This window comes from Paenarthrobacter sp. 2TAF44, from assembly GCF_052114885.1.
Taxonomy (GTDB): domain Bacteria; phylum Actinomycetota; class Actinomycetes; order Actinomycetales; family Micrococcaceae; genus Arthrobacter.
This window is the reverse complement of the sequence record NZ_JBFRFP010000014.1, coordinates 1-115,343: the sequence shown is the minus strand read 5'-3', so window position 1 is coordinate 115,343 and position 115,343 is coordinate 1. Positions and strand designations below refer to the sequence as shown.

The following is a 115,343-nucleotide window of genomic DNA, read 5'->3' as shown; positions in this document are numbered from 1 at the left end:
TGTCATATTCCTAACGCCTAAAGGTATTAGGTGTGAACCACAAGCCTAATGCGCACACCCCATGGGCCTCAGTCCACGTCCACCCCCTGGTCCCCAAATCTCAGGGACTTTTCTCCGTTCTAAGACGCAGCACCCCACCCCATAGGAGTCATCGTGACCCAAGCTCCATCAACCGCGGCCAGGCCACCAGTTACTGCAGGCTCCATCCCGCGGCGGCAGCTCGCCGCCGCCGCCGTTGGAAACCTCATCGAGTTCTTCGACTGGAACGCGTACGTCTTTCTGGCGGTCTACTTTGCAAAGCAATTTTTCCCAGCGGATACGGATCCGATGGCTGCCTTGATTGCCACTTTCGGAATCATGGCCATAGGCTTCCTTGTGCGTCCGATTTCGGGTCTGGTCATCGGAAAGATCGCGGACCGCCTCGGACGCAGATTTGCCCTCATGCTGACCGTTTACGGCATGGGCGGCGCAGCCCTCGTGATCGGGCTGACCCCGACGTACGCCCAGATCGGCATAATGGCGCCCATCATCCTGATTCTTGCCCGAGTGGTCCAAGGGATCTGCATCGGTGGAGAGTTCGGCGCGGTGACTGCTTTCTCCATGGAAGTCGCTCCCGAAGGACGCCGCGGATTCATTTCGGGCGTGATCTACGCCGTCGCGTGCGCCGGTCAAATTCTGGTCACGCTTCTTGTCGCCCTCGCGACATGGACGCTCTCACCGGCAGACATGACCAGCTGGGGATGGCGTGCCATCTTCATCTTCGGCGCAATGCTGTCCTTTGCCGGTATCTGGATTCGGCGCGGAATGGCAGAGACAATCGACACCGAGCCTGCCAAGCACGAGCCGCTGGGGATCTTCGACGCCATCCGCCAGCATCCGAAAGCGACCCTGAAGGTCGTTGGCCTGACAATCGGCTACACGGCGATGACCTACGCATGGGGAAACTACATGCCGACTTACGCGGCGACCTATAAGGGCCTGGACCCCAAGTACGGGCTCGTTTCATTGGCAATAGCAGTGTCCATAGTCGGCGTCGCTTCCATCGGGATCGGCCGACTGACCGACCGCTTCGGCCGTAAGCCCATTCTGCTGACAGCAGGTGTCCTACTAACCGCTGGCACCGTACCCGCACTGGCGCTGCTCAACGACCAGCTCATTACCCTGGTTATCCTCCAGACGATCGCCATGAGTACCCTTGCTCTGATCGCCGTAACGGCGGCACCGACGTTCGCTGAAATGTTCCCGAAGAAGTTTCGCGCCGCAGGACTGGGCTTCCCATACGCCGCCACTGTGGGCCTCGTGGGCGGCACCACTCCACTGGTCGGCACTCAGTTTGTCGCTTGGGGAGCGCCCCTTGCATTCCCGTGGTACCTCACCGGTTTGATGGTCATCTCAGTCATCTTTTACGCAACCATGAAGGAAACTGCGTTCAAACCAATTCCCAGCTAGTAGCTGAACCTCTTCATCATGATCCGGTTTGGCCACGAGAGCAGGTGGTTTGATGCCGTTGGTGGCATCAAACCACCTGTTCTGGCGCATCCCTGATGGGCCCTGGCCAGAAACTGTCAGAGCCTTGATCGCCCCATCAGACCTGCCCTGGATGAACGCCGGCGGAGCTTTGGGCCCGAAAATCCCGTCAACTACACATCACAGTCAGGTTCGAGACACGCTCGCCGGAGACATGGCAGCCGCCTTGACATGTGCTCTGGTTGAGGATCATCCTTTTAAGGTATGCGGTGTAGACCTCATACCCTAAAAAATAAAAAAACTGCAGCCAATTCACTGCTCGCTAAACCCCTGAGGAGAACACCTTGACCATGACAGAACCAACTCGCCCGAGAATCGGCATTACAGCCCGGCTCTCCCGGTTGGGTTGTGGATCGAGTGACCCGGCCATGCAAGAGGCAGAAAAGGCTTTTGATTCGGTAGTCGCCCTGATTCTCGAATCCGGCGCCGAACCTGTCATCATCGGCCCTGGAACCGACGAGGAACTCATGGAGAGGTTCGCCCGCTGCCACGGATTCGTGCTCCCTGGCGGCGGAGATGTCAACCCTGTTCTATTCGGCGGCCCGGACGATGATCCGACCCTGTTCGGGGTCGACCCGGAACAAGACCGCATTGACATGGCTGCCATCCGATTCGGCCTCGACAACGGCCTGCCTGTGTTGGGCATCTGCCGCGGGATGCAGTTATTGAACGTTGCCCGTGGCGGTTCCCTGCACACCGACCTGCGTCCCAGCAGCGTCTCCCACTACGAATTGCGCCATAACAACACCATGGATTTTGCGGTTCACGAAGCTGAGCTGGAGGCCGAAAGCCGGGTTTCAGCCGTCTTTGTAGGCGCAGCCCGGATTAAGGTCGCGTCATTCCACCATCAAGCCATCAATATCCTCGGTGACGGCCTGCGCGTCACAGCCCACGCCGACGACGGTCTCGCCGAAGCCATCGAACTCACCGGAGAAAACTGGGTGCTTGGTATCCAGTGGCACCCGGAGGCAAACCTGCCTGAGGCCGAACTGGGGCAACCGCTCTTCACCGCACTGAAAAAGGAGGCGGAGCTAACGCTCCTTCGCCTGACGACTCCCAACTTCGAATGCCAGGAGGCCTAACATCATGAGCAAGATTGTGGACTTCATCCGCCCCGCAGAGCGACTGGACAGCGTCCGGCCCTCGACCATTCGCGGCCGTCTTCAATCGTTCCGTGCAGATTGAGAGCCCGGCAACTACTACCCGGCCACCGTCCTGACCGATATCCCCGCCAATGCGGATGTCCGCACCGAAAAAATCTTTGGCCCCGTCGCAGGGATTTACACCTTCGAGATGGGTGGCAGACGCTCTCGACGCCGACATGACCGCACCACCGCCGGCCCGCAGCCGGCCCCTCCCCCTCGGTGGAACAAACCAATCCGGACTCCACGGGCACGCGGGCACCGAAGGCCTCGAGGCCTGCCAGGAAACGAAATACACCGGAATCCTGCTCTAAGAACCAGCCCACCCCATACTCCCCGAACTGGAGCCGCTTTGTACACCGTACCTGCTTATTCCGCCGCCGGCCCCGGCGAACCGCTCATTCTCACCACTGTGGAACGACGGGAGCCTGGGCCTAGCGACGTCCTGATCGAAATCAAGTACGCCGGCATTTGCCATTCGGATATTCACACGGTTCGGGGCGACTGGGGAGCCCAGAAGTATCCACTCTGCCCCGGCCACGAGATAGCCGGCATCGTTGCGGGCAAGGGCTCCGACGTGACCCGGTACGCCGTCGGCGACAGAGTGGGCGTCGGATGCTTGGTCGATTCCTGCCGCGAATGTGCGCACTGTCTCGCGGGTCAGGAGCAGTACTGCCTGAACGGTGGCGTCGGCACGTATGGTTACATTGACCGCGACGGGAGTATCACACAGGGCGGTTACTCCACTCACGTTGTAGTGACAGAGGCATTCGTACTTCGAATCCCGGACGCGCTAGCCCTTGACGTGGCTGCGCCACTGCTCTGTGCGGGCATCACCACATACTCGCCGTTGCGCCACTGGGGAGCGGGCGCTGGGCGGAAAGTGGCCATTGTTGGCATGGGCGGCCTGGGGCACGTGGCCATCAAGATTGCGGCCGCCCTAGGTGCCGAAGTCACAGTCCTGTCCCAGTCACTCGCCAAGCAAGAGGATGGGCATCGTTTTGGAGCAACCACTTACAAGGCAACCAGCGACCCGGAGACCTTCAAAGAGCTAAGCGGAGTCTTCGACCTTATCCTCAACACCGTCAGCGCACCGATCGACATTGACGCGTACCTCGGGATGCTGGCGTTCAAGGGAACTTTGGTAAACGTAGGAGCCCCAGCTCAGCCCTTGCCCGTCAACGTCTTTTCGTTGCTCCGCAACCGGCGCTCGTTTGCCGGCTCGGCCATTGGGGGCATTTCTGAAACCCAGGAAATGCTCGACTTCTGCGCCGAACACGCCATCGGCGCGGAGGTGGAGGTTATCTCAGCCCGGGACGTCAACGACGCTTACCGACGAGTCATCGATTCTGATGTCAGATACCGTTTCGTCATCGACGCCACCACTATCGCCGGAAGCAGTGAGTAGGGTCACAACTGGCATTTTCCATGACCCTCTGGGAGAGGATGGCATCCCCAAGACCGAGGTGACCACTGCTGCAATCCATGGTCCGAGGTCCTTCCGGAAGGACGATGGGCCGACGCCGGACCGCCGCCGGCAATCCGTGGAGGAGGTGCTCGGCGATCTCAAGGAGTTGCAGGCAAACAAAAAATTTGCTGAAGTCTGGGCTACCTCCAGCAAAAGGACACCCTTTGGCCTTAAGCTGGGACCTATGTCCGATCAAGTAACTTCCGTCTCTGTTCCCCAAGGCGTGGCCGAATACGTCAAAGGCTTGATACATCGCGGCGAACTGGGCCCGGGTGACAGGCTCCCTCCGGAGCGGCAGCTCGCAGAATCTCTCGGCGTGGCAAGAGTAAGTTTGCGGGAGGCCTTCAAACAGCTTCAGGAAGAGGGCTACATCGTGGCCCGCCGGGGCAAGAGCGGCGGTAACTTCGTTACGGCCCTAAGCCAACCGCTCGCCGAATGGCGCCGGAACATGCTCGAACGCGAAGATGAGCTGGACGATCTCACAACGATGAGAGTTGCCGTAGAGTGCCACGCGGCTAGCTTGGCAGCATCGCGTCGGACATCAGCCGACTTGGAAGCTATGCTCGCCGCGATTCACCAGCAAGCCGCCGCTACCAACCACACCGAGTTCCGGTTGGCGGATGCTTCCTTCCACGATGCAGTTGCCAAGGCGGCAGGGAGCAAAAGGCTGGAAAACGCGGTCCGGCACGCCCGCAGTGAATTATTCAGCCCCGCGGACATGTTGGACCACCCCGATCCAATGGAAGATGATCAACTGCAACACAAGCTCGTGTTCGAAGCCATACGGGACGGTGATCCCTCACGCGCACATCAAGCGATGCAGGATCACATTGAGCACACACGGCAAGAGATCCGCCGAGTCATCGAAAGCGGACGCAAATAGTTTCCACTTCCGTCCCCTAATCGAGTAGCAGAGCGGGGCAGGGGGAACCGCGCTAAGCCGTCCTGGGCGGTGCCCGCCGCCACCCTGGCAGCGCCATCGCAGTGCCTTACTGTCTAGAATGATTCTGACCAGTCCTCCGCTGCCATCCTTCAATCAAGACAGCATAGGGATTCATCTAGGCATGGATCCATGCAGCTTCGAGACTTCCCGCCTCTACCCCACCGCCTAAATACGATGGCAGTCTCGACCAACAGATTCACTCATGACGAGGCGTAGAATCCGCTGTCGGGCAGTAGATGGCGGTGGCTGGCGGTACGCGAGTGTCCCAACTGAACCTCCTGATTCAGCTGGGACGTGTAACCGGGCAGGCCATGCGCTAGGAGTGCGGGTGGTACTTCGGCGCAACAACCGCATCGTTCCATGACCTTGTGGACGTAAATTCGGGATGATACTCGGCGCCCCTTGTCACGACCCCCATCACGTTTCGAAGAGAGGCAAGGTTCCTGCGGGGTTCACCCATGATGGCAACGAGATCCGCGTCATGGCCCGGGGACAAGGCCCCTGTCACACCCTTCAAACCCAAGGAAGTCGCCGCAGAAGCCGTGGCCGCCAGCAGCACCTCATCATTGGTCATGCCCAGTGCCGCCATGCCCTCCAGGCCAGCCACATATTCAAGATGGCTCGCGTGACCGATACCGGCATCCGTACCGGCAACAATCCGAATGCCTTGGTCCACGAACTTACGCATCATGTCGAACGGCACAAATTCGCTGCCATCCATTACGGTGAACCACGCGATGTTCAGGGTTGAGCAGACGAAAACGCCACGGCTCGCCGCCAGCTGAATAAGTTCGGGACGTTCCTGCCGCGATCCGTCCGCCATCCGGAAGCTGAAATGCTCCAAGCTGTCCACTCCAGCTTCGATGGCGCGACGGATACCTTCTTCGCCGTGGGCATGCGCCGTGACCATAAGGCCATAGCGATGTGCTTCCTCGACGATGGCCCGCAGCTCCTCAAGCGTGAACTGAGGCTGCGAGGGCATCGTTCCGGGAGTCAGGTCTCCACCGGTCGACATGATCTTTATGCAGTCTGCCCCGTCACGCCGGGCGGCTCTGACCTTGCGCCGGACTTCCTCCACACCTTCACACTCACCACCGAAGAACCAGCAATGACCCCCCGTGATGGTCAGAGGCGCCGTGACCGTCAAGAGGCGGGGGCCCCTAGCGTAGCCTGAATCAATTGCCCTCTTCGCTGCCTGGTCCAAGAGATCAGGCGCGCCCAGATCACGCGCCGTCGTCACACCAGCGCTGAGCAACTCCCGGGCGTTTTTCAACATGCATGCGAATTTTTGGCGGTCATCTGAATTGTTAAATGCGGTCAGCGGGTCCGGACTCCCATCCAAGGCCAAGTGAACGTGTGTGTCTATTAGCCCGGGAAGGATCGTGGACCCCGGCCCGAAATCGCGTAAGGAATGGCCTTCGCCGACCAAGTCGCCCAGAGGCGCCAGCGCAATGATCTTGCTGCCGTCCACAAGAATCCCTGAGCCGTGGAAAGACTCAATGGAGACTCCTCCATGGTCAGCCGTGATCAGCGTTTCTGCCGTATAGATCGTGCCCACTGAAGTCCTTTCAACGTGCCTTTGTCGGCACGCGGCGGTTTGTCACAACAGCGGCTCTCCGGGTGGACCTGCAAGACGCCAGCCGGGAGGAGCTACTCCGTGCTCCGGCCGACCGCATTGTTGTGCGCGCTGTTTAGCTAAATTAGACAAGGTATTAGGTGTGTACCATACACCTTATGTTGATGGCAGGCAACGGCGTCTCAATCACATCTTCCGACCTGATGTTCCTACGACTCCTCAAGAGGACGATGCAATAAACGAAACCTTTGATCTTCGAGCATCGCCCGGGCCAAATCTGGACGCGCCGGCGCCGGGGCAACGCGTCACATTCCGGAAACCAAACGGTGAATCGGGGATCAATAAGCGGTCTTGGGACAACGCCAGCACCTCCCCAGTGCCTGGAACTGTCCTGCTGAGGATCCCCGGCCCGACGTCCCGGCAGCCGAAGTATATGGAAAGTCGAAGCATGCGCCGTCGCTCCCGCCGGAATCCGGGAGGTGTGGGCCCTGGCGTGCGGTTAAGATGCCTTCAGCTACTACATTGTCGTCCGGCCAGAGAGACCGGCGGCAACTTTGCCAGCGCAGGAGCCAGCCGCTGCAGAATGGCGCCGCAGCATGCTTTGAAGTGCAGAGCAGCTGGACGACCTTACAACCGTGAGAGTTGCCATAGAGTGCGTGCCGCGACTTTGGCAGCAACGCGGCGAACAGTAACGGTCTTGACGCCATGCTGGCTGCAATCAGCCAGCATGGCCTCTGCATCCAATTCACGAAGATGGCCCGGCCGGCCTCCTCTTGTGAGGAAGCCTGCCGGGCAGCTTTATGTTTCAGTTTTCGAGCCATGGAAAGACTTGGGAACTTGTGGAATGCTCTCCCGCGAGTGCCGGACTAACCATCCGGCCGGTTGAAGCGTGTGTCGTGGGTCGATCCAGGGTTTAGAGGCGCCCGGCCTCCACAATCTGGCGAAGGAATTCGCGCGTCCGTGGCTGCACGGGGTCGCCGAACACCTGTTCGGGAGGGCCTTGTTCCAAGAGGCGTCCTTGTTCCAAAAAGACGACAAGGTCAGAAACTTCGCGCGCGAAGTGCATTTCATGTGTCGCCAGCATCATGGTCATCCCATCTGCCGCGAGCTCACGAACTATGTTGAGAACCTCAGCGACTAGCTCTGGGTCAAGTGCGGAGGTGATTTCGTCCAGAAGCACAGCTTTGGGCTCCATCGCGAGTGTTCGCATAATCGCTACACGCTGCTGCTGGCCCCCGGAAAGTTGTTCGGGGAAATAGCTCGAGCGGTTTCCGAGGTTGACCCGCTCGAGGAGTGCGTAGGCGCGTTCACGCGCTACATCAGGGCGAAGTCCCAGGAGCTTGATCGGACCAAGGGCAACGTTATCCAATACGCTCATGTGCGGGAAGAGGTTGAATGACTGGAATACCATTCCTACCGCCCGGCGCAGACTATTGACGTTCACCCCGGGGCCACTGACCACGTCTCCGTCAATGCGGATCTCGCCTGTATCTATCGGCTCCAGAGCATTAATGCAGCGCAGCAAGGTCGATTTGCCCGATCCGGAGGCACCAATCAAGGTGACGACCTGATGGCGCTCGACCTGGAGGTCGATGCCTTGCAGCACGGTGTGGGCGCCGTAACTTTTATGCAGGCCGGCCAACTCAATGAACGACATTATTTACCTCCCTTTCGTCCGCGGCGGGTAACGCCTCGCGCCAGCATCCAATCAACGAAGCGGGTTTGCGGGATAGTGATCAGAATGAAGAGTACGGCGACAACTGTTACTGACGAGAGGTTGAAGTTCGCCGATGAATAGAATTTGGCCTGGTTGAACGCATCCATGGTGCCAATAATGTTTACCAGCGAAGTGTCCTTCTGAAGAGAAATGAACAAGCTAAGCAGCGGCGGGATCACGCCCCGCACCGCTTGGGGCAAGATAACAAATCGGAGCGTCTTGCCGAACGAGAAGCCGAGCGAACGGGAAGCGGACCACTGGGACGGATGGATTGCTTCTATGCCCGCCCTATAGGTCTCGGCGGTATAGGCGCTGAAAGTCAGAGTCAGCGCGATGATCGCGAACCATTCCGGCGGCAGATCGGACAATACTGGAAGCTGCAGCAGAGGCAAGCCGAAACCTACCAAGTAGATGACGATGATCGCCGGCACTGCGCGCAGGCAATCGATGTAGGCGATGGCAATGGCCCGAACAGGCCGCCAGGCATTTCCGGGGGCAAGGCGAGCTACTGCCAGCAGCAGACCGAAAGTAAGAACGAAGATCTCGGTGATGACCGCAATCCAAATGTTCAGGCCGAAGGCTGCGAAGATGTCACCTACGCTTTCAGCCATGAAGTCCCAGCGCAGGAAGGTCCTCTGGATGATGGCTTCGTTTACGGTGACCAGCACCGCACCTGTGATGACGATGAGGACTGCAATGCCGAGCCCGAAGGTGAAGGTCGCATCATGCAGGGATGCTGCGCCACTCGCCCGGGCGTCGAGAATCCGTCCTTCACGCACTTCCTTGGAAGCACGGAGAGACCGGCGCAAGGACCGCACCGCGATCCACAACACGGCAGCTGCCGACAATACGCCGACAGTACTCAAAAGCCAGCCGACAACATACGTGGTGGTGCCTTCTTCGGAGCCATTCATCGCGGCGGCACCGAGTGCCGCGACTGAAAGTACGAGGAACAGGGCGAAAACTGCAGCCGCCGCCGAAAGAGCGAGACTCCTTGGCGGAGGGCTGAGACGTGGCGCCGCCGCTAGAGGCGAGGCAGCAATCGACGTCACTTGACGACCCAGAACGGGACGGAATTAGGGTCAACTCCGAACGTGGGCTGAAGGTAGTCAGCGGCTAGAGACTTCAGTGTCCCGTCAGAATCCAGGTCGCCGACGGCCTTGTCGACAGCCGCGGTATTCTCCGAGTTGCGCGGAAGCACAACGCCGTAGCCCTGATCGAGAGCTATCTGACCCGTTACGGCGAGAGCACCCCCTGTCTCTTTCACGCTGGTCAGGGCGATTGTTGTGTCGGTAACGACTGCGTCGACCTGTCCGGCACTGAGCGCAGTGAAGATGTCCGCAGCGGATTGGAAGACTGCTGCGGACTTGGTGGGCTTGAGCACTTCTGCCACCCACTGTGCGCCTACGTTGCCCTGGAGGACTGCGATCTTCGAGTCACGGAGGGTGTCGGCCGTGACGTTTGAATCCTTCTTGGTCGCTATGCCAAGGTTTGAGGAAAAATACCTCCGTGAGAAGTCAAAAACTTCCTTGCGCTTATCGGTAATTGTCACTGTTGCCAGTCCAATGTCGTAGCCGGATGCCGTTCCGGAGATGAACTGATCCCATGCAAAGTTTTTCAGTTGAACTGATTTGAGGCCGGCACGGTGGGCGATATCTGCGGCCATGCAGTATTCAAATCCGCTCTTGACCGAATCGGGGTTAGTGCCATTGGACCATCCAGGGTTTGGCAGAACGACGGCGACCGTCAGGACATCGGGCTTTTGAGTTTTGAGCTTGATGCTGTCCGGCTGGCCAGTGACTTTGCAGTCTCCGAAGCCGGAGGCGCTGCTGGACGAGCTCGAGTTTGCGTTGCCACCACATGCGGTCAGGGCGAGAGCCCCGATCGTCACAGCGACGGCGGCAAGGAAGTGCTTCTTCATCTGGATGCTCCCAAGGAGAGTAGTGAGAAAGGACGGCAGCCTAAAGGTGCGACAGAGACCGCAGTGAATAGATAGCCCATCCTTGGCGTAATGGTCCTAGATATGGTCCATTGGCCTCCAAACTATGAAACATGACACAGTTTCAGGTGTCAAGGGCTTCTAAGTGTCGGAGCCGAAGGTCGAGCGCAGCGGCTTGACATCACCTCACAAACCCGCCATTCTTGTAAGGTATTTGGATCACACCTAATACCTAATTCCCTTAAACCGACGCTAACCGGTCGACACCTCGCTCAAGGGCACATTTCGGCCATATCTGCGACGCAGTTCCCGCTGATCGGCATTCCAGTCCGCCTCTCCGGCCTTGGTTGCGGGGTCCCCCGTCCGCACGAGGGTGAGAGTGCTTTTGATCCAGCGGTCGCCCTGATTGGGCTGCGTGGGTCGCGGAGCGGCCCACGTCCGTCTTCGTCAGTTCGGACCAACAGGCAGTGTGCTGCTGTGCGCCCTCCACGAAGCTGGCCTGCGAGTACTGGAAGACCTCGCGGTTTTCGCTTTTGATGGCTCACCCGAATCCGAATACACTTGGCCCCGGCTTAGTACAGTCGCCCGGCCCGTGAAGGACCTCGGACAAACCGCCCTGGAAGCCCTCCTGGCCCCCCGGCTGGAAGCGAAACCCAAACCAAGATCTTCCCCAGCGAACTCGTACTGCGCACATCCTGTGGCTGCCACTGACACCAACAAAGCCTTCCCGACGACTTTCTTAGGCATGGAATGGCCCCCGCCCCTGTTGCGAGCAAAGGGCGGGGGCCAGCGTGAGGGCGACGATCAGCGCTTATCAGCGCGAGGACATCGCGTTTAGACTGCGTACGGGTCGGGGATGGCGATGTACTGCGCAGTGGTGTATTCGGCGAGGCCTTCGGCGCCACCTTCCCGGCCGAGTCCGGACTGCTTGACGCCACCGAACGGAGCCGCAGCGTTGGAGATCATGCCGCTGTTGAATCCGACCATGCCGAACTCGATCTGCTCGGCGACCCGTAGCATTCGGGCGTGGTCGCGGGTGAAGAGATACGACGCCAACCCGTACTCCGATGCATTCGCGAGTCGGATGGCTTCTTCCTCGGTTTGGAAAGTCGCGACCGGAGCAACGGGACCAAAGATCTCGCTGGCCAGGATCGTTGCATCGTGCGGGACGTTGGCCAGAACGGTGGGCGGATAGAAGTAGCCCGCGCCGTCGCGCGGTGCCCCGCCGGTTGCCACAGTGGCGCCCTGCTCTACTGCTTCGGTGACAAGAGCGTGGATGTCCTTGCGGGCGCCGCCGTCGATGATGGGGCCGACGGCGGTGCCCGGGTCAGTGCCTCGGCCCAGCGTCAGTGAACCCATGGCCGCAGCGAACTTCGAGGTGAATTCGCCGGCCACTGTCTCGTGGACGAGGAAACGGTTGGCTGCGGTGCAGGCTTCGCCCATGTTGCGCATCTTCGCTGCCATCGCGCCTTGTACAGCCTTGTCCACGTCGGCGTCCTCGAACACGATGAACGGAGCATTGCCGCCCAACTCCATCGAGGTGCGGAGCACGTTGTGCGACGCGTCCGCAAGTAACCGTCGGCCTACCGGCGTCGAACCCGTGAAGGAGACCTTCCGAAGGCGCGAGTCCTTCATCAGGGGCCCCGAGATCGCTGACGCGGATGATGAAGCGACGACGTTCAGCACGCCGGCAGGCAGGCCTGCTTCCTGCATCACCTGGGCGAACAACAGCGACGTCAGCGGTGTGAACTTGGCTGGCTTGAGGACCATGGTGCAGCCGGCCGCAATGGCCGGAGCAACCTTTCGAGTGGCCATCGCCAGCGGGAAGTTCCACGGTGTAATCAGCAGGCACGGCCCCACGGGCTTGCGCTGGACCAGTATCTTGTTCTTCCCCTCAGGGGACGTGAGGTACCGGCCGTAATCGCGGACGGTCTCCTCTGAGAACCAGCGCAGGAACTCGGCGCCATAGGTCACTTCGCCGCGTGCCTCAGCCAGAGGCTTACCCATCTCCAGGGTCATCAGCAGCGCAAAGTCTTCGGCCCGTTCGGTGACAAGTTCAAAACCGCGACGCAGGATTTCCGCCCGGACGCGAGGCGCCGTCCGTGCCCAGGACGCTTGAACGGCGTCGGCAGCATCCAGTGCTGCCATCGCATCGGCGCTGGTGGCGTCTGCGATCTCCAGAAGCTTCTTTCCGGTTGCGGGGTCTTCGACGACGAACTTACCGCCACCGCTGGCATCGCGCCACTGGCCATTGATCAGCAATCCAGTGGGAACAGTCGAGAGCAGAAGGCGCTCAAGTTCAGGGGTGACAGTGGCCGTTTCAGACATTGTGGATTCCTTCCAAAGCAAGTGGGTCGAGATCACTGACGACGTCTGGGTGGAGCTCATCAAGGATCGGCAGCAGGTGAGTCTTGAACAGCGGGTAGTTCTCGGCCATCGGGAAGTGCCCGATGTCCTTCATCGCGCCACCCTTGGCCCCCGGAATTTCGGCGATGGCATCTGCGGTGTCGGCTGGAGTGCAGGCGTGATCGTATTCGCCCGTGAGAAGGTACACGGGGCAGGCTTCGGTGTCGATCTCGTGGCCCCTTCCCCTCAGGTCCAGATCCTGAGAGTAGAAGTAGGTGTCACCCCGGTAAATCCCCGGGCCACCTTGACTGTAGATCCACCAAACCTCTCGCCGGGAAACCTCAGGGCTTTGCGGCGCCATGAGGCTCGACGTCCAGGTGGGCACAGATTGCTGGGCATTAACATCCGGCCGCAGGGACCAGTCCTGGAAGCGCCCGTTGACCTTGAGCGCTCCTGACAGGCCAATGACTCCGCCGATTTCGTCAGCGTGCCTGCGAGCCAATTCGAGCACGAGGGACCCAGCCATGGAACAACCAATCACTGTCGGTTGATCCAGGTTCAGGGCGGCGGCAAAGTCGCGGACAATAGCGACGTAAGCATCGGCGGTGAGTAGATATTCTTCTTCCCACCACCCTTCGGGTGGGAGTGACCGGCCGTGCCAGGGAAGGTCGAACGCTACCACTCGGAATCGGCTGGTGATCTCCGGATCATTAAGCAGGTGCCGGAACTGTCGGGAATCCGCTCCCGCCGTGTGCAGGCAAAGCAGGACAGGTCCGGTGCCGGCTTCTTCGAAGTAAATGCGCTGCTCCCGGCCCGACGAGCGCAGGTTCACGTAGCGGCCAACGACATCTTCGAATCGGGCTGCTGAAATCTCAGTGCTGGACATGGAGAGCCTTTCCGAGGTCCACGAGGCGTGAGAGGACCCTCAAGTTGCGGACGAGTTCGACGTCGGAACCGCCTAGCGTTACATCCGGGCTGTTCTTTCCGAGCGCAAGTAGGTCATGCAGCAACGGTTTAGGTTGGGGGTCGAAGATCTGTCCCCAGCCAACTGGTGTGGCCGAAATTACAATGTGGTCAAGCGGCAAGTCTTTCCAGGGCGTGGGAATGAGGCTGGAACCGTGGAAGTTCAGGGCAACCCGCCAATGGCCTGGCGAAACGGCGTCAATCCAGAAGTTGCTGTATCTGCCGATGACCTGAAGCTCCCGATCACCGCGCACTGCATTGGCTAGATGGGTGAACCACAATTCCGAAATGGCAGGGGGTGTGCCGGTAGTTGAAGTCATGAAATATCTTTCTGCGTTCGGGGACGGACTCACAGTGCTCGGTTGGGAGGCCCGGACAATAGCCCCGGCCCTGCAACCGCGATAAGACTCAGATGCTTAGTTCGTCCACGCGGACGGCGGAGTTGGCCCTGCTGTCACGAATTGTTTTTGCAGTGACGATGGCGATGAAACCCAGCGCTGCCGAGATGACCATGTACCAAGCGACCGCGTTGCTGGACTGATACTGCTGAATCAGGAGGGTCGCGATGATCGGCACTGGTGCGGAAGTGACGATGCCACCGAGCTGATATGCGAGGGACGTCCCTGTGTAACGCACTTCCGTGGGAAAGAGTTCTGCCGTGAAACCTGAGATCACACCATACGAGACCCCATGAAGGATGGGAAGCGCGATCACGAGGGCCAAAAGGATCCCCCAAAAGGTTCCCGTGCTGAAGAGAGCGAAGACCGGAAAGGCACCCAATCCCACCAGGACGCAGCCGGTCAGCAGGACCTTCTTCTGGCTGTACTTATCCGCGAAGGTGGCGAAGAAGGGCAACGTGAATACCTGAAGTGAGGCGGCGATCATCAGCGCAACGAAGATCGTGCTTGACGGGATGCCGAGCTGTTTGGGGCCATAGCTGACCAGGAACACGGTTGCGATGTAGAACGTAAAGTTCGGAGCGAACCCGCAGAGAATACCGTGCATGAGTGAGCGCTTGTGGTGCTTGAAGACCTCGAACGCCGGTACCTTGGGGACTTCGTTCTTTTCCTGGATTTCCAGGAACTCAGGAGACTCGGTGACTTTGAGCCGGATCCATAGGCCAATGATGACCAGCAAGATGGAGGCAACAAAGGGAATCCGCCAACCCCAGGACAGAAGCTGGTCCTGAGGCATGAGGGCAATAAGAGCAAAGGTGCCGCTGGAGAGAACCGTGCCGGCCGGGACGCCGGCCTGGGGGAAGCTGGCAAAGAATGCACGCTTGTTGGCTGGGGCGTGCTCCAAAGACATCAGTACGGCGCCTCCCCATTCACCGCCGACAGCGAAGCCCTGAAGGAAGCGGCAGACGACGAGCAGGATCGGAGCCCAGATACCGATGGTCGCGTAGTTGGGTAGCAAGCCAACGACCAACGTGCCAAGTCCCATCGCCAGCACCGACCAAACGAGCATCTTCTTCCGGCCGATCTTGTCACCAAAATGTCCAAAGAAGGCGCCACCGAAAGGGCGGGCGATGAAAGCGACCGCAAAGGTGGCAAATGAGGCAAGCGTGCCTGCGAACGGGTCCAAGGTTGGGAAAAACTGGCTGTTCAGCACCAAGACTGTGGCGGCACCAAAGATGTAGTAGTCATACCACTCAATAGTGGTGCCGATGAAGCTGGCCATGGCGACCTTGGCCGGTGAAGGCGGCGACGCCAGTGTCGCGGATGATGCGCGCATTACGCTCAACCTTTCGAAGCAGAGTTGGAGAACCAGCTAGAGCTGGAGGTCATAAGACCGTATTACGGTCTTATGAGCTTAGAGGCCCTGTGTGACCCACGTCAACCGCGACGAAACAAAAAAGGCCCCGCTTCCGCCATAGGACGGAACGGGGCCAGAAAGGTGCCGGAATCAATTCGCCCGAAGTTTACGCATCTCCCCCAAGGCGGCTTCGGCAGCATTGCGAACATGCTCTTCGCACGCCGAACGGGCTTCATCAGGATCGCGATTGACGGCCGCCGCAGCCGTGATCCGGGTTATCTCAGCGATGGTGCGGGCGTCGCGGCCGGGTGACGCCAAGGAAAGCGTTCGGAGCATCTGCGTCCGCGCATTGACGCTTCGCAACATTCGTGCGATCTCAGCATTTCCCGTGCCGTCCAGAAGAACGTCGTAGTAGCGATCCTTCGCGGCTAGACGCTTTTCGGGGTCTCCTGAAGCCACTGCGGCTTTGACTTCGCCCAATCGGGAGACCAGCTCCGCGCACTGCGAATCGCTTGCCCGCTCCGCGAAGAGACTGCCAGCGAGGGATTCGAGGGCGCGGCGGACTTCGTACAGACTTTCCGCGTCATGGATGCTGAGCGTGGCAACTTCGGGACCCCGATTCGGAACCATTGTCACGAGGCCCTCAGACTCGAGCTGCCTTAGAGCTTCGCGTATCACGGTCCGACTCACGGAGTATTTCTCGCACATTACCGTTTCAACGAGTCGGTCGCCCGGAGCAAATTCCTGGGCAACAATGGCGCGGCGTAGCGCGTTAACCACTTCCGTACGGAGCGGCGCTGCTGTCCTGCGGATAGCGTCAATAGTCATGGCATTCCTTCTAAAGGGTTTCATCATCATACGCGATAACGCCGATAGTGGGACTGGACACACTCGCAAGTATTACTGTAATACTGGATTAGCGCGAAGTGCAGCTCATGAGAAATATGCCGCCGGCGACGGCGGGGACTGGAGTAGAACGATGAAGTTCAGAGGAGCGGTTCTGGAAACCATCGGGGCGCCCACGCCCTGGGAGGAAACAACCCCCATCAACGTTGCTGAATTGACCCTTGATGCCCCGGGCCGCGGTGAAGTACTCATTCGAATGGAAGCCGCGGGAGTGTGCCACTCAGACCTCTCGCGCGTCAGTGGTGTACGCGTCTGCGCAGTACCGATGGTCCTGGGTCACGAAGGCTCGGGCATCATAGAAGAGCTTGGGGAAGACTGCGACGATCTGAAGGTCGGGCAGCGGGTCACGATGACTTTCATGCCGCGCTGTGGTGAATGCGCTGCATGCACCTCCAGCGGTTGGGCACTCTGCCTTGAGGGCACCAAGGCCAACGCGGAAGGAACGCTGCTTCATGGCGACCGGCGTCTCCGCATTAACGGCAAGCCCCTTGACCACCACGGCGGGGTATCGGCGTTTGCCGAGTATGCCGTCGTGGACAAGCACTCGGTGGTGCCACTGCCCGAAGGCGTGCCCGCAGACGTTGGTGCCCTACTTGGGTGCGCCGTGCTAACGGGGGGCGGCGCCGTCATCAACGCGGCAAAGGTCCGGCCAGGCGAGACTGTTGCGATCGTCGGCATGGGCGGCGTTGGCCTTGCAGCTGCCCTTGTGGCCATAGCCGCAGGTGCAGCTGAGGTCGTTGCAATCGACATGCTCCCGTCCAAGCTGGAAACTTCGCTGGAAATCGGTGCAACTGCTGCTTACACACCAGCCGACGCAGCGGCCGCCGGCCTAAAGTTCGACGCCGTGATCGAGTGCGTGGGAAACCCCGCTGCGCTGTCCGGAGCCATCGACTTGACCAAGCCAGGTGGCCGAACTGTGACAGTCGGACTTCCACGCCCTGAAGCACGTCTGGAAATCTCGCCGTTGAGCCTGGTGGTTGAAGCCCGGCAGTTGATCGGCTCCTACATGGGCTCCGGTATTCCTTCCGAAGATATTGCCCGCTATGCCCAGATGTACCTGGATGGCGTCCTGCCGGTAGAAAAGCTCATCTCCGGCACGATCGCTCTGGACGACATCAACCATGCCATGGATGAACTCCGCGAAGGCAAAGTCATCCGCCAGATCATTGACCTTAAGGGAAGCGCCTCGTGAATTTCACCGATCAAACTGTCATAGTGACCGGCGCCGGCAGCGGTATCGGCAGGGCAGCTGCCCTCCGATTCGCTGAGCTTGGCGCCAACGTGGTCATTGCCGACAAGAACGAAACGGCTGCCCGGGAAGTTGCCGACGAGGCAGGCGCCAAGGCGCTTGCAGTCACCGTCGACGTCAGCGACTCAGCAAGCGTCCAGTCAATGATCAAAACCGTCGTCGATAACTTTGGGGGCATCGATGTCCTCTGCAACAATGCAGGATTCGGTTTCCCCGGGAACGTGCTGGAAATTGACGAGGACAACTGGGATCGCCTCATGTCCGTTAACCTCAAGGGCGTATACCTCTGCTCAAAGTACGCCATCCCGGAACTCGCGAAAACCGGTGACGGCAGGATCGTTAACACTTCCTCGTACACCGCGAACGTTGGCATCCGCGATCGCGCCGCATATGTGGCCTCGAAGGGTGGCGTATCAGCGCTGACGCGGGCCATGGCGCTTGACCATGTGGATCAAGGTATTCGCGTCAATGCTGTGGCTCCGGGAACAATCAACTCGCCCTACTTCGACAAAATGATCACCGAGTCAGCGAACCCGCAAAAGCTCGTTGACGAGCTCAACGGCCGTTCGCCAATGCATCGTATGGGGCGGCCGGAAGAGGTCGCGGAAGCCATCGTATGGCTTGCCGCCAAGGAGTCCAGTTTCGCTACGGGGTCTGTGCTCACCATTGATGGAGGAACATCCACATGGTAATCGCCGACACTCACGCCTCCTTGTTTGTAGGACTCGGCAACATGGGCCGGCCGATGGCCATCAACTACTCCCCCGGCCGGGAACTGTTCGTCTACGATACGAATCCTGCAGCCGCCGCTGAGGTAGCTGCAGCGACGAACGGCACGGCGCTGCCGGACCTGGAGAACATCCCGTCCCACATAGGTACCGTCATCCTGATGCTTCCCAACAGCAGGATCATTGAGTCCGTCCTACGCACGAGCCCGGGGCTCCTGAAGCATCTGGCAGCTGGAGCTTTGATCATCGATATGAGCTCCTCGGAGCCCGAAAGCACCGCAGCCCTTGCCGCTGAAGCCGCTGCGCTTGGCATCGACTACGTTGATGCACCGGTGTCCGGTGGTGTCGCAAAGGCCCTGAGCGGAAAGCTGGCCATCATGGTTGGAGGGGAAAGCACCGCCGTCGAACGGGCCAAACGACACTTGCGTAACCTGGGCGAGTCCATCACTCACGTCGGGCCTCCAGGAACCGGACACGCGGCAAAAGCACTGAACAACCTGCTGTCGGCCACCAATCTCGCCGCCGCGGCGGAGATCCTCACGGTGGCCGCGACAGCTGGGATTGCCCCGGAAAAGATGCTTGAAGTCATCAATGGTTCCACCGGCCGCAGCCAGGCTTCGGAGTTCAAGTACCCGCGCCATATCCTGACTGGCACCTTCGATTCCGGTTTTGCGATGGACCTGATGCTTAAGGACCTCAGGATTGCCCGGAACCTGATTTCCCAGCAGTCCGCTGAAGCGCCGATCGTGCTCACCGCGCAGGAAACCGCCGAGAAAGCGCGGGAGCTCCTGGACAGTGACCAGCCGGACCACACCGAATTTGCCCGATATTACGAAAAACTCAACGGCACACCGCTGCGCGCCAGCTGATCGCCGCACCATCCGAAAGGACACCAGTATGACCATTGACCTCAACGACCAGACCGCCGAGGCCCAAACCTACATCGATGACATGGCGCGCAAACGTGGGTACGTCCTCGATTACCACAAGGTAATGGCCAAGCACGATTTTCCCGTACTTCAGGCGGCGAACCATGTCGTTTCCGCCGCCTACTTGGATGAGCGCACCCTTGACCGTAAGACAAAGGAACTCATCTTCATTGTGAGCCTCACGGTCATGCGCGCTTCCAAGGGCCACATCCAGTCCCACATCCGCGTAGCGCTCGACCTTGGCCTCACGCCGACCGAAATCCTCGAAGCGATCGAGATTTCGCTCCCCGAAGCCGGCGTCGTAGCATTCCAAGCTGGTTTCGAGGCTTGGCGCGAAGTGGTCGGCGCTGACGGAATCGAACCCTCCGTGGCCGTTCACGAGGGCGGCAATGGCGCCGGCTAAGAACGACGGCGGCTACCGGGTTGTCGCCGTTCGCGTCGGGACCCGGGCCACAGAACGCAGCGACATCTACCTTAACTACCGCTTGTACGGGGAAGACGACGGCCCGACCACGGTGGACTACTACTTCTGGGTCCTTCAAGGGTCGGAAGGAACCGTTGTCGTGGACACCGGCTTTGGCGAAGATGCCGGCCGCCGACGTGGCCGCACTCTGCTGTTGCACCCTGCCGAGGCACTTAACCTGCTGGGCATCGCCCCGGCCGGTGTTGATGACGTCATCGTGACCCACGGTCACTATGACCACATTGGCAACCTGGATCTGTTCCCGAACGCGCGGATACATATGGCGGAAGCAGAATACAAGTTCTGGACGTCCGCCACAGCTGGGCACATCCAGTTCTCCTTCTATTCAGAAGACGTCGAGATTGATCAGCTCCGCCTGGCAGAAGCCCAGGGGCGCCTGAAACTATTCTCGGGCGAAACATCACCGGCGCCGGGACTCAGGCTCGTGGAAGTCGGCGGCCACACGCCGGGGCAGGCAGTTGTCTACGTCCCCACCTCGGAGGGCGAAGTGCTGCTGGCCTCAGATGCTGTCCATTTCTACGAGGAGCTTGAGCGGGACATGCCTTTTACGGCAATCAGTGACCTGCCAGCCATGTACGAGGCCTTTGCCTTCATCCGGGAAGAAGTGCGGCAGCGCGGACTTACCGTCGTCGCGGGCCATGATCCAGACGTGCTCACGCGTTTCCGCGCCTGCCAAGAGCTCCCCGCCGGGGCCGGCGTGGCCATCGGCGCATCCCACCAAGACCAATAGGAGACATCATGACCAGCACTTTCAATGTCGTTGCCAGATACAGAACCAAGCCTGGAACCACGGATGAGGTTCTTGGGCATCTGGGAAGAATGGCAGCCCAAACCCGCGACGAACCCGGCAACATCTCCTACGAATTCTTCCGTGGAGTTGAGGATGACCGGAAGATTGTCATCCTTGAGAGCTATCACACTGCCGAGGACTTCGATCTGCATCGGCAGACGCAACACTTCCTCACCATCGGGGCTGTACATATCATCCCCGAGCTGGAAGCGCGGACCGTTTCCACCTATGTCACTGCCAATAGCCCCGCAGAAGCTCCTTAGGAAGGCACGCGGATGGAAACAGCCTCCACCACCGAAGCCCGGACCAGTCAGAACTGGTCCGGGCTTCGGCCTACCCAGAACGTCCTGGTAAGTGAATCTGTTGGCGAGCCGTATCGGGCAACAGTAGACGCGATCACCGAAGACTGCACTGTCATCTGGGTATTCTCCGACACTACCCACCAGCGCAGGGCTTTCGACTACCGCGAAGGCGTCATCGTCTCCCCGGCCTAGTCATTAACCCGCCGCAGAACGCACCCCCGGAGGACCGTGAAACACTCACCACCCGCCACGTCAACAATGCGTGCACTGGCCGTCAGCCCTGAGGCGCCCGGCCGAATCGCCATCCAGGACGTCCCCATGCCTTCAGTACAGCCTGAAGAAGTCCTGGTTGAGGTTCATGCCATTTCCCTAAACCGAGGCGAGATGCGTGCACTTCGCGCTGCGGCCGCAGGCATCATCCCAGGCTGGGACTTCGCTGGTGTCCTCATGGAGGACGCCAGCGACGAACTGACGGCTGGTTCGAGGGTTCTCGGAATAGTGGAACATGGCGCTTGGGCAGAGATGGTCGCCGTGCAGCGAGACTCGATTGCAGCCATTCCTGATGAGCTGACGTTCGCTCAGGCCGCTGCCCTGCCGACGGCCGCACTCACCGCCTTACGCACATTGCGGCTGGGCGAGACGGGCCTCGGCGATCATGTCCTGATCACCGGCGCCTCCGGCGGTGTTGGCCAGTTCGCTGTTCAACTCGCCGCGCGAGCAGGAGCCATGGTTACGGCTCTGGTCTCGAAGGGCACCGACGCTGAGGCGATCAGGGCCATGGGCGCCAAACAGGTCGTATCCAACATCGAGCAAGTCCACGATCGTTTCGACGTGATCATTGAGTCGGTGGGCGGCCACGTGCTTGGCCGCACACTTTCCATGCTGGATCCACGGGGCCGCCTGGTTGCCTTTGGTAATTCGTCCGACGAGCCAAGTACGTTCAATGTCCGTGATGTTTACAACGGGGCCTTGGTCAGGATCCTGGGTTTCGAACTGTTCTTCGATCCTCTTCCCTTCGGACGGGACCTGGCGAAGCTCCTGGAACTCATGGTGCAAGGTGCACTCGACCCGCACGTTGCCGCAGTCCTGCCATGGGATGAAATGGCCGTCGCGCTGGACCGTTTAGAGAATCGCGCTGTTGGTGGGAAACTGATCCTCACGATGAGAGGCTGACGCGAGCCATCGATGCGTAAGTCCGCCAAACGACTAAGAAAAGTAAGCCGCCCCAGCCCGGGGCGGCTTACTTTTCTTATGCGGGAGTAGGCGTCGATCCTAGGCGTCGTCCGCCGTCGTTGAGAGCACGCGGCCGAGTCCTTCGTATGCCGCAGGGCGCTTGGCCTTCAGCCAGAATGCGATGAGGAGGCTGAAGACAAACCAGCCGATGCAGAACCACGGGATGAGACTGACCCAGATGATATCGCCCCCGAGGGAGCTGAGATTCGACCACAGCAGGTAGAGAGCGCCACCCAAACCGAGTGCTCCGATTCCGGGGGCCAGCATGGTCCGCCACCAGTGCGCGTGCATGCGGTGCGCTGGCAGCCGGTGGTACCGGATGGTCGCAATGGAACACAGAATCTGATTGAGCATGACCCAGAAAGTACATGCAATGGCGAACCAACCAAAGACCTCGGAGTAGGCGGCCGTGTTGAAGTCGTTGCCAGCGAATTCCTGGGCCGAAGGAGCCGCAAAGTAGAAAGCCGTGAAAAGTGCCAGAATGAGTGCCGCTCCAAAGAACGTCGCAACGGCAGCGTGGTGGGGGCTTCCATAGCGCGCGTGTGTGTGGCCCAGCTTGCCCGGGAACAGAACACCCTCACGTGCAATCGCGTAGATATAGCGTGAAACAGTTTGGTGGAATGCCAGCACAGACGCGAAACAACCGGTAATCACAAGCCAGTTGATGCAGTCGGCTGCCCAGGCGCCAACATACGTTTGTGCGAGAGAGATGTAGGACTGGCCCAACAGGCCGGTTGTTTCATCGACTACTTTGCCGGTTCCGAAGCCCGTGATTGTTGCCCAAGCCGTGACGAAGAGAATCAGGCCGATGCCAATGACTGCAAGGTAGGTTGCCAGCGGCACAAGTTTCTTGGGGTTCTTGGATTCTTCAGCGTAGTTGGGTACCACTTCGAATCCGAGCCAGGACCAGAAGGCGAAGAAGATCCCGATGCCTGGGGCGATTCCTCCGAAGGCGTTGATGGGGTTGATCGGTTCAAGGCTTACGCCCTCCGGTCCACCGTTGATGAAGATGGCACCATTGACGATGGCAAGAATGATAATTTCCCCGATGAACAGGACGCCGAGAACCTTAGCTGAGAGTTCGACTCCGAAGTACGATGCCACAGCGGCGAGGACCAGTGCGATACCTGCGATGACAAGCCAAGACACGTCCATCCCGAAGGACTGCTTCAGTGCGGCAGAGCCGAAGTAACCGATCGCCCCCAACACTGCCACCTGGACGCACAGGTACCCCAGCATCAGGGATAGCCCTGATGCCAGCCCGAGCGGTTTACTCAGACCGTTGCTGATAAAGCTGTAAAAGCCGCCGGTCGCACTGAGACGTCGTGTCATTGCTACATAGCCGACGGCGAAGCAAAGGAGTACGCCCATTGCGACGATGAATCCGGCTGGAGCTCCAACCCCGTTGCCGAATGCGACCGCAAGCGGAATGTTGCCCAAGCAGCCCACCAAGGGCGCTGCACTGGAGAAAGCCAGCAGAAGAATGCCTACCAGTCCAAGGGAACCGGACTTGAGGCGATGGACTTCTGTCTGTTCAGATGACGCGGAAAGGGCACTGGAAGTTGCCATGGGGGGTCCTTCTTCAAATTTTGGCGCACTGTTGGGGAGCACGACAAAGAACATTGGGAGGATGCGGAACCGTCGTTGTCATGAGACGGAGTTGGACCGCATCGTTCTGCCACCTCCTGTGGAGGGTTTACCGCACATAGGGGTGGCAGATCAGTCGTAGTCAGGCAGGACATCGCTGCGTCCAGCGAGAGTCCGAAAGAATGAAACACATTCATCTTTCATATTTGAAGTATGAGGCATGGCTCACACTTCATGCAATAGGCAATTTCCGGCAGCGACGCATGATCCGTAATGAACGCCTTAGACTGGGCTGAGGTTAAAGGTGAAACATCTACGTATTTGGGCAGGCCGAAGGGGGCGCCAGATGAGTCAGGCAGCACAGCACGAGGTAGACGGACTTCTGCCAAGCCCTGACGGGGTCGATCCCTTGGCGACGTCGGGACCACCGCACTCCCTGTCCGAGCTGCTGACCGAAGCATCCGCCACGGTCGGCGCTCATAGGACGGCCGTACAGAAGCGGAGCCGGTCGAAGATGGAGACAGTGCTGAATGCCGCAATCGATCTTCTCGTCGAAGGCGGGCCTGAGGCCGTCACTACTACTACCGTAGCGGCGCGGGCAGGTGTATCTGTGGGCTGGCTCTACAACTTCTTCGATGGCCGGGAGGCCTTGCTTGAGGAAATCCTTGTATCTTGCCTGCAGGACCTGGATAACCGTCTGGACAAGGTTGATTTCGACCTGGGCGGACCTGACTGGAAACAGAAGGCCGAAGCCGGCGTAGAGGCCCATATCGAATTCTTCAACGAGACGCCGGCCTTCCGTGCTATCTGGTTCTCCACAGAGTTCACCGGCCGCATGATCCGGGCCAACCGTATGCACGACGACGAATTGGCAGCCTTTTTGGCCCGAACCATTACCAACGTCAAGCCCGAAGCGCCTCAGGTTCCGCTGGGCGTTGTGACCCAGATTTTTGTCGGCATGCTGGACAAGGGATTTGACCTTGCGTACCGAGAGTCGCCTGATCGAGGCAACGAGGCGCTGCTGCAGGAAATGAAACGCTCCAGCATCGAATATCTGTCCACATATCTGCCGTAGGATCCCGCGCCCGCGGCCGGCCGAGACAGCTGTCAACGCGTCGGCCCGGACGCGAACGCCCGGGCCGATCCAGAAAGCCGTATTAATTTCAGTTGGGTCCCGGGGCGCGAAAGCCGCCCCAGGAATTCGTCAGTACTCGAGGAATCCCTACGTGGGACGTGGAGCCGTCAGCTCCCGGTCCCCCAAATGAAAAGGGCGGAGGTGCGACCAGGGCCTGGCGGCTTCGAATGCTGCGGCGGCCCTCAGAACCTTCGCATCCGAGTGAAAACCGCCCGCAATTTGCAGTCCAACGGGCAGCCCTCCCGAGGTAAATCCGGCGGGCACCGTGATGGATGGCGTCGTCATCATGTTGAATGGATACGTGAGCAACCATCCGAGGATCTGCTCCCGGAGCGGCTTACCCTCAAGCCAGCTGGGCGCGAACTGTTCCAGAGGAAAAGCCGCTGAGGTCAGGGTTGGAGAAATCAAGAGGTCGAAACCTGACATGAACTCTCTGAAGGTCTGCCACATCTGACCGCGGTAGAGGTCGGCCCGACCCTTATCTTCTCCATTCAGCGTCTTGCATTGACTCATGATCTCCAGAAGGTTTTCATCCACCTGTCCCGTCATGCTCTGCCAGTCCAGCAGGTCAACCTGGCTGGCAAATCCAGGAAGCCAGACGCCGTTCCACATCGCTTCCTGGGCTCCGCCCCATGACGGAGTGGCCTCTTCGACAACCGCACCAAGTTCCTCGAAAGCGTCCATGGCAGACCTGCAGATCGCCGAGACTTCCGGGTCCACGTAGCCAAGGCCCAGATCTGAGGACCAGGCGATCCGTAGGCCGTCGATCGGCTTCTTGATCTCCTCGGTGAAGTCAATATTCATGTCCGGAAGACTGGTTGGGTCTTCGTCGTCCGGGCCAGCCATGACATTGAGCATGAGCGCAGCGTCAGCCACTGTCCGGGCAATCGGCCCATGATAGATCCAGGTATAAAAGCGACCCCCCAGAATTGTCTGTGGGATGAGCCCATGGGTTGGTTTCATTCCGACAACACCACACATTGAAGCCGGGATCCGAACCGACCCCGCTCCATCGCTCCCCTCTGCAATGGGCGCAAGGCCTGCAGCCACAGCAGCAGCCGATCCCCCGCTGGACCCGCCGGCCGAGTAGCCGCTTTTCCAGGGATTGTGAGTGGGCCCGTACAAATGGTTGTCCGTCCCCCCGTAGTAGCCACCTTCGGGCATATTCGTTTTTCCCAGAAACAACCCCCCAGCCGCTTTGAGACGCTTAACGACGGCAGCATCGTGCTGAGCTACGGTTCCTTTCAGCGGCAAGTAGCCGTACGTTGCCGGCAGTCCACTCATGGCGGTGAGTTCCTTGACTGCGAAAGGGACCCCGTGAAGCGGCCCAAGCTCTGCACCCGAGTCCACCTGTGTCTGCAGGCGTTCGGCGTCCGTGTTGACCTGCTCCTCGTCGAAGGTAACGTACGCGTTCAATTGCGGATTCACAGCCTTGATGCGGTCCGTCATCGATGTGGCGATATCGACAGGGGAAAGTTCCTGGCGGCGTACCTTTTCGCTTATATGTGTCGCGCTCATCCAGGGGATGTCTTCAGTGGTGACGTGGTCCATGATTCTCTCCTTGAGTTTGAGGTTTGTGGTGTAGTCGTGGCTGGTCACTGAGCGCGTCACTTGGACCGCTGCACCCAGAAGCGAATTGCCTCAAGGCCGGCTGCCAGGACCAGAACACTGCCCGTCACGATTCCGGCGATTTCCGGCCCCAAGTTGAGTAGCGTTAGCCCGTTCTTAAGGATGGCGATGAGCCATACTCCAAGAACCACGCGAAGGACGCTGCCACGTCCACCGTTGAACGGCACACCGCCAAGGAGCACGGCGGTCAATACGGTCACTTCGAATCCGACCCCAAGGGTGCCAGAAGGGGCGCTGTCCAGTCTCGCCACCTGCAGGACACCTGCAATACCGGCCGCCAGTCCTACTACAACGTAGAGAAGCACTGACAAGCGTTTGACTGGGATGCCTACAAGGTAGGAAGCCCTTGCATTCACCCCGATTGCGATAATTTTGCGGCCAACAGGGAGACGATTCATGGTGAGCAGGGCTGCGCCGATGACCAACAGGGCTGCGAGGCCCAGATAGGACACACCGAAAATGGAGCCATTGCCCAGGATATTGACATCAGACGGAAAGCCGTAAAGCGAATCGGGGGCGAGATACTGAGCAACACCCCGAGTAGCTGCGAGCATTCCCAGCGTTACTACCAAGGGAGACAGTTCCAGCCATCCAATCAGCAATCCATTGATGGCGCCGATTGCTGTACCTACTGCGATTCCTACTAAGAGCCCGGGGATGAGACCGGAACTCAGGAAAGTGAGCCCGGAGCACACTCCGGCCAAGGCCAACGTCGAACCGACGGACAGATCTACGAATCCGGCCATCAGCAACACTGCAGCCACCACGGCCACTATGAAGGTCGGCCCATTCTGGGTTAGTACCGCAAGGAGGTTGCCGCCGGTAAGGAAAGACTTGGTCGCCAGAGAAAAATACACCATGAGACCGAGGGTGGCGGCCGGCATAAACCAGTTGATGCCCTGAAGAACCAGCTTTTTGCCGGCAAGGACACGCTGTTTGGTCCCTGGGCTGTTGCTTGGGGGACTCATGGTGGTGGACTCCAACGTAGTCACTTTGATGTTCCTTCCGCTTCGCCAGAACTGCCTTGGGCAGCTGACAGTAGGTAATTTTCTGTGATGTCTTCGGGGGCGATTTCCCTGGGCACTCCATCCACCAGAACGAAGACACGGGTGGCAAGCGCAAGGATTTCCTCGGGTTCGCTGCTCGCGAAGATCACGCATCGCTCAGGACCGGAGACAAACTCGCGGAGTAATTCGTAGATCTCGTGTCGGGATCCGATGTCCACCCCTTGAGTTGGTTCATCCAGGAGCAGAACCGATGTGTCGCCAAGCTCACCGGCCCAACGCCCCACAACCAGCTTTTGGGCATTTCCCCCCGAGAACGAATCCGCTGGATTCCCTGGAGACATCGGACTCAGCCGGATCCTCCCCGCGGTCTCAAGAAAGGCCGCCCGTTCGCGGCCACGGCTACGAAATCCTCGTGAGAGCTGGAGGTAGTGCGGAAGAAGTACGTTTTCTTCAGCCGTCATGCTGCCGAAAAGTGACTGTTCTTTTCGATCGGAAGCCACCAGGGAAATGCCTGCCCTCAGTGACTTGGACCGAGTGGAGGCAGGGGACGTCCGCGACAGGCTTACGCCGCCTCCCACGGGCCTCCTTACTCCTGCCAGAGACTCCAGAAGGTTCGTCCGTCCCGAGCCCAACAGCCCGAACAGTCCGACGATTTCATTGGCGTGCACTGTCGTCGTCAAAGGCCCCGTGAAGGAGCACTGTAGTGCCTCCAGCTGCAGCATCGGCGCACCTGGTTCGCAGTCTGATGCCCGGCCGGTCAGTGAGCTGCCTGGGGAGATGCCATCAACCAGGTCCTTCATTTCAAGGTCCAGGCGATCCCGGGTCCAGTGCACCCGGCCGTCGCGGAGGACAGTCACAGCGTCGGCGACCTGCAACACCTCGTTCAGCAGGTGCGTCACGTAGATAACAGTGAGTCCCTGCGTCGTGGCCAGCCGGCGCACGAGCCGGATCAGGGCCGTCACTTCATGAGGGCCGAGGGCTGCCGTTGGTTCATCCAAAATGAGCAGGTCCGGTTTCCGTCGCAACGCCCGGGCGATTTCAACGATCTGCTGCTCCCCCACTGATAGTGAACCGACCAAGGATTTGGGGCTTATGTCCACGTCCAAAGATTCGAGGATGCTTTGTGCTTCACGCTCCTGCCGGCGGGTATCGATGGCCCCGAGGACGCTACGACGCTCTTGGCCGAGAAATATGTTGTCCGCGACGGAGAGCGACGCGATGAGCTGAAAATGCTGGTAAATGATGGCGCATCCAGCTTCAAAAGCTTGTGTCGGCGTGAGCCCACGGTATGGGCGTCCCCCGATGACGATTTCACCATCATCGGGACTGGTAGCTCCGCTGAGGCAGCCCAACAGTGTGGACTTCCCCGCACCATTGGCGCCCAGAAGTGCGTGAACTGTGCCCGCAGGAATATTCATGTCAATGCCCCGCAGCACGTGATTTGCCCCATACGATTTGCGGATACCCGATAGCATCAGGCCGAAAGTCACAGATTTTTCCTGGTCCAGAGCGTCCCGTGGCATCTCATTGGCCCTTACGCTCAAAATTCCCGATGAGATCGGCCACCAGTTGCGGGTTGTCAGCCTTGGCCAGAACCGTTGGCGTGACGAGGTTGGTCTCGCCCTTACCCGTTGCGGCGGCCATGGCAGCGTCAACGATGGACGCTGCAAGGGCATCCATGGGTATCGCGGAGCTTGCCCGGTACATGCCGCCCTCCTTGACCGCGGCCAGACCTTCCGGTGAGCCGTCCTGGCCAGCTATGTAGACGGTATTTGGGTCGATTCCAGCGTTTTTGAAGGCCTTCATTGCGCCTATCGCGGACTCGTCGCTGAGCCCAATGAATATGCGCAAATCGGGGTGCTCGCGAAGGGCGTCTTCGGCAATTTGCAGACCACATGCTTGATCCGTGCAGTTCTGTTCAGAAACGACCTTGAGCCCGGCCGCTTCAATGGCCTTGATGGGAAGTTCGTATCTGGGGCGAGAAGGCGGCAGTGTGGTCAACGTAGTGACCGCGGCTGTTGCCCCGCCGTCGGGGTAGTTCTTCTCGATCCACTCTGTGACATCCGCCGCGATTTGCTCTCCTTGGAGCTTGTTGTCAAATCCCACGCTGCCATCTTGTCCGTCCATGCTGGTCAGATAAGTGAGCCACTTGGTGCCCTGGCTCTGCGCCTGCTTCTGGAGACCGGCGAAAGCCGTCGAGTCGACCGGCCAAAGGACGATGGCGTCTACTTGCTGCGTCACCCAGCTTTCGACCGTGGCGCGCTGGCTTTCCAATTTCATTCCCGTGGTGTTGTCCAGAAGCAGGTCGACGCAACCAACCTTGGTGGAGTACTCCTTCGCCAATGACTTCAAAGCTTTGATCACCTCGGCTTCCCCGATCGGGTGACTGAAGCCGACGGTGTACGTCTTGGAACACTCGCCGTTGGGCGAACTGGATGTTGGTGCGCTGCAGGCCGAAAGCGAGGCCGTAGACGCCAGGGCCAAGGCCGCGACGCCGGCAACGAGGGCTGGTTTGAGATGCATGGTGGTGAGCCTCCTGGGGGATGGATTGTGGGGCCGCAGGGTTGTGATTCCTGGGGAGTAGATCCAGCCTAGGAAGGCCGCGCTCTGGCTACCATCGGTGATTTCACGTATATTTGTGATGCGGATCGCTTTTACAAAGTGCGAGCCCTTCATGCGAACCCCAACAGACTTGCTGTCCGGGTCATTGTCGCCGTTGGTTTTATCTGACAACCAATGTGAGCTTTTCCCTACGAACCATGGAGGCCACATGGACTCCGCTTCCCGGGTTCTCATCTTGCAGGACCTACAAAGCGAAGACATTATTCGCCGGCGCAACGCGTACTTCGACCTCGTTCGCTTCGAAAGCGGTGCAGGGGCGATCCTTCTGACGTATGTGGATCCTCTGGCGCACACTCACATCGCGGTCGGCAGCTCAGGCTACAGGGACAGCGTTGTGGACTACATCACCCGGGATCTGCTTCTCCACGACAAAGCGGCCAGACAAGCACTGCGGGATGAGTCCACCATTTATGACTGGGATAACCTGCCAGGTTACCGGGCCTCAGCGCCCGCGCTTCTGCATTTCGGACCCGAAGGTTTCAACAACGGAGTCACGATGCCGCTGACAGTTAAGGGACAGATCGTGGGGACTTGCAACCTGAGTACGGATCGCGCGGCCTGGCCGGCGCCTACGGCACCCATGTTGACGGCTCTGCGACCGGTTCTAGCGGATATGGTCGAACGCGCCAGGCAAAGCCGGAGCCTGGGGCTTACTCCGCGTGAGTTGGAGATCCTTCGAATGGTAAAATGGGGCCTGACGGACACCCAAATAGCCAGCGAACTCTTTCTCTCACCACGCACGGTTTCTACGCACATGGAGAACGCAAGGGGCAAGCTCTCTTCGACAACCAGAACACGGGCCGTCGTCGTTGCCACGGACCTTGGGCTGATCTAGCAAATGCCACCATCCAGAGCGCAGCCCTGATCGCGGTCCGACCAAGCGGACGGATCGTCATCCGCAGGCGATAGACCTCGGAGCGTCCACTTTTCAGCGTATTCCTCAACCTGGCTGGCAATGGCCCTCGTGGAAGTGTCGAGCCGAAGCTGGTCCGCAGCCAGCGCCATCAATTGCACGGCCCGGGATGCGATTCCCGGATCGTCGAGTCCTATCCGGGCAGCGGCTTCCCAGTCCGGGGAGCCGGCGCAGATGCCTCTGGCTTGGTCTGAGACAGCGGGATTGGAGATGAGCGCGGAAACGACGGCGGCGGGGACAGCCCACCAGCAGCCGGGCTGGGCATCGATGTATCTGATTTCGAAATACCCTTTGGGCCGAACGTGCGGGAAAAGTGTACTCAAGTGCTGCTGCAAATCTTCAAGGTTTGCTGGCGGCCGGTCCGGTACCACCGCTGTCCCTAGACGGAGCCAATCACGGAACGTCAGACCGGCGGGGGCATGCCACTCCCCCGCTACACGTCGAATCATCATCAGGGGGGCGTCCAGGGCCCACCGAGCGTAGGACACCCCGGGATCCTGGGCCGCGCTGAAATGCGGTACGCCAGTCCTGGCCGGGTCCAGAGCGAGCCACGCTGCGAGCCGTGTGCCCTTCCAACCGCTTCGCCGGCCACCGATCCAGCCGGAATTCGCGAACGTCGCTGCCAGCACTGGCCCCATTGAATACAGCAGGTTCCAGCGATGACGGATTTCGACATCGTCCGCGCCCGCTTCGACGTTGACCTGCACTGACGCGGTGGAACACATCATGGTGGTGCCCGCCGGCGCCCACGGTTCAAAATACTGCTCCATGGCAGCGTAGCGGGGGGCTTGAGTGATCCGCCTGGGTTCGAGATGGGGTGATACTCCGGCACCCACCAGGATTGCGTCCAGATCGGCGGCCTGCGCCCGCAACAATTTGAGGCTGCCATGCACTGACAAAATGAGCTCCTGCAAAGAGGCTTCGGGGTGCGAGCTGAGCTCAAGCTGACCACCGGGTTCGAGCGTAAGACTTCCGCGAACGTCCAGATGACGCAGTTCTGAGAACAAACGCCGGTAGTTGTCGTCAGCAAACGGACGCTGCAGGGACGGGTCTCCGATTCGACCCATGAGCAACTCAAGTTCAAGTCCGATGCGCCCGGCAGGACCGGTCGAGAAGCATGTGCGCTGAATCCACTCCTCGGCAGCAGCGACTGTGAGGGGTACTTCCTGCTGATCAGCGATGGTGCTGTCGCCGCGGAGAAACCCGGTGGAAGTCATCATGCTTTGGTCCTTTCGAAAAATAAAGAAAGGGGTCCGGGTGGACCACCTCCAGGAAGCGATCCACCCAACCCCAACTCCGCGCGGCCTCCCGCGCGCAAGCCCAATCAGGCCGGGATGTCGCCGTCGTACCGCTCGGCACCCGGGAGAGCCTCGACCCATGGCTGCGCGGACCGGCACCAGACTTCCACGGTCGGCTTGAGCCATGACGTGTCGTTGAGTGTTCCCGCCTTGACGAAGGCCAATCCAGGCATCGCGTCAATGCGCCCAACAATTGGCGAACCGCATTCCCCGCAGAACGACCGGTTGGTGTTGGTCTCGTGCTCAGAGCCGACGGTAATAAACGTCTTCACCGCGTCGCCTGTGATTTTCAGCTTTTCGTCGTCAACACCGATGACCAGCGAGTACGCGCCACCTGTCTGACGCTGGCAATCGGTGCAATGACACAAGGCCGTGAACTTCGGCTCGCTGTCAATCGTGTAGGTGACTTCACCACAAAGGCACTGTCCGTCGAGTTTCATGTCTGCTCCTTGAGCTTCATTGGTAAGGGACTTCAGGGGAGGTCGCACTGCTATCGTGTCGATCATCACATCCTAAACTGAAACAATATCGTATTTCAGAATTTACCAAAAGGTCTTGCGAGTCCAACCCACTGGCCCTAAACTGAAACATGAATCTGTTTCAGCATTCGATTTGTTCACCGCTCCACGGCAAGCCGCCGCACGACAGGAGAGATCACATGGGAGTTTCCATCACAGAGGGCGCGCGTACCACCACGCCCCCGAACTTCAACGGACCCTACGGACTGCTCATTGATGGCAACATCGTTCAGACTGAGGACCATTTTGACGTCTACAACCCAGCCACAAACTCGGTCCTCGCATCCGCACCTCAGGGCACACGGGAACACATGGAACGCGCCATCGGTGCCGCCAAGCGGGCTTTCCCCGCGTGGGCTGCGCTGACCGCAGACGAGCGCGAAGCGATCATCGTCGAATTCTTCGAGGCCCTCGAGGCCCACAAAGAAGAGTTCATTACCTTGCTCTCACTGGAGCAGGGCAAGCCACGACACAATCAGGCGACGTTCGAAGTTAACCTTGCCAACCCCTGGATCCCCAACACCGCCAAATCGAGGCTGGAGGACAAGGTACTGGTGGAGGACGATGAGAAGCGCGTAGAGCTTCGCCGCTCACCGCTCGGTGTCGTGGGGGCCATCATCCCCTGGAACTATCCCTACCTCCACGTTCTGTGGAAGACCGTCCCCGCGCTGATCACCGGCAACACCGTAGTTCTCAAGCCTTCTCCCTATACCCCGCTCTGCGCATTGCGGATCGGGGAACTGGCAGCCCAGGTCTTCCCTCCCGGCGTCTTCAACATCGTCACAGGCGGCAACGAACTTGGGCAGATCCTCACCGAGAGCCCCGACGTCGGGATGATCACCTTCACGGGATCCACGGAAACCGGGACCAAGATTATGGCTTCAGCCGCCCGCACCATCAAGCGGGTCACTCTCGAACTGGGTGGAAATGATCCTGCGATCCTACTCCCGGACGCGGACTGGCAGGACGCCGTGCCGCAGGTATTCAACGCCGCCTTTGGTAACTCGGGTCAGTGGTGCATCGCGGCCAAGCGCATCTACGTACACCGTTCCTTCCATGAAGACTTCGTCACAGCGCTCGTGGACTATGCCAAAACGCAAAAGGTCGGCGACGGCATGGATCCCACCAGCGATCTTGGCCCCATCAACAACCGCATGCAGTACGACAAGCTTCGTGACCTCTTCGAAGACACTCGCCGCCATGGGTACGACGTCCCAGTCGGAGGCACCATCGACGAGTCCCTGGACGGCAACTTCGTTCCAGTCACCATCGTCAACAACCCTCCCGAAAACAGCCGCATCGTCCAGGAGGAACCTTTTGGACCGATCGTACCCGTACTCGTGTACGACGACGTCGAGGACGTCATCGAGCGCGCCAACGCCACAATCTTCGGCCTTGGTGCCACCATCTGGGGGCGAGACGAAGAGCGGGCACTGGCCGTGGCGGACCGCATCGACTCCGGCAACGTCTGGGTCAATCAAGGCCAGAGCCACCCGGATCATGCGCCGTTCGGCGGCCACAAACAGTCCGGCCTGAGCGTCGAACACGGTGATGAAGGCCTGGCTTCGCATACCAACAACAAAACCGTCGTGATTCGAAAGCGCTAGCGGCTTTTCTTCAGCCAAACCATCCCAGGGTGCCGCAATAGGACCCGCTCATTCACAAGGAGAAACCATGCCCAAGAACCTCAAAGTCGTCCCGACCGACGAATATGACCAGATCGTCACCACCGTTCAGAAGTATGTCGAAGGCCTGCGCGTCGGCAGCCCCGAAGGCGTTGCAGAAGCCTTCCATGAAGACGCCACCATGTACGGCTTTACCAACGGCCAGCTTCTGGGCGGCCCCATCAAGAACTTGTACGACTTCGTCGCCGAGAACGGCACCGCCCCCGACGTCAAGACCCGTGTAGACATCATCGGCATCACCCAGACCACGGCCGTCGTGAAAGTTGACATGGAAAACGACGCCATTGGTGCTGACTACACCGACTTCCACACCCTGCTGAAGCAGGACGGCGATTGGAAGATCATCGCCAAGGTGTACCACCAGTACGAGGCCTAGTCGAACAGAACCGGGGGAGGCTCACTGCCTCCCCCGGTTTTTTCGTTCGTACTGGTATTCAGCACGCGAGGGGCGAGAATGATTTCGGAAACAATCCAGCGAACAGCCGCGCCATTGCGCCAAGAGGTGGTCGCCACCCTTCGCCGGGCGATCGTTACCTCCGAGTACAGTCCTGGAGAGAGGCTGGTCGAGACTGCACTTTGCGATAAGTTCTCCGTCAGCCGAACAGTTGTTCGTGAAGCACTGCGGCAGCTGGAATCCGAGCGGCTGGTAGTGACGGTGCCGAACAAGGGTCCCGAAGTTGCAACCCTCACACCCACCGAAGCCCGAAGTCTCTACGAAGTTCGCGGCGCTTTGGAATCGCTCGCCGGAAGCCTCTTCGCTGAACGAGCCACAGAGGCGCAGCGTGGGCAACTCGTAGCTAGACTCTTTGACATCCGTAGAGCACAGTCAGCTGGCGGGGTGCAGCAGTTGCTGGCCGCAAAAGACAGCTATTACGAAGTACTTCTGGCCGGCGCTGGCAACAAAGAAATCTCTGGCATGCTTCGGCAAATCAATGCCCGCACTCAAGTACTTCGGACCCTCTCTACGAGTTCCCCTGGGCGAAGTCCGCACATGTTGTCCGAGCTGACGGACATCACCACGTCAGCTGCCATCACTAGAGATCCCGAGGCGGCCCGGCGAGCATGTGAAGTACATGCATCCAACGCCGCGGAAGCCGCACTCATTGCCATGGAGTCGACGCCTAGGTCCGGACATCCGTGAAGCCGTGGGGAAGCGCGAGGAGGGGAGGCCCGCGCTTCGCATGCCTCCCCTCCGTTCTTGCAAAAAAGCTCGTCTGCTTGTCAGCCGATCAGCCTGGACACAGCATCTTCCACCGCGGTATCGCCATCGGTTAGCTCGACAATGGTCCGGTTCAACTCCGGGTTATGGAGCGCCGCGTCAATGAACGCCGCGACGTTATCGCGTCGGATGTCTCCGTACTCAATCGCAGGACCGGACGTTACCCGCCCATCCCCGGGGGCGTCGGTCAAAAGCCCCGGGCGAACTATCAGCCAGTCCAGATCAGTGCGCGTGAGGTAGACGTCTGCTGTCTTCTTCGTGCGAATATAGTGCTCAAAACGTTCGTTCACGGACTGCCCCCGCCCTGACTCCGGGAAGGCGGACACCAGGACAAAACGGGACACTCCAGCGAGGGCGGCTGCATCGGCAGCCTTCTCCAACCCCTTGCCGTCGATGAGGGTGGTTTGGTCCATTCCGGTGCCATGGGCGCCCGCAGAGAAGACGACGGCATCGTGTCCTTTGAACTTTCCGGCCAACACCTCAAGGGAGTCCTTAATCAGGTCTCCCTCTACGGGTGTCGCACCACTGGAGGCAACGGTGTCAGCTTGTGCGGGATTCCTGAACATTCCCGTGACGGTATCACCGCGGCCACTCAGCAGTTGAGCCAGACGTCGGCCTACTCCCCCGGCTGCGCCTACTTGGAATACCTTCATGTGCGTCTCCCTTCACTTTAAGTTCGATATTCATCGTAGTACGACAAGTATAGGATTTGTGAATCGCCAGGTCCTCGAACTTCTTGGATAATCGAAGCATGCGAACTCTGGACCACCCTACGCCCGACGGAATTCACATCGATGGCGTGCTGTCGGCGCTGGCCGATCCGATCCGGCGTCGGATAGTAACTCAGCTGGCCGATGGCCATGACGACCAGTCATGCATCGCGTTTGAGCTGCCCGTGAGCAAGTCCACGTCCACCCATCACTTCCGCGTGCTTCGCGAGGCGGGAATCATAGAACAGCACTATCAGGGAACGGCGATTCTCAACACGCTCCGGACCGGCGTTATGGAATCGCTGTTTCCAGGCTTGCTAAGTGTCGTCATTGCGGCTGAACGCAATTCCACACTGAGGCAACGAGCATCCTGACGTATGATCGTCCGCATCTAGGTCTGGGGAACCAGGACGTTGCCAACCTTTGACTCGGCAGGGGCCTTGCGGCCGCTTCGGAGTCGAAGCTCAATGTACGTTGCAAGTCGCGACAGGCCCAGATTGATGACAATCATCACAAGCGCAATCACTACCAGCGCCGGTATGTAATTCGAATAGGCCGAGCCGGCCTGGATTCCTTGCCGCACTGCTTCCACGTAGGTGATTTGGTAACCAAGCGCAGTGTCCTTCAGCGCTACAACCAATTGAGCGACGATTGCCGGGAGCATTGCCGTGATGGCCTGGGGCAGGAGAATCATACGGAGCGTTTGTCCACTGCCCAGGCCAAGAGCCACAGCAGCTTCCCCCTGGCCTCGCGGAATGGCTTTGATTCCTGCGCGCACAATTTCTGCAATCACGGCCCCGTTGCTCAGGGCAAGGCCGGTAACTACTGCCGCAACCGCCAGATCGGTTGACGGGAACAAGTCGTAGTCGGCGAAGAGCTGAAAGCAGAAAATCATCAGAATCAGCAGCGGAATTGCCCGGAAGAACTCCACCACGGCGGCGCACCCGTAGCGCACGAACCGATTGTCGGAGAGACGCCCGACGCCGAGCAGGATACCCAGAATTATGGCGAGGATGATGGCAAACACCGCCGCCTGGAGCGTTCCCACAATCCCGGGCAGAAGGTACGTCTGCCACATTTCCGGCGTGAGAAATGGCTGCCACTTCTCCGGCGCCAGTTGCCCCTTGTCTGCCAGGGCTGACGCCACGAACCATCCGGCCGCTGCGAGCCCAACGACGCACAGAGCGCTGATGACGATGTTCAGAATTTGGCCCTTGGGCCCGGGGACGTCATACAGATTGTTGATGGGCGCTCGAGTGTTGCTCATCGCTTGACCTCAAACTTCCTGCTTAGGTATCCGAAAGCCGCACCGGTTGGAAGAGTCAGGCACATGAAGCCGGCCCCGAAGATCAGCCCAACGACGATGAGGGCGGAGGTGTTCTCGATCATTTCCTTCATCAGAAGAGCGGCTTCAGCCACGCCTATGACGGAGGCAACCGTTGTGTTTTTGGTCAACGCAATGAGGATGCTGCCCAAAGGCGCAATGACCGCCCGGAAGGCCTGCGGCAGGACGATGTGGCCTAATCCCTGCATAAAGTTCAGGCCCAACGACCGGGCTGCTTCCGACTGGCCGGGAGGGACCGTATTAATACCGGCCCTTAGCGCTTCGGATACGAATGTCGAGGTGTACAGGCTGAAGGCCAGGACGGCCAGCCTGAACGAGCTGTCAGTGATGGATGTGGGTGACTTTGGATCTGCCAAGGTAATCCCGAGTTGCTGCGCCAAACCGAAGGATGCGAAAAGCACTACAAGGGTCAGAGGGGTATTCCGGATGATGTTCACGTACCCGGTAGCAAGCGTCCGCATCGCCCAAATTGGTGAAACCCGCATGGCGGTCAGTACAGTGCCCAATACCAACGAGCCCAGTGCAGACAGCGCCGTGAGCTGCAGGGTGATCAGGAAGGCCGCCAGGATCTGATCCCCGTATTCGTTGAGGATGTTCATGTTTAGTATCCAGTCTCTTGTCCGGCTGCTCCGGCTAGTAGCGGTCGACCACTGGCGTGGCGGGCAATGCGTAACCGGACGGTCCAACGTTGCTCTCAAACGCTTTGGCCCACGATCCGTCGTCGATCATTGACTGAATGGCGTCGTTGATCTTGGCCCGGCCCGCGGTGTCATCTTTCTTCAGACCAATGCCGTAGTTTTCCTTGCTGAAGGTGCTGCCAACAAGCTTCAGCTTTCCCTGATTGGCAGCCGCGTAGCCGGCAAGTTGAATGTCATCGGTGGTCATTGCGTCAACGGCGCCGCTCTTCAGTGCTTCAACGCATGCGGAAGGGGTGTCGTACTCCTGCAGCTGCGCGTCCGTGCTGTAGTTCTTCTTGATGTTCTGTGCTGGTGTGGAACCGGTCACCGAGCACAATTTTTTGCCCCCGTTCAGGGACTCCGGGCCCGTGATGTCCGTGGAGTCAGAACGAACCAGGAGTGACTGGCCGGCAAGGAAGTACGGCCCCGCGAAGGCAACCTTCTCCTTTCGGGCGTCGTTGATGCTGTAGGTATTCACCACATAGTCCACCTGCCCGTTCTGGATCAGGCTCTCACGCTGCGCCGGAGTCGCTTCCTTCCATGTGATGGAAGACTCCTCGACGCCAAGCTTCTTGGCGACGTACTTGGCCACGTCAACATCGAAACCCTTGAATGATCCGTCCGGGGTCTTGATTCCAAGGCCTGGGCGATCAAAGGAAATGCCGATGGTGAGGTGGCCCGATTGGGCGCTTGCTTCAACTGTTTTCGCTTTGTCGGATGCACCGGAGCAACCGGCGATCGAGCTGGCAAGGAACAGCGCTGCGGCCGGAATGGCCAGGAACTTGAGCTTCACGATGTGCTGCTTTCTAGATTGGGGTGGCTTGTCAGTGGCTGAGGATCTTGCCGAGGAACTCTTCGGCCCGCTCGGTGGTTGGGTTGTCAAAGAACCGGTCAGGGGTGGTGTCCTCGAGGATCTGGCCATCGGCCATGAACACCACCCGATCGGCCGCGCGTCGAGCGAAGCCCATCTCGTGCGTGACTACGAGCATTGTCATGCCCCCTTGTGCCAGCGAAGTCATGACATCCAGTACTTCGGTCACCATTTCCGGGTCAAGAGCCGAGGTAGGTTCGTCGAAGAGCATCACCTTCGGCTCCATGGCCAATGCCCGGGCAATGGCAACGCGCTGCTGCTGTCCACCCGAAAGCTGGGCGGGGAGCTTGTGTGCCTGGTTTGCTATCCCTACCCGCTCGAGCAGGGCCATTGCCCGCGTTTGAGCCTCAGCCTTTCCGATTCGTCGCACCTTGAGGGGCGCAAGCATGACGTTTTCGAGGATGGTTTTGTGGGCAAAGAGGTTGAATGACTGAAAGACCATTCCGACGTCGGCCCTGTAGCGCGTCAGCGCCTTGCCTTCCTTGGGGAGAGGCTTGCCGTCGACGGCGACTGTGCCGGCCTCGACTGTCTCCAACCTGTTGATAGTTCGGCAGAGGGTCGATTTGCCCGAGCCGGAGGGGCCCAAGACAACCACAACTTGCCCCTGGGCAACCTCAAGATTGACATCACGGAGCACGTGCAGAGGTCCGAAATGCTTGTTGACCCCCCTGATGGAGATCATCGCCTTCTTCTCGTCGCCAGCAGCCTCAGAAGTGCTGTCAACAAACTTTTGCAGTTCCATGTTCGCCATTCGTTCGGGGATATTTCGTCTCGACGGTCGTGGTGGGAGGTGCAGGTTTCCCACTTGGGCTCCCATGTGACCTAAGTTACGAAAGTAAGAATGTTAACATTTGTACGGCAAAGAATAGCAGAGGGCAAGTCGCCGCGGGAGCTCCGGCGCGGACGAGGCCGGCACCGGGCTTCGTCCGCCGGCGAACTTTCAGAAGGACGTGTGACTAGCCCGCCCCTTGGAGGCGTTCCTTGCTGTCGAGGTCGGCCTTGATTCTTTCGAACGCAGTCTCGATATGCTCACGCACCAGCTCTTCAGCCTTCGCACCATCCTTGTCGCGGATCACGCGGAACATTTCCCAATGCTCAGGGCCGATGCGGGTCCTGTAGTCATCATGGCCTTGCTGTCGATTAAGGAGAAGCAGCGCGATTTGCGAACGCAGGCCCAACCAAACCTGCTCCAATCTCTCGTGACCGGCACAGGCGTAGATCGCATCATGAAACGCAATGTCCGATTGGAGCATCTCGCCCCTATCCCCCAGGGCGGCAGCCCGTTCAATGTCCTCGGCACGCACCTGAAGTAGGTCCAAATCCCTCTCGGTGCGGTGTGCAATCAGCCGCTGAACGGCGAGCAACTCTATCGAGTACCGGAGCGAGTAGATCTCTTCGAGGTCTTTGTGCGTAAAGACGGTAACCCGCGATCCCCGGTGCCAGTCGCCTTGAAGTAGGCCCTCCTGCCGCAGCAAAACGATGGCATCCCTCACTGGTCCACGACTAACGGATAAGGACGCAGCCATCTCCACTTCATTGATCCGCTCCCCGGGAGGTATTTCACCGGCCAGAATCGCGTCACGGATCCGGTCCGCGACATCCTGGGCCATACCGCGACGTTTCAGGGGTGCACGAAGGGTTCCGTTCTTGACATTTGCTGTGGTGTCAGATTTCATAATGTTAACATTCTTGCAGTTGGAGGCTTGCTGGTCACGTCTACCACACTATCCCAGCACTCCATTCGGAACCTGTCCGGATCGCGGGATGCTGCATTCAAGAAGACCGCCTGCTTTCGATGCAGGCTCGATTCCACCACCTGTATCCCCTGAAATTGGAGTATCCCTATGAGTACCGCTACCACTACACGGTTTGGACGGTTTGCTGATCGGTTGCGGGATATTGGTCCGTCGCCTATTCGGGCGATCTTTGATAAGGCTGCGGTGTTGGAAGCTGCAGGTGAGAAGGTGTATCACTTCGAGATCGGACGCCCGGATTTTGATACCCCGCAGGTAGCCAAGGACGCAGCGGCTGCATCGTTGGACCGCGGGGAAGTCCACTACGGCCCTAACGCAGGAACGATGGATCTTCGCCAGGCAATCAGCGGGTATCTGCAAGAGCGCCGCGGGACCGGCTATGACCCGGGCACCGAAGTACTCGTCACGATCGGCGCGAACGAAGCGGTGTTCCTTGCATTGATGGCCTTCTGCGGCCCCGGCGATGAAGTGATCTTCCCCGTCCCGGCCTGGGCGCACTACGAGTCCTGCATCCGTCTGGCCGGCGCCACCCCTGTCCCTGTCCGGCTCGACGCGGACAATGATTACCGTCTCGATATCGACGCGATCGCCGCCGCAATCACCCCCGTGACACGCATGGTCATCCTCTGCACCCCGAACAACCCCACCGGCGGTGTCGCAACGGCCGAGGAAATCGAAAGACTCGCCAGCGTCCTGGAACGGACCGACGCGCTGCTGATGTCCGATGAAATCTACGCCGACCTCGTCTACGACGAGATCCGCCACCAGTCCCCGGCCGCCGTAGGGAACCTTCGCGAACGGACCTTGGTCATCGGCGGCTTTGCGAAAGCCTTCGCCATGGACGGCTGGCGCCTCGGCTGGCTCGCCGGCCCCAAAGAACTCATCACACCGGCACTAAGAGTCCGCCAGTACACCACCGTCTGCGCCCCTACCTTCCTCCAACCCGGCGCGGCCGCAGCCCTCCGCCACGCGGGCCCCGAGGCGGAAGCGATGCGCATGCAATTCCAGGAACGACGCAAAGCCGGTCTCAAGATCCTCACCGGCGTTCCCGGCGTCACGGTAAGCCAACCCGACGGCGCCTTCTACTTCTACCTCACCTACACACCGGAGACCGCCGAACCAGCCGAACAACTGGCGCTACGACTCCTCGAGGAACAACGCGTCGCCGTCGTTCCAGGGACCGCGTTCGACCCCGACGGTGGAACCCACTCCATCCGGATCTCTTACGCCTGCCACATCGACGACCTCACTGAAGGCCTGCGACGAATCGTCCAGACCCTGACCACACCACACCCCAAGGGAGCCTGACCACCCATGACTACGACTATTACCCAGGACCGCCACACCGAAGTGGTGGACGCGATCGTGCGCCTGGCCCCCGACGGCGTCGCCTACGTCCCCTCCGCGTCCATCGCCCCGATCATCAACGGCGTCCTGGACGCCCAAACCAACGGGGACCTGCCCCTGGTGTACCCCGTCTCCCGCGAAGAGGAAGCCATCGGCGTCGTCGGCGCCTACCCGTTCGCCGGGAAATTCGGGGTCATCATCATGCAGGACAACGGCTTCGGCAACGCCCTGACCGCATTGACCACCTTCGCCGTGTCCTACCACCTGCCCCTATTGATCGTCGCGAACACCCGCGGCGGGCTCGGCGAGTACAACTCCATGATCCACACCATCTCCGCGCCCGTCCCCGCGTTGCTGGCCTCCACCAACATCCCCGTCTTCCAGATCGACCGCCGCAATTCGGCCCAGGACTGGGGCGCGACCGTCGCCGAAGCCGGCAACCACGCCCGCATGACCTACCGACCCGTCGTGGTCCTCATGGAATTCTTCGACCCCAAAGACGCAAAGGCAAAAGCATGAAACGCATCGAAGCCCTCCGAGCCATTGTTGAGACCACCGCCGAGGTCCCCGTGATCGCGACCTGCGCCGCGACCTCCCGCGAACTGGCCTCCATCGCCGACCGCGACAACCACCTCTACCTCCTGGACGCCATGGGCCTGGCCATCTCCGTCGGCACCGGCATCGCCCAAGCCATCAAAAACACCCCCCTCACCCGCGCCGTCGTCATCGAAGGCGACGGATCCCTCCTGATGAACCCCGGCTCAGCCATCACCGCCGGCTACCTCGCCCCCGAAAACCTCGTCATCATCCTCCTCGACAACGGCGTCTACGCCTCCACCGCCTCCATCCCCACCCAAGCCGTCACCATCGACCTCGGACGCTTCGCCGAATCCGTCGACCTCAAGGTCCTGCGCGCCAACAACACCGAAGAACTCACCCTCGCCCTGAAACAAACCCTCACCCAGGACGGACCCTGGTTCATCCACACCCGCACCGAACCCGGCAACGAACCAGGCACCAAACTCCTCCTCATCGACCCCGTCACCCACGGCAACCGCTTCCAAAACTGGCTCACCCCACAACTCACCGAGTCAAAGTAGCCAACAATCAAACACTCGCCGGGCCCGAGCGGGCCCGGCAGTGCCCATCTGCTGAAAGCACGAGAACTTCAATGGAAATGACCACCACCGCCTCCGCTCCCCCGCTTGGATTTCCGGAGAAGCTTATGCCCATCGGCGGCTCATGGATCTCCTCGAGCAACGCTGCAACTCTCACAGTCGCCAACCCAGCCACTGGAGCACCCATCGCGGAAGTTCCCTCTGCAACCGTTCAGGACGGCATGTCTGCCGTCGATGCCGCGGTCGACGCACAGCCAGCCTGGGCTGCGACCCCTGCCCGGGAACGCGCCGACATCCTCTTCCGCACCTACGAAGGAATCCTGACCCGTCGCGACGAGTTCGCGGCACTGATCACCGCGGAAATGGGTAAGCCCCTCCCGGAAGCCCAGACCGAAGTCGATTACGGTGCCGGGTTCTTCCGCTGGTTCGCCGAATCCGCCGGCAGGATACACACCGAAGGCCAGTTCGGCGTCGAACCCGGAGGCAACTACCAGATCGCCGTCTCCAAACGCCCCGTGGGACCGTCCCTGCTGATCACGCCCTGGAACTTCCCGCTCGCGATGGGTGCACGGAAGATCGCCCCGGCCCTCGCCGCAGGGTGTACAACGATTCTTAAGCCCGCCGAGCTGACCCCCTTGACTTCGCTGTTACTGGCGCGGGTTCTTGAAGAAGCAGGCGCCCCTGCCGGTGTTGTCAACGTCATCACCACCTCCAATTCCCGCGACGTTATCGCCGCAATTATGAAGGACTCACGAGTCCGGAAGATCTCCTTTACCGGATCGACACAGGTTGGGCGAGCGCTCTTGGCCCAAGCAGCCGAGAACGTCATGAACACGTCCATGGAGCTCGGGGGCAACGCTCCACTGATCGTGTTCGATGACGCTGACCTTGAGCAGGCTGTCGAAGGCGCCATGCTCGCCAAACTCCGCAACGGCGGCCAATCCTGCGTCGGCGCCAACCGCATCTATGTGCAAAACGGCATTGCTGTCGAATTCACTGCCCGTTTCACCGAGCGGATGGCTGCTGCTCGTCTCGGCGACGGCGCACACCCCGACACGGATCTGGGTCCGCTTGTGGATGCAAAACAAGTAAAGACGGTGGCTGCATTGGTGGCCGACGCCATCGCCAAGGGCGCCGTTTGCCTGACGGGCGGAACTATTCCCGAGGGCCCTGGTTGTTTCTACCCGGCGACGGTCCTGACTAACATCCCAGCTAACGCAGACATCCGCACCGAGGAAATCTTCGGTCCCGTCGCAGCAATATACGAGTTCGCTACTGAAGCCGAAGCCATCCACGAAGCCAACAACACCCCCTACGGACTGGCCTCCTACGTCTTCACGGAGAACCTCGCCCGTGCGCTGCGTGTCGCAGACGCCATCGATGCCGGTATGACCGGGATCAACCGGGGTCTCGTCTCCAACCCGTCCGCACCCTTCGGAGGGACCAACGCCTCCGGCCTGGGACGCGAGGGCGGAACCGAAGGCCTCGAGGCCTACCAAGAAACCAAATACACCGGAATTCAGCTTTAACCGGATGGAAGTCGCTCAGGTCGACCAGGAATATGGGGCTGATCCATGCAGACGGTGATGATTTTCCTGGGGATAGGTGCGGGTGTTGCTTCGGTGGTCCTGTCCGTTCCGTCTCTCCGTCGTCGTACCAGTGCCGCAGAGTCGCTGTCTGTGGCAGCAACCGGGGCCGTGATATCCGGTTTGCTGGCGTTGGCTTTTAGTGGTGAGGACCTAGCCGGTCCTGTGAGTGCACTCAATCTATTGCCATCGGCGACCGGTGCGGCAGCATTGCTGGGGTTAACGCTCGCCTCAGGGCGGACACGCACACCACCTCACCAGCGATACTGACTGTACCGGGAAGCGACCGGCCCAAGGAACGGTCCTTTCCCGGTCTGATGTCACCAATTCTGGCGGGTTGGGGAGATCACCAAATCGTTGACGGTGGTATTTGCTGGTTGGTTTAGGACATAAACCACGGCGTCGGCCACGGCCTCCGGGGTAATAGCCAGTGCATTGAGCTCCTTGGCCGCTGCTCGTCCCGCAGGGTCGCCCACCTTGTCCGCCCACCCGGTGTCTATGACTCCGGGGCTGATAGTGCTGGCCTGAATACCGTGTTGTACTCCCAGTTCCTTGCGCATGCTTTCGGTGATGGCTCGTACGAAGAACTTGGTTGCGCTGTATACGCCGGCAGATTCACCAATCTGATGACCCGCCACTGACGCCATGTTCAAGATGTAGCCCGATTGACGCTCTAGCATGATTGGCAGGACGGCCTGGATACCGTTGAGATACCCCCGGATGTTCGTATCGATCATCCGGCCCCAGTCGTTCACAGCCAGATCTTTCCAAGCGGAAAATAGCATTAGCCCTGCGTTGTTGACCAAGATGTCTATGCCGCCGAAGGTCTCGACGGCATACAGGGCCAGACCCTCCATATCTGCAGAATCCGTAACGTCGGCGACACGCGCTGCCGCGGTTCCCCCAGAGGCACGAATCTCCTCAACGAGGGCGTCGAGGCGGTTCTGGTCCCGGGCAGCGAGCACCAGTTTCGCGCCATGTGCTGCCAGTGCCTTGGCTGCTGCGGCACCGATGCCCGATGACGCGCCGGTGACAATGATGGTCTTGTTGAGCAAGTGATTCATGGAGAGACCTTCCTACTTCTTACGACGTTGTACGGCGTAGCCATATTGTGCGGGCCACTGGGGTTCGATGCCGAGCTCACTGGCAGCCTGCTGCGGCCAGTACGGGTTGCGGAGCAGCTCGCGGCCCAGGAATACGGCATCTGCCTGTCCAGCCGTCAAAATGTCCTCAGCCTGGTGGGCGTCGGTGATAAGTCCCACAGCACCGGTAGCAATTCCAGCTTGGTCGCGGGCTTGCCCCGCAAAGGGAACCTGATAGTTGGGACCGACCGGAATCTTGGCGTCCCGAACAATGCCTCCGCTGGAAACGTCAAGGAAGTCAACCCCGTGAGCCTGTAGTTCTTTGGCCAGACGGACGGTGTCGTCGGCGGTCCAACCCTCGCGGGGATCATCGTCGTTCTCGCTTAGCCAGTCGGTGGCTGAGGTACGGAAGAAGACGGGGAGGTCCTGAGGCCAGACTGCCCTGACGGCGTCCACTACCTCGAGCGCAAAACGCATCCTGTTTTCGAAGCTTCCACCATAGGCATCCGTGCGTTTGTTGGACGCCGGAGACAAGAAGGAGTGGATCAGGTATCCGTGAGCGCCGTGGACTTCGACAACCTCAAACCCAGCTTTGAGAGCCCGCTTCGCGGATTCGGCGAAATCGGTGACAAGCTGCTTGATTTCGGCGACGGACAGCTCCGTTGGCTGAGACAGTCCTTGGAAGGCTTCCGGGCTGGGGCCGACCGCAGTCCAGCCGCCGTCGCGTTCGCCCAAGTACCCATCAGAAATCCAGGGCTTGTCAACGGACGCCTTTCGCCCCGCATGCGCTAACTGGATAGCGGGCACCGACCCAAAAGAACGGATTGCTGCCGCGATGCGAGCAAAAGACTCTTGCTGTTTGTCATTCCACAGCCCCAGATCCCAGTGGCTGATGCGCCCATCGGGCCTCACACCGGTTGCTTCGACCATGACCAGGCCGGCACCGCCTGCCGCACGACTGGCCAAGTGGGTCAAATGGAAATCCGTGGGGACGCCGGTTTCCGGGCCCTCGGCAGCGGCCGAGTACATGCACATCGGGGACATCCAAACCCGGTTCGGAATTGTTAGATCCCGCAGCTTAAGTGGAGCGAAAAGGCTACTCAAGGAAATCTCCTTCTTGGTTCTGTGTGGAGGACGACGGCCAGCGTTGTGCACAAGCCGACCCAAGTACGATAAGCCTCGTAGTATGTCGGTTGTCAAACTACGATGAGTGTCGTACCTTTGATGTTGAACAACGAAAGGGGCACCATGCGCTCTGCCGCAGCTACATCTGAGGCGCGACTATTGGATCACCCCGAGCCTGAAGAGATTCGACTCGAGGCAGTTCTACACGCACTGTCGGATCCCATTCGCCTGAAAATTGTCGGCGACCTGGCCATGGGGCACGACGACATGGCATGCATCGCATTTGAGCTGCCCGTGAGCAAATCCACGTCGACGCACCACTTCCGCGTGCTTCGGGAGGCTGGCGTCATTCAACAGCATTACCGGGGGACATCCCGGATCAGCAAACTACGCAACGACGACCTTCAGGCGAGATTCCCGGGACTGCTGGATGCCGTACTACTGTCGTCGGCGGACGCGTCAACGACGACGGAACGCACCGGGGATTGACTTTCCGGACGGACATTCGGGTATTGAGGTGAGCGACTGAAAGGCCTACCACTACTCCCCCACTGCAGCGAAGCGGGAAGTGACAGTGCCCAGATCGAACTAATTTGCCCCCACGGCAGTGTGCCCGTGGGGCGCACTTTCGGCATCATTCGTGAAACTGGCAAGCGCAATGTCACCCGCGTTCTTAACGTGGGCACGGCACAGCCTGCTGGCTTCATCCGCATCTCGGCTACGGACCGCCCGAACGATCTCGTCCAACTCAGCCACCGTCTGGTCAAATCGACCCGGAGAGGACAGGGTCATCCTGCGCAGCATGGTTACACGGTTGTTCAACTGCTGGAGCATCTGCGCGAGTACGTGGTTTCCGGACCCAGCCAAGAGAACCTCATAGAAGCCGTTCTTCGCCTGGAGTACGTTTATCTGATTGGACGCAATGTCCGACTCGTGGAGAGTTCGAACAGAGGCGGCGAGCTTGTCGATTTCGGCGTCTGACGCCTTAATCGTGAAGCAATATGCGAGGTGCCCTTCAATGAGCCCCCGGGCCTCATAAATTTCACGGGCATCTTCCTCGGTGATCACCGCAACTGACGGGCCCTTGTGGACCACGTTGGTTATCAGCCCTTCGGCCTCCAATTGCTTCAGCGCTTCCCTCAGGAGAGTACGACTAACACCGAGCCTGTCGCAGAGGTCCCGTTCTATAAGCTTTTGCCCGGGTGTGAAGGCGCCGTACAAGATAGCGTCCCGCAGCGTGTTTTCGGCTAGTTTCCGCAGCGACATGTCGTCGCGCTGCAGCCTCAAACCCAGTGGTGACTCCATGACAACCTCCTCCCCGTCGTGAATATGCCTTGACCTAGGGTACTACGGTCAGGGCCAGACCGGCCATAATGACTGGCGATCCGATTGTCCGACACGCCACCCCCCGAGAAGGCGGACGAAACCGCGCCAAAAGTCTATTGCCCTGACACCCTCCCACTCCTATACTCATCCAAAGGACTGTTTTGTATGACAAAAATGCATTGGGACAATCGTACTCAGCAGTTTTGGTGTGATCTGCACTTCCCGAGGAGGGGATGGAGCAGATACCGACCGTAAGGACAAAGTAATGGTCAATGAAGACCTGAACCTCGATTCGGCCCCGAGAGCAATGGCGGCCGAAAATCACGAGACAGCTGTAGCAATCCAGGACGTGAAGAAGTCCTTCGGGGAGACACAGGCCCTGCGAGGAGCCAGCTTCTCCGCGCGTGCTGGGGAAATCCACGCGATTGTCGGTGAGAACGGCAGCGGGAAGAGCACGCTGGCGAAAATCATGTCCGGCATCGTTCTCCCCGACGAGGGATCCGTGGACATCCATGGTCACCACGTGTCGAGTCCCGCCGAGGCACTCAAGACAGGCGTCGCGACCGTGTTCCAGGAAGTCCTCGTCGCAGAAGGCGCCAGTATTTCGGACAACGTTTTCATCGGATCGCAGGGCGTATGGCGCTCCCGCATGTCCAGGAGCGAGCAGCACCGACGTGCAACCGATGTGCTGGAGCAGCTTATGGGCCATCCCGTCGACGCCTCGGCATTGGTGGAAACCCTGAGTCTGGCAGACCGGCAATGGGTCACCATTGCGCGCGCCCTTGTCCGTTCCCCGAGAGTAGTGATCTTCGATGAGTCCACGGCGGCACTCGACCTATCGGGGGCCGCACGGCTTTACGCCCAAATGGAGAGGCTCCGTTCCGACGGTGTCTGCGTCGTGATTGTTACTCACCGTATCGCTGAGCTCACGACTTTCGCCGACAGTGCAACTGTTCTGCGCGACGGAATCGACGTCGGGATCCTCAGAGGCAGCGAGATCACCGAATCCCGTCTCATTGAACTCATGACCGGCGTCAAGGAGCGGAACGGCCTGGCAACTCAATCGCGCAGGCTCTCCAAGGGCGGAACGGCAGACATCGTCCTTCAAGCCGCCGGTCTCGTGGCAACGCAGGGAGCACGGCCTTCGGACTTTGTGCTGCATAGTGGGGAGATCGTCGGCTTTGCCGGGCTGGATGGTCAAGGTCAGGCTGAGTTCCTCCAAACCCTCACGGGCGTTCGACAGGCGATCAACGGCGAAGTTACCGCCGTTGCCAGGACCGGCGCGCAGCACCCAATCAGCAACCTGGCAGGGGCTATAGCAGCGAACGTCTCCTATATTTCAGGCGATCGACGCAAGGAGGGGATTTTCCCAAACCTCAGCATTTTCGAGAATTTCGGAATGCCGTTGTACCGTCATCACCGCCGTGCCGGCGTCATCGACAGGACGGCCATCTCCGCGCGCTTTGATGACATGTCCAAAACCCTGAAGCTACGGGCAGGCGCATCGTCGAATCCCATCACCTCCCTCAGCGGCGGTAATCAACAAAAGGTCCTCATCGGTCGGGAACTGGCTCAAGATCCGCAGGTTGTTGCCCTCAACGATCCCGCACGGGGAGTCGACATCAGCACAAAGCGTGAACTGTATGCCCAGTTGGAACATCTCGCCTTGGAAGGAGCCGGAATCATTTATCTCTCTACTGAGATCGATGAACTCATCGGGCTCTGCGACCGTGTGGCTGTTTTCCGCGACGGCGCACTCCTTGGTTGGGTGACCGGCGACAACATCACCTCCGACCGCGTTCTTGCTGGAATGTTCGGTCACCTTGAAGCAGATTTCGACGTCGAGAAAGCACTGGTGGAGCAGCAATGAAACAACAAAGCCGATTCGGCAGATTCACCAGCAAATCTGCCTACGCATTCGCCGCGTGGGGTTTGCTTGCCGTCCTTCTCATCGTGTGCGCAGTACGCGCGCCTTACCTCTTCACCGCCAGCGGAATCGGAGGGCTGCTGGTCTCGGCCGTACCTCTGGTCCTTGTGGTGATGGGAATTACCGTCACGGCCCTGGTGGGCAGCGGTGTCGATCTGTCCGCTGGTCCGCTGATGATCTTCGTCAATGTCACCCTCGTCAAAGTCCTCTTCGACCAACAGATAGGGTCACCCGTTGCTGTCATCGCGTGGGCACTTAGCATTGGAGTCTTGATACAAATCATCCAGGCCGTCGTCATTACGGTCGCCCGCATCGAACCTGTGATCGTGACTCTGAGTGCATTCCTGGCATTGTCCGGGATCAACCTGGTTATTCTGGCACAGCCTGGCGGACAAGCTCCGAGGTGGCTCGCTGAATGGGGGTCCGGCAGGTCGATACTCGCCCCAATGACGATCGTTCTGATCACGGCAATATTGGGTTGGTGGGCATTCACCAGGACCCAACTGTTCACGAATCTAAGGCTCGTCGGGTCGAACCAGCGCACCGCGTTTGTCAGCGGAGTACCCGTAACAATGATCCGCGTCGTCGCTCACGGTATTTCCGGGTTGCTGATTGGTGCGGGTGGCCTGGCCTACACCGGTCAGATAGCGTCGGGAAACCCCACCCAAGGAGGCACCTACACACTCGCAGCGATCACGGCCCTGGTGCTTGGAGGTATCAGCCTTGCGGGTGGCCGCGGCGGCGTATTGGGCTCCATTCCCGGGGCCATCGCCGTCACGCTTATCTCATTCACGCTGACCACGTTCTCACTGGGGTCATTGGCTTCATTCGTTGTGCAGCTCTCGTACGGCCTCATCCTGGTTGCAGCACTCCTGATCAGCGTGATAATTCCATCACTGTGGCGCAAGCGCCAGGAGGTAAAAGCATCATGACCACCGTCAAAGCGCAACAACGCACCAGCCGGGTACCGCTGCTGTCCAAGGCCTCAGGGCAAAAGAACGTCATCCTCGGGCTCATCATGCTGGCGGCTTTACTTGCCGTCGGCGCCGCCACAGTACAAGGTTTCCTCTCCGGCTCGAATGTTCGCTCCATGCTGCTACTCGGCGCATTCCTTGGCCTGGCATCGGTTGGGCAGACTCTCTGCGCGTTGCTCGGCGGGCTTGACCTCTCCATTCCCTACTTGATTGGTTCGGCCAACATCGGGACCCTCTACATGATCAGCTCTGGCGTACCGGCCGGCATGGCGATCGCGATAACTCTTGTTCTCGGCATCGTTATCGGAACGATAAACGGCCTCATAAGTCTCCATCTCCAGAATCAAGCTCTCATCGTGACGCTGGGTGTTGGATTCGCCACGGTAGGGGCAACACAGGTTCTCACCAGCGCCGGCGCATCGAATGCCGGGGGCACGAGCGGAGTGGTACCTGATTGGCTCGCCAACATTTCCTCACTGAGCGGAGAAACGTTGGGTCTCCCTGTACCTCCAGTCATCCTCATCTGGCTTGTTCTCGCCGCTGCCCTGATCTTCATCATGCGTTCAACATGGTTTGGTCGGAGCACATACGCCTTGGGTGGAAACCGCTCAGCCGCACGGCTCATGCTCATCTCCGAACCGCGCCGGTGGGTCACTGTCTACGCGCTCAGCGGCCTCTTCTCAGGAGCCACAGGAATACTCCTGCTCGGCTTCACTGGTGGAGCATTCGTGCGTGTGGGCGATCCCTACCTGTTCCTCACCGTGGCCGCAGTTGCCGTGGGCGGAACCTCCTTGCTTGGCGGCAGGGGAGGATATGGCAGCACTCTGGTCGGCGTGCTCGTCCTTATCGCCCTGACCTCGCTCTTGGTGGGCTACGGGTTGAACAACAACGCACAACAATTTGTACTCGGCCTCCTGATCGTGCCCCTCGTCGGCTTCTACGCGCGCAATCCCCACATCAGACAGCAAATCTAATCCCGAGACATCCCCATCAACTGTCCGCCCAAGGGAAACTCCGGCAGTGGCGCCGCAACCCGGGATCGAGTGAATACATGAAGGACCGAAATGACTAACCAGTATGAAGCAGACGAACACAGCGAACTATGGAATGCCGGAATCAAGGTACGCCGGGAGGTTCTCGGGGATTCATACGTCGCTGGTTCCCTCGAGCGCACAGCCGGAACCGAAAGTGAAGCCCTGCAGACCCACATCACCGAAACAGTGTGGGGTGCCGTGTGGACGCGGCCCGGCCTGGACCGTCGAAGTCGTAGCCTCCTCAATATCGGCATGCTGGTCGCGCTCAACCAGCACCACGAACTTTCTGTACATGTCCGGGGCGGCCTAAGGAACGGTTTAAAACCAAGCGAGATCGTGGAGTCAATCGTGCAGGCCACCGCCTATTGCGGCGCACCTGCGGGGCTCGCAGCGATGCGTGTCGTCCAGGAAACGCTCAATGAAGTTGCCCGCTCCGCCGGCGCCGACGAAGTCACTGGCGCCGAGGCTGACGCCGACGAGATCAAGGCAATCTAGGCCCCCACAATGACATGATCGCCGGCGTTCGAAAGTGCGCTCAAGCCCGGCTGGGAACCCCCGCCGGGCTTTTGCGTGCCCCTTTGCGCGATTCACGCTGAGTCCTCAAGTCGCTTGGGCACTGAGGCGGGTTGCGCCAAAGCAGCGGCTATGCAACGGACAGTTTTGGCCGTATTTCGGCTTATGCAACCCACCCTGTCGACGTTAAAGAGGTCGGTCGCCGCGACCCCAATTATTTGGGTGTCGCGACGATCGACAGGAACCGCTGATTGCGAGCTTGGGCATCTGCTGCGCTGCACGAATGAGAACCACGTGTTCTCAGCTTTATATGCCGCTCGCTAATAGGCCTTCTGTAAGAGCTCCCTTACATCATCGGCTGATACCGGCCGCGGTGCTTGACGAATGACGGCTTCCGCCTCGCCCATCGTCGCGCGAACAACGTTCTCCAACGCCTCCGGGCTCAGACCAAATTCACGGATTTGCCGCGGTACTCCCAGCTTGTCGAAGAGTAGCTCCAGCTCCTCAGGAGCCGGCATCGCGTTCGTTGCTCCTCTTGCCGCCGCCATGGCGGTGGCCATAATGGCCTGTTGGCTTGCGGTCGCTTCAGCGTAGAACCGCATAACGTGCGGCAGCGTGATGCAGGACGTTACGCCGTGAGGAACGCCGGCCGCACCCAACTGGTGGCCTATAGCATGGGATAACCCCACTGGTACGTTGTGAACTCCGACCAGTGACATCCAGGCCGCCTGCTGGCAGCGCAGAGCCGCTTCGTAGTCATGAGGGTCAGACGCCGTCAGAGGAAGATCCTCGGCCAGGGTGCGGAGGGCCGCAGTGCACAGCGCGGTGGTGAACGGATGTGCATTCGTGGCATAAGCAATTTCGACCGCATGATCGATGGCCCTGACACCGGTTGTGATCCACAATTTCCTGGGAGTTAAGGCACACAGCTCCGGATCCAGCACAACAATCCTGGGTGTAAGGGCGAGGTATCTGGTCAGTTCCTTGGTGTTGGTCGTGTCGTCGACAAAGGCGGCAACGCCATTCCACTCTGCCGCCGATAACGTTGTCGGCACGGCGATGACAGGAAGCGGGATACCTTGCAGCTCCGGCAGCCCGTGGGAAATGCTGTAGCGCAGGAAGTCCTGCTCCGAATGAATACCCTCCCCCACTCCCAAGGCGGTGAGCTTTGCCGCGTCAACAGCGGACCCTCCGCCGACGCCTATCACGACGTCGGCATTTGCGTTCTGAGCAATCTCCACAAGCTCAGCTAGTCGCTTGACTGGGTTATGGGCCTCGACCCTGCCATAAACCGCGACGGCTCTGGCTCCCAGCTCACTGACGAGATCATCGAATTGTTGGGTGGCGCTGATTGACTTGCCTGCTACGAGAAGAGCACGTTTAAGTCCTCGCCGCTCCAGTTCAGCGGGAATTTGTTGGATAGCACCACCGCCCTCGATGACTCGTTCGATACGCGGCATGTCGAAGACACGTGGTTGACTCATTCTTTCCTCCAATAGGGAATGGCACGCCCCATTCCCGGGGCGTGCCAACTCCTGTTATCTAGTTTTGACCCCGCATGGGGACTTGGCGAGGTAGCCCCGCGGCAGGCCTCTCACCTGCATCAGCTACCGTCTGCTTCCGGCTGCCTCAGCAGCCTTCGATGCAGCTTCGGACTCCGGCACTGCGGGGATGGCCGAGCCTTGGCTGTCTGCCGCCTCAGCAGCACGGCTGGCAGGTGGAGTCGCCGGTCCCGAAACGGAAGCGTCGCTTGATTCCAGCTCGTTCAGGTAGCTCACAGCGTTTGCCCCTGCGACTCGACCAAAGGTCATGGAGCGAATTGACGACGTCGCCGGCGGGTACTCGTGGTAGAACAACCCCGTGATTTCGCCCGCTGCGTAGAGGCCTGGGATCGGCACTCCCCCGCCGGAGATGACCCTCGCCTCGGTGTCTGTCTTGAGCCCACCAAAGGTGAACGTGATCCTCGCCTCAAGCGGATATCCGTAGTATGGCCCGGATTCGATCCGATTCGCCCAGTTGGACTTTGGCGGGACGAGACCTTGGGTGCTCAACCCGTCAAGGATTTCTGGTTGGAATGGTCCGCCGGCGGTGGCGGCGTTGAATTCCTGAACGGTGGCTTCGAGTGCTTCCGGGCTGAGACCCAGCTTGCCCGCCAGTTCAGCCAGCGTCGCGCCCTCCTCAGGCTCCATATCGGTGGTCTCGTAGACCCAGCCTGGACGCATGCGTTCCATGACTGGCTTATCAGTGATGAAGTAGGCCTTCTGGTTCTGGTTTTTCCAGACTTCGTATGCCAGCAGTTCGAAGTGGGCAAACAAGTAGTCTTCGCCCTCATCGAAGAAGCGCTTGCCCTGTTGGTTGACACAGATGCCGTAGTTGTGGCCCCAAATTACAGAGTCAGGGCGGCTGGTCCGGGAGTCGACTACCTCCGAGTGGAACATGTCGAACTGTCCGGCGGTGTCGGCCCCGATGTCCATGGCCATGCGGATCCCGGCGCCCTTGTTGCGGTGCAGCCCCGGAACGATTGGCTTAATGTCGACGGCGTTGTTGCCAAGGTACTGCGTCAACATTTCGGGGTTGCCTTCAAACCCGCCCGATGCAATGACGACGGCCTTTGAGCTGAGCGTTCGAAGAAGCCCGTCCTTACCGCGGACCACTACGCCGTTGACACGCCCTTCATCCGAGATGCTGAGCTTCACTGCCTCGGTTTCGTAGAGGATTTCGGAATTATCGAACTTCTTGAAATGCGCGAGGAGGTTATTGACGATTTGAAGGCCGCCTCCGACCGGCCATTTGATGCTCTTGTCCGTTTCGTATTCAAGAGCGACGTCGTTTTCCCAATGCTGGTACAGCTCAACCCCGTGGGCTTCCAGGTACTTGATGGTTCCGGGGACTTCGCGCTCGAGTGCAAGGCAGTATTCCAGGTCAGCCAGCCCCTTGGAAGTTTCCTGCACTCGGTCCTTCCAGGATTCGTCGAGCCTGCCGTCTTCGTAGACGCGAAGCCAAGCCATGGTCCAGCGGGACCCTCCAGACCGTTCGTCTTCTGCTCCAACTTCGACCAGCGCTACCCGGCCTGACCGTCCTTCGTCGGCTGCTTTTTCGCAGTAGCTCAGAGCCGCGGAGGCCCCGGCAAAACCGCTACCAATTACGACCAGATCATACTCAGACATTTCTCGTATTCTCCATCCATCATCTTTGATGTCTGTCAGCGCATCTGACAGCTTCTTGGGTTTGTTTTTTGTTGACTACCGCTTCCGGTGATCGGCTACCTCAGGAGCGGCGAATGCCTGACTTCTACGGCTTCTTCCAAGCAAAAGGATCACTTGGCTTCTCGAAGAAAGAGTCAAGCTTGGTTCCTGTAAGCCAGCCGCCCCTGGGTTCCAGCCAGCCGTCGGCGTTGGGGTCACAGTTCGACCCAAGCGCCTCCTTGGCTTCGTCGTAACTTATGGGAGACACGCTGAGAACGATGGACTGAATTTTCGGCCCCTGCTGCTGAAGGATCCGGACTGCGGTCTCGATGCCAAGTTCCATCTCACCCTTGGGCGGCCAAATGTTGTAGCCAGTGTCAGCGAATTCCGGATGGTTCACCCAATAGCACGCAGCTCCTGTTTCGCCACCGATGTTAATCGGAACCACGGGACGGCCAGACTGCTGCAGTGCCTGCAAGGCGCCGGTAGCGGAGGCAGGCTGAGCGACGATGCCGTCGAGCTGGCCCGGGTGGGTCGCTAGAAACTTCTGCACCTCGGTCTTTGTCACCGGCGCTGACCACATCCCGTTTACAGAGCCTACAAGCTTAACCTCGGGGTATTCCTTCAGCGCATCTTGAACCCCGGCTTCGAAATCGATGGCATTTGTGGCTCCCGGTACACCCTGAACATCCAGGACGTTGCCCTTGCCACCGATCTTGTCGAAGACTGACTTCGCAAAGACGCTTCCGGCCTGACGGTAGTTGGTCACGGCGCTGACGGCATAAGGTGAATCCACATGCCCACTCCATGCAACGAAAGGTACACCCTTTTCATGAGCGTACTCAATGGACTGGTTCAGGGCGGTTTTTGCTGAGCAGCAAGCGATCAGGATGTCGGCACCTTGGTCTACGAGTTGCCGGATCTGCTGGTTTTGCACCGTGTCGTCGCCCCCCGATTGGGCGACGATCACCTCTTTGATGAGGCCAGCCTTCTGGTACCGCGGAACTATATCCTTCATCAGGTGGTCCATGGCCGTTGTCTGCCAGGAATTGCCCGCATAGGGACTTGTATAGCCAATGGTCCATGGTGCAGGCCCCTTGGGCTGCCATGATTCACCGTACGGCGTTTTTCCGGTCAACGCGTCAGCATTCTGGTAAGCGGTCTGTGCATCAGGCGGAAGGGATGACAATGCTGACTCGAAAGACGTTGAAGTCCCAGAACCACCCGCCGGACCAAAGTCATTACCGCCGCCGCCACAGGCAGTGAGCGCCAAGACCGATGCCACGGCAAATGCCCACCCCGCACGCCTGGCCAGTTTCTTCCCGCTGCCGGGAGAAGAAACGCAATCGTGGTCTTCTTTGACCATTCTGAACTCCTTATAGGTTGGCTGACAGCCACTTCAACGTCAGCCGGCGACGGATACGCACCAACTCGTTTGTATGAAGAACGAATGTATGACAATCATAACGAGCTGTTCCATGAGTATAGGTATGACGCAGGTCACGCGCAATAGCTTTTGCGTGCAAGTGCCAGTCTTGATGATCGGCCGATCGTCTGACAGTATGGCGATCTACTGCTGTGACCTTGATGTTAGGGAATGGAGTGCGATGACGATAGATCAGTTGAAGGTCCGTGTTCTGGAGACCGGGGTAATGGAAGCCGACATGGCGTGGCTCCTGTTGAAGCCAGGAAGGATCATCGCGGACCGCAACAATAAGGAACGTCAGCGTGAGTGGGGCGAAATCCCAACGCATGCAGTCCTGATTGAACACCCCGAAGGACGCATTCTCTGGGACACCGGCGTCCCCCGTGATTGGAGTTCGCGCTGGCAAGAGAGCGGCATGGACAACTTCTTTCCGGTCAAGACTGATGCATCCAGCGCATCCGGTTTCCTGGACTCTTCGCTCGCACAAGTCGGCCTTGAGCCCTCGGACATAGATTTACTCATCCTTTCCCACCTGCATCTTGATCACGCAGGTAACGCGCGGCTCTTTGACAACGGCAAGACCAAGATCGTCGCGAACCGTAAGGAACTGGAGGGAGTCAAGGAAATAATGGGCCCGCACCTCGGAGGACACCTAAAAGCGGACTTCGAAGGTCTTAACATCGATGCCATCGAGGGCGATACCGAAATTGTCCCTGGGGTTTCCGTCATAGACACCCCTGGCCACACTTGGGGAACAATGTCACTTCAGGTCGACCTGCCGGAGGACGGGACCAAGATCTTTACCTCGGACGCAGTCTACTTGCGGGACTCCTTCGGCCCACCAGCCGTTGGCGCCGCAGTCGTCTGGAATAACCTCCTCTGGCTTGAGTCAGTAGAAAAACTTCGGCGAATCCAAGAGCGGACGAATGCCGAAATGATTTTCGGGCACGAGTCCGAGCAGACCAGCCAGATCCGGTGGGCACAGCAAGGGCACTACCAGTGATTCTCTACGACTTCCGTTGCGTCGAGGGACACGATTTCGAAGCAGGCCTCACTTCGATGTTTGCCGACGATCCGGCTTGCCCCTTCTGTTCTTCTGCAGCGAAGAGGAAACCTCCGCGCATAGGCCTGAGTGGCCGAGTCGATCCCGGGCCATCAAAAGAGGACCGTCCCCGCAGCTGGCAACAGGTTAACGGTGGAGACCCGGAGACTGTCCGCGCATGGCAACGAAGCATTGAGAAAAGGGAAAAACTCGAAGAACAGTACACCGAACTTGCTGGAGACAATCGGCCGGTGCTGGCGCACGAGGGGATCTTCGCTCGCCAACCCCTCAGAGCTGGAGACGACATCAGCGTGACAATGGCACAGACTGCAAAGTCGGCGGAACCATAAGCAGGGATAATCCCCCGCGCTCCTTCACCCCGAGGTGCCTCACAGCGCTCTGTACTTTCCAGCGGCGGCGCAGTTGGCGACAGCATTCTCTCCTGCATCCACGTCTGCGCCTTTCCCGGCCAGGTGGCGAGCCAGCGTGAGGCCCCTTTTTTCTCACAAGTGCTGTGGCCCAAGCCGTCACCGTCCCCAGCGCCCAATCAAAAAAACTTGGTGAGCACCGAATCGGATATCTGCAGCGCGATTCGAGGGCTCACGGAGGGCGCCCCATCGTCGACCTCCTAAGCCATTGGCGATGCGGGCAGTCGAACAATTCAGGTGTGTACAGCATCCACAGGACCTCCGATCGCACAAGCGGTCGGACACGAGGGCCTAATGTCCTGATAGACACGAGCCTTCAGCGACTTCCGACGAAGATTCCCCTACATCATGTTGTGTTTCGCGGGCCTACCCATGAAGAGGTGTAGGCCAACCACGACCTACCGGACGCACCAAAGAGAGGATCGCATAAACCCAGCTCACAGCATGCGGAGGGCCCATCAGCCAAGACCCTGAACCCGCTCCCCCACAACTTCACAGGCGACCCGCGGCGCCAGGCACACCCCGCGGCCAGTGTCAGAGGGACCTGACCACCCAGAATGTCCACACGTTAAAGCAAAAACCCCCTCTGACGAGGGGGTATGCCGTGCCCGAGGTGGGACTCGAACGGGATTTCCGGGCCTTGCAAACACTGGGAAGTGGCGGGAACATGCGAAAACCGGGCCAGTCCGGCGGCTGTACGAGGCAGTCCGAATCGAAAAGTGTGGACAGTGTCCACACTTCTTTTTTGCTCGGTCGGGCACCGAAAGAGAAGATCCAGCTCATCCCTGCAGTCGTATCCAGCACCTGAAAATCGGAGCCGACTGTTCTGCAGATTGCCTGCTCCTTGGCACCCTTTCCGACCCTGTCGAACAACCCAAAACCGACTGCACTCCGCCCCCCGGAACAAAGAAATATCCAACTCAATGGCTGCACCTCCTTCATTAAGAGCATGGCGGAAACTATATCGAGCATCATGACAAGACGTTTGGGCCGGTCCGACGGCAGATGTCCATTATCGGCAGTCGGCTACGTACCTGACAAAAGTGCTGCCTTCGGAAATCCGCGCTTCAGAGTGCGCGGATCCAAATGAGATCGTAGACCAGGGCGGAGCTCGGCGCAGGCCCACGTTGACATCGGGCCGTCCAAGCGGCACTGGCGCCCCTTAACGAGCAAGAGTAGCGTCCATAGCAGAAATGGCGCCTCTGAAGCTGCTCACTTCCCGGGCGCCCGTGCTCACCAGAGTCAGTCTCATAAAGGGGACGGGATGGCTGGATGGAATGCTGACACGGCTGCTGGTCCCCTTGGGGCCGGAACGGTCACTTTGGTGGAAGGATCCTCCTTCTGCATTTCTGACCCGAACGGGGATATCCGCCCCGAACATCCGCACGGCGTCTTTTTCAGGACACTCGCATCCTCTCCCACTGGATGACGACCATCGATGGCCAGCCCATTGAACCACTGGCCGCGGAGACGAAGGAACCGTATCGGGCGCTGTTTGCCGGCCGGGTGCCTCGTTTGGACGGCCACACGGACAGTCCGCTGATCGTCGAGCGCCTGCGCGAAGTGGGCGCAGGCATTCAAGAGCAGGTCACTCTTCGCAATTTCTCGAACGAGCCTGCCGAATGTGTGGTCTCCCTGAAAGTCGAAGCCGACTTCGCCGACCTTTTCGAAGTCAAGGACGCCCGAATTCAGCGGCGTTGGGACCAAACGTGCCACGTAAACGGCGACACCCTGACAATCAGGGCTGCCTGGCAGGACGTTCGGAAGGGCATCCTCATCCAGGCACCAGGAGCCGACATCACGCCGGAGGGCCTAGGCTATCGAGTCACGGTTGCCCCGCATAGCCAGTGGAGTTCCGTCATCACTGCGGTGCCGAGCAGTGAGGCGACAAGTCCGCCGCGCCGCCGTCGTTCATTCATCTTGATGCAGAAGGCATGTCCGCAAGTGACCGCCGCCGACAGGGATGGGTGGCGAAAATTCCCGTGGTCCGCGTGGGAAACCGCTCGATTGAACGGACGCTGCGACGGAGCTATGACGACCTCGGTGCCCTTCGCATCGAAGATCCAAACCATCCGGACCGTGTAGTGGTGGCGGCAGGGGCGCCCTGGTTCATGACCCTGTTCGGCGGGGACTCCCTGCTGGCCTCGCACATGGCCGCGCCGTGGATCCCTCCCTGGCATTGGGTACACTTCAGACGCTGGCCGACCGCCAAGGTACGGTAGTGGACGCGGTGAGCGAGGAGGAACCGGGCAAGATCCTGCATGAAGTAAGGCTCGATGTCTCCAGTGGGCTTTCCCTGGGCGGCAAGTCCGTCTACTACGGGAGCGTCGACGCCACCCCCCTTTTCGTTTGCGTCTTGGGCACAGTCAGCCGGTGGGGTTTCGCCAAGGAGACCATCGCCGCCCTGCTACCGCACGCGGACCGGGCAATGAACTGGATCCGCGACTACGGAGACAAAAGACGGCGACGGGTTCGTCGAGTACAACCGCCTCAACCCCGAGGGCTCATCAATCAGGGCTGGAAAGACTCCTGGGACGGCATCAACTTCGCCGGCGGCATACTGACCGAGCCGCCAATCGCGCTCTGCGAAGTACAGGCCTACGTCTACCAGGCACATATGTCCCGGGCATGGATGGCGTACGACGACGGCGATATGGCCTTGGGAGACGAACTCGCCGACCGCGGGGCAAAGTTCAAGAAACAGTTCAACGAGCAGTTCTGGATGCCTGACCGCGGATACTACGCCATCGCCCTGGATGGGAAGAAGCGGCAGGTCGACGCCTGCGCCTCCAACATGGGCCACTGCCTATGGGTCGGTCTCGTGGATGAGGACAAGGCACCCCTGGTGGCCGAACGGCTGATGTCCCCCGAAATGTTCAGCGGCTGGGGTGTGCGCACCCTCGCCACCAACATGGGCGCCTATAACCCGGCCAGCTATCACAACGGCTCGGTCTGGCCCCACGACAACGCAATCATCGCCCAAGGACTCATGCGCTACGGCTTTGTGACCGAGGCGCAACGAATCTCCACCGCGCTGCTGGAGGCAGCGGAATTCTCCGATGGCCGATTGCCGGAATTGTTCTGTGGTTCAGGCGGTGAGCGATTCAAGGCACCGGTCCCCTACCTAAAGGCATGCTCACCGCAAGCCTGGGCGGCCACAGCGCCGATCCTGGTCGTAACGAGCCTGATGCAGTATGACGCTCACGTTTCCCTTGGCGGCGTCTGGATAGATCCCGCGCTGCCCAAGTCCTACGGGGACCTGCACATCCTCAATGCACCCATGGCAGGCGGCCGAATCTCCATAGACGTGACCAAAAACAAACCGTCAATCCGAGGACTGCCCAAAGGAATAGTCTTTCACCGCGGGCACCGGCCCTCAATGACGGAGCTCGTGGAACAAGTGGGCCCCATTGCTATGGCTTAGTTCGCAGCCACGTCGGTCCGAACCGTGTCGGCAGCCCAGCCCAAATGGCCGTTGAGGAACTGACTTTCAGGCGTCTTGATCTTTCCCGCTCAGGCCCCCTACTTGTATCCGGCCACCTCGCGTCGACCTGACACGATGCACAACCCAGCCATCGCCAAACCCTAAATTTCACGCACGGTGACCGGCTGCGTTCGCCCCTGTTGCCTGTTGGAAAGCGGGTTACTAGTGTGGCGGGCAACCCAGGCCCCCAGCTGTTTCATTACGTGCCTGCCGTGGCAGACCCAGTTCCACAAGGAGTTGTTCAATGAAGATCATCGTTCTGATTAAGCAGGTGCCAGATACGTCCGAGGACAGGCGCCTTGATTCTGCAACCGGCCTTCTTGACAGAAGCTCAACCGAAGGCGTGATCGACGAAGTCAACGAGCGCGGCCTGGAAGTGGCTCTCCAGTACAAGGATTCCCACAAAGGAACTGAAGTCGTGGCCTTGTCCATGGGGCCACAGGGCGTCAGTCAAGCTCTTCGAAAGGCCTTGTCCATGGGAGCTGACTCAGCCATTCATGTGCTGGACGATGACCTTTCAGGCGCGGACGCTGTTTGGACATCGAAGGCGCTTTCGGCCGCTCTGAAAACAACTGCCTTTGACCTCGTCGTGGCCGGAAACGAGTCGACCGATGGGCGCTCTGGATCCGTTCCGGCCATGGTGGCTGAACGCCTTGCACTTCCCCTTCTCGGTTCGATCAGGGCAGTGGACATTCACGGCACCTCGGTCACGGGCCAGCGTGAAGTTGAATCAGGCACGCTCAGCGTCCGCGCTTCCTTGCCGGCAGTTATCACGGTTACTGAGCGTTCAGCAGAGGCGCGCTTTCCCAACTTCAAAGGCATATTGACGGCGAAGCGAAAACCCGTGAAGACCTTGTCCCTGGCGGACCTGAATCTGGATCCCTCCGAATGTTCAGCCGCAGCACGCTCAGTGGTCGTTTCCGTTGCAGCACGCCCGGCCCGTCAATCAGGCAAGAAGATCATCGACAGTGGTACCGCCGGTGTTGAGCTTGCGGAATACCTTGGCGCCCGCCAGCTGCTCTAAAGGAGGACAAAAATGTCAAACGTACTAGTGCTCGTTGAACTTTCCACCGAAGGGAAGATCTCCCAAAGTGCCGGCGAATTGCTCGGCCTGGCTTCAACACTGGGCACCCCTGTCGCCGTTCTGGCCACACCCCGTGTGGCAGCTAAGATAGTGGCGGAGCTGGGCTCCCTCGGAGCCCAGCACATTTTCCTTGGCCAAACCGAACCGGAACCGACGCTGCTCCTGACACCCCAGGTTGAAGCTCTCTGGCATGCTGTTCAACAGTTCGAGCCCTCCGCTGTGCTGGCCTCAAGCTCAATTGACGGTCGTGAAGCAGCCGCTCGACTGGCCGCACGCACGAATGGAGCCCTGCTTACCAACGCTGTCGCGGTTCGACTCGAAGGTGAACGCATTCTGGCCACTCATTCAGTCTTCGGCGGCTCATATTTTGTGGAATCCGCTGCCGAAGACGGGTTGCCCATCATCACAGTCCACCGCGGCGCCCTGGAAGGCAGGGCACCTGAAGCGGTCCCTGGAGTCACCATCCATCACTTGACCCTCAGCGTGGAGGCATCCGGGGTCATCGAAGGAACCACACCCGTCCTCGCCTCGTCCCGTCCCGATCTGCGCACGGCTGAGAAGGTTGTGTCCGGCGGTCGGGGCATGGGTTCCAAGGAAAACTTCGCCTTGGTTGAAGAACTCGCCGACGTGCTCGACGCGGCGGTGGGCGCCTCTCGTGCCGCCGTAGACGCCGGCTACGTTGCTCAAAGCTCCCAAGTCGGGCAGACCGGAGTCACTGTAACGCCGCAACTTTACGTCGCCCTCGGAATTTCTGGAGCTATTCAGCACAGGGCGGGGATGCAGGGGGCAAAAACAATCGTGGCCATCAACTCCGACAAGGACGCACCAATTTTCGATGTGGCTGACTTTGGAATCGTTGGGGACGTTTTCAACGTAGTACCGCAGCTGATGGACGCCATCCGGTCACGGTCACAGGGGCGCAGCTAGGCCATGGCAACCTCAGTGAAAAGTCGGCAAACGACGAAGACAAAATGGACACGACTGGTCGTGACGGCGGCATCGGCTCTGCTGCTGCTCGTTGCGGCCGTCCTGGCAGCGAAATGGTTCACGGCCCTTGACAGTACAGCTTCGTTCCTCCAAGAATTCCCCGGGCACATGCAGCCTCCGGAAGGATCGCAGACCGGCTTTCCCGCCTGGCTCGGTTGGCAGCATTTTCTCAATATGTTTTTTCTAGTGCTGATCATCAGGAGCGGCTGGCAAATTCGGACTGACACCCGCCCAAAGGGGAATTGGACTCGGAACAACAGAGGCTTTATCCGAACCAAAAGGGCACCAACCAAAATCAGTCTCAACTTGTGGCTTCACATGAGCCTGGATGTATTTTGGATTCTGAACGGGATCATCTTCATCGTCCTGTTGTTCTCGACAGGGCGTTGGCAGCGAATCGTTCCCACAAGTTGGGATATTGTTCCCAACGCACTGTCAGCGGGGCTGCAGTACCTTGCCCTGGATTGGCCGACGGAGGACGGCTGGGTCAGCTACAACGCGCTGCAGTTACTCGCCTATTTCGTCACCGTCTTCATCGCGGCCCCGCTGGCTTTTCTCACCGGACTGCGGATGTCCCCGCTGTGGCCAAAACAACTTGGCAACCTCAACCGGATATACCCCATGGAAGTCGCCCGGGCTCTCCACTTTCCGGTGATGATCTACTTCGTCGGGTTCGTCGTCGTTCATGTGGCCCTGGTGCTCGCCACAGGCGCCTTGCGCAACCTTAATCACATGTACGCATCAAGCAACGAGGACAACTGGACCGGATTCTGGATCTTCGGCGCTTCGCTGATCGTTATGGTCGCCGCTTGGTTCCTGACCAAGCCCCTATTCCTGCGTCCCGTGGCCGCACTGACAGGCTCAGTCACCCGCTAAGAACATCCATTGACAACCCCCGACGGCGACAGAGCCGTCGGGGGTTGTCTTCTCCAGCGCAACAATGCGGGCTCCCCGCTTCCGGTTAACTGGAGAAGCGAAGGGCCCCCGTAACTCGACGAGGGCCCTGCCTACTTCATGAGATTTGCCCTGATGAGGGTTGCATGGGCGTGCTTAAGGATCGGCCCGTCAACCATCTTTCCGTTGAAGCTGAAGACGCCGTTGCCTGCCTTCGCTGCTGCCCCAAGGAGCTTGGATGCGGCTAAGACTTCATCAGGAGTGGGTGCGTAGGCGCCACGTACGATACTTACCTGGTTTGGGTGGATACATGCCTTCGATCCGAACCCGGAGGCGACAGCGTCGGCGGCCTCTAAGGCCAAACCACGAAGGTCCGCGATGTCAACAAAGACGGAATCAATGACTTCTTTGCCGGCCGCACCAGCGGCAAGAAGCACCGCTGACCGTGCGTGCATTGCGACAGCACGATATCGGCCCCGACCAGTCCTGCTTGACTTTCCGCCCAGCGATGCAACCAGATCTTCGGCGCCCCACATCAGGGCAACGACGTTGGGCTCAGCTGCAATCTGGGATGCATTGACGATGCCGGCAGCTGTCTCGCAAAGGGCGATGACGGCGTAGCCATGCAGACTTCGGCACTGGGAAGCCTGTTCAGCCTTAGCCAGCATGATGGTGCGGTACGGCGTCTGAGCCAGACACTCGAGGTCCTTGGTGAGTTCTTCCGTTCCGGCTGGATTTATCCGGACAATCGTACGGCGTGGGTCGAGCGCGGAGCCGGGTGCCTGCCTCAGGATAGCCAGGCGGGCGAGTTCTTTATCTCCCGGCGCCACGGCGTCCTCCAAATCCAGGATCACGGCGTCTGCCCGTTCGGCTGCCTTCTGGTAGCGTTCGGGCCTGTCAGCTGGGCAAAACAATAAAGCCGGACCCGGTACGAGATTCGTCGTCATGTTACTCCCCCTGCTGCAAAATGTGCGCTCTTCTGGTCCACATCAGGCTGCTCCTCGTCGCGACGGCAACCACCTTCCCGTCCTGGTTGCGGCCCACGTGTTTCATCGTCACGATTCCCTGTCCGGGTCGGGACGCAGAGAGGCGCTTTTCACTGATAACCGTCTCCGTGTAGAGCGTGTCACCGTGGTGGAGCGGATGAGGGAAAGCGATGTCCGTCAGTCCGAGTTGGGCGATGATGGTGCCTTGCGTCAGCTGGGGCACGGACTGACCGACGACCACAGCCAGGGTAAACATAGAATTCATCAGTCGCTGACCAAACGGCTGCCCAGCGCTCCATGCCGCATCCAGATGAAGGGCCTGGGTGTTCATGGTCATGGTCGTGAACAGTACGTTATCCGTTTCCGTTACTGTCCTGCCGGGCCGGTGCGCGTAGACGACGCCTTCTTCGAGTTCATCGAAATACAGCCCCCGCTGTTCAATGATGCGCTTGCTGGGGCAAGGGGCAGTGGCGGGGTTTTTGATCTTTTCATCCATGAGTGTGGCTACTCTCAGCTACAAGCCGAGTTCGCGGGCGATCAGCATCAGCTGGACTTCCGTGGTGCCCTCCCCCACTTCAAGGATCTTGGAGTCGCGGTAGTGGCGTGCCACGGTGAATTCGTTGATGAAGCCATAGCCGCCGAATACCTGGGTGGCATCCCGCGCGTTGTCCATGGCTGCCTCGCCTGCGACCATCTTGGCGATGGCCGCCTCCGTCTTGAACGGCTTACCGGCCAGCATCCTGGCGGCCGCGTCGTAGTACGCCAGCCGGGCGGTGTGGGCCCTGGCCTGCATCCGGGCGATCTTGAAAGAGATGGCCTGGTACTTGCCGATATGGTGCCCAAAGGCGCTGCGTTCCTTGGCATATTTGACCGACAGGTCAACGCAGCCCTGCGCCGCCCCCGTGGCCAGCGCAGCGATCGCGATTCGGCCCTCGTCCAGGATGGATAGGAAGTTCGCGTAGCCGCGGCCCTCCTCACCGAGGAGGTTCTCCTCCGGGACGCGGACATCCTTCAGGGTCAGCGGGTGGGTGTCCGAGGCGTTCCAGCCCACCTTGTTGTACGCCTTCTCGGCTTTGAATCCCGGCGTGTCCGTGGGCACCAGGATGGTGGAGATCTCCTTCTTGACGCTCCCGTCCTTGCGCTCCTTCTGGCCCGTCACCGCCGTGACGGTCACCAGCCGGGTGATGTCCGTCCCGGAATTGGTGATGAACTCCTTGTTCCCGTTAATCACCCAGTTCCCCGCCTCACGCCGTGCGTGGGTCTTGGTGCCGCCCGCGTCGGACCCGGCTTCCGGTTCCGTCAGCCCGAAGCCGGCGAGGGCCTGCCCCGAGGCCAGCAGTGGTAGCCATTCCTCCTTCTGGGCGTCAGTACCGAAGCGGTAGACCGGCATGGCGCCAAGGGAGACCCCGGCCTCCAGGGTGATGGCCACCGACTGGTCCACCCGGGCCAACTGCTCCAACGCCAGTGCCAGCGCAAAGTAATCCCCACCCATTCCGCCGAACTCCTCCGGGAACGGCAACCCGAAGAGGCCCATCTCGGCCATCTGGGACACCACTTCGTAGGGGAAGCTGTGTTCCTCATCGTGCTTGGCGGCGGCCGGGGCAACGACCTCGTCCGCGAACTCTCGGACTGTCTTGCTGAGTTCCTGGTACTCCTCGCTGAGGTCAAAATCAGCCATGGTGTTGCTCCATTTCATTATTGGGATCTGTTCTTTGTGCCTGGTTCGCTGGCAGATGCGATGGTTGGTCCTCGGCCGGAACGGAATCGTGGGGATGAATTGTTGCCACCACTTCCTCGGCTTTTACGAGGTCACCGGTGCGGATCGTGAGGTGGACGGTGCCAGCCAGCGGTGCCAGGAGTTGGTGCTCCATCTTCATGGCTTCGACGGCCAGCAGCAGCTGGCCTTCGGCGACGATTGCTCCGTTGCTGACGGCTACCGAAACCACAGTTCCGGGCATGGGCGCGCGGACCTGCGGATCTGCTCTGCCTTCGTCCCTCTCAATGGCGGCAAGCACGTATGCGAGCCGAGATTCCCGGCTGAGGATCTCCAAACGGCATCCCCACCCCCCGTTACCAAGGAACATTTCGCCAGGAAGCGCTGAGCTTGTTTCCCAGGAGCGGGCCCTGCCCGATGAGGTACTTTGGGGCTCGCCGGGACCGGATCCGGGAACCATCGCGTAGATGGAGGCGTCGCCATCCAGGGTGAGCTGAAGCCTGGCATCTGCCAGTGCCGCCAACGAGGCCGTCCGTTCGGGGCCATCGTTGACGCGCACCAGGACCGAAGCCGACGGCCGGATACCGGTTATCTGTACGGATGCTAATTCGCCGGAGGGTGTCTTCATGGTCACCCGCCATGGCGCCTGTCTGCCCAGCCTCCAGCCGTCAGTTTTGCCCCACGCACTGTTCCTGTCCCGTTCCGATCCGGAAACTGCTTGGGTGAAAGCCCAGATGTAGACGGCAGCGGCCGCCAACTCAGCGTCGTCGACGTGCCTGAAGGTGAAACCGGGCATTTTCCGTTCGATCAGACCTGTGTCGAGGCGCCCTGCGTAGACGTCGTGGTCATTCATCAGCAGTCTCAGGTATTCGACGTTGGTGTCTACGCCCAGCAAGGTGTAATCCGCTAAGGCCTCATTCAAGGTTTGGATCGCCGCTTTGCGGTCCTCGCCCCAGGCGATGACCTTTGACACCATGGGATCGTAGTTGGAGGAAATTTCGAGTCCTTGCAGCAGCGCAGAGTCCACGCGGACGCGTTTGCCTGCCTCTCCAGTAGGTTTTTCGTCAAGCAGCAGGACCGTACCGGTGGCGGGAAGGAAGTTCTTTTCGGGGGTTTCGGCGTAGACGCGTGCTTCGACAGCGTGGCCGGTTAGTTCGACGTCGGCCTGGGCCACGGTGAGTACCTCACCGGCGGCGATCCGGACCTGCCATTCGACGAGGTCGACGCCGGTGACCATTTCGGTGACGGGGTGTTCGACCTGGAGGCGGGTGTTCATTTCCATAAAGAAGAACTCGTCGGGGGCGTCGTCGGAGACGAGGAATTCCACGGTTCCCGCGCCGCTGTAGTGGACGCTGCGGGCTGCCTGGCACGCGGCTTTGCCGATCCGTTCCCGCACCGCGTCGCCGTCGGGAAGGGATTCCAGTAGCGGAGAGGGTGCCTCCTCGATGACCTTTTGGTGCCGGCGCTGCAGGGAACACTCACGCTCGCCCAGATGGATGACGTTGCCGTGGTTGTCCGCAAGGACCTGGACCTCGATGTGCCGCGGCGTGCGGATCAGCCGCTCCAGGAACAGCGTGTCGTCCCCGAACGCGCTGGAGGCGACCCGCCGTGCGGTGACCAGGGTGGCTGCCAGGTCCAAGGGACGTTCCACGATGTGCATCCCTTTCCCTCCGCCGCCGGCGGAGGGTTTGATCAGGAGCGGGAACCCGACGGCGTCCGCGGCCTCGACCAGTTCGGCGTCGGTCATGCCCGGCTCGGCGATGCCCGGCACGACGGGGACTCCGTAGCCGGCCACGTGGTTTTTGGAACGGATCTTGTCACCCATAACGTTCAGGGACTCCACCCCCGGGCCAATGAAAGCGATTCCCGCGGCTTCGAGGGCACGCGCGAAGCCGACGTTCTCACTCAGGAACCCGTAGCCGGGGTGGACAGCCTGGGCGCCGGTCTCCAGGCACGCCCGGATGATCGCCTCGATCTTCAGGTAGCTCTCTGCCGCCGCGGCGGGACCGATCCGGATGGCCGCGTCGGCTTCGCGTACGTGCCGGGCATCGGCGTCGGCATCGCTGTACACGGCGACCGACCGGATGCCCAGGGCACGCAGGGTCCGGATCACCCGGCAGGCGATCTCGCCCCGGTTCGCTACCAGTACGGTACCGAACAGTGCCGGCTTCACGGTCGGCTGAGTCAGTTGGGGTGCTTCAGTCATTGCTGGGCTCACATCCTGAAGAGGCCGAAGGAGGTTTCCGGCAGCGGGGTGCGGGAGACGACGTCGAGCGCCAGCCCCAGCACGGTACGGGTATCTGCCGGGTCAATCACACCGTCGTCCCAGAGGCGGGCGGTGGAGTAGTACGGGCTGCCCTGGTCCTCGTACTGCTGCCGGATCGGGGCCTTAAACGCTTCCTCGTCCGCGGCGGACCATTCCTCGCCTGCGGCTTCGTACTGGTCCCGCTTGACAGTGGCCAGCACACTGGAGGCCTGGTTGCCGCCCATGACCGAAATCCGGCTGGCAGGCCACATCCAGAGGAAGCGCGGTGAGTAGGCCCGGCCGCACATGGAGTAGTTTCCTGCACCAAAGGACCCGCCAATGACCACGGTCAGCTTCGGCACCCGCGCCGTCGCGACCGCCGTGACCATCTTTGCGCCGTTCTTGGCGATCCCGCCCTGCTCCGAATCCCGCCCCACCATAAAACCGGAGATGTTCTGCAAAAAGACCAACGGGATCCCGCGCTGGTCACACAGCTCAATGAAATGCGCGCCCTTCAACGAAGACTCACTGAAAAGCACCCCGTTATTGGCCACAATCCCCACCGGATGTCCGTGCAGTCTCGCAAAGCCCGTCACCAGGGTTGTCCCGTACTCCTTCTTGAACTCGTGGAACCTGCTGCCATCTACCAGCCGGGCAATCACCTCACGCACGTCATACTGCGCGTTTACATCCGTAGGGACGGCCCCGTACAGCCCGGCGGGATCGGCCACGGGTTCGACGGCGGTTTCCACATCCCAGGCGGGGGCCTCCGGCCCGGGCAGGGTGGCCACAATGTCGCGGATGATCTGCAGGGCGTGCTCATCGTTTTCGGCCAAGTGGTCCGTGACGCCGGAAATCCTCGAGTGGACTTCGCCGCCACCGAGTTCCTCCGCGGTGACTACTTCGCCGATCGCAGCCTTCACCAGCGGCGGACCGCCCAGGAAGATGGTTCCCTGGTTCCGGACGATCACCGTCTCATCACTCATCGCCGGGACGTAGGCGCCGCCGGCGGTGCACGAGCCCATCACGGACGCGATCTGAGGGACCTTCGCTGCCGACAACCGCGCCTGGTTAAAGAAGATCCGCCCGAAATGCTCTTTATCCGGAAAGACCTCATCCTGCTTCGGCAAAAACGCCCCGCCCGAGTCCACCAGGTAGATGCAGGGCAACCGGTTCTCCAGGGCGATCTCTTGGGCGCGAAGGTGCTTCTTGATCGTCATGGGATAGTAGGTGCCGCCCTTGACCGTGGCGTCATTGGAGATCACCAGCACATGCCGGCCATGGATCAGGCCGATGCCGGCAATCACTCCCGCACCCGGACAATCACCGCCATACATACCGTTGGCTGCCAGCGCAGCGATCTCCAGGAACGGACTGCCCTCATCCAGCAACTGGTCGATCCGCTCACGCGGCAACAGCTTGCCCCGGCCTACGTGGCGTTCACGCGACTTCTCCGGTCCACCCAACGCCGTTTGGGCCAGACGTTTTTGAAGCTCTCCTGCCAGCACCCGTTGGGCGATGTTGTTGGCTTCAAAGACCTCGCTGGTAGTGTCCACCAGGCTCTTTATCGTGTGCATAGGCTTTCCATTTCAACGTGCATGGGTGTTCCTGCCCTGTGAGTAGCAGGTGCGGAGATGGTCGCGAGATCCAGCGCAATCAGTGGCGGCGGCAGTTCAGAACGGGCGGGCTAAACCATCGTGATGAGCACTGCCGGATTGGACATGATGGCCCCGACGTCGGAAAGGAATCGTGAGCCCTGTTCGCCATCAACCAGCCGGTGGTCAAAGGAGAGGCTGAGGGTCATGACACTCCGAATTGCGACAGCGCCGGCGTGCTCCCACGGTCGGCGCCTGACGGAGCCGATAGCCAAAATAGCCGCCTCTCCGGGGTTCAGAATGGGTGTCCCGGCGTCGATGCCGAAGACGCCTATGTTTGTGATGGAGATCGTGCCGCCCGACAGCTCGGCCTGCGCCGTCTTGCCTGACCGGGCCGTCTGGGCGAGTTGATTCAAGGCGGCGGAGAGTTCCAAAAGTCCCATGCGGTCCGCGTCCTTGATGTTCGGCACAGTGAGCCCACGCGGTGTTGCGGCGGCGATGCCCAGGTTGACGTAATTGAACTGGACGATCTCCTGGCGAGCTTCGTCCCATCGGGAGTTCAACGAGGGATTGCGGCCCAACGCGACGAGCACGGCTTTCGCCACAAGCGTCAACGGTGTGAGCTTGTAGCCGGCGAACTCACGGCTGGACTTCAACGTCTCAAGCAACTCCATGCTCGTCGTGACATCAATAGTCAGGAACTCAGTTACATGCGGCGCGGTAAATGCGCTCGACACCATCGCAGAGGCAGTGTGCTTGCGTACGCCTTTGATGGGCGTTCTGGTTTCCCGTTCCTTTTCCCCAGATGCCTCGATATCGGCCGTTTGACTGTCCGCTGCTTGCCGGGCGGCGTATCCCGCCGCGGCATCGATGTCAGCCCGGGTGATCAGGCCCTGTGGCCCGGTGCCAACCATTGATGCCAGATCCACGCCTAAATCTCGTGCGAGCTTGCGGACCGGCGGTGTGGAGCGGGGTCGATCTGCTGGGCTGTCCGAACTCCAGGAAGTCGGAGCTGGAGTTTCGGGGGTAATAGGAGCGGTCTGGGCATTCGAGTGTGGGTGAAAAGCCTTGCGGGGTTTGCGTGCTGGCCGCCCGGCACTGTCAATTTCGGCCCCGTAACCAACGAGAGTCGGGATCCGTTTTGCTGGCCCGTCGTTGGCGATATCTGAGGGCGGGCCGCCGTCAGAATCTCCCGGGAGCGTGAATGACACGATGGGGGTACCAACTTGAACAACGGTGCCCGGTTGCTCATGGAGTACGGCGATGATTCCGGCGTAGGGCGAAGGGAGTTCAACTACCGCCTTTGCTGTCTCGACCTCGGCGATCACCTGATTCAGTTCGACGGCGTCGCCGACGGCGACCTTCCAGTGGAGGATCTCCGATTCGGTCAGCCCTTCACCCAGGTCCGGGAGCCTAAATTCCCTTGTGGTCATCTCTTTCGTCCTCCCAGTCCAGTCAGAGAGTTCGGTCGGTCAAGGGCCCGGTCTACGCCGTCAAGAATCCTGTCCAGATCGGGCAGGTGGTGTGATTCCAGCTTTGACGGCGGGTAGGGGATGTCGAAGCCTGTTATCCGGACCGGCGCTGACTCAAGGTGGTTGAAGCAACGTTCGGTGATGGTCGCGGCGATCTCGGCTCCCAGGCCGCCCGACCGCGAGGCTTCGTGAGTAATAACCAGCCGGCCGGTCTTCCGCACCGAAGCCTCAACGTGTGCGAAATCGATCGGTGCAAGTGAGCGGAGGTCTATGACTTCAACTGAAATTCCGTCGTCGGCTGCAGCTAATGCTGCGTCCATAGCCGTTTTTACGAGGGGACCATACGTGACCAAGGTGACGTCGCTGCCGGCGTTGCGCACGCTGGCGCTGCCAAGTGGAAATGCTTCTCCAAGGTCAATGTTTTGTTCGACTTCGCCTTTGACGTGATACCGGCGTTTGGGCTCGAAATAGAGTACCGGGTCTTCCGATGCAATGGCCTGCCGAAGCATTGTATAGGCGTCCTGGGGGTTGGACACGCTGACCACCCGCAGGCCGGAGGTATGAGTGAAGTAGGCCTCCGGGGATTCGGAATGATGTTCCGGCGAGCCTATCCCTCCGCCGAAGGGCACCCGGATGGTGATCGGCATCCTGACTTTGCCCTGCGTCCGATAGTGCAGCTTCGCTACCTGGCACACGATCTGGTCAAATGCTGGGTAAATGAACCCGTCAAATTGAATTTCAACAACGGGTCGGTAACCCCGGTAGGCGAGGCCGACGGCGCTGCCCACGATTCCGGCTTCCGCAAGTGGGGAATCGATGACCCGATGAGGTCCGAAGTCTTTCTGCAAACCGTCGGTGACTCGAAAGACGCCGCCCAGTTTGCCGATGTCCTCTCCCATGAGTACAACCTTTGGGTCGTCCTCCATTGCCTTGCGCAGTCCGGCGTTGATGGCTCGGCCAAACGTCATGGTGCTCATCGGCTTATCCCCTCACTCCGCTCACCCGCGAACGTGTCGAGGTAACGGAGGTAGTGTTCCTTTTGCGTTTCCAATGTGGTGTTCGGCGTGCTGTAAACGTGGGCAAAAACGTCCATGGGTAATGGGTCCGGCATGTTGATGCACGCCTCTCGCATTTCCTTGGCGACGGCGTCTGTCTTGGCGGCCACTGAAGCCTCAAGCTCCGGCGTGAAAATCCCCTTGTTCTCCAAAAGTGCTCTCACACGGGCAAGAGGGTCTTTGGCCGCCCAGATCTCGAGTTCGTTTGCGTCCCGGTAGCGGCTTGGGTCATCTGCTGTGGTGTGGGGGCCCATTCGATATGTGACTGCCTCGATAAATGTCGGACCGCCGCCGTTTCGAGCACGGTGCAGAGCGAGACGTGTGGCGGCCATAACTGCCAGGACGTCGTTGCCGTCAACCCGGAGTGATGGGATACCGAACCCCTTTGCGCGGGACGCTATGGAAATCTGGGACTGAAGCCCCACCGGTTCCGAAATGGCCCACTGGTTGTTCTGGCAGAAGAAGATCACAGGCACTTGGAAACTGGCAGCGAACACCAGTGCCTCGTTGACATCACCCTCGCTTGTCGCGCCGTCGCCGAAGTAGGTGACGGCGACAGAAGTGCCGCCGTCGTTCTTGATGCCCATGGCGTAGCCGGTGGCATGCAGGGTTTGGGCGCCGATGATGACCTGGGGTGTTGCCATATTCAGCTCATAGGGATCCCACCCCGAGTGGGCGTTCCCACGCCACACCCGGACGATGTCCCCGTAATCAACTCCCCTGCAGTATGCGACGCCATTCTCCCGGTAGCTGGAGAAGACGAAATCGTCGCTGCGCAGTGCCCGCGCTGATCCAATCTGTGCAGCTTCCTGCCCGAGAAGAGGTGGCCACAAGGCGAGTTCTCCTTGCCGCTGGAGGTAGGTGGCTTCAGTGTCGATCCTGCGGATGACAACCATGTCTTCGTACAGCGAAGACAGCTGCTCGTCAGAGACGTCTTCAACCCACGGGTCAAAGTCCAGATCGCCTACCAGATCACCTTCAGGACTAACCAACTGAATAACGCCGCCGTCCCCTCTTAATCCGGAGTCCTGCTGATCTGCGGAATGGCTTGCCTCATCTGTACGCAACGTTCACACCCTTTTCTTCTGCCCAGCGCGACCTGAATCTGCGGCGGGTCCTGCTGCACGGGGCTGCCTTGCCCTGCAGCTGTGACGCTACTCACGCGGTCATGCGCGAGACAACACGGTTCTGCGGCACTGAACACCGTGTCTGAAGGGGACGCTCTGTCTCGCACGACATTGGTCATGGTGTCCGATCCCTATGCACAGAGAACGGACAGTCCTGAACACCGCGGGTTCCCTCTATGACAACCGCCAGCCCCAATTCCGGACCGGGAGGCGGGCGGACCCGTCGGTGTGGGAGGGTCGTTGAAACTGAAGTGTCAATTGCTAAACTGGTCCTAAATCATAAACGGGCATGAATTAGTCCTTCACGGTTCAGTCAGTTTCGTCCGGGGAGCTCCACAGGGTTTTGAGAGCATGGTGAGTTTCGGTGTTCCATTGCAGGCCGCCGCGCCAGAGGGTTGGCCCGCTAGACAGCAAACCCGACGGAGCTGCCCTGCCCCGGAGCTTAGCTATGGGTAGTGCCCGTTCCGCCCCGCTTGAAGGACCCATTTGTGCGTAGCGATACCCGAAGAAACAAGCAGCGGCTCTTGCGAGCCGTGGCCGAAGAGGTCAGTGAGAACCCTGGGCCCTTGTCTTTGCAAAGCATTGCAGCGAGGGCCGAAGTAGCCGTCACTAGTGCTTACCGCTACTATGCGTCTTTAGATCAACTCCTCTCCGCTTATCTTCATCAGCTCATGGAGGAACTCGCCGAATTCTCGGCGACTTCTCCATTATCGGGTCGCAGACTGTTCGAAGCCGTGCTATCCCGTTGGGTCGAACTGGTCTTTGAACATGGGAAAGTTCTCGTCCGGCTTCGCTCCCGTTCGGGCTATTTGGAGCGCCTGGACCGACAAGACCCGGTCATCCAGACCTCACTAGAGATCTGGGAGCGTCCGTTGGCCAACCTGCTAGACGATCAGGAACTGGCCGACGTGTCGATGCGGCGTGCGCTTTTCCTATGTAATGTGCTTACGGATCCTCGCGAGATCCTTGACCTCCATGAGACCGACGGAATGTCAGCCAGTCAGGTCACTACTCTCGTGGCAGCCGCCGTCAGCGGTTCCCTCCGTCCCCACCAAAGGGCCACTCACCCCCAGTAAGCCTTGCTTACGTGCCCCGAGGCCAAAATGCGTCGGGACGGACACGCGGAACCTCGGTACTCCGCGTCAAGGGACTTGCTTCAATCATCGTTGGTCCTCTCGTCCTCCAGCGACAACGGGATCAGCCAGTTAATGCAGCCTGGCAAATCCATGAGGAGCGAAAATGGCGTTCGGCAACGCCAGAAACTGAGAGTCGCGAGGGGCCTCGCGCGATTCCTTATTCAATCGGCTTCTCCGACGCAAGGGCCTCTCCGCTGAGAGGCGCACACGGCTATCAGCTCCAAGGCCTGGTGCTTCAGCCGCAAAATCCGATCCGAGGCCATGTGCCGGCTGGAACCCGTGGGCCCCATGGGATCCGGAGCCAACTTGCCTTTAGCTATTGCTTGGAGCTCGACTACGGTGCAAAATAAGAAGTAATTACCAATTGGTACAATAATTTCACTGGGATGAGTCTACGAGAGGGATCTATGTTTATCGACGCCCCTACCAGCTCCTTGACCGTGGGTCCGCGCCCGGCCACCGGCCCCTTGGAGGTTGTCCGAACTTTCATGCAATATCCAACAGCTAACGTCGGCGATGCCATGAACCGCCTCAACCTCATGGACTCCGGAATCGCAGCGCAGTGGACCAGCGGCCGTTGCGTGGGACCCGCACTGACCGTACTCACCCGTGAAGGTGACAACCTTGCTATCCACCGAGCCCTCGACGACGCTGAGCCCGGCGATATTCTGGTGATCAATGCCTTGGGTGGAACAACACGGGCAGTATTCGGCGATCTCCTCGCTGAAATCTGCCTAGCTGCAGGCATCGCAGCTGTCATCATCGACGGACTAATCAGGGACCGGGCTGACATTGAGGAGATGGCTCTGCCCGTATGGGCCCGAGGCGTGTCGCCGGCGGGTCCAACCAAGTACGGGCCAGGGGCGGTCAATGTCCCGATAGCCTGCGGAGGCGTCGTAGTCAATCCGGGCGATCTTGTCTCTGCAGACGGTGACGGAGTTGCAGTAGTCCCTTCCGACATCTCCGCGGCCGTCCTCGACAAGCTCCGGGACATCAACATTTTTGAACGCGAGCTCCGCGCAAAGATCCGAAACTCCGTCAAAAACCCTGCCGCTGCGCTGTAAGAACCTGGAGGCAACGCAAACAGAACCAAGACGGAACATCAATCAACGGCCCCCCGGGACGGCTTCGCCACCCTCTGCAACCAGTCCGGCTGGGCACATGTCCACCGAGCCCCACCACCGCGTCCGAGCTCGAGCACGGCAGATGTAAAGATCCGCCCGACTATTCAATACCGCCCTTCAGCACACCGCCAATGGGCGTTCTTGGCCTCGCATAGAAAAACACACCGAAGATGAAAAGCAGAGCTCTCGTTCAAACCAGGAATGCTGACCGACATATCGGTTCGCAACGTCAAAGCAGTTCGGGCCCGGCGCTTGCCTTCGCCGTCAAAGCCACGGGAAATACAGCCACGGATCAGTGGACGAACCGACCTTCACCTCAAAAGCATGTTCCTCCGTACAAGCCAGAAGGACTGCCTGTGACAAGGGAGTGAACTGGCCCAGGCGGACCAGGGATCAGGGCACTACGTCGCTCTAGATCCTTTGGGATTCCGCATCAATCTTCCCCATTACGCCGTCGCCATCCGTGGAAATGAAAATGACCAACTACCGACACGACCAGTGGCATCTGCTCATCGGTGCCATCGTAGAAACCTACAAAAATGGAGATCTGATCAGGTCAGGCAGAGTCGATGACGCCATGTCTGACTCCTCATTGATATGGCTGGCGGCTGACGGGCCGGACACCAGAGCTCTCTTTGATGCCGCTGACGGCGTTGAAGTCTGGGTTGAACCCCGCCAACTGGATGGGAAGATGTCCTACCGAATGACCAGGGCGGCCCTGAAATGGAAAGACGACGCAAACGCGCCAGATCGTTGAATGGTCCCTTCCACCGTCTCGCCGTTCGGCTGGCGCAGCACGATGTCTGTAATCCAAAGACTGCAGGCTGCATGGGGCGGCAATAAGACATAGTGATCGGACGCGGTCGCTCAGCGACCACTGCGGCTGGCAGCGATAAGGCCTGATTCTTCTAACCGCGTTCAGAGCTCGCACCTTCTACTTGGGCCCCTGACACTATGTTTCCGGATGGCCATTGGTCGTTACCCCACTGTCCGCCTGATCACTAATGGAGCGGTATGCACGCATTTGATGGCACTGACAAGGCCATGTTCCTCGCCCTTGATGATGACCCTCGCGTTCCTATGCTTTTTCTCGCCAGAAGACTGGGACTGGCTCGGGGCACGGTGCAGAGCCGCCTCGAGCGGAGGCTTACGGATGATTGCCTTCTCCCTAACAGCACCAGGATCACGCCTGAAGCGCTGGGGTTACCGATGATGGCCCTTGTGACGGCCGAAGTCGAACAGTCATCGCTGGATGTCGCAGTACAGGCGCTGCATGGAATCCCAGAAGTCATAGAGGTTCACGCGATGGCCGGCGACGCTGACCTTCTTCTCCGCGTAGTAGCCCAGAACGCGGAAGATCTATTTCGGGTGGGCCAGGAGATCAGCAACTGCCCAGGAATCCGTCGGACCATGACTTCACTTTTATTGAAGAAACTCGTTCCCTACCGGATCGGCCAACTACTTAAGAAGTGATCCTGTGACAGTTCCCGTTAGTCCCGCGGTTCTAGCCAGAGGTCGTACCAGAAACTCGATCGACGCGGCGAAGCTCTCGATATCGCCGCTGAAATAGGCAGACACATCAGCCACGGCCGCGTCGAGCGACCCAGCAGGCGAGCTGGGTTCCTGGCTCCGTGGCCGCGGCGGGACAGATGGGAGATCCACCTCCCTTTGGGGGCCATTAACTTCAAAAACAACAGAAAAGGCGCATATGCCCCTCTTTGACCTCCCGTTGGCCCAGCTACGCAGCTACACCTCCGATGTGACCATGCCGGAAGACCTTCGCGAATTCTGGGACGCCACGATCAGGGACGCCAGAACTTACCCTTTGGACGCCCGGTTTAAGCCGGTGGAGAACTACCTTTCCGTCATTGACAGTTTTGACGTGACGTTTGCAGGATTCGGCGGGGACGCCATCAAGGGCTGGCTGCATCTGCCCGCCACCAGGGAGCCAGGTTCCAGGCTGCCTGTCGTGATCCAGTATGTCGGCTACTCCGGCGGGCGGGGTCTGGTGAACCAGGAAACAAGGTGGGCCCAGGCGGGGTATGCGCATTTCATCATGGATACCCGCGGCCAGGGCTACGGCTTTGCTCTCGGTGACACGGCCGATCCCCATCCGTCCGCCGGCAGTGTGGGCTATGCCGGTCTCATGACCCGGGGCGTGGGCAGCCGCGCAGACTACTACTACCGGCGGGTGTATACGGATGCCTTCCGGGCAGTGGAGGCAGCGCAATCCCACCCAGAGGTGGACCCAGCACGGGTGATCCTTGCCGGCCTCAGCCAAGGAGGCGGCATAGTTGTGGCCGTCGCCGGGCTCGTGTCCGGCCGGCTCAACGGCGTCGTGGCCGCGTTGCCCGACGTCCCGTTCTTGCAGGATTTTCCTCGAGCCATTGACATCACTCCGCGTGGTCCATACCCGGAAATCGCTGCCTTCCTGGCCCGCCACCGGGACCGGTATGAGCCCGTACTTGAAGTCCTCCGCTATTTCGACGGTGTCAACCTTGGACGGTGGGCAATGGCGCCGGCGCTCTATTCGGCAGCGCAAACTGACGATATCTGCCCGCCGTCCACTGTCTTTGCCAGCTTCAATTACTACGGCTCAGCCACTCCGGATGAGTCCAGCGCCGGCCCAACGAAGGAGATTGAGGTGTACAGGTTTAACAACCATGAAGGGGGTCAGGAACACCACTGGATAAGGCAGTTGCTGTTTCTCCGTAAGCTCCTGGGATAAGTCACCGCTGTATCACCGGCTGTAAGCGCCCAAGAACTCAACCTGCCACTGAACTACGCGTGCATCATTTGTGAGCGCATCTCTTCTACTGCAAAAATCGAAACGCGCTCTGAGTAGGGGCTACAGCAGGGCATTCAGGATTGTGGTCGGCGAGAAACGTCGCGGCGCGCGATTTGCGCGCCGGTTGAAATCGTGCCGCCACTCCGCAACCGATGCAGACGAGGCCGGAACGCAACCAGATGGAACGCGAATATGGTACCGCTTCCAGAGCGGAGGCTTCCCATTCCCGCCCGTCAACTGAGCAGAAGGCTACATTCAAGGGTCATTTTGCTTCCTACGGCGAGAGTACTACCGAGAAGGCCGTGAATCTCGATCCGGTAGCCATTTTTCTAAAGATAACATAGTCTTACTTGAGATGTAATTACCGCTTGATTCTCAAGATCCTTGAGAGAGCATCCGTAGCCCAAGCCAATGCTCGGGCCAGCGTTCATGTCGGTATCTGGTCCCACGCCTACTCCATGGTCCGCATGGGAGGCAAAGCACGAGTGCACCACACAAGAGAGTCCCGGTGGATGGAGGAACATGGCTTCAACTAAAGACGTTCAATCTTCTTCGGTGACTGTGTCTGTCACGAGAAAAGTAGACCCTTTACGCGCCGATGACGTGACGGCTTGGATTCAGTCTGGGGTAAATCTGGCCAGCCGCTGGCCAGGCTTCCTTGGATCCGGATGGATCCGGTCTTCAACCCGCGGCGACGAGTGGTACATGCTTTACCGGTTTGCAGACTCCTCCTGCCTCAGCGAGTGGGAGAGTTCCAGCTCCCGCAAAGGATGGCTTGATCAAGGAGTCGGGCTAATCGAGGAACGGAGCGTGGAGAAACTTACTGGAATCGAGGGTTGGTTTGATTCCATCCCTCAGTCCGACAAAGGTCTTCCCTCTCCCCCACCCCGACCTGCCCGCTGGAAGCAAGCGGTGAGTGTCTGGCTTGCTTTCTTCCCTGTCAGCCTGATTTTTGCTCTTCTGGTTGAAGCCTTGTACCCCGCGTGGAGCGGATTGTGGACAACTGCAAGGGTTTTGGTAACTACAACCATACTTACGCCGATCATGACAGTTTGGGTGCTGCCCGTCGTGACCCGGCTTCTCCAGTCATGGCTGAGATCTGACACGGTTCCTCGTGTTGGGCAAGCCAACACGCACTCGACATGAAAGAGAAAGCTGCATGTTAGTCTGCAGCACGTTTCCAGGCGCCGAAGACCCAGGGGAATCGCTGCGCGGAAGTGACGCGGGTACAGTTTCTTTAGACCGGGCGTCCTCGAACGTTTCCCTGGAGAATTGCCGGCGGTACGGCCGAGAACCGAAGGAAAGGCGGCGGTCAGTTGCGAAGTGACACACGTCGAAATATGAAAAGTCTCATGCGCGCCGTGGGTGAAGAGATCGATCAGAATCCAGCCGGTGTGACCATGCAAAGCGCTGCGGCTCGTGCGGGCATCGGGACCGCCACCGCTTACCGCTATTTCTCGTCGCTGGACGAGCTGCTCGAGGCGTACACCATCAACACGACTGAGGAACTCCGCCAATTCGCCCACGAATGCCCCCTGACGGGGAGCGAACTGTACAACGCCGTACTGTCACGTTGGATCACCTTGGTGCTGGAACACGGCAAAGTCATGGTCCAGCTACGCTCTCGCTTTGGATACCTCGATCGACTGGATCGAGGCGACCCGGTCATCGCCGCCTCCCGAGCCATCTGGGAACAGCCCCTGAGGGGACTTCTCCAAGATCTCGGCCTGCCGGACACGCTGCTTCGGCAGGCACTGTTCCTGAACAACGCTCTCTCGGACCCCCGCGAAATCCTCGACCTCAGTGAAACGGAGAAGTTGGAGCCGGAGCAAATTGCGAACCAGCTTCTGGAAGCACTTTCCGGGTCTCTCCAAGGATGGGCGAACGCCATGGGTGAAGGACCGGGTGGAGATCTGCTCAGTAACGATGCCCAGGGCCTTCGGTAAGCCGGAGTGCGCCTTGGATTCCGATCCTTTGAATCAGGCCACAGCCAGCCGTCGCGTGCCTCGGCTAGAAGCGCCCAAACCCGCTTCTGGGAACCTCCGCTAAGCCTCTGACGCAAGCGAGACCTTTCCTACCGCGGCAAACGCGCCCGGGAACTCTTCCGGAACTATTTTCCTAAAGAACCGCAACGCTGGTAGGCCGGCGTGCTCATTCCCGCAAGTCTACGGAATACCGCAAGTGCCCGTGGACCTAAGTCACGGAAGCCCTCAGCAATGCTAATGATGCAGGCCTCCGGGAGCTTGTCCAGCGCAAGAAATAGCGGCAAGCGTTTCCCGTACGGACTTCCGCCCCAGCCAACCCCCTCCATCGACAAGTTGCGTTGAACTTCGTGGACTTCCCAGTACGGTCCGTAGGGCCGTACAGGTTTGGTGGTGGGAGGTTGAAAGCCGGGCAGTTCCTCTCACATGAAGTTCCGCGCGGCGTCCACGAACCGGTCCAAGCCGAGTTCAAGGTTTTCAGGGTCGGTGGCGAATGAGAGGCGAACGTGTCCTTCCCCGGATGGCCCGAACTCGCTGCCGGAACGGACGATTACTCCGGCCGCTGCGAATCGGGCGGTCATTTCATCGGAGGTGAGAACTGAATCGATTTTGACGAAGGCATAGAACGCACCTTGGGGCGGGAGCATGCTGAGTCCCGGGATACCGGAAAGCTTGGCGACGACTATGTCGCGGCGTGCCTGGTATGACTCAGCCATTGCGCGGAGGTGTTCAGCAGGTGTTTCCAAAGCGATGAGGGCGGCGTCCTGCACGAAGGTATTGATGGAACCGTTAATTGTTCGGTGGAGAAGATTGATCTTCTCCGACAGTCTGCGTGAAGCGACTACGTAGCCCAGCCGCCATCCTGTCATGGCGTAGGTTTTGGAGAATGTGCTGCAGCAGATGACCTGATCTGCAACGGCAGGGAGTTCCAAGGCAGATAGGAACTTCATGCCGTCAAAGACGATGTCGGCATAGGCCTCATCGGAAAGAAGCAGAAGATGAGGATGTGCCTCCAAAATTACTGCCAGTTCCCGCAGTTCCGCCATGCTGTAGACCCGGCCTGTTGGGTTACCTGGATTGCACAGAATAATCATGCGCGTATCAGCCGCTTCGCGGGCCAGCCGTTCAAGATCCAGCGTTCCGTCGGCACGGTTGGAAACCCAGATTGCCTCGGCACCGACCATGGCCAGATGGTCCGCATACAACGAGTACGTAGGTTCCGGAATCAAAACCTGATCTCCCGGGTTGATCAGGGCAAGTATCGAAGCTGCCAGGCCCGCGCTTCCTCCATGGGTGACCACAATCTGCTCCGGCGAGACATTCTGACCGGACCTAACTGTCAGCCTTTCAGCCAGGGAGCGGCGGAGTTCGGGGGCTCCACTGAGATTTGTGTAGCGTGTCCTGCCGTTACGCAAGGCCCTAACCGCTGCCTCAACGATGGGACTTGGTGTCCCTGCGTCAGGCTCTCCCATCGACAAGGCAATGGCGCCAGCAGGTGTCGATCCCAAGGACGCCGGTCGCCGGGAGGCCAAGAGTATGCGCTGGGCAGAGTCTGAGCTGTTCGAGCCGTAGTTGACAAAGGTCTTCTCGGAAGTCATGTCGTCATCCTGATTCCTGCTGAGTCGCAGATCGATAGTGTGGGTGCGGAAAGTAGGAATAGTTTACCAATTAGTACAATATTTCCACAGCAAAGTCCAGCATGAGTTCACTTCCAGGGCTGGTGCCAGGGCCGGGCTTCGAGGCTGCGCGCTTTCAGGGACTCGCACACGGACGTTGCGAGGCCCGAAGACCCTTCGGGGCCCTCGTCCATAACCGAGAGATTGAGACCGCAGAGACGCGGACTTGAGGAGAGCCGTCATTGCTGCGGGAGGGCCTCGGCCGACTCCTTGCCGTCGTTTCCGCGGCCAATATTGCTGTTCGCCAGGCGCGGCGTGGCGATAGGCCACGTCGCGAGCGGGGTTCCTTTTTCGTGAAACAAGCCCAGGGCGTCTGACGCTAGCAATCACAACCTCGAAGCGGCCTAAAGGCATTGACAAGGCATTCCCGGAGTGAGATAGTTTTCCCAATTACGAGATTCATCTCACAATTAATGGCCGTGATGAAGTCAGTACCTTGTAGCGGTCGACAGCTTCATACTCGTCTTAATGAGAGACAGGTTTTGGATCTCAACTCGTTCCGGCTCCCAACCTCTGGGACCGCCCCGGCGGCCAGAACCTGACCGCCGACCGGGTGGCCACGAAGCGAAACCACGACCCAGATGCTATCGAACGGCTGATTAGGGGCCGCCAGGCACCAGATCCGGGCAAGCGCTGCTACACGAATAACTCACCAATCCCACAGGGGACATAGATAGTAGGAGTTTCAATGGCACCACGTTGGTACACATGCGCGGCGGCAGCCGTTGCCATTTTGACTGCAACCGCTCTAACGGGCTGTTCAAGCAGCTCTAGCCCGGCCGAGACTCGCCCTGCCGGTGAACCAGTGACCATCGAGTACTGGGGGGCTGCGATTGGCCAGGAGAAGTCAGTCGCGATCTTCAACGCTGCACACAAGGATGTCCAGATCAAGTACACCCAGATTTCCGCGGGTTCGGCCGGCGGCTACTCAAAGATGCTGAACGCTGTCCAAGCCGGCAACGCTCCGTGCCTTGGCCAGATCAGCTTCGACACCATTCCCAGCTTTGCGGCGTCGGGTTCGCTTGAGGACATCACCAAGTACGCCGAAGGCAGCAAAGACCAGTACTCACCTGTGGCATGGCAGCTTTCCAGCCTCGGCGGAAACGTCTACGGCATTCCCGTGGGTCTGGGACCCATGGCACTCTACTACCGGGCAGATTTGTTCCAGCAGTACGGTATTGAAGTTCCGAAAACCTGGGACGAATTCCAAGCTGATGCCGAAAAGGTGAAGGCGAAGGATCCTGCTGCCTACTTGGCCACCTTCCCGCTGAACACCTACGACCTCGGCGCGCTTTCTCAACAGGCCGGGGCCCAATGGTTCAGTACAGCAGATGATGCCTGGAAGGTGTCCCTCAACGATGACCCGTCAAAGAAGGTGGCAAAGTACTGGCAGGGTTTGGCTGACAAGAAGCTCGTTGTCCCCGAGCCAGCCTTCGACCAGGCCTGGTACACCAACCTCCAGAGCGGACGGATACTTTCCTACGTCAGTGCTGCATGGACCGGCGCCCTCTTGGAGAAGAACGCTCCAGGACTCAAAGGCAAGATGGCAGTAGCCCCCATGCCTCAGTGGAAGGAAGGCGAAAAGGTTTCCGGCAACCGCGGCGGCGGGTCAGTCTCTGTTTTGAAGGGGTGCAAGAACCCGAAAGAAGCCACTGAGGCCGCGGTATGGATGACGACCAACGCGGAGAGCGTGACAAGCCTGATCAATGATACGGGCATCTACCCGGCTGCCATCAGTGGCCAGAAATTGCCTGCGCTAACAGCAGGGTCGGACTTCTTCATTAATTCTGACAAGACCGCTGAAATTTTCTCCACAGCCGCGAGCAACATACCGGAGCAGTGGGTGTGGGGTCCGAACATGACCAGCCTTCAACCCAAGTTGAATGACGGTCTGAAAGTCATCGGCTCGGGACAGGGAACCATCTCTGAGTTGCTTGACACACTCCAGAAATCCACGATCGCTGACCTGAAAAGCCAGGGTTTGAGCGTCAAGGAGTAAAGCCCCAACCCGCGGCGCCCAGTTGTGAAGCCAGCTGGGTGCCGCGGGCTCCATTCATCACCAAAAGGATTAGCCATGAAGGCACCCACCCTCTCCGCACAGCGGCCCGTGCAACCAGGAACGACAACAGCTAAGCCCCGCAAATCACGGTTGAGCCGGAAGACCACGGTGTCTGCGCTGCTCTTCCTGGTACCGTTCGCGATCATGTTCTTATCCATGAAGGTTGCTCCCATCTTCTACGCGATTTACCAGAGCTTCTTCAAAACGGAACGCAGCGGCCTTGGCGTCGGGAGTTCCAAGAGCATCTTCGCGGGCTTCGGGAACTATCTGGTCGCGCTGCAGAACGGCGACTTCATAGCCTCCTTCGGACGCGTATTTTTGATCGGGATCGTGCAGGTCCCTCTCATGCTGACCATTGCGTTATTCCTGGCGCTTCTTTTGGACTCTGCCTTCTCACCCTTCCGGCGCGGATTCCGACTGATTTACTTCCTGCCGTACGCTTTCCCCGGCGTCATCGCGGCGATCATGTGGTCGTTCCTGTATCAGCCGGATCTCGGGCCTCTCAGCGGATGGCTGAGGGCCATCGGCATCGACGTCAACTTCCTTGCCAACAACATGGTCTTCTTCTCGATCGGGAACATGATGACCTGGGGCTTTACAGGCTTCCAGATGCTGATCATCTACTCGGCGCTACGGGCAGTTCCTGAAGACCTGACCGAAGCCGCGAGCCTGGACGGGGCCGGATGGTGGGCCACCGCATGGCACATCAAAATCCCCGCAGTGCGGCCAGCCATCATCCTCACCGCCGTTTTCTCGATCATTGGCACTGTCCAGCTGTACAACGATCCCGCGATCCTGTCCAAAGTGGCACCAGGAATCTCCTCGACGTTCACGCCGATCATGGCGGCGCAACAACAGGCCGCATCCAACAACTACAACCTGGCAGCCGCTCAATCGGTCATCCTGGCCCTAGTTGCTTTGGTCCTGTCGTTCGGATTCCTCAAATTCACTCAGCGAAAGGAAGCTGACTCATGACCACCGCTCCCCCGCGCACGACAGTCCGGCGCCCAACGCAGTCCCGCGGAACCAGTCGAATGCCATGGCGCCAACAACGCGTCCCGTTCTCGGCGCGCACGTTCTCCTTCGTCGTGATGGCCGCATTCGCGGTCTACAGCCTGGTGCCCCTCTGGTGGCTTATCGTCAGCGCAACGAAAAGCAGGGGGGACATGTTCACGACCAATCCCATGCTGTTCTCCGACTTCAATTTATGGGAAAACATCGCTGACGTTTTCGCGCAGCAAAACGGTATCTTCGCCGTCTGGACGGGAAATACGGTGCTCTACTGCGTCGGAGGTGCCGCCATCGCCACCGTGTTCGCAGCTATGGCCGGCTATGCTCTGGGCAAGTATGAGTTCCCCGGCCGAAAGCTGGTCTTCAACATCATCCTGGCCGCCGTTCTCGTGCCCGCGATCCTCTTCGCGCTCCCCCTGTATCTGATGTTCAGCGAAATCCAGTTGGTCAACACCTACTGGTCAGTTCTCCTGCCCAGTCTCGTAAGCCCTTTCGGAGTATTCCTCGCTGCCACGTACGCAAAACAAGCCATCCCCAACGAACTCCTCGAAGCAGCCCGTATCGACGGTGCCAATGAAGCCCGGATTTTTTGGCGGATCGGTCTGCCCATCATGTCGCCCGCCCTGGTGACTGTTTTCCTGTACCAGTTCGTCGCAATCTGGAGCAACTACCTCCTGCCCGTGCTCATGCTCAACAACGACACCCTTCAGCCCCTGTCAGTTGGTCTTGTCAATTGGCGTGAGCGTCTGAACGAGGGAATCTCTTACCACATCACGATCACAGGATCCCTCCTGGCCGTGATTCCACTGCTCATCGCTTTCTCCATCCTTCAGCGCTACTGGCGCTCCGACCTCGCCGCAGGCGGAGTGAAATAAGTGCCGTCTGAACAAAGACGGCAAACCATGAAATGAAGGAACAGTAGATGAAACGCATCCCGTTCAACCGAGAGTGGCAGTTTGGCCCTCTAGTTTCAGTCCATGAAGCGATTCGGGTAGCCCCGCCAAGTGACAATCTCGTCGACCTCCCGCACGATGCAATGCTCGCCAGCGGCCGAACGGCGGATGGGACAGGCGGAGCACCAACCGGCTACTTCGACGGCGGCTCCTGGACATACGAGAAGCTATTCGATGTCCCTTCCGACTGGGCGACCAAACGCATCACTTTTGAATTCGAGGGCGTTCACCGGGACGCCATGGTCTACCTCAACGGAGCTTTTGCTGGCCAGTGGAGCAACGGATACTCCTCGTTCCACATCGAGGCAGACCCCTTCCTGAACTACGGAGAGACCAACACCATCCGTGTTGACGCACGTTCCCATGAAGATTCACGCTGGTATCCAGGCGGAGGGCTCTACCGCCCGGTGCATCTTCTTATCGGTGAACTTGTCCATATCATCCCCACCGGATTGCGGGTGTCCACCCCCGACGTTGATGAAGAGCTTGCCACTGTCGTGGTCAGATCAACAATCGCCAATAAAGGGGCAACTACTCGTACCGTCGATGTTGTGCTCGAACTTTGTGACAACACAGGTGCGGAAGTGGTCTCAGAAAAATCCCGTGTCACGCTCCTGCCATACGAAACATTGACTTCCCATCAGCGGACGTATGTGCGGCATCCGTCCCTGTGGAGCCCGGATAACCCCGCTCTTTACCGCGCAACCGTTACCCTCCAGGACGAGAACGGACCCATCGACCGTGAATCAACGACGTTTGGCATCCGGAGCCTCGCAGTTGACCCCATCCGCGGGCTCCGCCTGAACGGAGAGACCATCAAACTCCGAGGCGCGGCGGTCCACCACGATCATGGGGTGCTCGGAGCAGCGGAATTCGCCGACGCCGCTGTGCGGCGGGTTCAGCGGATGAAGGATGCGGGCTTCAACGCGATACGCTCGGCACACAATCCGATCAGTGTGGCGATGCTCGACGCCTGTGATCGGCTGGGCATGCTGGTGTTCGACGAGGCGTTCGACATGTGGGCGGTGTCCAAATCCACAGATGACTACTCCCGATCATTCCCCCAGTGGTGGGAGCGTGATATCGACGCCATGGTGGCGAAGGATTTCAATCATCCGAGCGTCATCATGTACTCCATCGGAAACGAAATTATTGAGGCGGGAACCCGGCATGGCGCCCGGTGGGGGCGGTTGCTTGCAGAGCGTACCCGTGAGCAGGACCCAACCCGGATCGTGACCCATGCTTTGCAGGGCATGTACATGGCCAGGGACAAAGTCCCGGAACTCCGCGCCGAGGTAGACCAGGACAGCTCCACGATTCGCGGGCTCAACGACTACCTGGGCCAGGTAACACACCTCATGAACAGGGTCATGGCCTCGGAACTTCTCGGAGAGCGGCTGCTGGAGCCGGCATCCGTGCTCGATATCGTTGGTCTGAATTATGGAGACACGCGTTACGAAGTCGACCAAGACGAATTCCCCCGTCGCATTTACTTCAACTCCGAATCATTTCCGACACACATTGATCGGCTGTGGAAGATGATTCTGGCCAGAAACAACGTAGTCGGTGATTTCACCTGGACCGGGTGGGACTTCCTGGGTGAGGTCGGTACGGGCAGGCACGTATACCCCGAAGATTCCCAGGAACATCGCGCCCCGTACCCATGGATCGCCGCCGTATGCGGAGACATCGACCTCATCGGCCACCGCAAGCCCATCTCCTACTACCGCGAAATCGTCTTTGGACTGACCGATGTCCCCTACATCGCCGTACGAAAACCCCGCGACGACGGATACGTGATCGAACCCAAAGCCTGGACCTGGTCAGACGTGATACCGTCCTGGACCTGGGATGTCGATCCAGGAACTCCCATCCACGTCGAAGCCTATGCCTCCGGTGATGAAGTGCAGTTCGTCCTGAACGGAGCAGTCGTGGCCACCGAAAAGGTCGGAGCGAACCGCGATTACCTTATACAGGTGGCTCTCCCATTCGAACCCGGAGTCCTGGAAGTCATTTCGTACCGCGATGGCACCGAACTGGGCCGCCGGGAGCTAAGAACGGCCAACAAGCCAACCAAACTGAGTCTTTCAGCCGACCGGACCGCGATCACCGCCAACACTGTTGACCTCGTGCACTTAGAGATCACGTTGGTGGACGAGGAAAACCGCCCCAATCCGACCACAGACGTGGAAGTAGCCGTCACCGTCCAAGGGCCGGCGACACTGCAAGGATTAGGATCGGCCAATCCTGAAGCCCCCTGCGACTACCTTGGAAATGTGTCATTGACGTACCACGGCCAAGCCCTCGCGGTCGTTCGTGCCGGAGCCCAGCCAGGCCCCGTGACGATCACAGTCAGAGCTGACGGGTATCCGGACGCGACGTTAGTAATCGCGCAGGAAACATAAACGGTACGAGCTTTGAAGAAGCGAAGCGGAATGCATAGGTGAATTTGAATGGCTCAAGCTAGTTCGACGGCGCGCACTCCCAATGTAGTACTCATCTGCACCGATCAATGGAGAGGAGATTGTCTCTCTATCAACGGTCATCCAATTGTTAGGACGCCTTATCTCGATGCAATTGCCGCGGAAGGTGCAAATTTCTCGAATGCTTATTCATCCACGCCGACCTGTGTTCCTGCCCGCATGGCCCTGATGACCGGCCTTACCGCCCGTTCCCACAGACGGGTTGGCTATACCGACGGCATTGACTTCGACCATTCCGTAACCCTCCCGGGAGAGTTCACTAAGGCTGGATATCAAACACAGGCGATCGGCAAAATGCATTACTATCCTGAACGCGGACGAATTGGGTTTAACAACGTTATTCTGCATGACGGATACCTAAACTTTGCCAGGAAACGCGGCCGCGAAGTCGATTGGTACGACGACTATTTGGTTTGGCTGCGAGCTCAAGCGGGAGAAAGCGCAGTTTCGGACTATTTTGACGACGGCATAAATTGCAACTCGGTTGTCGCACGTCCCTGGTCCCGTTCGGAATCCCTTCACCCAACCAACTGGGTCGTGACAGAAGCAATCTCATGGTTATACCGCCGAGACCCTACCGTTCCATTCTTCCTGTACCTCTCCTTCCACCGCCCGCACCCGCCATACAATCCGCCAGCATGGGCCTTCGAACAGTATTTGAACCTTCCTGATCATGACCCACCTGTGGGCGACTGGGTTGCTGACCTTGAGGACTACAGAACCGATCATCGGCCAGACGCCCACGTAGCTACATACGATCAGCAGACTTTGAACCGGGCCCGCGCCGGATACTACGGCAACATCACGCATATCGATCACCAGATTGCCCGCTTTATGGAGGTCCTACGCGAGTTCGGGTTGAAGGACGACACGTACATCGTCTTCACTTCCGATCACGGTGAAATGTTGGGTGATCACGACCTCTGGCGTAAGGGATATCCGTACGAGGGTTCATCTCGCGTGCCGTTACTGATATCCGGCCCGGGCATACGTGGCGGCCAGCGGGTCGATGCCCTCGTTGAACTTCGTGACTTGATGCCTACTCTTCTCGACGCGGCACATCTTCCGGTGCCGGGAAGCATCGACGGCATTAGCCTCTTCGGCCTTACGCAAGCTGACGAAGAGGGCAGCAATGTTGAATTGCGACCGTACCTACATGGTGAGCACGTACTCCTCGGCCAGTCCATCCAGTGGGTGCGAGCAGGCAGCTGGAAGTACATCTGGTTCTCGAAGAATGGAAACGAGCAACTTTTCGACCTCCACAACGACCCCGGGGAGACCCGGAATCTCAGTGAAGATCCCGATTGCCGGACTCAGCTCCTTAAACTTCGAGCCAGCCTGATCGCCGAACTCTCCGGTCGCCCGGAGAAGTTCGTGCAGTCGGGGCAGCTAGTATCTGGACAGGCCGTCGTTACGCTGCTTCCAAAGGAATCGTAGGCTGGGGTCGATGTGAGCGGAGAACATCTATAGCCGCGGCGCACCCGCGTTAATCTCGGACAGGTTGAGGACATCCTGATAACCAATGCAGCCACAAGCACCGTCGTCGACATAGCCGCCCTCACTTCCGGGCTCCGCTGTGACCGGCTGAAAGCTCTTTCGGCGCAGCATGTGAAACCGCTGCCAACTGGTTCGACCGCTGCCGCCGACGGACTGCGAATGGAGCAGGCCACATGGCTGGCAAGACTTCCCGGGATGAGATGCCCCGGCTTTCTGTTGCAAGCTGGTGTTCACCGAAATGACCGTATCGCCGTAAAATAGCTTGGAACGAAGTCGTTTGAACAGCCGACGCATTTCTGCTTCACCACCATCCCCGGATCGATACCGCGGTGTCTTTGGTGCGGCAGCACTATTGAGCGCGCCTCGAGCCAGCCTCTTTGGTCACGGTCATGGTCGGCGATGGTGCCAAGGGCACCGACATCAAAATCGCCGACAGACTCTCCCTGCCGGTGTCCCTGCCCGCCCATGCTCGGGGCCTTCGTCCGCTTCAGTAGAGACAAGAGCTTCGCTGTCCTGGGCCAGAACAAGCCCTTCTTGGTCACGATGACATTAGGCTCCATCACGAGGACCATCGTCGGTGGGGACTCGTTCCCTGTCTCGTTCTTATGCCGCTGCTGGTTCTCCTACTGCTTTTATCCTCCATCAAGGTCTGGAATCATGACCAGTCCCCACAAATGACAGGATGGGTCATGCCCAATTGCCAAGTCCGTGTTGTTGTTCGCACTCGCTGCTATGGCTGAAATCGGGGGCGCGTGGCTGCTGTGGCAAGCGGTGCGGGAAGGCAAAGCCTGGTTGTCCGGTCTCGGCATCATAGCCTCGGGGATCTATGGTTTCGTCGCCACCCTGCAGCCCGACGCGCACCTTGGCAGGATCCTAGCCGCTTATGGTGGCTTTCTCGTCGCAGAATCACTCGCATGTGGCATGATCTTGGACGGTTTTCCGTCACGATCGTTGGGACATCATTGGTTCCCTGGTCTGCCTGCTGGGCGTTGCCGTGATCATGTTCTCGCCCGCCCTAGGAGAGGCCCACTGGCAGGGGATTTGGGCACGGGTTGCTCTGTAGACGCGCTTACGGCCAGGGCCAACCGTCCGCTGCAGAGTCCCTGTCCTCAAACCCAATCATGTCGTAGTGATTGCGACCATCAATGAAGCTGTGTAAGTAAGAAATCCGAAGCATACTTGTCCGGCCAAAAGCAGATTTAAGTGTGGACAATGTCCACACCTCCTTTGGCCTGACAAAGCGTTCGCTTGCCCGGCCTTCTCGCTATAGGAACGAGCCTAAGCCAAGCGATCGAGACGCAGGATCTTGAAGTCATGTTGTGCCCAGTCCTTCTACCCATGAAGAGGTGCAGGCCAACCACGGCCGACCAGACGGATCGAGAAAGGAACCTATAGCCCCAGTTCAGAGCAAGCGGAGGGCCCATCAGCCAAGACCCTGAACCCGCTCCCCCACAACTTCACAGGCAACCCGCGGCGCCAGGCACACCCCGCGGCCAGTGTCAGAGGGACCTGACCAACCAGAATGTACACACATTAAAGCAAAAACCCCCTCTGACGAGGGGGTCTGCCGTGCCCGAGGTGGGACTCGAACGAGATTCCAGGCATTGGAAACACTGGGAAGAGGCGGAAACCTGCGGAAACCGGGCCAGTCCGAGGGCAATATGGGCCGGTCGGAAGCGAAAAGTGTGAACATTGTTCACACTTCTTTTTTGGCCGATTGCCCACCGTAGAACGGACCCGCCGCGCTGAGCACTGGTATGCGGCACCTTGAAATAGGCGCTGTCACCTCTGCAGATTGCCTGCTGATGGCACCTTCAGCCCTCCTGAAGCCACCTGCCGGGATGAGGCCGTGACCTCCAAGCCACGACCTCCACCGGCCGATTGACAATCCAAAATCCGACCACATTCTGCCCGGCAGAACGACGGGCCAACGTCCAACACGGTGGCAACACCTCCTCCATCGTTAACATGGCGGAGGCGGCACCGAGGAACATGACAACGCCATGGGGTCAGCCCGACGACAGAACATCGGTTATCGGCATTCTAAGCACGGGAGTAGAAGTGGATGCGAGAACTCCCGTCCCATGAATAGCCTTGCATCCCAGTTGAACAACGGGAGGGTGCCGAGCTGGGATCTTCTCCTCAGAGGAATACCGCCGCCAGTTGAACAACCCGACGAAGTGGACCATCCGGATGCAGCCTAACTTCCTGAACTTCGTCCCGCCCTGTCTGTCTGCCCCTCCAGTCCGCACGCCTCGGCAGCTGCGGCGTGCTGGCCACGGCCCGGATGAACCTCAACGGCGAAAATTCTTTCGTCCAGCAGTCCCGCCCTGTCTTCTAGTCGATGGTGGGGACATGGATTCCGGATGTTCCTACGCGCGAGCCAAATCGGCGAGCGGCTCAGCCCAGCTCATGCGCGGGTCCGGTCGCGAGTCGTCCGACCACATTCCGGTGCACGTGTATGCAACGGCCATGCTCGAGTCGGGATGAGCAAACGCGATAACTCCGCCTGCCCCTGGGTGCCCGAAAGTTCCACCGGATGCGAATCGGCCGCTCGGGAATTGCGAGCCCAACCAGAAGCCCAGCCCGAACTCGGCAAGCTTCTGTTTGGGCACGGCGGCCAGCGGAGGAACGGGCCCCAAGTTTAAGGTGCGTGGTCGCGTCATGAAGTCAAGCGTCGTCGGGGAGAGCAGCCGAATGGAGTCGATCTCACCGATGGTGGCGGCGTAGATTTTTGCGACCGACCGTGCACTCGCGATTCCGCCGGCACCGCCGAACTCCATCTGGTGCCCCTCGGCGGTGTTGAGGAACTCCATCATGTCGGGAATCGACTGCACCTGCTCGAGCAGCTCGCGGACGACTGGATCAGACAGATCCACTCCGTGTTGTGACCACAGTTCGCCAGGTTTGACGGGTGGCTCATGGTTTAATCTGCTGCGATGCGTGACGTCTTTCTCACGGTCCGCCGGCAGGCCCCCGATCCAGAAGTCGACTCCTAGTGGCCCGGCGATGCGCTCAGCGAAGAGGTCGCCCGCTGTCTTGCCCGTAACCCGGCGGATTACCTCGCCGTTGAGATAACCAAATGTAAATGGGTGGTACCACGACGCGGTTCCCGGTGCCCATAGGGGTTCGGCGGTGGCGAGCGTCTCAATGCAGAGAGCCCAATTCGGCAGGTCGCGGCTTTGGATCCTCGCTTCAGAGGGAAAGAAGGGAAGACCAGCCGCATGACTGAGGAAGTGGGCAACCGTGGTCTGATCCTTGCGGCGAACTCCGAACTCTGGCCACACAGAAGATACTCGCGTATCGGGGTCAAGCTGGCCTTCTTCGAACAGCAAGGCCGCGATGATTGCCAGCATGCCTTTGGTCGTGGACCACAACACGAAGAGAGAGTCTCCGTCTATAGCGATGTCCGTTTCCGGGTCGGAGCCTGCCCACAGATCGACAACCACGCTCCCCGCTTGATAGACGCAGAGTTGAGCGCCGCCGGGATCCGCTGAATGTCCGCGCTGGAACGCATCGGCGACTAGCTCGAAGCCTGGAGCAACGTAACCGTGAATCATGGAATGAGCTCCTCTGCTCGCAGACGTGTCCCCAGTTCTTTGGGCAAATCAGAGCCGTCGAGCGCCGCCGAGGTGGGGAAGCGGATGTCGAGCGTATCGAACCGCGAGATTGTGGTCACAGTAATTCTCCTAGGTATAGGTGCGCGGTCAAATAGCCGCGCGAAGAACGGCCTCGCCGCCAGACAAAGGCCGTTCTCCGAGGGATTTACGGCTAGTGGAGCAGGATTACCTGCAGGGTGCTTCCTCCCGTCGGGTAGGTGCCCCCGGCCCGTGGCTGGTCATCGTTGCCTGGCAACGTCTCCCAGCGCAGTATGTACTGCCCTCCCGCTGTTGCGCCGGCGAGGTCACTCTCGAGTTTGACCTCTAGCCCCGGGAACGTCCCACTCACGGACGTTACAGAGGCGGGCAGGGGCTGTGAGGATACTTGGGCAATCCGATTGAGCGACGAGTCGATGATGATGGACTGCCGGCCGCTGGTGCCGTTGCAGAAGAAGTCAACGCTGATGTCGCCGTTGGACAGGACACGGGAACCCTGCATCGAGACCTGGAAGTTGAGACTCCCGCCACCCCCGAAGCTCCATCGTCCGGTCCAGTTGGTGATCTGGTTGATCTGCCACGTGCCGGAGGCAGTCGGACGCGCGGCGTACATCTGCGACCGGCCCTGAGCATCGTACTTGTGGTACGAGATAAGAACCTTGCCGTCGGCGTCGAAGCCGATCCGCGCGTTTCCGTTCAGCAGTCCACCATGGTCGGGGACCGGATCGATCACGTCACCTTGGCCATACTTGAGCGGCGTCGTCAAGGGCGTTCCGTCGTTCGTGACCCAGTTCACGAGGTCCTGGCTCTTCGCGTACGTCAGCATGCTGTTCGTCGCCGCGTCACCACTGTCACGCCAGACCCAGATCATGTGGAACCAGCCGTCGGGTCCCTTCGTCGGACCTTGGAAGTACGAACTCCACGTTCCTGAAGGGTTGCTCGCCGACCCATTGCCGTCGAAAATCGGCTCAGAGACGATGTGCGACCACGAGCTGGTCGACTCGTTATACACATTGAAGTACGTCACGCCATCGCCGGATCCACCGTCGCGGTAGTCAAAGACAAGGCTTCCGTCGGACCGGTTGACGAACTCGGGATAGGTAACCGAGTCCTCCGCGGCGGCGCTCACCATGTTGTTGACTTTCACCAACGTGCTGATGTCGCCGGGGGTCGTGGTGCGGAAGTAGACCAACGGAACGTTGTGCATGTTGCCGGACACATGAAGGTTTCCACTGCGGTCGAGTCCCATCGAGACGTAGTTGTGGCTATCCCACCCGAGCGTCGACGGGAGTGCCTTGTAGACCCATGCGCCGCCAATCGTGTGCTTTGCGACAGTCATGCCGCGGTTCACGTCGTAGTAGGCGACGTACTGGTCGTTTCCGTTGGTGAGAACTCGCTGCGTCACTTGCATTCCGGCCCAGGTCGATCCAACCGTGCTTGTCGAAACGACAGTCAGGTTGGGATCGGGGTAGGTGTAGCTTTCTCCACCGGGTGCGCAGTTGAGTGCTCCGGGGGGCGAAGCAGCCGGGCTCGTCGTCGAAAGGCTAAAGGTCTGCGCTCGCAGGTTTCCACTGTTGGAATACAACCCCGCACGGCCCCCCGTGACATTCGGGTCAACGACAGCGGCGGTGTAGGTCTGGTCCGCAAGCGTGACTCCCGATGCCACATTGACTACCTGGGACCGAAATGAGTTACCTGTGCGTGTCAGCGTGAGATCAAGTTGCGTGCCGTACGCGGCAACGATTGTGCCGCTGGCGAGCACGCTGGCCGTCGAGCTGTTGGACATCTTCAGCAACTGCCAGCGCCCGTTCGTGCCCGTTCCAGAACCGGTCGTGACCCGGAGCACGTAGTAGTTCAGGCTGGTGGCACTCGTGCCCTGAAGGTTTCCCACGACGCCCACCCACTCGGATCCTCCCGGGGTTCCTGTCGTGACGATATTGGTCCGCGCAGAGACAGTGTAGTCATCGCCGAGGGCGAGGGGGTTGTAGGTGGCGACGGCGTTGCTGGTCGAGCTGCTTGCCAACGCGGCACCGCTCGCGATACTCCAGGCGCCGCGATCTGATGTCCACGAACTCCCGAGGGCTCCGTCAACGCGCTCAAAGTCGTCCGCCGCGGGGACCGTCGTCGACAGACCCCAAGTCTGTGCTCTCAGGTTTCCGCTGTTGGAATACAGCCCAGCACGGCCTCCGGTGACATTCGGATCAGCCGTAGTGTACGTCTGATCAGCGAGGGTGGCTCCCGACCCTGCGTTGAGTACTTGCGACCGCAAGGAGTTGCCCGTGCGAGTCAGGGTCAGGTCGAGTTGCGTGCCGTACGCGGCGACGATGGTGCCGCTGGCGAGCAGGCCGGTGGTAGTGCTGTTGGTCATTTTCAGCAACTGCCAGCGCCCGTTGGTGCCGGTTCCAGAACCAGTCGTCACCCGCAGCAGGTAGTAGTTCTGGTTCGAGGCAGTGGTGCCTTGAACGTTGCCGACAACACCTGCCCACTCCGATCCCGTTGGGGTTCCCGTTGTCACGATGTTGATCCGCGCGGAGACGGCGTAGTCGACGGCGATGGGCAGGGGGTTGTAGGTGGTTACGGCGTTGCTCGTCGCGCTGGTTGCCAGGGCGGCACCGCTTGCGATGCTCCAGGTGCCGCGGTCCGACGTCCACGAGCTCCCGAGGGCTCCGTCGGCGCGTTCGAAGTCGTCCGTCCCCGGGTTAGTCGCTGCTGCTGCACTGAATGGACTCGCTAGCGCGAGTGCAGTCATGATCAACACCGGAACGAGGAGTCTTGCGACAGCTCTTTTCGGTCTTGAGGGTGAGTACATCATTGTCTCTTCCTTTCGTTGGGTTCTGACCACACCGCGCTTCCAATCGATTAGGAACGTGAAGCTTCGCTTGGTTGGTCATTGGGAAGCGCGAGTATGCGCTGCAGGTAGCTGTTTCCGAACGTCGAACATGGTCGGAAAAGTGCTGGGGCCGCAAAAATCGTTCGCGCCCGACCAGTTTGATCCGGACGTTTTCCAAATCGCTGACCGCCGCGAGGGGTCATGATGACAACCGAAGCTCGACAACAGGATCGTCTTCGCTGGCCGAATGCACCGTTGCATGTCCTATCGACGAGGAGCTGGAGTTGCCCCGGAATCACCATTGCGAAACGTTACGCTCACATCATTCGCAGGTCAACCCTTTGTTTGCCACGGAAATGACCCTGATGAGCGACAAGTGCGCGTGGAAGGCGAATCGTTTCAGCATCGATCAACAGAGTGGGCCGTCTCGGCGAGTCGATTGGTCCCGCTGGATCGACGAGTGGGTCGCTCTATTTGAGGGGCCCGAAGTACCGGCACGGACCCGGGCGGCAGCGCCAGGGCATCGTCAGTCCTGCCAGGCTCACTCCCCGAGCGACTTAGCAAGCTAGGCAGACCCGCCATAGGACAAAACGTTATGACATGCCTTACGAAGCGTGAAGATAGTTCCTCCTTTAGGGAGCTAAGCCTTTGCGCCCTACGAAGACGCGGATTCGCACCAAGTGATGGATCAGGCGGGATCCTCACGCAGTTGATTTGCGCTGCGTAGCGCTCTACTCTGAGTGAAACGTTTCGCCTTACAGTTCACTCAAGGAGTCTCATGTCTCTTCATAAAGATTGGCCCAGGGGTTCAGTCGGTCAGCCGCCTAACCGACGCACCGATCTGCAGGTGCCCCGGAAGCTCCAGAACTACGCGGCTCCTCGACGCGTCCGGATTGTCCAGCCGGGCATTCATTATGCGAGCGGCCTCGGTTGCGATCTGTTCGACGGGCTGCACGTAGACCGTCAGTTTCGGGCGCGTCACCTGGGCGAGCTCCACGGAGTCGAAACCAACGAGGGAGATATCGCGCCCGAGGCGGAGCCCGGAGTCGTTCAGGGCGGTCACGGCGCCGACCGTCAGGTCGTAGTTCCCTGCGAACACCGCAGTCGGGCGCTGGTCTGCCGCGAGCAACCGCATCATCGCCGCATATCCGGAGTCCACGTTCAGAGGGGCGCGTTGGATATGGTCCTCGGCGATTGTGATGCCGGCAGCGCGAGCCGCTGCCAGGAAGCCGTCAAGCCGGCCCTGCAGGCTCCACATTCCCTCTTCGCCCACCAGGGCGCCGAGGGTTCGGTGGCCGTGGTCAATCAGGTGCTGCGTTGCAACCTTCCCCGCCTGCACGTTGTCAAGGGTGACGGAGTCCGCGTCAAGGCCGCTTGGGCACCAGTCCACGGTGACGACAGGGATGCCAATCGAGACCGCGGTCTCGAGCGCCGAGGAGTCCGCCAGCGCGGGAACGCCGATGATGCCGTCAACCCTTCTGCTGAGAAGCAGCTCGACTGCATTGACGCTGGACGGAGTTCCGTCCTGCTCGTTGGAGGTCAGGAGCACTCCGATGCCATGACTACGCAGGTACTTTTCGATTCCTACGACGATCTCGAGGTGGAAGGGAACCTGGAAAGAGGGCAGCAACACGCCGACGGTTCGAGTCACGCCACGTCGAAGGCTGCTGGCGAACGCGTTCGGTCGATAGTTCAGTTCCGCGGCCGCCGACTCAATCAATTCTCGATTCGAGGAAAGAACGTTTCGCCCGTTGTAGTACTTCGAAATCGTCGCCAACGACAAACCGGTCAATCGCTGGATGTCCTTGTAAGTTGCCGGGGATGTGATGTTTGTCGTCAATTTCGGTCCTTCGTGTCGCGAGCGTGGGCACCATCCGCCTCACAACGATGCTATCCCGAGTCTACCCATTATCCGCGAACCTTTAGTCGTTTCGCTCTATCGCAAGACCATCTACTTACCAGGCGGCCGCCAAGAAGCGAATCGCCAACAACGCCAAGGAGAAAACAATGACCGATAGTCCCACGCTGCCCGAATGGGCCAGACAGTCCACCCTGGGCATTTTCATCCACTGGGGACCGTACTCCGTTCCTGCATGGGCCGAACCGACTGGCGCATGGGGTGCCGTACCCGAAGAGAAATGGTTCTCCCACAACGCGTACGCCGAGTGGTATGCGAACACATCCCGGATCACTGGATCGCCGGCGGCGCTACACCACGCCGCTGAGTACGGAGACAACGCGTACGACGCCTTCCTTGATCAATGGAACCCCAACCAGTTTGATCCGTCCGAATGGGCCCGGCTGTTTCATCTAGCTGGCGCGGACTACGTCATCCCCGTCACGAAGCATCACGACGGGGTGACCCTGTGGGACGCCCCCGGCGCCGGCAGACTGTCCACGGTCGCTCGGGGACCCAAGCTCGATCTCCTCGAACCCCTCGCTCAAGCAGTGCGCAATGAGGGAATGCGATTCGGGGTCTACTACTCGGGCGGGCTTGACTGGGCCTTCACGGACTTCCCTCCTATTGAATCGATGTCCGATGTCACCGACTACCGCCCCAACGACGCCAAGTACGCCGAGTACGCAACCGCTCACGTCCGTGACCTGATTGACCGCTACAAGCCTGCGGTGATCTGGAACGACATCGAATGGCCGGACGCGGGTAAGGCTGACGGCTCTCTCGTGGAACTACTGGAGTACTACAAGAGTGTGGTCCCTGATGGCATCGTCAATGACCGATGGGGCGCGCCGGTGTGGGACTACCGAACCAGCGAGTATTCGCACGATACCCAGAACGAGCGCGGGGTCGGTTGGGAACATAACCGCGGGCTCGGGTATTCGTTCGGTTACAACCGCACAGAGGATGAATCCTTGACGCTCTCTGCAACCGAGCTTGCGCGTCTATACGCCGACGTAGTTTCGCGCGGCGGCCGTCTCCTGCTGAACATCGGGCCCGAGGCCAGTGGGCGGATTCCCGACGTCCAGCGCCGGACCCTCGAAGGGTTCGGCGAATGGAGTCAGAATCTTAAGCCTTACACGCTCGACAGGTCACCGATTGAGCCCGGCACTGTAACCATCACGGGTAGCGACTGGTGGGTTGCGTGGCGCCACCGCGACTCCATCATCGTGGTGGCAGAGAACCCTCTCTCCATTGTCCGCACGGACGAAGGGCTCAACGCTGTTGTCTTCGGGCTGCCAGCGGCTGAGGATGCAGCATTGAACCCGAAAGCAAAGCGTTTCTCACCCGCGGACCGGTGAGGGAGAACGACATCTAGCAAAAATCGAGACACTCAACTCCGGCGGTTTTTACACCAACGGAGCGAAACGATTTATCCTACAGAATCACCGATGTCACACAGCAATCACAAGGGAGTGAAAATGCACCAGAACCAGGTTCAGCGGGGGGGCACGCACGCCCGTTGCCTCAATCAGTGCCTCCATAGGCTTGACTGCGCTCCCCCTCGCCGGCTGCACCATCTCACCCGCACCTTCGGCGTCGGATGGGAAGCCCTAGGGATGGGGCCGCCATACTTGTCACACGAAACGATTCGCTATAGAATTTGTAACAGCCCGAGCACCACAAAGGAGTGAAGTGTGAATCCCAGTTCCCTGCCGCACGATTTCACGGCGGAGATGACTCGGCCGCCGCATATCTCGAAGAAGAGAGGCGCTTCATGGCGTTGACGAAGGAAAGACCCCTAGCAGCCGAACGTGCCTCCGTCGCAGGTCGGCCCCCAAGCCCGCGGCGGACCACGCGTCCTCAATTCCGCATCACCGTGTGGCTGGCGCTGCTCCCGCTGATCGCCGTATTGGGAGCATTCGCTTACTTCCCGGCCCTCTCCTCCATCTTCTGGTCATTCTTCAACTGGGTGCCCGCTGGCGTCTCCAGCTTCCTCGGCGGCGCCAACTATGCACGCATGATGAGCGACGACACCTGGTGGCGCTCGTTCGGCAACCTCGGCATCATCTTCCTGTTCAACCTCGCGTCGTGGATCCTACCGTTGCTTGCCGCAGAGCTGCTCGTCACCCTCAAGAGCGACCGATGGCAGTACGTGATCCGCACGCTGCTCATCATCCCGATGGCCTTCCCCGGCGTAGTGACCGCGCTCATCTGGGGCTTCTTCTACGACCCGAACGCCGGGCTGTTCAACCAGTTCCTTCGTGCGATCGGTCTGAAGGCGTTCGAACAGAACTGGACTGGCTCGCCCAGCACGGCGCTCGTCGCGCTCCTCCTCGTCGGCTTCCCGTTCATCGCAGGGCTGCCGTTCCTCATCTTCTACCAGAGCCTGCAGAACATCCCGAAAGAGGTGCTCGAGGCCGCCCAGCTCGACGGCGTCGGCCGCTGGGCACGACTCTGGCGGATCGACCTGCCGCTCATGGTGAGCCAGATCCGTATCCTATTCTTCCTGGTCGTCGTGGCTACGCTGCAGTACGGCTTCGTCGCCTTCGTACTCACCTCGGGAGGGCCGGACAACGCGACCATGGTCCCGGTGCTCTACATCATCAACCAGGCGTTCAGCGCCGGGGACTGGGGCTACGCGGCCACTCTCTCCACCACGCTGTTCGCGATCACCCTCGCCCTCAGCCTGTTCTCGCTTTTCATCGGGCGACGCAGCGCGGGCGCAAACGACGGAGGTGAAATGTGAGCACCGTTACCACACGGCTCGCTCAGCAGCAGCCAGGGAAGATCCGCAACCGATCCCACCTGCAGGTAGGCATCAAGGCCGTACTGGTCCTGCTGGTCGTGGTCAGCCTCGCGCCCTACGTCTTTATGGTCATCACGTCGGGCAAGACAAACCAGCAGTTCGCGGACAGCTTCTGGGCGCCGGTCTTCCCGTTCCACTTCGAGAACTACGCCGTGGCGTGGAACCAGATCGCGCCGTACCTCGGCAACACCTTCTACGTGGCCATCGCCTCGATCATCCTGATCGCGGCCATCGGCTCCGTGGCCGGGTTCGTGCTCTCGCGATTCCGATTCCGCGGACGCGGTGTGGTGTACGCGCTCGTGCTCGCGCTCATGGCGGTGCCCGGCATCGTCAACCTGATCCCGCTGTTCATCATGATGAAGGACTTCGGCATCCTGAACACCTACGTGGTGCTCGTCGTGCCCTACGTCGCGGGCGGTGTCATCCTCGGCACGGTCATCATGCGCAACTTCATCGAGTCGATCCCGCAGTCGATCTACGACGCTGCCCGCATCGACGGGGCGTCAAACTTCCGCCTGTACCGCTCGATCACCCTTCCGCTTTCGCTGCCCGTGCTCGGCTCGATCGCGCTGATCACGCTCAGCACGGTGTGGAACGACTTCTTCTGGCCACTTCTCGTGATCACCGACGACAGCCTGCGCACTATGTCGGTGGGGTTGCAGTTCTTCCAGGGCCAGAACGCCATCGAATACGGACCACTGATGGCCGGATATTTCCTCGCCAGCCTGCCGCTCGTCATCCTGTTCACCTTCCTGTCCAAATACTTCCTCGCGGGGGTACAGGGCGGCCTCCCCGGCGCGCACTAGGGCGCCGACCCCGAATTTCCGAGACGAACTCTGTCTCCTTCCGAAAGCACTGAATCGCACCACAACGCCCCACCCCCCCAACCCAATCAAGGAAGATTGCAATGTCACAGCCCAAACGCCTCGTGCGACCCAAGGCGCTCGTCGCCGCGGTCGGCACAATCGCAGCAGCAGCGCTCGTACTGACCGGATGCTCGGCCGGATCCAGCTCCGACGACAAGGTCACCATCACCCTCGCCGGCCCGAACCAGTTCACCGACCAGACCAACACCTTCGGTCCGGCCTGGGACAAGCTGATCACGCAGTTCGAGAAGGACAACCCGAACATCACCATCAAGACCAACGTGCTGCCACTCTCGTCGTTCGGCACCACGCTGAGCACGCAGCTCACCGCGGGCACCGCGCCCGAGCTGATCTTCAACCAGCCGGCGCCCAAGCCGGACCAAGTGATGAACCTCGACAAGTACCTCGCCGAGAAGAACCCGTTCGACCCGAACTCGAAGACCTGGCTCGACGGGTTCGACAAGAACTACTTCGGTGACGCTCAGCGCGATGGAACCGGCCACCACACCTGGGTGCCGTTCAACCTCGTTACCGTCGGCATCTTCTACAACAACGACATCCTGAAGAAGGAGGGCATCTCCCCCTCGCAGCTGTCTACCTTCGACGGATTCACTAAGGCGTGCACCACGCTCAAGGAGGCGGGCATCGACCCGCTGGCCACCGACAAGGGCACGCTGGCCACCATGTGGGCGACCACCGCGATCCAGTCGACCATGCTCGACCCGCTGGCGGACAAGATCAACGTCTTCGGAGGCGACGGCAACGCGGGTACCGCGAATCCTCTGGCCACGAAGAGCCTCGCGAAGGGAATCCTAGACGGCTCGCTCGACGTGAGCACCGACCCGGCCATTGCCGACTCGGTCAAGATCATCAAGAAGTGGTACGACGCCTGCGCGACGCCGAACTGGTCGGGCATCCCCGCGGCCGGCGCCTTCACCGGCAGCACGGCCTTCCCCGGTGGCAAGGCCGCCATGGCGTGGGGCACCAACTTCTCGGCCGCAGGGCTCTCCACGGTGAAGTTCGACTGGAGCACCGTGCCATTCCCGACCATCTCGACTAAGGACTCGAAGTACGCTTCTGGCGCGCCGGCATCGTTTGGAACGGGAGCAGGTGGCACCTCGTACATGATTCCCGCGTACATCAAGGGTGCGAAGCTGGATGCGGCGATCAAGTTCCTCCAGTACGTGTCGAGCCCGAAGATTGAGAACTGGCTCGCGGAGACTGGAAGCATCCCGGCTATCACCAGCGCCAAGGCTCCGACGACAATCGAGGCACTCACCTCCAAAGACTGGTCCGCACCGGCAAAGATGAGTAACGGCGCGCTGCTGACGCCAGCCGCCCAAACGGGGCAGAACTTGCTTACTGGCTACCTGATCGGTTCTAAGACGCTCGATGAGTACCTGGCCGCGCAGCAGGCGTCGAACGTCACCTGGGCACACGAGCAGGTCACCAACAACAAATGGACAGACGTGGGCTAGCCCCGATCTGCCCTGCAGGCTCTGGAAGGCGGGCGACGATCGCGTACCACCGCGAAAGTCGCCCGTCCTCCGGGTCTTGGGACAGCTCTACTCTCTCGACGCGGATTGCGAGGATATCTGGTGGTGAGTATCCGCGATGTCGCGCAGCATGCCGATGTACCTATAGGTACGGTCTCGAACTACATGAATGCGCCGCACCGCGTTGCTCCGGAGACACAGAAGCGCATCGAGAAGGCGATAAACGACCTCGGTAACCTCCGGAACGAGGCCGCTGGGAGTAGCGAGGTAGCGTCCGAGCTCGGCCCCGTTGCTCGGCGTGAAAGACGCCGGGCTCACTCAATAGGAAAAGGATGGGGACTGCCCCCGCTCTTGTTGACTCGGGGTCTTAGGCCGCTGTGAGCGCGGTCCGGTTGATTGTTTCATATTCGATGGGCGTGAGTTTTCCCAGCCGTCGTTGCCGTCGCCGGCGGTGGTAAGTCCGCTCAATCCAGGTCGTGATGGCCAGCCTGAGTTCTTGCCCGGTGAGCCAGCGCTGGCGGTCCAGGACGTTCTTCTGCAGCAGCGAAAAGAACGACTCCATCGCGGCGTTGTCCGCACATTATCCGGCTAATGACCCGGGATGCCGGGGATTGGCCGGTTAAGGGTTTCAGCTTTTTCGGGTGGTTAGCTTCCGGAATTGTTCTTCGTGTCGCCGCACGGTTGTGGCGAGGGCGTCGAGTGCGGCGTGGAGGGTGGCGATATCGTCGGTGAGGACGGTGAGCGTGCCGCTGACGGCGGCGGCGCGGTGACGGTTCTACTCGATGACGGCCCGGATTACCGGGTCCCGGTAGATGGTGGTGCGGCCCAGGCCGGTTTGGGCGGCAACGGCGGTGAATGTCACTGCCTGTCCATTCCGGAGGAGCTCGGCGCAGGCGCGCTCGACGCTGTCGAGGGTGCTCGTGTTCGTCATCCTGCGGTGTGGCCTCGTTGATCAGTTTGTCGAGTCGTGTGATGAGTTGTTTGTGTCGTTCGGCTTCGGCGATCCAGCCTCGTTGTTCGGCGTCGCGGGCGAGTGCGTCTGCGTCAACGCGTTGGGCGGCAAGGATCGGCAAGTCGGTGGCGGGATCGTGGAAGCGAGCCTGCCCGATGGTTCCGGTGCATGGGTGAGGTTCGACGACGGGCGCGGCCGCCTCCTGTTGATGCAAGAGGACGGCTACTCCTTGTGCAGCAAGAATCAAGCCAAATGAAAGATTTGGGGTGGTCACCACCTCAAATGTGGCGCTTCCGAATGCTGGCCACGCGTCCACACGTTTGGGTGTTCTGTACACAGTCAGAGGCCCAAATGGCTTCTGACCTGCCGAAACCCTGTGTCTGAGGTGGACTCGAACCGCATCCCGGCCCCTGCAAACACCGGGAACCCGCGAAGACACAGGAAATCCGGCCCAGTCTGGCGCCACAGACCTCGCGCGGAACGACCGGTCGCCTACATCTGCACTTTCTGGGAGAGCTTGGTTCTGCTGTCTAGGTCTCGTTCCATGGTGATGCCGTAAGGGATTTCGCTGCTTAGGTTCACGGTGTACAGGCCAGGTTCATGGCGGGTCACGAGTACCCCTTCCCAGCCGTCCCTTCTTGAGTGGGTGTGGGCCAATCTGACGGCGATGCTGATGCCGTCGTCGATTTCTGTGGTGGTAAGCCCCGTGATGTGGAAATAGCGGTCGGCTTCTATTGTGGTGATCATTGAACTCCCTGGTGTCCATTTGGTAGTCGCCTCTGACGTTGATGCCGGAGGTCCGCGTCACTGTGGGATGGCTGGCAAGCTCAGTCGGGAAAGAAAGATGGACGGTGTCATGCCCACCTGAGGGCGGCCCACTCGAAGAATGGACCGCCCTCTGGCTTCGCTATATTGGCCCGTCGGGGCAGCTGGTTTCTTTCTGATTAGCGATTCAGCTGCCGACTACTTGAACTGTTTCTGTTTCATTGAGAGTTACCTCAAGTGGCTGGGCTTGACGGAACCGCCTTAGGACGTTTCCTGTCATCTTGGCGACGTTGTTGTCGTAGTTGTTATGGGAGAGAGACGCCGTGTAGGCGATCGAACCGACTGAGAAGAAACCTCCGCCTCCTTCCAACGGGCAGTAGACGATGTCCGATCGGACGCCTGGTTGCTCGGTAGCGCCGATGCCGGGAATGGACTCGTACACTTCCTCTGCAGCCAGGAGGTAAGCGTCCGACAGCGGGCCTGACGTTGCAAGGACCAGTGTTCCGGGGGGCGAGCCGAGGCCGGGCTGGTAGCAGTCGACTTCGGCGCCGGCGGCGCCGCCTCCCATGATTCCGAACTCGCCGATGCGCTCGTCTTCACCGATTCCCTCGAAAATGAATTCCGCGGCTGGGGTGTGGCTGTCTTCGAGTCGTTCGTAGTAGGTGCAGCGGTCAAAGCCCTGCGCGGCGAATCCCACTCCGGCGAGTTTCTGTGGCGGTAGGCCTTTGTTCCTCCAGATGCCGGCTAGTTCCCCGGACGTGGCGTGGCGTTTGTCTCCGTATGGGGACTGGTGGGGGCGTGTACCGCCGTCGGAGCGTCGGAGTTCCATCAGGTGTGGCTGGTCGGGGTCGAAGGAGACGGTGGCGTAGAAGCCGTTGCCGCCCAGGTACATCAGTCTTCCGCCGTTGGAGGTGAATTCCTCCAGGGCGGTGAGTTCGTTGCGGGTGACGTACTCGGGGTGGCTGCCGGTAATGACTACCCGGTAATCGCTGAGAAGGCTGTAGCCTTCGCGGTCGAGATCCTCATCAGTGATGGCATCGTAGTCGCAGTTCTCGGTTTCGAGCCAGTGAACGATGCACAGGTCTGCGGGCAGCCCCCATACGCCTTCGGCTTGGAACCACGCACGGTGTTTGGGCTGGAGAGTCAGGATGGGTTTGCGGACACTGCCGAAGACAACTCCGGAGCCGTCGTTGTGGATTTCATAGCAGGAGCGGCCGAATTCGGGGTGATCCTGGAGGGTGAGGTCTTCGCGGTCCAGGATGGGCGTCCGGCTGACGATGATCTCTGCGCCGTCGGCTTCGAAGGCAATGCGGTCGTTGGCGTAGGCCAGGTATGTCGCTGTGGAGAACAGCACGGCGACATCGTTCTTCTTTTCACCTGCGCGGACGAAGAAGGGAAGGTACTGTTCTGCACCTTCGGCGGTGAGTTTGGCTGCGTAGACGCCGCTTGGCAGGGTGTGAGGCACGTCGAGTGTGAATGCTGCGGGCCAGCCAGCGTCAGTGATGTCGTCGTCGTGGAAGTGGATTGCGTCGTATTCATCGGGGGCAATCCGGAAGTCGTCCAGGAGACCAGTGAAGGAGTGTCCTGCGACGGCTCGTGTTGGGGCGTTGTGACATGTTCCGTGGAGCTGGTTTGGTGATTCGTCGATGACGTCCCACAGGAGCAGTCCGTCGTCGCGGCTGCTGCGTCCAAAGTGCCAGTCAGCAATGGTCTCGGTTCGGGTGGGCGTGCGTCGTTGAATCGACACGTCGCCGATCTTGCCGTTGAAGCCGTTGGCTGCAAGCCACCGTTCGCCGTCTCGGCGCGCTCCGGCGCCGATTCGGAATGGGGCTTTGGGTGCGGTGGCTGCGGGGGTGGCGTCTGCGACCTTGTCGTCGGCTTCCAGGGGCAGTGCTTGGTCGGTGTACCGGTTCATGATGTTGGACAACGGTGCCTGGGTCAGGTGGATCTGGCCAGCTGTGGTGTCCACCTCGACTCGGAGGCTGTACCAGTGGTGGCCTTCCAGGGGGCTCTCAGTGGCCACTGACTTCACGGCGCCCTGTTCGCTCCAGAGGAAGGTGGGCCGGCCGGCGTCCAGGACAAGTGCGTAGCCACTCGAGGACTCGTCGTCCCAGTTGCCCAGGATGACCTGTCGATCGCTGCCTCCTCCGAATGAGTTCTGAGTGACGTTGTAGGCGCCATAGTTACCGGAGCGGGAGCTCAGAGGCAACGTGGGGTACACCTTGGCTTTGATGACAAACCCATTGAGGTCTGTCATCAGGGAGGATGGGTCTGACACTTCGACATAGGATCCGGGCTGGCATGCGTACTGCGTGCCCTGCTTTTCACCATCGAATTCTGATGCAACGCGCGTTTCCAGGAAGCCCGGTCCGGCTTCCCCTGTGAACCCATGCCGCAGACGGACGAGTGAGGCTTGGTAGGTGGAAGGTCCCTCGCAGCTGACGTGGAAGGAGATGCTTTCGCCCGGGTGGGCGGCAAAACGGTCCGTGTAACCGAAGATTTTCGGTTCGACGCGGATCTCGGTTGCGGATTCGGCAGTCATCGGTTCAGCTCTCCAAAAAGTTCTTGCGACGCAACGCGAACACTCCACGCAACGCGTTTTCATAGGTATAGAAGGTTGGGGGCAGGAGAACCAGGTTTCCGGGTGCTCCCACAGTGATTCGGCCGATCCCCCACGGACCGTTGGGCCCGAGGTTCAGGATGACCTCTTTGCCGGAGACCGAGGCGTTGCCCAAGGCCCGCACAACACGTGCGGTCTTGTCGTCGTGAGGTCCCAACGGGGAGCGGTCATACGCCGCTGATACTTCATCGGTGAAGTCGCGGCGAAGCCGGGCGGAGAACCGCTGTTCAAAGATGCTCATAAGTTCGGATGAGCGGTCCGCGCCGGTACGCATCAGTTCGCTCCCGTTCTGCAACAAATTGCTTGGCCACTTGGTGGACTGGTCCGCGGATTCAAGAGAGGTTCTCGCTTTCATTCTGAGATGGGATTGCTGTGGAGCGGGCTGGTTCAGGGAACTCCCCCGTTACCAGCGCTGAAGCGTTGTGTGTTGTAGGTAACTTCAACGGTAGGACCGGCGTGACGGGAAAAATATAGGTAGTTTTGCGTAGTCCAGAGCCCCCTATTGAAGCGTGGAGCCCTCTCCCGTCGGGGACCGCGGACCAAGAAGCTTCCTGACACGTCACGAAGGGACCGGGCGCTGCCAAGGCGGCAGGTCCGGTGCTTTCGCCCCGTCGGTGAACGGCAAGTGTCGTGTGGCGGCCTAGAGACCGTCCTCTGTTTCGAGGGTGCGGCCGGTGCGCTTCAGAACGACGGCGACGATTGTTCCTATGACCAGCCAGGAGATGCCAATGACTTTGGCCAAGACGTTGGTGCTGTAGAGGGCGTATCCGAGCACGGCAATGCCAAGGATGGGCGAGATCCAGTGGATGAAGTACTTCTTGCTGGACTGCCGAATTCCAAAGTGGGTGATCACGCTGATGTGCAGCAGGATGTAGGCCGTGAGTGCGCCGAAGGTGACCATCGTGACGATGAGTTCGATCTGGCCTACAGCCAGCACACCAATAACGGCGGTGAGAATCGTCACGACGATCATTGCAGCGGCGGGAACTTTGTGTTTCTGGGTGACCACTGCCAGACGTCGGGGTAGCTGCCCGTCACGGGCCATGGCGAAGATCATCTTCGAGGTCGTGGCATGGGAAACCAGCACATTGGCAAAAAGCGCTATAAGGGCCGTAATCAAAGTGAAGACGATCTTGAACCAGGGCGCCACCACAGTTTCGCTGATGTAGTAGAAGGCGTTGTTCACAGCATCACCGTCGGCGAAAGGTTCGTTGTTCGGAACGAAGAGAGCCGCGAAATACACCTGCGCGACAAACATTGCAATGACTAGCCAGAGCACGATCATGGTCGCTTTCGAAACGGCTTTTCCGCCACCCTTAGCTTCTTCGTTGAGCGTCGAGATCGCATCAAAGCCGATGTAGCTAAGGGCAGCGACCGGGATGGCCGTGAACACGAGCTCCCACGAGAAGAACTCGGGCTGATAGAAGGGTGCGAGGCTGAACTGCGCCCGCCCCTGGGTGATCGCTATCAAGGCTCCGCCGACGAACACGACGAGCGCTGCTCCTTGAATGATCAAAAAGATCATGTTCATCCGTGCCGTGACGACGATTCCGCGGAGATTGATGAAGGCCACTGCGGCGATAAAGCCAATGACCCAGACCCAGCCTGGAACTTCAGGCATGAGTGCTCCCATGGCGGATGCCGCGAGGATGCACAGCAGCGCGGGCAGGAGGAGGTAGTCGAGGAGGATGGCCCATCCAGAAAGGAAGCCAACGAATTTGCTGGTGCCCAAGCGGACGTAGGAGTAGACGGAGCCTGCGACGGGGTACTCCTTGGCCATCTCCTTGTAGCTGACGGCGCTGAAGAACATGGCGATACCGGCGACCAGGTAAACCAAGGCGGCCATGCCGTGGGAGAAGTTGAAGATGGTACCGAAAACGGCCACGGGGGCCAGCGGCACCATGAAGATGAGCCCGTAGACGACAACGTCCGTCAGGGTCATGGTGCGATTGAGCTCTTGCTTGTAGCCAAGAGCCCCTAGTTTTTGCTGTTCGACGTCGTTGGTGCCGGCGTCGGCGGCCGGGTTGGCGTGACTGTCAGTTTTCATGGGCTATCTGTGCCTCTCGGAAGAAATCCTAGCCGTGAATTCGGCTCAGCGGATTCTGTAGGTGGATCGTTGGGATGAGCGATCGATGGGCGCTCTGTGGTGTGGTGCGGCCTCGTGGGCGGAGGTCAGTGGGACACGGGCTCTGTTTGTTGGAGGGTGTCCCTGTTCCGTTGCGGATGAGACAACAAAGGGAACGAATTCCTCGACGTTTGCGGCCTTTAGTCGGACGGCGTAGAACCCTGCCTACGGTGTTTGCGGGACGGGGAGAACGATCCGCGATTTCCATCTCTCTGGATCTGGCCGTCTTTCGAGCAGGTGGATGGCACCGTAGCTCTCCGGTGTTGTTCCGAGGCCGCCGGCTAGGCTGCCGCGGTGGCCAGGAACGGCTCTGATCGGGGCGTTAACGCAGTGGGCGTGGAAGGAGCCGACGATATCCGGGATCTGGTCGATGTGGAGTCCGTCCGCGGAAAGCTCTTGAGAGAAATCCCATGCTGCCACGAGGTCCGGGGTGGTTGGTCGCCGGGCGTGTAGTCCCCACAGATCAGTTGCCGGCGGGGACTTTGCACTCACGTATGGTGCCTCGATCGTTCCTATGAAGGATTCCTCTGCCGCCGTCCATCCTGAGATGTATTTGGCGCTGGCGCCCAGAATTAGGGGGACCTCTGGCAGGTGGGCCAGTTTGCGATGCCCAGTTATTGTCCGGCTTCCGCGACCTGCCCCACGAGGGGACTGAGTGGAGGAGGTGTAGGGCCTCTGGAAAAGGGCCGCGAGACCAGTCGTTTGGTCATATGACGTGGCAATTTCGTACCAGTTGCCAGGCTGCAGGGGCTCAGGGAGGCTGATTTCCAGCTTGGCGTGTCCATCTCCTACTAAGAGCGTCAGCCTTTGGTCACGGAGGAAGATCCCAATGCCCCTGTTCGTGGTTGTATCGCAGGCTGTCAGAACACCCTGGTATGCAGCCTCTGGCACGTCTGGGCGTATCCGGGCTCCCAAGGTGACCCCGGATGCCCCACTGAGCGCATCTTCGCTACCCGGGACTTCCAGAAAAGGACGGACGCACATTGCATGGAGCCGTCGTTCGGTGTGAGCATCGATACTGCTGGTCACCGGCGTGGTTTCCAGCAACGGAATCGCCGCGTCCCCGCTGTACCTTTCAACTCGCAGTAACTGACTTCGAAAGCTGGATGTTCCTCGGCACACGATAGTGAAGCAGATGTCCTCCAGCGGCCTGACGTTGAAGCGGTCCGCCTGCCCATGGATTTCAAGGGCGGACATTTGGGGGCTTCTCCGGGCTGGTTGCGTCGCGCGCCCCGTTTTTGCCGTTGCAGCGGCCCGACGGCATGGCCCTGCCAAGCGGGCAATTCTGCCCGCACCTGGTGTGGGGTTCAGGACGTTTTGGTTTATTGCCTGTCACTTTTCGCTCCAGCCCGGCTAGATTCCGCTAACTGCCATCTGCTGTGCCACATGCTGAGTGCCTGGCAGGCAGGTGAAAAATGGGGGTTGGGCGACAGGCGCGAATGGGACGACGAGCCACTGGCCGCCGTACAGTTCGACATACGAATCGGAAGGGCACTTTGAGTAGGCTTCTTCGCGAGTCATCTCGTTCTCCTTTGACTTGGGGTGACGCTCTTCACTCCGTGTAACCAAGCCTAGGAATCTAGGCGTCCCCGCGACATCGGTATTTGTACGTACGCGCTAGCGGCTTCAGTGGTTCCGGGGTGCTTAGGCACACCGAAGGGCTATAAAGAGAGAGGGGGCCTATAATTAAGCCGCAAACCCGGAGGACAGGATCCTCCTGTCTTGGAGGCCTTCATGGTCAGCGGAAAGTCCCAAATTCTGCTTAAGGCGGCTTTTGCTGCCGGCGCAGCCCAATACCAGCGCGATGGAGCACTCGAGATACTGCACGTTCTGGCCGACGGCACCAGGCATGACGCGGCAGCCCTGATTTTCTGGAACCGTGCCTTGTCCAAACATGACGTGCTGGCCAACGATGGCTATCAGCCGGAAACTCTCACCGCGCTGGGTGACCCTTACGCTGCAACAAATGTCCATCGAAGCCTGCTTAAGCTGCACCAACCGTTACGCATTGATGATCTGAAGTACGACTACCGTGCAACGCAGCTGTACCAAACGGCGCTGGCGCCCGCAGGTTTCGCGGATGGCATGAGCACCTGCCTGATCTCTGACGACGGCCAGTACGCGGGAATGCTCCACCTTTCCGCCTCCCATTTTCACAACTTCGATGATGATGCCCGTGACCTTATCGGCGCGCTGTCCCCGATCGTCGCTGAGCTGTGCCGGAGGCAATCTTCCGGATATCCAATTCTGCGACTTCGCGAAGACTGCAGGGCAGCGCTCTTTGATGGACAGGATGCGCCCATGCCCGTGATTTCCCGGGAGATGAGCGGCGTTGTATTTGAACCCCATTTCAAAGACTTCATTTCGCGCTTCCTGGCCGGGGCGGCGGCCTCCGTATCCGGGCTTTGGACCTCGGAGAACGGGACGGTAGCACTGGAGATCACCCGAACTGCCGGGGTTTCATCAGGTCGTGGGGACGTCGCTTTGATCGTTGAGACTCCCCTGGAACTTCCCTTTGGGCTGACAGCACGTGAAGCCGAGGTCACCGATCGGATTGCAAGGGGGCGCTCGAACCAACAGATCGCATCTGAACTCGGCATTTCCATCCGCACCGTCACAACTCACGTGGAGAACATTCTCGTGAAGATGGCTCAGGAATCACGCTCAGGTGTCGCTGCGGTGGCCATCAGCGCGGGCCTTCGGAGACTCGACACTCACGGAACTCACCTCTGAGAATAATCTCCGTCAGCGCATCACCGGGGTCCTGTCACAATGGAGTCCATTTCTTTCTTTCCTGGCAAGGTCACTAGTGCCGCGTGTTTGAAGTTGTCTTTGGCTTGGCTTTCGCCAGGATTTCTTCGGGTGATTTGGTCCAGGTGAAGGGGTGGCTGCGTTTGTTCCAGCCGGTGATGAATTGCCGGATCTTGCGCATCAGGTCCGTGACCGAGGTGAACG

98 protein-coding genes and 3 pseudogenes are annotated in these 115,343 nt (G+C 59.7%); 53 read left to right on the top strand and 48 right to left on the bottom strand.

Features of this window, described 5'->3' with window-relative positions; all coding sequences use genetic code 11:
• Positions 1-153: 153 nt before the first annotated feature.
• The 5 genes from AB4Z15_RS15360 (at position 154) to AB4Z15_RS15340 (ending at position 5,020) form a co-directional block, all read left to right on the top strand.
• Positions 154-1,449: an MFS transporter gene (locus AB4Z15_RS15360; RefSeq protein WP_442017957.1), complete on the top strand. Its 1,296-nt coding sequence runs from the start codon at positions 154-156 to the stop codon at positions 1,447-1,449.
• Positions 1,450-1,817: 368 nt separating this feature from the next.
• Positions 1,818-2,609: a gamma-glutamyl-gamma-aminobutyrate hydrolase family protein gene (locus AB4Z15_RS15355; RefSeq protein WP_442017956.1), complete on the top strand. Its 792-nt coding sequence runs from the start codon at positions 1,818-1,820 to the stop codon at positions 2,607-2,609.
• Positions 2,610-2,824: 215 nt separating this feature from the next.
• Complete coding sequence (locus tag AB4Z15_RS15350; RefSeq protein ID WP_442017955.1) at positions 2,825-2,983, top strand: hypothetical protein; 159 nt, start codon at positions 2,825-2,827, stop codon at positions 2,981-2,983.
• A 38-nt stretch (positions 2,984-3,021) separates the two neighbouring features.
• Positions 3,022-4,077 (top strand): NAD(P)-dependent alcohol dehydrogenase, encoded by a 1,056-nt coding sequence (locus AB4Z15_RS15345; protein ID WP_442017954.1) that lies wholly within the window; start codon positions 3,022-3,024, stop codon positions 4,075-4,077.
• Positions 4,070-5,020 (top strand): FadR/GntR family transcriptional regulator, encoded by a 951-nt coding sequence (locus AB4Z15_RS15340; protein ID WP_442017953.1) that lies wholly within the window; start codon positions 4,070-4,072, stop codon positions 5,018-5,020. Before AB4Z15_RS15345 ends, AB4Z15_RS15340 begins: the two co-directional genes overlap by 8 nt.
• Positions 5,021-5,396: 376 nt before the next feature.
• On the opposite strand, the gene AB4Z15_RS15335 is transcribed toward AB4Z15_RS15340, so the two are convergent.
• The 4 genes from AB4Z15_RS15335 to AB4Z15_RS15320 all read right to left on the bottom strand — a co-directional run bounded on the left by AB4Z15_RS15335 (position 5,397) and on the right by AB4Z15_RS15320 (position 10,294).
• A complete protein-coding gene (locus tag AB4Z15_RS15335) occupies positions 5,397-6,638 on the bottom strand; it encodes an amidohydrolase family protein (RefSeq protein WP_442017952.1) in 1,242 nt (413 codons plus the stop codon).
• A gap of 931 nt (positions 6,639-7,569) precedes the next feature.
• On the bottom strand, positions 7,570-8,313 hold the full coding sequence (locus AB4Z15_RS15330) for an amino acid ABC transporter ATP-binding protein (RefSeq protein ID WP_442017951.1): 744 nt from the start codon (positions 8,311-8,313) through the stop codon (positions 7,570-7,572).
• Complete coding sequence (locus AB4Z15_RS15325) at positions 8,313-9,425, bottom strand: amino acid ABC transporter permease (RefSeq protein WP_442017950.1); 1,113 nt, start codon at positions 9,423-9,425, stop codon at positions 8,313-8,315. The genes AB4Z15_RS15330 and AB4Z15_RS15325 overlap by 1 nt, the downstream gene beginning before the upstream one ends.
• On the bottom strand, positions 9,422-10,294 hold the full coding sequence (locus tag AB4Z15_RS15320) for an ABC transporter substrate-binding protein (RefSeq protein ID WP_442017949.1): 873 nt from the start codon (positions 10,292-10,294) through the stop codon (positions 9,422-9,424). Before AB4Z15_RS15320 ends, AB4Z15_RS15325 begins: the two co-directional genes overlap by 4 nt.
• A gap of 433 nt (positions 10,295-10,727) precedes the next feature.
• Between AB4Z15_RS15320 and AB4Z15_RS15315 the strand changes: the two genes are divergently transcribed.
• On the top strand, positions 10,728-11,150 hold the full coding sequence (locus tag AB4Z15_RS15315; protein WP_442017948.1) for a substrate-binding domain-containing protein: 423 nt from the start codon (positions 10,728-10,730) through the stop codon (positions 11,148-11,150).
• On the opposite strand, the gene AB4Z15_RS15310 is transcribed toward AB4Z15_RS15315, so the two are convergent.
• The 5 genes from AB4Z15_RS15310 to AB4Z15_RS15290 form a co-directional block, all read right to left on the bottom strand.
• Positions 11,147-12,640: an NAD-dependent succinate-semialdehyde dehydrogenase gene (locus tag AB4Z15_RS15310; RefSeq protein ID WP_442017947.1), complete on the bottom strand. Its 1,494-nt coding sequence runs from the start codon at positions 12,638-12,640 to the stop codon at positions 11,147-11,149. The genes AB4Z15_RS15315 and AB4Z15_RS15310 overlap by 4 nt on opposite strands.
• Positions 12,633-13,544 carry an alpha/beta fold hydrolase gene (locus AB4Z15_RS15305; protein ID WP_442017946.1) on the bottom strand — a complete coding sequence of 304 codons (912 nt, stop codon included), beginning with the start codon at positions 13,542-13,544 and terminating at the stop codon, positions 12,633-12,635. The genes AB4Z15_RS15310 and AB4Z15_RS15305 overlap by 8 nt, the downstream gene beginning before the upstream one ends.
• A complete protein-coding gene (locus AB4Z15_RS15300; RefSeq protein ID WP_442017945.1) occupies positions 13,531-13,941 on the bottom strand; it encodes a hypothetical protein in 411 nt (136 codons plus the stop codon). The genes AB4Z15_RS15305 and AB4Z15_RS15300 overlap by 14 nt, the downstream gene beginning before the upstream one ends.
• Before the next feature lie 88 nt (positions 13,942-14,029).
• Positions 14,030-15,355 (bottom strand): MFS transporter, encoded by a 1,326-nt coding sequence (locus AB4Z15_RS15295; protein WP_442017944.1) that lies wholly within the window; start codon positions 15,353-15,355, stop codon positions 14,030-14,032.
• A 171-nt stretch (positions 15,356-15,526) separates the two neighbouring features.
• Positions 15,527-16,204, bottom strand: a complete 678-nt coding sequence (locus tag AB4Z15_RS15290; protein ID WP_442017943.1) for a GntR family transcriptional regulator — start codon at positions 16,202-16,204, stop codon at positions 15,527-15,529.
• A 151-nt stretch (positions 16,205-16,355) separates the two neighbouring features.
• Here AB4Z15_RS15290 and AB4Z15_RS15285 point away from each other — a divergent pair, with 151 nt between their 5' ends.
• The 8 genes from AB4Z15_RS15285 to AB4Z15_RS15250 are packed head-to-tail and all read left to right on the top strand — an operon-like array spanning position 16,356 to position 21,937.
• Entirely contained in the window at positions 16,356-17,474 is a 1,119-nt protein-coding gene (locus AB4Z15_RS15285; protein ID WP_442017942.1) for an alcohol dehydrogenase catalytic domain-containing protein, read from the top strand.
• The gene (locus tag AB4Z15_RS15280; RefSeq protein ID WP_442017941.1) at positions 17,471-18,223 is read left to right on the top strand and encodes an SDR family oxidoreductase; all 753 of its coding nucleotides are present in this window, start codon (positions 17,471-17,473) and stop codon (positions 18,221-18,223) included. Before AB4Z15_RS15285 ends, AB4Z15_RS15280 begins: the two co-directional genes overlap by 4 nt.
• Positions 18,217-19,128, top strand: a complete 912-nt coding sequence (locus AB4Z15_RS15275; RefSeq protein ID WP_442017940.1) for an NAD(P)-dependent oxidoreductase — start codon at positions 18,217-18,219, stop codon at positions 19,126-19,128. Before AB4Z15_RS15280 ends, AB4Z15_RS15275 begins: the two co-directional genes overlap by 7 nt.
• A gap of 28 nt (positions 19,129-19,156) precedes the next feature.
• Positions 19,157-19,591, top strand: a complete 435-nt coding sequence (locus AB4Z15_RS15270) for a carboxymuconolactone decarboxylase family protein (RefSeq protein WP_442017939.1) — start codon at positions 19,157-19,159, stop codon at positions 19,589-19,591.
• Positions 19,578-20,402, top strand: a complete 825-nt coding sequence (locus AB4Z15_RS15265; RefSeq protein WP_442017938.1) for an N-acyl homoserine lactonase family protein — start codon at positions 19,578-19,580, stop codon at positions 20,400-20,402. The genes AB4Z15_RS15270 and AB4Z15_RS15265 overlap by 14 nt, the downstream gene beginning before the upstream one ends.
• An 8-nt stretch (positions 20,403-20,410) precedes the next feature.
• A complete protein-coding gene (locus AB4Z15_RS15260) occupies positions 20,411-20,725 on the top strand; it encodes a putative quinol monooxygenase (RefSeq protein ID WP_431114755.1) in 315 nt (104 codons plus the stop codon).
• A gap of 12 nt (positions 20,726-20,737) precedes the next feature.
• Entirely contained in the window at positions 20,738-20,956 is a 219-nt protein-coding gene (locus tag AB4Z15_RS15255; protein WP_442017937.1) for a hypothetical protein, read from the top strand.
• A gap of 36 nt (positions 20,957-20,992) precedes the next feature.
• Positions 20,993-21,937, top strand: coding sequence for a zinc-binding dehydrogenase (locus AB4Z15_RS15250; protein ID WP_442017936.1), 945 nt, complete (start codon positions 20,993-20,995; stop codon positions 21,935-21,937).
• Between the two features lie 99 nt (positions 21,938-22,036).
• Here AB4Z15_RS15250 and AB4Z15_RS15245 read toward each other — a convergent pair whose 3' ends face one another.
• Positions 22,037-23,566 carry an APC family permease gene (locus tag AB4Z15_RS15245; protein ID WP_442017935.1) on the bottom strand — a complete coding sequence of 510 codons (1,530 nt, stop codon included), beginning with the start codon at positions 23,564-23,566 and terminating at the stop codon, positions 22,037-22,039.
• A gap of 364 nt (positions 23,567-23,930) precedes the next feature.
• Here AB4Z15_RS15245 and AB4Z15_RS15240 point away from each other — a divergent pair, with 364 nt between their 5' ends.
• Positions 23,931-24,659 carry a TetR/AcrR family transcriptional regulator gene (locus AB4Z15_RS15240; RefSeq protein WP_442017934.1) on the top strand — a complete coding sequence of 243 codons (729 nt, stop codon included), beginning with the start codon at positions 23,931-23,933 and terminating at the stop codon, positions 24,657-24,659.
• A 147-nt stretch (positions 24,660-24,806) separates the two neighbouring features.
• Here the strand turns inward: AB4Z15_RS15240 and AB4Z15_RS15235 are convergent, their stop codons facing one another.
• From AB4Z15_RS15235 to AB4Z15_RS15220, 4 genes are read right to left on the bottom strand one after another with little or no spacing between them, the layout of a single operon-like run.
• Complete coding sequence (locus AB4Z15_RS15235; RefSeq protein ID WP_442017933.1) at positions 24,807-26,270, bottom strand: amidase; 1,464 nt, start codon at positions 26,268-26,270, stop codon at positions 24,807-24,809.
• Positions 26,271-26,326: 56 nt separating this feature from the next.
• On the bottom strand, positions 26,327-27,340 hold the full coding sequence (locus tag AB4Z15_RS15230) for an ABC transporter permease (protein ID WP_442017932.1): 1,014 nt from the start codon (positions 27,338-27,340) through the stop codon (positions 26,327-26,329).
• The gene (locus AB4Z15_RS15225; RefSeq protein ID WP_442017931.1) at positions 27,337-28,878 is read right to left on the bottom strand and encodes a sugar ABC transporter ATP-binding protein; all 1,542 of its coding nucleotides are present in this window, start codon (positions 28,876-28,878) and stop codon (positions 27,337-27,339) included. Before AB4Z15_RS15225 ends, AB4Z15_RS15230 begins: the two co-directional genes overlap by 4 nt.
• Before the next feature lies 1 nt (position 28,879).
• Complete coding sequence (locus AB4Z15_RS15220; RefSeq protein ID WP_442017930.1) at positions 28,880-29,878, bottom strand: sugar ABC transporter substrate-binding protein; 999 nt, start codon at positions 29,876-29,878, stop codon at positions 28,880-28,882.
• A gap of 247 nt (positions 29,879-30,125) precedes the next feature.
• On the opposite strand from AB4Z15_RS15220, the gene AB4Z15_RS15215 reads away from it, so the two are divergent.
• Complete coding sequence (locus AB4Z15_RS15215; RefSeq protein ID WP_442017929.1) at positions 30,126-30,812, top strand: response regulator transcription factor; 687 nt, start codon at positions 30,126-30,128, stop codon at positions 30,810-30,812.
• Here AB4Z15_RS15215 and AB4Z15_RS15210 read toward each other — a convergent pair.
• Both AB4Z15_RS15210 and AB4Z15_RS15205 read right to left on the bottom strand, forming a co-directional pair.
• A complete protein-coding gene (locus AB4Z15_RS15210; RefSeq protein ID WP_442017928.1) occupies positions 30,809-32,110 on the bottom strand; it encodes a glutamate-cysteine ligase family protein in 1,302 nt (433 codons plus the stop codon). The two genes, AB4Z15_RS15215 and AB4Z15_RS15210, sit on opposite strands and share 4 nt — an antisense overlap.
• 104 nt (positions 32,111-32,214) lie before the next feature.
• Entirely contained in the window at positions 32,215-32,628 is a 414-nt protein-coding gene (locus tag AB4Z15_RS15205) for a GFA family protein (RefSeq protein WP_442017927.1), read from the bottom strand.
• A gap of 218 nt (positions 32,629-32,846) precedes the next feature.
• Between AB4Z15_RS15205 and AB4Z15_RS15200 the strand changes: the two genes are divergently transcribed.
• From AB4Z15_RS15200 to AB4Z15_RS15190, 3 genes are all read left to right on the top strand, one after another.
• Positions 32,847-34,313 (top strand): aldehyde dehydrogenase family protein, encoded by a 1,467-nt coding sequence (locus AB4Z15_RS15200; RefSeq protein WP_442017926.1) that lies wholly within the window; start codon positions 32,847-32,849, stop codon positions 34,311-34,313.
• 67 nt (positions 34,314-34,380) lie between these two features.
• Positions 34,381-34,767 (top strand): nuclear transport factor 2 family protein, encoded by a 387-nt coding sequence (locus AB4Z15_RS15195; protein ID WP_442017925.1) that lies wholly within the window; start codon positions 34,381-34,383, stop codon positions 34,765-34,767.
• 78 nt (positions 34,768-34,845) lie between these two features.
• Positions 34,846-35,532 carry a GntR family transcriptional regulator gene (locus AB4Z15_RS15190; RefSeq protein WP_442017924.1) on the top strand — a complete coding sequence of 229 codons (687 nt, stop codon included), beginning with the start codon at positions 34,846-34,848 and terminating at the stop codon, positions 35,530-35,532.
• Between the two features lie 80 nt (positions 35,533-35,612).
• Here the strand turns inward: AB4Z15_RS15190 and AB4Z15_RS15185 are convergent, their stop codons facing one another.
• Positions 35,613-36,263, bottom strand: a complete 651-nt coding sequence (locus AB4Z15_RS15185; RefSeq protein ID WP_442017923.1) for an NAD(P)H-binding protein — start codon at positions 36,261-36,263, stop codon at positions 35,613-35,615.
• Between the two features lie 98 nt (positions 36,264-36,361).
• Here AB4Z15_RS15185 and AB4Z15_RS15180 point away from each other — a divergent pair, with 98 nt between their 5' ends.
• Positions 36,362-36,694, top strand: coding sequence for an ArsR/SmtB family transcription factor (locus AB4Z15_RS15180; RefSeq protein WP_442017922.1), 333 nt, complete (start codon positions 36,362-36,364; stop codon positions 36,692-36,694).
• 17 nt (positions 36,695-36,711) lie between these two features.
• Here AB4Z15_RS15180 and AB4Z15_RS15175 read toward each other — a convergent pair whose 3' ends face one another.
• The 5 genes from AB4Z15_RS15175 to AB4Z15_RS15155 form a co-directional block, all read right to left on the bottom strand.
• Positions 36,712-37,587: an amino acid ABC transporter permease gene (locus AB4Z15_RS15175; protein WP_442017921.1), complete on the bottom strand. Its 876-nt coding sequence runs from the start codon at positions 37,585-37,587 to the stop codon at positions 36,712-36,714.
• Positions 37,584-38,264, bottom strand: coding sequence for an amino acid ABC transporter permease (locus AB4Z15_RS15170; protein WP_442017920.1), 681 nt, complete (start codon positions 38,262-38,264; stop codon positions 37,584-37,586). The genes AB4Z15_RS15175 and AB4Z15_RS15170 overlap by 4 nt, the downstream gene beginning before the upstream one ends.
• A gap of 34 nt (positions 38,265-38,298) precedes the next feature.
• Positions 38,299-39,138, bottom strand: coding sequence for a glutamate ABC transporter substrate-binding protein (locus AB4Z15_RS15165; RefSeq protein ID WP_442017969.1), 840 nt, complete (start codon positions 39,136-39,138; stop codon positions 38,299-38,301).
• A 28-nt stretch (positions 39,139-39,166) separates the two neighbouring features.
• The gene (locus tag AB4Z15_RS15160) at positions 39,167-39,895 is read right to left on the bottom strand and encodes an amino acid ABC transporter ATP-binding protein (protein ID WP_442017968.1); all 729 of its coding nucleotides are present in this window, start codon (positions 39,893-39,895) and stop codon (positions 39,167-39,169) included.
• A gap of 274 nt (positions 39,896-40,169) precedes the next feature.
• Positions 40,170-40,889 (bottom strand): GntR family transcriptional regulator, encoded by a 720-nt coding sequence (locus tag AB4Z15_RS15155; protein WP_442017919.1) that lies wholly within the window; start codon positions 40,887-40,889, stop codon positions 40,170-40,172.
• Between the two features lie 168 nt (positions 40,890-41,057).
• Here AB4Z15_RS15155 and AB4Z15_RS15150 point away from each other — a divergent pair, with 168 nt between their 5' ends.
• The 4 genes from AB4Z15_RS15150 to AB4Z15_RS15135 all read left to right on the top strand — a co-directional run bounded on the left by AB4Z15_RS15150 (position 41,058) and on the right by AB4Z15_RS15135 (position 44,961).
• Positions 41,058-42,275 carry a pyridoxal phosphate-dependent aminotransferase gene (locus AB4Z15_RS15150; RefSeq protein ID WP_442017918.1) on the top strand — a complete coding sequence of 406 codons (1,218 nt, stop codon included), beginning with the start codon at positions 41,058-41,060 and terminating at the stop codon, positions 42,273-42,275.
• 6 nt (positions 42,276-42,281) lie between these two features.
• Positions 42,282-42,833 carry a thiamine pyrophosphate-binding protein gene (locus AB4Z15_RS15145; protein ID WP_442017917.1) on the top strand — a complete coding sequence of 184 codons (552 nt, stop codon included), beginning with the start codon at positions 42,282-42,284 and terminating at the stop codon, positions 42,831-42,833.
• Positions 42,830-43,414 (top strand): thiamine pyrophosphate-dependent enzyme, encoded by a 585-nt coding sequence (locus AB4Z15_RS15140; protein WP_442017916.1) that lies wholly within the window; start codon positions 42,830-42,832, stop codon positions 43,412-43,414. Before AB4Z15_RS15145 ends, AB4Z15_RS15140 begins: the two co-directional genes overlap by 4 nt.
• Positions 43,415-43,491: 77 nt before the next feature.
• Positions 43,492-44,961, top strand: a complete 1,470-nt coding sequence (locus AB4Z15_RS15135; RefSeq protein ID WP_442017915.1) for an NAD-dependent succinate-semialdehyde dehydrogenase — start codon at positions 43,492-43,494, stop codon at positions 44,959-44,961.
• Between the two features lie 377 nt (positions 44,962-45,338).
• Here AB4Z15_RS15135 and AB4Z15_RS15130 read toward each other — a convergent pair whose 3' ends face one another.
• Positions 45,339-46,082, bottom strand: a complete 744-nt coding sequence (locus AB4Z15_RS15130; protein ID WP_442017914.1) for an SDR family oxidoreductase — start codon at positions 46,080-46,082, stop codon at positions 45,339-45,341.
• Positions 46,083-46,094: 12 nt separating this feature from the next.
• Entirely contained in the window at positions 46,095-47,204 is a 1,110-nt protein-coding gene (locus AB4Z15_RS15125) for an NADH:flavin oxidoreductase/NADH oxidase (protein WP_442017913.1), read from the bottom strand.
• A 102-nt stretch (positions 47,205-47,306) separates the two neighbouring features.
• On the opposite strand from AB4Z15_RS15125, the gene AB4Z15_RS15120 reads away from it, so the two are divergent.
• Positions 47,307-47,714, top strand: coding sequence for an ArsR/SmtB family transcription factor (locus tag AB4Z15_RS15120; RefSeq protein WP_442017912.1), 408 nt, complete (start codon positions 47,307-47,309; stop codon positions 47,712-47,714).
• Between the two features lie 99 nt (positions 47,715-47,813).
• Here the strand turns inward: AB4Z15_RS15120 and AB4Z15_RS15115 are convergent, their stop codons facing one another.
• Positions 47,814-48,530 carry a GntR family transcriptional regulator gene (locus AB4Z15_RS15115; protein ID WP_442017911.1) on the bottom strand — a complete coding sequence of 239 codons (717 nt, stop codon included), beginning with the start codon at positions 48,528-48,530 and terminating at the stop codon, positions 47,814-47,816.
• Between the two features lie 286 nt (positions 48,531-48,816).
• On the opposite strand from AB4Z15_RS15115, the gene AB4Z15_RS15110 reads away from it, so the two are divergent.
• The 4 genes from AB4Z15_RS15110 to AB4Z15_RS15095 all read left to right on the top strand — a co-directional run bounded on the left by AB4Z15_RS15110 (position 48,817) and on the right by AB4Z15_RS15095 (position 52,981).
• Complete coding sequence (locus AB4Z15_RS15110; RefSeq protein WP_442017910.1) at positions 48,817-50,421, top strand: sugar ABC transporter ATP-binding protein; 1,605 nt, start codon at positions 48,817-48,819, stop codon at positions 50,419-50,421.
• Entirely contained in the window at positions 50,418-51,410 is a 993-nt protein-coding gene (locus tag AB4Z15_RS15105) for an ABC transporter permease (protein ID WP_442017909.1), read from the top strand. Before AB4Z15_RS15110 ends, AB4Z15_RS15105 begins: the two co-directional genes overlap by 4 nt.
• Positions 51,407-52,426 (top strand): ABC transporter permease, encoded by a 1,020-nt coding sequence (locus AB4Z15_RS15100; protein ID WP_442017908.1) that lies wholly within the window; start codon positions 51,407-51,409, stop codon positions 52,424-52,426. Before AB4Z15_RS15105 ends, AB4Z15_RS15100 begins: the two co-directional genes overlap by 4 nt.
• Before the next feature lie 90 nt (positions 52,427-52,516).
• Positions 52,517-52,981, top strand: coding sequence for a carboxymuconolactone decarboxylase family protein (locus AB4Z15_RS15095; protein ID WP_442017907.1), 465 nt, complete (start codon positions 52,517-52,519; stop codon positions 52,979-52,981).
• 338 nt (positions 52,982-53,319) lie between these two features.
• Here the strand turns inward: AB4Z15_RS15095 and AB4Z15_RS15090 are convergent, their stop codons facing one another.
• The 3 genes from AB4Z15_RS15090 to AB4Z15_RS15080 all read right to left on the bottom strand — a co-directional run bounded on the left by AB4Z15_RS15090 (position 53,320) and on the right by AB4Z15_RS15080 (position 57,550).
• The gene (locus AB4Z15_RS15090; protein WP_442017906.1) at positions 53,320-54,483 is read right to left on the bottom strand and encodes an iron-containing alcohol dehydrogenase; all 1,164 of its coding nucleotides are present in this window, start codon (positions 54,481-54,483) and stop codon (positions 53,320-53,322) included.
• A gap of 123 nt (positions 54,484-54,606) precedes the next feature.
• A complete protein-coding gene (locus AB4Z15_RS15085) occupies positions 54,607-56,166 on the bottom strand; it encodes an FAD-binding protein (RefSeq protein ID WP_442017905.1) in 1,560 nt (519 codons plus the stop codon).
• 124 nt (positions 56,167-56,290) lie between these two features.
• Positions 56,291-57,550, bottom strand: coding sequence for an ABC transporter substrate-binding protein (locus AB4Z15_RS15080; RefSeq protein ID WP_442017904.1), 1,260 nt, complete (start codon positions 57,548-57,550; stop codon positions 56,291-56,293).
• A gap of 241 nt (positions 57,551-57,791) precedes the next feature.
• Here AB4Z15_RS15080 and ahlD point away from each other — a divergent pair, with 241 nt between their 5' ends.
• From ahlD to AB4Z15_RS15055, 5 genes and pseudogenes are all read left to right on the top strand, one after another.
• Positions 57,792-58,613, top strand: coding sequence for an N-acyl homoserine lactonase AhlD (gene ahlD, locus AB4Z15_RS15075; protein ID WP_442017903.1), 822 nt, complete (start codon positions 57,792-57,794; stop codon positions 58,611-58,613).
• Between the two features lie 1,731 nt (positions 58,614-60,344).
• Positions 60,345-62,504: pseudogene (locus tag AB4Z15_RS15070) on the top strand (amylo-alpha-1,6-glucosidase).
• A 304-nt stretch (positions 62,505-62,808) separates the two neighbouring features.
• A complete protein-coding gene (locus AB4Z15_RS15065; protein ID WP_442017902.1) occupies positions 62,809-63,588 on the top strand; it encodes an electron transfer flavoprotein subunit beta/FixA family protein in 780 nt (259 codons plus the stop codon).
• 12 nt (positions 63,589-63,600) lie between these two features.
• The gene (locus AB4Z15_RS15060; RefSeq protein WP_442017901.1) at positions 63,601-64,575 is read left to right on the top strand and encodes an electron transfer flavoprotein subunit alpha/FixB family protein; all 975 of its coding nucleotides are present in this window, start codon (positions 63,601-63,603) and stop codon (positions 64,573-64,575) included.
• 3 nt (positions 64,576-64,578) lie between these two features.
• Positions 64,579-65,511 carry a cytochrome b/b6 domain-containing protein gene (locus AB4Z15_RS15055; protein ID WP_442017900.1) on the top strand — a complete coding sequence of 311 codons (933 nt, stop codon included), beginning with the start codon at positions 64,579-64,581 and terminating at the stop codon, positions 65,509-65,511.
• Between the two features lie 131 nt (positions 65,512-65,642).
• On the opposite strand, the gene AB4Z15_RS15050 is transcribed toward AB4Z15_RS15055, so the two are convergent.
• The 8 genes from AB4Z15_RS15050 to pdhA form a co-directional block, all read right to left on the bottom strand.
• Positions 65,643-66,476 (bottom strand): HpcH/HpaI aldolase/citrate lyase family protein, encoded by an 834-nt coding sequence (locus tag AB4Z15_RS15050; protein WP_442017899.1) that lies wholly within the window; start codon positions 66,474-66,476, stop codon positions 65,643-65,645.
• Between the two features lies 1 nt (position 66,477).
• Entirely contained in the window at positions 66,478-67,011 is a 534-nt protein-coding gene (locus AB4Z15_RS15045; protein ID WP_442017898.1) for a MaoC family dehydratase, read from the bottom strand.
• Between the two features lie 18 nt (positions 67,012-67,029).
• A complete protein-coding gene (locus AB4Z15_RS15040) occupies positions 67,030-68,193 on the bottom strand; it encodes an acyl-CoA dehydrogenase family protein (protein WP_442017897.1) in 1,164 nt (387 codons plus the stop codon).
• Entirely contained in the window at positions 68,186-70,435 is a 2,250-nt protein-coding gene (locus tag AB4Z15_RS15035) for an acetyl/propionyl/methylcrotonyl-CoA carboxylase subunit alpha (RefSeq protein ID WP_442017896.1), read from the bottom strand. Before AB4Z15_RS15035 ends, AB4Z15_RS15040 begins: the two co-directional genes overlap by 8 nt.
• 8 nt (positions 70,436-70,443) lie before the next feature.
• Positions 70,444-72,051: a carboxyl transferase domain-containing protein gene (locus AB4Z15_RS15030; protein WP_442017895.1), complete on the bottom strand. Its 1,608-nt coding sequence runs from the start codon at positions 72,049-72,051 to the stop codon at positions 70,444-70,446.
• 110 nt (positions 72,052-72,161) lie between these two features.
• Positions 72,162-73,502: a dihydrolipoamide acetyltransferase family protein gene (locus AB4Z15_RS15025; protein ID WP_442017894.1), complete on the bottom strand. Its 1,341-nt coding sequence runs from the start codon at positions 73,500-73,502 to the stop codon at positions 72,162-72,164.
• Positions 73,499-74,518: an alpha-ketoacid dehydrogenase subunit beta gene (locus tag AB4Z15_RS15020; RefSeq protein ID WP_442017893.1), complete on the bottom strand. Its 1,020-nt coding sequence runs from the start codon at positions 74,516-74,518 to the stop codon at positions 73,499-73,501. The genes AB4Z15_RS15025 and AB4Z15_RS15020 overlap by 4 nt, the downstream gene beginning before the upstream one ends.
• Positions 74,515-75,663: a pyruvate dehydrogenase (acetyl-transferring) E1 component subunit alpha gene (gene pdhA / locus AB4Z15_RS15015; protein WP_442017892.1), complete on the bottom strand. Its 1,149-nt coding sequence runs from the start codon at positions 75,661-75,663 to the stop codon at positions 74,515-74,517. Before pdhA ends, AB4Z15_RS15020 begins: the two co-directional genes overlap by 4 nt.
• A 548-nt stretch (positions 75,664-76,211) precedes the next feature.
• Here pdhA and AB4Z15_RS15010 point away from each other — a divergent pair.
• The 6 genes from AB4Z15_RS15010 to AB4Z15_RS14985 all read left to right on the top strand — a co-directional run bounded on the left by AB4Z15_RS15010 (position 76,212) and on the right by AB4Z15_RS14985 (position 82,717).
• Positions 76,212-76,799 (top strand): TetR/AcrR family transcriptional regulator, encoded by a 588-nt coding sequence (locus AB4Z15_RS15010; protein ID WP_442017891.1) that lies wholly within the window; start codon positions 76,212-76,214, stop codon positions 76,797-76,799.
• Between the two features lie 467 nt (positions 76,800-77,266).
• Positions 77,267-77,923 carry an RraA family protein gene (locus tag AB4Z15_RS15005; RefSeq protein ID WP_442017890.1) on the top strand — a complete coding sequence of 219 codons (657 nt, stop codon included), beginning with the start codon at positions 77,267-77,269 and terminating at the stop codon, positions 77,921-77,923.
• A gap of 535 nt (positions 77,924-78,458) precedes the next feature.
• On the top strand, positions 78,459-78,740 hold the full coding sequence (locus AB4Z15_RS15000; RefSeq protein WP_442017889.1) for a hypothetical protein: 282 nt from the start codon (positions 78,459-78,461) through the stop codon (positions 78,738-78,740).
• A gap of 257 nt (positions 78,741-78,997) precedes the next feature.
• Complete coding sequence (locus AB4Z15_RS14995) at positions 78,998-79,456, top strand: Lrp/AsnC family transcriptional regulator (protein WP_442017888.1); 459 nt, start codon at positions 78,998-79,000, stop codon at positions 79,454-79,456.
• A gap of 235 nt (positions 79,457-79,691) precedes the next feature.
• A complete protein-coding gene (locus tag AB4Z15_RS14990) occupies positions 79,692-80,711 on the top strand; it encodes an acetylxylan esterase (RefSeq protein WP_442017887.1) in 1,020 nt (339 codons plus the stop codon).
• Between the two features lie 1,412 nt (positions 80,712-82,123).
• On the top strand, positions 82,124-82,717 hold the full coding sequence (locus tag AB4Z15_RS14985; protein WP_442017886.1) for a TetR/AcrR family transcriptional regulator: 594 nt from the start codon (positions 82,124-82,126) through the stop codon (positions 82,715-82,717).
• A 458-nt stretch (positions 82,718-83,175) separates the two neighbouring features.
• Here the strand turns inward: AB4Z15_RS14985 and AB4Z15_RS14980 are convergent, their stop codons facing one another.
• On the bottom strand, positions 83,176-84,351 hold the full coding sequence (locus tag AB4Z15_RS14980; protein WP_442017885.1) for a pyridoxal phosphate-dependent aminotransferase: 1,176 nt from the start codon (positions 84,349-84,351) through the stop codon (positions 83,176-83,178).
• Positions 84,352-85,234: 883 nt separating this feature from the next.
• Between AB4Z15_RS14980 and AB4Z15_RS14975 the strand changes: the two genes are divergently transcribed.
• From AB4Z15_RS14975 to AB4Z15_RS14950, 6 genes and pseudogenes are all read left to right on the top strand, one after another.
• Positions 85,235-86,428, top strand: a complete 1,194-nt coding sequence (locus AB4Z15_RS14975; RefSeq protein WP_442017884.1) for an ABC transporter substrate-binding protein — start codon at positions 85,235-85,237, stop codon at positions 86,426-86,428.
• A gap of 75 nt (positions 86,429-86,503) precedes the next feature.
• The gene (locus tag AB4Z15_RS14970; RefSeq protein WP_442017883.1) at positions 86,504-87,463 is read left to right on the top strand and encodes a carbohydrate ABC transporter permease; all 960 of its coding nucleotides are present in this window, start codon (positions 86,504-86,506) and stop codon (positions 87,461-87,463) included.
• Positions 87,460-88,374, top strand: coding sequence for a carbohydrate ABC transporter permease (locus tag AB4Z15_RS14965; RefSeq protein ID WP_442017882.1), 915 nt, complete (start codon positions 87,460-87,462; stop codon positions 88,372-88,374). Before AB4Z15_RS14970 ends, AB4Z15_RS14965 begins: the two co-directional genes overlap by 4 nt.
• 47 nt (positions 88,375-88,421) lie before the next feature.
• Positions 88,422-90,857 carry a glycoside hydrolase family 2 TIM barrel-domain containing protein gene (locus AB4Z15_RS14960; RefSeq protein ID WP_442017881.1) on the top strand — a complete coding sequence of 812 codons (2,436 nt, stop codon included), beginning with the start codon at positions 88,422-88,424 and terminating at the stop codon, positions 90,855-90,857.
• 48 nt (positions 90,858-90,905) lie between these two features.
• Positions 90,906-92,372 carry an arylsulfatase gene (locus tag AB4Z15_RS14955; RefSeq protein WP_442017880.1) on the top strand — a complete coding sequence of 489 codons (1,467 nt, stop codon included), beginning with the start codon at positions 90,906-90,908 and terminating at the stop codon, positions 92,370-92,372.
• Between the two features lie 792 nt (positions 92,373-93,164).
• Positions 93,165-93,495: pseudogene (locus tag AB4Z15_RS14950) on the top strand (YnfA family protein).
• Between the two features lie 1,309 nt (positions 93,496-94,804).
• On the opposite strand, the gene AB4Z15_RS14945 reads toward AB4Z15_RS14950, so the two are convergent.
• The 4 genes from AB4Z15_RS14945 to AB4Z15_RS14930 all read right to left on the bottom strand — a co-directional run bounded on the left by AB4Z15_RS14945 (position 94,805) and on the right by AB4Z15_RS14930 (position 100,698).
• Positions 94,805-95,992 carry a serine hydrolase domain-containing protein gene (locus AB4Z15_RS14945; RefSeq protein ID WP_416416311.1) on the bottom strand — a complete coding sequence of 396 codons (1,188 nt, stop codon included), beginning with the start codon at positions 95,990-95,992 and terminating at the stop codon, positions 94,805-94,807.
• Positions 95,989-96,111, bottom strand: a complete 123-nt coding sequence (locus AB4Z15_RS14940) for a hypothetical protein (RefSeq protein ID WP_416416312.1) — start codon at positions 96,109-96,111, stop codon at positions 95,989-95,991. Before AB4Z15_RS14940 ends, AB4Z15_RS14945 begins: the two co-directional genes overlap by 4 nt.
• Before the next feature lie 92 nt (positions 96,112-96,203).
• Positions 96,204-98,777 (bottom strand): BNR repeat-containing protein, encoded by a 2,574-nt coding sequence (locus tag AB4Z15_RS14935; protein WP_442017879.1) that lies wholly within the window; start codon positions 98,775-98,777, stop codon positions 96,204-96,206.
• Positions 98,778-99,666: 889 nt separating this feature from the next.
• Entirely contained in the window at positions 99,667-100,698 is a 1,032-nt protein-coding gene (locus AB4Z15_RS14930; protein WP_442017878.1) for a LacI family DNA-binding transcriptional regulator, read from the bottom strand.
• Between the two features lie 98 nt (positions 100,699-100,796).
• Between AB4Z15_RS14930 and AB4Z15_RS14925 the strand changes: the two genes are divergently transcribed.
• The 5 genes from AB4Z15_RS14925 (at position 100,797) to AB4Z15_RS14905 (ending at position 106,307) form a co-directional block, all read left to right on the top strand.
• Positions 100,797-102,116, top strand: coding sequence for an alpha-L-fucosidase (locus tag AB4Z15_RS14925; protein WP_442017967.1), 1,320 nt, complete (start codon positions 100,797-100,799; stop codon positions 102,114-102,116).
• 416 nt (positions 102,117-102,532) lie between these two features.
• Positions 102,533-103,504: a carbohydrate ABC transporter permease gene (locus tag AB4Z15_RS14920; RefSeq protein WP_442017877.1), complete on the top strand. Its 972-nt coding sequence runs from the start codon at positions 102,533-102,535 to the stop codon at positions 103,502-103,504.
• Positions 103,501-104,370: a carbohydrate ABC transporter permease gene (locus AB4Z15_RS14915; RefSeq protein WP_416416316.1), complete on the top strand. Its 870-nt coding sequence runs from the start codon at positions 103,501-103,503 to the stop codon at positions 104,368-104,370. The genes AB4Z15_RS14920 and AB4Z15_RS14915 overlap by 4 nt, the downstream gene beginning before the upstream one ends.
• Positions 104,371-104,471: 101 nt before the next feature.
• The gene (locus AB4Z15_RS14910) at positions 104,472-105,908 is read left to right on the top strand and encodes an ABC transporter substrate-binding protein (protein WP_416416317.1); all 1,437 of its coding nucleotides are present in this window, start codon (positions 104,472-104,474) and stop codon (positions 105,906-105,908) included.
• A gap of 120 nt (positions 105,909-106,028) precedes the next feature.
• Positions 106,029-106,307, top strand: coding sequence for a LacI family DNA-binding transcriptional regulator (locus AB4Z15_RS14905; protein WP_442017876.1), 279 nt, complete (start codon positions 106,029-106,031; stop codon positions 106,305-106,307).
• Here the strand turns inward: AB4Z15_RS14905 and AB4Z15_RS14900 are convergent.
• A pseudogene (locus AB4Z15_RS14900) lies at positions 106,294-106,506 on the bottom strand (IS3 family transposase); the annotation flags it as partial. The gene AB4Z15_RS14905 and the pseudogene AB4Z15_RS14900 sit on opposite strands and share 14 nt — an antisense overlap.
• A gap of 195 nt (positions 106,507-106,701) precedes the next feature.
• Positions 106,702-106,857, bottom strand: a complete 156-nt coding sequence (locus AB4Z15_RS14895) for a hypothetical protein (RefSeq protein ID WP_416416319.1) — start codon at positions 106,855-106,857, stop codon at positions 106,702-106,704.
• Between AB4Z15_RS14895 and AB4Z15_RS14890 the strand changes: the two genes are divergently transcribed.
• Positions 106,847-107,134, top strand: a complete 288-nt coding sequence (locus tag AB4Z15_RS14890) for a hypothetical protein (protein WP_416416320.1) — start codon at positions 106,847-106,849, stop codon at positions 107,132-107,134. The two genes, AB4Z15_RS14895 and AB4Z15_RS14890, sit on opposite strands and share 11 nt — an antisense overlap.
• 236 nt (positions 107,135-107,370) lie before the next feature.
• Here the strand turns inward: AB4Z15_RS14890 and AB4Z15_RS14885 are convergent, their stop codons facing one another.
• The 5 genes from AB4Z15_RS14885 to AB4Z15_RS14865 all read right to left on the bottom strand — a co-directional run bounded on the left by AB4Z15_RS14885 (position 107,371) and on the right by AB4Z15_RS14865 (position 113,585).
• Complete coding sequence (locus AB4Z15_RS14885; RefSeq protein WP_416416321.1) at positions 107,371-107,625, bottom strand: hypothetical protein; 255 nt, start codon at positions 107,623-107,625, stop codon at positions 107,371-107,373.
• 205 nt (positions 107,626-107,830) lie between these two features.
• On the bottom strand, positions 107,831-110,185 hold the full coding sequence (locus AB4Z15_RS14880; protein WP_442017875.1) for a N,N-dimethylformamidase beta subunit family domain-containing protein: 2,355 nt from the start codon (positions 110,183-110,185) through the stop codon (positions 107,831-107,833).
• A gap of 4 nt (positions 110,186-110,189) precedes the next feature.
• Complete coding sequence (locus AB4Z15_RS14875) at positions 110,190-110,618, bottom strand: hypothetical protein (protein ID WP_442017874.1); 429 nt, start codon at positions 110,616-110,618, stop codon at positions 110,190-110,192.
• A gap of 285 nt (positions 110,619-110,903) precedes the next feature.
• Positions 110,904-112,310, bottom strand: a complete 1,407-nt coding sequence (locus tag AB4Z15_RS14870) for an APC family permease (RefSeq protein ID WP_442017873.1) — start codon at positions 112,308-112,310, stop codon at positions 110,904-110,906.
• Between the two features lie 243 nt (positions 112,311-112,553).
• Positions 112,554-113,585, bottom strand: a complete 1,032-nt coding sequence (locus tag AB4Z15_RS14865) for a hypothetical protein (RefSeq protein WP_442017872.1) — start codon at positions 113,583-113,585, stop codon at positions 112,554-112,556.
• A 537-nt stretch (positions 113,586-114,122) separates the two neighbouring features.
• On the opposite strand from AB4Z15_RS14865, the gene AB4Z15_RS14860 reads away from it, so the two are divergent.
• A complete protein-coding gene (locus AB4Z15_RS14860; RefSeq protein ID WP_416416326.1) occupies positions 114,123-115,121 on the top strand; it encodes a helix-turn-helix transcriptional regulator in 999 nt (332 codons plus the stop codon).
• The last annotated feature ends 222 nt before the right edge of the window (positions 115,122-115,343 follow it).

What these genes read in the sequence shown, in the direction of transcription:
- AB4Z15_RS15210 (WP_442017928.1), bottom strand. Translation starts at nt 32,110, where the DNA reads ATGATGACTTCCACCGGGTTTCTCCGCGGCGACAGCACCATCGCTGAT.
- AB4Z15_RS15270 (WP_442017939.1), top strand. Translation starts at nt 19,157, where the DNA reads ATGACCATTGACCTCAACGACCAGACCGCCGAGGCCCAAACCTACATC.
- AB4Z15_RS15140 (WP_442017916.1), top strand. Translation starts at nt 42,830, where the DNA reads ATGAAACGCATCGAAGCCCTCCGAGCCATTGTTGAGACCACCGCCGAG.
- AB4Z15_RS14895 (WP_416416319.1), bottom strand. Translation starts at nt 106,857, where the DNA reads ATGACGAACACGAGCACCCTCGACAGCGTCGAGCGCGCCTGCGCCGAG.
- AB4Z15_RS14980 (WP_442017885.1), bottom strand. Translation starts at nt 84,351, where the DNA reads ATGACTTCCGAGAAGACCTTTGTCAACTACGGCTCGAACAGCTCAGAC.
- AB4Z15_RS15305 (WP_442017946.1), bottom strand. Translation starts at nt 13,544, where the DNA reads ATGTCCAGCACTGAGATTTCAGCAGCCCGATTCGAAGATGTCGTTGGC.
- AB4Z15_RS14865 (WP_442017872.1), bottom strand. Translation starts at nt 113,585, where the DNA reads ATGTCCGCCCTTGAAATCCATGGGCAGGCGGACCGCTTCAACGTCAGG.
- AB4Z15_RS15050 (WP_442017899.1), bottom strand. Translation starts at nt 66,476, where the DNA reads ATGACGACGAATCTCGTACCGGGTCCGGCTTTATTGTTTTGCCCAGCT.
- AB4Z15_RS15145 (WP_442017917.1), top strand. Translation starts at nt 42,282, where the DNA reads ATGACTACGACTATTACCCAGGACCGCCACACCGAAGTGGTGGACGCG.
- AB4Z15_RS15175 (WP_442017921.1), bottom strand. Translation starts at nt 37,587, where the DNA reads ATGAGCAACACTCGAGCGCCCATCAACAATCTGTATGACGTCCCCGGG.
- AB4Z15_RS14910 (WP_416416317.1), top strand. Translation starts at nt 104,472, where the DNA reads ATGTCACAGCCCAAACGCCTCGTGCGACCCAAGGCGCTCGTCGCCGCG.
- ahlD (WP_442017903.1), top strand. Translation starts at nt 57,792, where the DNA reads ATGACGATAGATCAGTTGAAGGTCCGTGTTCTGGAGACCGGGGTAATG.
- AB4Z15_RS15290 (WP_442017943.1), bottom strand. Translation starts at nt 16,204, where the DNA reads ATGACTATTGACGCTATCCGCAGGACAGCAGCGCCGCTCCGTACGGAA.
- AB4Z15_RS15240 (WP_442017934.1), top strand. Translation starts at nt 23,931, where the DNA reads ATGAGTCAGGCAGCACAGCACGAGGTAGACGGACTTCTGCCAAGCCCT.
- AB4Z15_RS15105 (WP_442017909.1), top strand. Translation starts at nt 50,418, where the DNA reads ATGAAACAACAAAGCCGATTCGGCAGATTCACCAGCAAATCTGCCTAC.
- AB4Z15_RS14965 (WP_442017882.1), top strand. Translation starts at nt 87,460, where the DNA reads ATGACCACCGCTCCCCCGCGCACGACAGTCCGGCGCCCAACGCAGTCC.
- AB4Z15_RS15100 (WP_442017908.1), top strand. Translation starts at nt 51,407, where the DNA reads ATGACCACCGTCAAAGCGCAACAACGCACCAGCCGGGTACCGCTGCTG.
- AB4Z15_RS15190 (WP_442017924.1), top strand. Translation starts at nt 34,846, where the DNA reads ATGATTTCGGAAACAATCCAGCGAACAGCCGCGCCATTGCGCCAAGAG.
- AB4Z15_RS15215 (WP_442017929.1), top strand. Translation starts at nt 30,126, where the DNA reads ATGGACTCCGCTTCCCGGGTTCTCATCTTGCAGGACCTACAAAGCGAA.
- AB4Z15_RS15030 (WP_442017895.1), bottom strand. Translation starts at nt 72,051, where the DNA reads ATGCACACGATAAAGAGCCTGGTGGACACTACCAGCGAGGTCTTTGAA.
- AB4Z15_RS15255 (WP_442017937.1), top strand. Translation starts at nt 20,738, where the DNA reads ATGGAAACAGCCTCCACCACCGAAGCCCGGACCAGTCAGAACTGGTCC.
- AB4Z15_RS15200 (WP_442017926.1), top strand. Translation starts at nt 32,847, where the DNA reads ATGGGAGTTTCCATCACAGAGGGCGCGCGTACCACCACGCCCCCGAAC.
- AB4Z15_RS15130 (WP_442017914.1), bottom strand. Translation starts at nt 46,082, where the DNA reads ATGAATCACTTGCTCAACAAGACCATCATTGTCACCGGCGCGTCATCG.
- AB4Z15_RS14880 (WP_442017875.1), bottom strand. Translation starts at nt 110,185, where the DNA reads ATGACTGCCGAATCCGCAACCGAGATCCGCGTCGAACCGAAAATCTTC.
- AB4Z15_RS15195 (WP_442017925.1), top strand. Translation starts at nt 34,381, where the DNA reads ATGCCCAAGAACCTCAAAGTCGTCCCGACCGACGAATATGACCAGATC.
- AB4Z15_RS14870 (WP_442017873.1), bottom strand. Translation starts at nt 112,310, where the DNA reads ATGAAAACTGACAGTCACGCCAACCCGGCCGCCGACGCCGGCACCAAC.
- AB4Z15_RS15135 (WP_442017915.1), top strand. Translation starts at nt 43,492, where the DNA reads ATGACCACCACCGCCTCCGCTCCCCCGCTTGGATTTCCGGAGAAGCTT.
- AB4Z15_RS15220 (WP_442017930.1), bottom strand. Translation starts at nt 29,878, where the DNA reads ATGCATCTCAAACCAGCCCTCGTTGCCGGCGTCGCGGCCTTGGCCCTG.
- AB4Z15_RS15300 (WP_442017945.1), bottom strand. Translation starts at nt 13,941, where the DNA reads ATGACTTCAACTACCGGCACACCCCCTGCCATTTCGGAATTGTGGTTC.
- AB4Z15_RS14990 (WP_442017887.1), top strand. Translation starts at nt 79,692, where the DNA reads ATGCCCCTCTTTGACCTCCCGTTGGCCCAGCTACGCAGCTACACCTCC.
- AB4Z15_RS15205 (WP_442017927.1), bottom strand. Translation starts at nt 32,628, where the DNA reads ATGAAACTCGACGGACAGTGCCTTTGTGGTGAAGTCACCTACACGATT.
- AB4Z15_RS15265 (WP_442017938.1), top strand. Translation starts at nt 19,578, where the DNA reads ATGGCGCCGGCTAAGAACGACGGCGGCTACCGGGTTGTCGCCGTTCGC.
- AB4Z15_RS15310 (WP_442017947.1), bottom strand. Translation starts at nt 12,640, where the DNA reads ATGTCTGAAACGGCCACTGTCACCCCTGAACTTGAGCGCCTTCTGCTC.
- AB4Z15_RS15045 (WP_442017898.1), bottom strand. Translation starts at nt 67,011, where the DNA reads ATGGATGAAAAGATCAAAAACCCCGCCACTGCCCCTTGCCCCAGCAAG.
- AB4Z15_RS15120 (WP_442017912.1), top strand. Translation starts at nt 47,307, where the DNA reads ATGAGTGTCGTACCTTTGATGTTGAACAACGAAAGGGGCACCATGCGC.
- AB4Z15_RS15275 (WP_442017940.1), top strand. Translation starts at nt 18,217, where the DNA reads ATGGTAATCGCCGACACTCACGCCTCCTTGTTTGTAGGACTCGGCAAC.
- AB4Z15_RS15080 (WP_442017904.1), bottom strand. Translation starts at nt 57,550, where the DNA reads ATGGTCAAAGAAGACCACGATTGCGTTTCTTCTCCCGGCAGCGGGAAG.
- AB4Z15_RS15295 (WP_442017944.1), bottom strand. Translation starts at nt 15,355, where the DNA reads ATGCGCGCATCATCCGCGACACTGGCGTCGCCGCCTTCACCGGCCAAG.
- AB4Z15_RS15040 (WP_442017897.1), bottom strand. Translation starts at nt 68,193, where the DNA reads ATGGCTGATTTTGACCTCAGCGAGGAGTACCAGGAACTCAGCAAGACA.
- AB4Z15_RS14955 (WP_442017880.1), top strand. Translation starts at nt 90,906, where the DNA reads ATGGCTCAAGCTAGTTCGACGGCGCGCACTCCCAATGTAGTACTCATC.
- AB4Z15_RS15150 (WP_442017918.1), top strand. Translation starts at nt 41,058, where the DNA reads ATGAGTACCGCTACCACTACACGGTTTGGACGGTTTGCTGATCGGTTG.
- AB4Z15_RS15060 (WP_442017901.1), top strand. Translation starts at nt 63,601, where the DNA reads ATGTCAAACGTACTAGTGCTCGTTGAACTTTCCACCGAAGGGAAGATC.
- AB4Z15_RS14995 (WP_442017888.1), top strand. Translation starts at nt 78,998, where the DNA reads ATGCACGCATTTGATGGCACTGACAAGGCCATGTTCCTCGCCCTTGAT.
- AB4Z15_RS14970 (WP_442017883.1), top strand. Translation starts at nt 86,504, where the DNA reads ATGAAGGCACCCACCCTCTCCGCACAGCGGCCCGTGCAACCAGGAACG.
- AB4Z15_RS15225 (WP_442017931.1), bottom strand. Translation starts at nt 28,878, where the DNA reads ATGCCACGGGACGCTCTGGACCAGGAAAAATCTGTGACTTTCGGCCTG.
- AB4Z15_RS15025 (WP_442017894.1), bottom strand. Translation starts at nt 73,502, where the DNA reads ATGACCACAAGGGAATTTAGGCTCCCGGACCTGGGTGAAGGGCTGACC.
- AB4Z15_RS14985 (WP_442017886.1), top strand. Translation starts at nt 82,124, where the DNA reads ATGCGCGCCGTGGGTGAAGAGATCGATCAGAATCCAGCCGGTGTGACC.
- AB4Z15_RS15160 (WP_442017968.1), bottom strand. Translation starts at nt 39,895, where the DNA reads ATGATCTCCATCAGGGGGGTCAACAAGCATTTCGGACCTCTGCACGTG.
- AB4Z15_RS15355 (WP_442017956.1), top strand. Translation starts at nt 1,818, where the DNA reads ATGACAGAACCAACTCGCCCGAGAATCGGCATTACAGCCCGGCTCTCC.
- AB4Z15_RS15000 (WP_442017889.1), top strand. Translation starts at nt 78,459, where the DNA reads ATGACCAACTACCGACACGACCAGTGGCATCTGCTCATCGGTGCCATC.
- AB4Z15_RS15170 (WP_442017920.1), bottom strand. Translation starts at nt 38,264, where the DNA reads ATGAACATCCTCAACGAATACGGGGATCAGATCCTGGCGGCCTTCCTG.
- AB4Z15_RS15180 (WP_442017922.1), top strand. Translation starts at nt 36,362, where the DNA reads ATGCGAACTCTGGACCACCCTACGCCCGACGGAATTCACATCGATGGC.
- AB4Z15_RS14945 (WP_416416311.1), bottom strand. Translation starts at nt 95,992, where the DNA reads ATGATTCACGGTTACGTTGCTCCAGGCTTCGAGCTAGTCGCCGATGCG.
- AB4Z15_RS15245 (WP_442017935.1), bottom strand. Translation starts at nt 23,566, where the DNA reads ATGGCAACTTCCAGTGCCCTTTCCGCGTCATCTGAACAGACAGAAGTC.
- AB4Z15_RS14885 (WP_416416321.1), bottom strand. Translation starts at nt 107,625, where the DNA reads ATGATCACCACAATAGAAGCCGACCGCTATTTCCACATCACGGGGCTT.
- AB4Z15_RS15185 (WP_442017923.1), bottom strand. Translation starts at nt 36,263, where the DNA reads ATGAAGGTATTCCAAGTAGGCGCAGCCGGGGGAGTAGGCCGACGTCTG.
- AB4Z15_RS15090 (WP_442017906.1), bottom strand. Translation starts at nt 54,483, where the DNA reads ATGAGTCAACCACGTGTCTTCGACATGCCGCGTATCGAACGAGTCATC.
- AB4Z15_RS15085 (WP_442017905.1), bottom strand. Translation starts at nt 56,166, where the DNA reads ATGTCTGAGTATGATCTGGTCGTAATTGGTAGCGGTTTTGCCGGGGCC.
- AB4Z15_RS14960 (WP_442017881.1), top strand. Translation starts at nt 88,422, where the DNA reads ATGAAACGCATCCCGTTCAACCGAGAGTGGCAGTTTGGCCCTCTAGTT.
- AB4Z15_RS15095 (WP_442017907.1), top strand. Translation starts at nt 52,517, where the DNA reads ATGACTAACCAGTATGAAGCAGACGAACACAGCGAACTATGGAATGCC.
- AB4Z15_RS14875 (WP_442017874.1), bottom strand. Translation starts at nt 110,618, where the DNA reads ATGAAAGCGAGAACCTCTCTTGAATCCGCGGACCAGTCCACCAAGTGG.
- AB4Z15_RS15260 (WP_431114755.1), top strand. Translation starts at nt 20,411, where the DNA reads ATGACCAGCACTTTCAATGTCGTTGCCAGATACAGAACCAAGCCTGGA.
- AB4Z15_RS15020 (WP_442017893.1), bottom strand. Translation starts at nt 74,518, where the DNA reads ATGAGCACCATGACGTTTGGCCGAGCCATCAACGCCGGACTGCGCAAG.
- AB4Z15_RS14860 (WP_416416326.1), top strand. Translation starts at nt 114,123, where the DNA reads ATGGTCAGCGGAAAGTCCCAAATTCTGCTTAAGGCGGCTTTTGCTGCC.
- AB4Z15_RS15005 (WP_442017890.1), top strand. Translation starts at nt 77,267, where the DNA reads ATGTTTATCGACGCCCCTACCAGCTCCTTGACCGTGGGTCCGCGCCCG.
- AB4Z15_RS15285 (WP_442017942.1), top strand. Translation starts at nt 16,356, where the DNA reads ATGAAGTTCAGAGGAGCGGTTCTGGAAACCATCGGGGCGCCCACGCCC.
- AB4Z15_RS15110 (WP_442017910.1), top strand. Translation starts at nt 48,817, where the DNA reads ATGGTCAATGAAGACCTGAACCTCGATTCGGCCCCGAGAGCAATGGCG.
- AB4Z15_RS15235 (WP_442017933.1), bottom strand. Translation starts at nt 26,270, where the DNA reads ATGGACCACGTCACCACTGAAGACATCCCCTGGATGAGCGCGACACAT.
- AB4Z15_RS15055 (WP_442017900.1), top strand. Translation starts at nt 64,579, where the DNA reads ATGGCAACCTCAGTGAAAAGTCGGCAAACGACGAAGACAAAATGGACA.
- AB4Z15_RS14920 (WP_442017877.1), top strand. Translation starts at nt 102,533, where the DNA reads ATGGCGTTGACGAAGGAAAGACCCCTAGCAGCCGAACGTGCCTCCGTC.
- AB4Z15_RS15035 (WP_442017896.1), bottom strand. Translation starts at nt 70,435, where the DNA reads ATGACTGAAGCACCCCAACTGACTCAGCCGACCGTGAAGCCGGCACTG.
- AB4Z15_RS14935 (WP_442017879.1), bottom strand. Translation starts at nt 98,777, where the DNA reads ATGACTGCACTCGCGCTAGCGAGTCCATTCAGTGCAGCAGCAGCGACT.
- AB4Z15_RS15155 (WP_442017919.1), bottom strand. Translation starts at nt 40,889, where the DNA reads ATGAAATCTGACACCACAGCAAATGTCAAGAACGGAACCCTTCGTGCA.
- AB4Z15_RS15065 (WP_442017902.1), top strand. Translation starts at nt 62,809, where the DNA reads ATGAAGATCATCGTTCTGATTAAGCAGGTGCCAGATACGTCCGAGGAC.
- AB4Z15_RS15115 (WP_442017911.1), bottom strand. Translation starts at nt 48,530, where the DNA reads ATGGAGTCACCACTGGGTTTGAGGCTGCAGCGCGACGACATGTCGCTG.
- AB4Z15_RS15320 (WP_442017949.1), bottom strand. Translation starts at nt 10,294, where the DNA reads ATGAAGAAGCACTTCCTTGCCGCCGTCGCTGTGACGATCGGGGCTCTC.
- AB4Z15_RS15330 (WP_442017951.1), bottom strand. Translation starts at nt 8,313, where the DNA reads ATGTCGTTCATTGAGTTGGCCGGCCTGCATAAAAGTTACGGCGCCCAC.